103 protein-coding genes and 2 pseudogenes (1 of these 105 running past the window's edge) are annotated in these 115,343 nt (G+C 69.2%); 52 read left to right on the top strand and 53 right to left on the bottom strand.

Annotation, left to right across the window (positions count from 1 at the left end; all coding sequences use genetic code 11):
- Positions 1–9 precede the first annotated feature (9 nt).
- Both AB0B90_RS10425 and AB0B90_RS10420 read right to left on the bottom strand, forming a co-directional pair.
- Positions 10–1,833 carry a lectin gene (locus tag AB0B90_RS10425; protein WP_362922091.1) on the bottom strand — a complete coding sequence of 608 codons (1,824 nt, stop codon included), beginning with the start codon at positions 1,831–1,833 and terminating at the stop codon, positions 10–12.
- Between the two features lie 119 nt (positions 1,834–1,952).
- Complete coding sequence (locus AB0B90_RS10420; protein ID WP_362922089.1) at positions 1,953–4,904, bottom strand: lectin; 2,952 nt, start codon at positions 4,902–4,904, stop codon at positions 1,953–1,955.
- Positions 4,905–5,659: 755 nt separating this feature from the next.
- Here AB0B90_RS10420 and AB0B90_RS10415 point away from each other — a divergent pair.
- The 7 genes from AB0B90_RS10415 to pcp all read left to right on the top strand — a co-directional run bounded on the left by AB0B90_RS10415 (position 5,660) and on the right by pcp (position 11,931).
- Positions 5,660–6,091, top strand: a complete 432-nt coding sequence (locus tag AB0B90_RS10415; RefSeq protein ID WP_350943884.1) for a PPOX class F420-dependent oxidoreductase — start codon at positions 5,660–5,662, stop codon at positions 6,089–6,091.
- An 85-nt stretch (positions 6,092–6,176) separates the two neighbouring features.
- Positions 6,177–6,701: an NUDIX hydrolase gene (locus tag AB0B90_RS10410; protein ID WP_350943886.1), complete on the top strand. Its 525-nt coding sequence runs from the start codon at positions 6,177–6,179 to the stop codon at positions 6,699–6,701.
- A gap of 331 nt (positions 6,702–7,032) precedes the next feature.
- Positions 7,033–7,917 carry a hypothetical protein gene (locus tag AB0B90_RS10405; protein WP_362922087.1) on the top strand — a complete coding sequence of 295 codons (885 nt, stop codon included), beginning with the start codon at positions 7,033–7,035 and terminating at the stop codon, positions 7,915–7,917.
- A 32-nt stretch (positions 7,918–7,949) separates the two neighbouring features.
- Positions 7,950–8,897, top strand: a complete 948-nt coding sequence (locus AB0B90_RS10400; RefSeq protein ID WP_362897129.1) for a hypothetical protein — start codon at positions 7,950–7,952, stop codon at positions 8,895–8,897.
- A 121-nt stretch (positions 8,898–9,018) separates the two neighbouring features.
- Complete coding sequence (locus tag AB0B90_RS10395; RefSeq protein WP_350943890.1) at positions 9,019–10,872, top strand: endonuclease/exonuclease/phosphatase family protein; 1,854 nt, start codon at positions 9,019–9,021, stop codon at positions 10,870–10,872.
- A gap of 28 nt (positions 10,873–10,900) precedes the next feature.
- Positions 10,901–11,308: a DUF393 domain-containing protein gene (locus AB0B90_RS10390; protein WP_362922084.1), complete on the top strand. Its 408-nt coding sequence runs from the start codon at positions 10,901–10,903 to the stop codon at positions 11,306–11,308.
- Positions 11,305–11,931: a pyroglutamyl-peptidase I gene (gene pcp / locus AB0B90_RS10385; RefSeq protein ID WP_350943894.1), complete on the top strand. Its 627-nt coding sequence runs from the start codon at positions 11,305–11,307 to the stop codon at positions 11,929–11,931. Before AB0B90_RS10390 ends, pcp begins: the two co-directional genes overlap by 4 nt.
- 188 nt (positions 11,932–12,119) lie before the next feature.
- Here the strand turns inward: pcp and AB0B90_RS10380 are convergent, their stop codons facing one another.
- The gene (locus AB0B90_RS10380; protein WP_362922082.1) at positions 12,120–13,157 is read right to left on the bottom strand and encodes a hypothetical protein; all 1,038 of its coding nucleotides are present in this window, start codon (positions 13,155–13,157) and stop codon (positions 12,120–12,122) included.
- 98 nt (positions 13,158–13,255) lie between these two features.
- Positions 13,256–14,692 carry a glutamate--cysteine ligase gene (locus AB0B90_RS10375; RefSeq protein ID WP_362922080.1) on the bottom strand — a complete coding sequence of 479 codons (1,437 nt, stop codon included), beginning with the start codon at positions 14,690–14,692 and terminating at the stop codon, positions 13,256–13,258.
- A 361-nt stretch (positions 14,693–15,053) separates the two neighbouring features.
- Here AB0B90_RS10375 and AB0B90_RS10370 point away from each other — a divergent pair, with 361 nt between their 5' ends.
- From AB0B90_RS10370 to AB0B90_RS10360, 3 genes are all read left to right on the top strand, one after another.
- The gene (locus AB0B90_RS10370) at positions 15,054–16,091 is read left to right on the top strand and encodes an alcohol dehydrogenase catalytic domain-containing protein (RefSeq protein ID WP_350943899.1); all 1,038 of its coding nucleotides are present in this window, start codon (positions 15,054–15,056) and stop codon (positions 16,089–16,091) included.
- Positions 16,092–16,184: 93 nt separating this feature from the next.
- Positions 16,185–18,101, top strand: coding sequence for a S9 family peptidase (locus AB0B90_RS10365; RefSeq protein WP_362922078.1), 1,917 nt, complete (start codon positions 16,185–16,187; stop codon positions 18,099–18,101).
- Between the two features lie 160 nt (positions 18,102–18,261).
- Positions 18,262–19,236, top strand: a complete 975-nt coding sequence (locus tag AB0B90_RS10360; protein ID WP_362922076.1) for an aldo/keto reductase — start codon at positions 18,262–18,264, stop codon at positions 19,234–19,236.
- Positions 19,237–19,251: 15 nt separating this feature from the next.
- Here the strand turns inward: AB0B90_RS10360 and AB0B90_RS10355 are convergent, their stop codons facing one another.
- The 3 genes from AB0B90_RS10355 to AB0B90_RS10345 are packed head-to-tail and all read right to left on the bottom strand — an operon-like array spanning position 19,252 to position 20,848.
- Positions 19,252–19,524 (bottom strand): DUF6510 family protein, encoded by a 273-nt coding sequence (locus AB0B90_RS10355; protein WP_350943902.1) that lies wholly within the window; start codon positions 19,522–19,524, stop codon positions 19,252–19,254.
- Complete coding sequence (locus AB0B90_RS10350; protein WP_350943903.1) at positions 19,521–20,279, bottom strand: ferredoxin reductase; 759 nt, start codon at positions 20,277–20,279, stop codon at positions 19,521–19,523. Before AB0B90_RS10350 ends, AB0B90_RS10355 begins: the two co-directional genes overlap by 4 nt.
- A complete protein-coding gene (locus AB0B90_RS10345; RefSeq protein ID WP_362922221.1) occupies positions 20,249–20,848 on the bottom strand; it encodes a sulfite oxidase-like oxidoreductase in 600 nt (199 codons plus the stop codon). The genes AB0B90_RS10350 and AB0B90_RS10345 overlap by 31 nt, the downstream gene beginning before the upstream one ends.
- A 362-nt stretch (positions 20,849–21,210) precedes the next feature.
- Between AB0B90_RS10345 and AB0B90_RS10340 the strand changes: the two genes are divergently transcribed.
- Entirely contained in the window at positions 21,211–21,762 is a 552-nt protein-coding gene (locus tag AB0B90_RS10340; RefSeq protein WP_350943904.1) for a DUF4142 domain-containing protein, read from the top strand.
- 185 nt (positions 21,763–21,947) lie between these two features.
- On the opposite strand, the gene AB0B90_RS10335 is transcribed toward AB0B90_RS10340, so the two are convergent.
- A complete protein-coding gene (locus AB0B90_RS10335; protein WP_350943905.1) occupies positions 21,948–22,982 on the bottom strand; it encodes a substrate-binding domain-containing protein in 1,035 nt (344 codons plus the stop codon).
- Positions 22,966–25,422 (bottom strand): glycoside hydrolase family 3 N-terminal domain-containing protein, encoded by a 2,457-nt coding sequence (locus AB0B90_RS10330; protein ID WP_362922072.1) that lies wholly within the window; start codon positions 25,420–25,422, stop codon positions 22,966–22,968. Before AB0B90_RS10330 ends, AB0B90_RS10335 begins: the two co-directional genes overlap by 17 nt.
- A 348-nt stretch (positions 25,423–25,770) precedes the next feature.
- On the opposite strand from AB0B90_RS10330, the gene AB0B90_RS10325 reads away from it, so the two are divergent.
- The 3 genes from AB0B90_RS10325 to AB0B90_RS10315 are packed head-to-tail and all read left to right on the top strand — an operon-like array spanning position 25,771 to position 28,977.
- Positions 25,771–27,126, top strand: coding sequence for an extracellular solute-binding protein (locus tag AB0B90_RS10325; RefSeq protein WP_350943907.1), 1,356 nt, complete (start codon positions 25,771–25,773; stop codon positions 27,124–27,126).
- Positions 27,123–28,049 (top strand): sugar ABC transporter permease, encoded by a 927-nt coding sequence (locus AB0B90_RS10320; RefSeq protein ID WP_350943908.1) that lies wholly within the window; start codon positions 27,123–27,125, stop codon positions 28,047–28,049. Before AB0B90_RS10325 ends, AB0B90_RS10320 begins: the two co-directional genes overlap by 4 nt.
- Before the next feature lie 4 nt (positions 28,050–28,053).
- The gene (locus AB0B90_RS10315; RefSeq protein ID WP_350943909.1) at positions 28,054–28,977 is read left to right on the top strand and encodes a carbohydrate ABC transporter permease; all 924 of its coding nucleotides are present in this window, start codon (positions 28,054–28,056) and stop codon (positions 28,975–28,977) included.
- Positions 28,978–29,046: 69 nt separating this feature from the next.
- On the opposite strand, the gene AB0B90_RS10310 is transcribed toward AB0B90_RS10315, so the two are convergent.
- The gene (locus AB0B90_RS10310) at positions 29,047–30,555 is read right to left on the bottom strand and encodes an alpha-N-arabinofuranosidase (RefSeq protein WP_362922069.1); all 1,509 of its coding nucleotides are present in this window, start codon (positions 30,553–30,555) and stop codon (positions 29,047–29,049) included.
- Between the two features lie 326 nt (positions 30,556–30,881).
- Between AB0B90_RS10310 and AB0B90_RS10305 the strand changes: the two genes are divergently transcribed.
- Positions 30,882–31,841: a TAXI family TRAP transporter solute-binding subunit gene (locus tag AB0B90_RS10305; RefSeq protein ID WP_362922067.1), complete on the top strand. Its 960-nt coding sequence runs from the start codon at positions 30,882–30,884 to the stop codon at positions 31,839–31,841.
- Between the two features lie 156 nt (positions 31,842–31,997).
- Here the strand turns inward: AB0B90_RS10305 and AB0B90_RS10300 are convergent, their stop codons facing one another.
- On the bottom strand, positions 31,998–33,455 hold the full coding sequence (locus AB0B90_RS10300; RefSeq protein WP_350943914.1) for a HAMP domain-containing sensor histidine kinase: 1,458 nt from the start codon (positions 33,453–33,455) through the stop codon (positions 31,998–32,000).
- 6 nt (positions 33,456–33,461) lie between these two features.
- Positions 33,462–34,145 (bottom strand): response regulator transcription factor, encoded by a 684-nt coding sequence (locus AB0B90_RS10295; protein ID WP_350943915.1) that lies wholly within the window; start codon positions 34,143–34,145, stop codon positions 33,462–33,464.
- Positions 34,146–34,319: 174 nt separating this feature from the next.
- Between AB0B90_RS10295 and AB0B90_RS10290 the strand changes: the two genes are divergently transcribed.
- From AB0B90_RS10290 to AB0B90_RS10270, 5 genes are all read left to right on the top strand, one after another.
- The gene (locus AB0B90_RS10290) at positions 34,320–35,345 is read left to right on the top strand and encodes a tripartite tricarboxylate transporter substrate-binding protein (RefSeq protein ID WP_362922064.1); all 1,026 of its coding nucleotides are present in this window, start codon (positions 34,320–34,322) and stop codon (positions 35,343–35,345) included.
- A 1-nt stretch (position 35,346) separates the two neighbouring features.
- A complete protein-coding gene (locus AB0B90_RS10285; protein WP_350943919.1) occupies positions 35,347–35,808 on the top strand; it encodes a tripartite tricarboxylate transporter TctB family protein in 462 nt (153 codons plus the stop codon).
- A gap of 20 nt (positions 35,809–35,828) precedes the next feature.
- Positions 35,829–37,334 carry a tripartite tricarboxylate transporter permease gene (locus tag AB0B90_RS10280; protein ID WP_350943921.1) on the top strand — a complete coding sequence of 502 codons (1,506 nt, stop codon included), beginning with the start codon at positions 35,829–35,831 and terminating at the stop codon, positions 37,332–37,334.
- Positions 37,335–37,515: 181 nt separating this feature from the next.
- Positions 37,516–38,445, top strand: coding sequence for an alpha/beta hydrolase (locus AB0B90_RS10275; protein WP_362922061.1), 930 nt, complete (start codon positions 37,516–37,518; stop codon positions 38,443–38,445).
- A gap of 775 nt (positions 38,446–39,220) precedes the next feature.
- Positions 39,221–39,559 (top strand): hypothetical protein, encoded by a 339-nt coding sequence (locus tag AB0B90_RS10270; RefSeq protein WP_362922059.1) that lies wholly within the window; start codon positions 39,221–39,223, stop codon positions 39,557–39,559.
- Positions 39,560–39,959: 400 nt separating this feature from the next.
- Here AB0B90_RS10270 and AB0B90_RS10265 read toward each other — a convergent pair whose 3' ends face one another.
- The 4 genes from AB0B90_RS10265 to AB0B90_RS10250 are packed head-to-tail and all read right to left on the bottom strand — an operon-like array spanning position 39,960 to position 44,486.
- Positions 39,960–41,345, bottom strand: a complete 1,386-nt coding sequence (locus AB0B90_RS10265; protein WP_350943926.1) for a cellulase family glycosylhydrolase — start codon at positions 41,343–41,345, stop codon at positions 39,960–39,962.
- A 32-nt stretch (positions 41,346–41,377) separates the two neighbouring features.
- Positions 41,378–42,202, bottom strand: a complete 825-nt coding sequence (locus tag AB0B90_RS10260; protein ID WP_350943928.1) for a carbohydrate ABC transporter permease — start codon at positions 42,200–42,202, stop codon at positions 41,378–41,380.
- Positions 42,199–43,179, bottom strand: coding sequence for a sugar ABC transporter permease (locus AB0B90_RS10255; RefSeq protein ID WP_350943929.1), 981 nt, complete (start codon positions 43,177–43,179; stop codon positions 42,199–42,201). Before AB0B90_RS10255 ends, AB0B90_RS10260 begins: the two co-directional genes overlap by 4 nt.
- An 8-nt stretch (positions 43,180–43,187) precedes the next feature.
- Positions 43,188–44,486 carry an extracellular solute-binding protein gene (locus tag AB0B90_RS10250; protein WP_350943930.1) on the bottom strand — a complete coding sequence of 433 codons (1,299 nt, stop codon included), beginning with the start codon at positions 44,484–44,486 and terminating at the stop codon, positions 43,188–43,190.
- A 176-nt stretch (positions 44,487–44,662) separates the two neighbouring features.
- On the opposite strand from AB0B90_RS10250, the gene AB0B90_RS10245 reads away from it, so the two are divergent.
- The 5 genes from AB0B90_RS10245 to AB0B90_RS10225 all read left to right on the top strand — a co-directional run bounded on the left by AB0B90_RS10245 (position 44,663) and on the right by AB0B90_RS10225 (position 52,039).
- Entirely contained in the window at positions 44,663–45,673 is a 1,011-nt protein-coding gene (locus tag AB0B90_RS10245; RefSeq protein WP_350943931.1) for a LacI family DNA-binding transcriptional regulator, read from the top strand.
- A 308-nt stretch (positions 45,674–45,981) separates the two neighbouring features.
- On the top strand, positions 45,982–47,304 hold the full coding sequence (locus AB0B90_RS10240) for a glycoside hydrolase (RefSeq protein ID WP_362922055.1): 1,323 nt from the start codon (positions 45,982–45,984) through the stop codon (positions 47,302–47,304).
- 216 nt (positions 47,305–47,520) lie between these two features.
- A complete protein-coding gene (polX, locus tag AB0B90_RS10235; RefSeq protein ID WP_362922053.1) occupies positions 47,521–49,206 on the top strand; it encodes a DNA polymerase/3'-5' exonuclease PolX in 1,686 nt (561 codons plus the stop codon).
- Between the two features lie 321 nt (positions 49,207–49,527).
- On the top strand, positions 49,528–51,051 hold the full coding sequence (locus AB0B90_RS10230; RefSeq protein ID WP_350943936.1) for a wax ester/triacylglycerol synthase family O-acyltransferase: 1,524 nt from the start codon (positions 49,528–49,530) through the stop codon (positions 51,049–51,051).
- A gap of 61 nt (positions 51,052–51,112) precedes the next feature.
- A complete protein-coding gene (locus AB0B90_RS10225; RefSeq protein ID WP_350943937.1) occupies positions 51,113–52,039 on the top strand; it encodes an aldo/keto reductase in 927 nt (308 codons plus the stop codon).
- Positions 52,040–52,248: 209 nt separating this feature from the next.
- Here AB0B90_RS10225 and AB0B90_RS10220 read toward each other — a convergent pair whose 3' ends face one another.
- The 10 genes from AB0B90_RS10220 to AB0B90_RS10175 form a co-directional block, all read right to left on the bottom strand.
- Positions 52,249–53,859, bottom strand: coding sequence for a cation acetate symporter (locus AB0B90_RS10220; RefSeq protein WP_350943938.1), 1,611 nt, complete (start codon positions 53,857–53,859; stop codon positions 52,249–52,251).
- Entirely contained in the window at positions 53,856–54,185 is a 330-nt protein-coding gene (locus AB0B90_RS10215) for a DUF485 domain-containing protein (RefSeq protein WP_350943939.1), read from the bottom strand. The genes AB0B90_RS10220 and AB0B90_RS10215 overlap by 4 nt, the downstream gene beginning before the upstream one ends.
- 173 nt (positions 54,186–54,358) lie before the next feature.
- Positions 54,359–55,543 carry an MFS transporter gene (locus AB0B90_RS10210; protein ID WP_350943940.1) on the bottom strand — a complete coding sequence of 395 codons (1,185 nt, stop codon included), beginning with the start codon at positions 55,541–55,543 and terminating at the stop codon, positions 54,359–54,361.
- A 312-nt stretch (positions 55,544–55,855) separates the two neighbouring features.
- Entirely contained in the window at positions 55,856–57,355 is a 1,500-nt protein-coding gene (locus tag AB0B90_RS10205) for a cation acetate symporter (RefSeq protein WP_350943941.1), read from the bottom strand.
- Positions 57,352–57,849: a hypothetical protein gene (locus AB0B90_RS10200; protein WP_362922050.1), complete on the bottom strand. Its 498-nt coding sequence runs from the start codon at positions 57,847–57,849 to the stop codon at positions 57,352–57,354. The genes AB0B90_RS10205 and AB0B90_RS10200 overlap by 4 nt, the downstream gene beginning before the upstream one ends.
- Positions 57,846–58,607, bottom strand: a complete 762-nt coding sequence (locus AB0B90_RS10195; protein WP_350943945.1) for a LytTR family DNA-binding domain-containing protein — start codon at positions 58,605–58,607, stop codon at positions 57,846–57,848. The genes AB0B90_RS10200 and AB0B90_RS10195 overlap by 4 nt, the downstream gene beginning before the upstream one ends.
- A gap of 105 nt (positions 58,608–58,712) precedes the next feature.
- Positions 58,713–59,909 carry a histidine kinase gene (locus AB0B90_RS10190; RefSeq protein ID WP_362922048.1) on the bottom strand — a complete coding sequence of 399 codons (1,197 nt, stop codon included), beginning with the start codon at positions 59,907–59,909 and terminating at the stop codon, positions 58,713–58,715.
- Positions 59,910–60,055: 146 nt separating this feature from the next.
- Positions 60,056–60,532 (bottom strand): VOC family protein, encoded by a 477-nt coding sequence (locus AB0B90_RS10185; RefSeq protein ID WP_362922046.1) that lies wholly within the window; start codon positions 60,530–60,532, stop codon positions 60,056–60,058.
- Between the two features lie 438 nt (positions 60,533–60,970).
- A complete protein-coding gene (locus AB0B90_RS10180; protein ID WP_350943949.1) occupies positions 60,971–61,705 on the bottom strand; it encodes a DUF3618 domain-containing protein in 735 nt (244 codons plus the stop codon).
- Positions 61,702–62,100, bottom strand: a complete 399-nt coding sequence (locus AB0B90_RS10175) for a phage holin family protein (protein WP_350943950.1) — start codon at positions 62,098–62,100, stop codon at positions 61,702–61,704. Before AB0B90_RS10175 ends, AB0B90_RS10180 begins: the two co-directional genes overlap by 4 nt.
- Positions 62,101–62,574: 474 nt before the next feature.
- Here AB0B90_RS10175 and AB0B90_RS10170 point away from each other — a divergent pair, with 474 nt between their 5' ends.
- Positions 62,575–64,320, top strand: a complete 1,746-nt coding sequence (locus tag AB0B90_RS10170; RefSeq protein ID WP_350943951.1) for an NERD domain-containing protein — start codon at positions 62,575–62,577, stop codon at positions 64,318–64,320.
- A gap of 52 nt (positions 64,321–64,372) precedes the next feature.
- Here AB0B90_RS10170 and AB0B90_RS10165 read toward each other — a convergent pair whose 3' ends face one another.
- The 3 genes from AB0B90_RS10165 to AB0B90_RS10155 all read right to left on the bottom strand — a co-directional run bounded on the left by AB0B90_RS10165 (position 64,373) and on the right by AB0B90_RS10155 (position 68,366).
- Complete coding sequence (locus tag AB0B90_RS10165) at positions 64,373–64,531, bottom strand: hypothetical protein (protein ID WP_350943952.1); 159 nt, start codon at positions 64,529–64,531, stop codon at positions 64,373–64,375.
- A gap of 91 nt (positions 64,532–64,622) precedes the next feature.
- The gene (locus tag AB0B90_RS10160; RefSeq protein ID WP_350943953.1) at positions 64,623–65,561 is read right to left on the bottom strand and encodes a YegS/Rv2252/BmrU family lipid kinase; all 939 of its coding nucleotides are present in this window, start codon (positions 65,559–65,561) and stop codon (positions 64,623–64,625) included.
- A gap of 111 nt (positions 65,562–65,672) precedes the next feature.
- Entirely contained in the window at positions 65,673–68,366 is a 2,694-nt protein-coding gene (locus AB0B90_RS10155; protein ID WP_350943954.1) for an immune inhibitor A domain-containing protein, read from the bottom strand.
- Positions 68,367–68,642: 276 nt separating this feature from the next.
- Here AB0B90_RS10155 and AB0B90_RS10150 point away from each other — a divergent pair, with 276 nt between their 5' ends.
- Positions 68,643–70,004, top strand: coding sequence for an FAD-linked oxidase C-terminal domain-containing protein (locus AB0B90_RS10150; protein ID WP_350943955.1), 1,362 nt, complete (start codon positions 68,643–68,645; stop codon positions 70,002–70,004).
- A gap of 224 nt (positions 70,005–70,228) precedes the next feature.
- Positions 70,229–72,079, top strand: a complete 1,851-nt coding sequence (locus AB0B90_RS10145) for a protein kinase (RefSeq protein ID WP_350943956.1) — start codon at positions 70,229–70,231, stop codon at positions 72,077–72,079.
- A 119-nt stretch (positions 72,080–72,198) separates the two neighbouring features.
- Here the strand turns inward: AB0B90_RS10145 and AB0B90_RS10140 are convergent, their stop codons facing one another.
- Both AB0B90_RS10140 and AB0B90_RS10135 read right to left on the bottom strand, forming a co-directional pair.
- A complete protein-coding gene (locus AB0B90_RS10140; protein WP_350943958.1) occupies positions 72,199–72,606 on the bottom strand; it encodes a PIN domain-containing protein in 408 nt (135 codons plus the stop codon).
- Entirely contained in the window at positions 72,591–72,851 is a 261-nt protein-coding gene (locus tag AB0B90_RS10135) for a type II toxin-antitoxin system prevent-host-death family antitoxin (RefSeq protein ID WP_350943959.1), read from the bottom strand. Before AB0B90_RS10135 ends, AB0B90_RS10140 begins: the two co-directional genes overlap by 16 nt.
- A gap of 180 nt (positions 72,852–73,031) precedes the next feature.
- Between AB0B90_RS10135 and AB0B90_RS10130 the strand changes: the two genes are divergently transcribed.
- A complete protein-coding gene (locus AB0B90_RS10130) occupies positions 73,032–73,328 on the top strand; it encodes a hypothetical protein (RefSeq protein WP_350943960.1) in 297 nt (98 codons plus the stop codon).
- Positions 73,329–73,510: 182 nt separating this feature from the next.
- Here AB0B90_RS10130 and AB0B90_RS10125 read toward each other — a convergent pair whose 3' ends face one another.
- The 5 genes from AB0B90_RS10125 to AB0B90_RS10105 all read right to left on the bottom strand — a co-directional run bounded on the left by AB0B90_RS10125 (position 73,511) and on the right by AB0B90_RS10105 (position 77,049).
- Positions 73,511–74,467, bottom strand: a complete 957-nt coding sequence (locus AB0B90_RS10125) for a TIGR01777 family oxidoreductase (RefSeq protein ID WP_362922041.1) — start codon at positions 74,465–74,467, stop codon at positions 73,511–73,513.
- Positions 74,468–74,556: 89 nt separating this feature from the next.
- Positions 74,557–75,069 carry an N-acetyltransferase family protein gene (locus tag AB0B90_RS10120; protein WP_362922039.1) on the bottom strand — a complete coding sequence of 171 codons (513 nt, stop codon included), beginning with the start codon at positions 75,067–75,069 and terminating at the stop codon, positions 74,557–74,559.
- Positions 75,070–75,098: 29 nt separating this feature from the next.
- A complete protein-coding gene (locus AB0B90_RS10115; protein ID WP_350943966.1) occupies positions 75,099–75,515 on the bottom strand; it encodes an arsenate reductase ArsC in 417 nt (138 codons plus the stop codon).
- Positions 75,516–75,583: 68 nt separating this feature from the next.
- Entirely contained in the window at positions 75,584–76,669 is a 1,086-nt protein-coding gene (gene arsB, locus AB0B90_RS10110; protein ID WP_350943968.1) for an ACR3 family arsenite efflux transporter, read from the bottom strand.
- On the bottom strand, positions 76,666–77,049 hold the full coding sequence (locus AB0B90_RS10105; RefSeq protein ID WP_362922036.1) for a metalloregulator ArsR/SmtB family transcription factor: 384 nt from the start codon (positions 77,047–77,049) through the stop codon (positions 76,666–76,668). Before AB0B90_RS10105 ends, arsB begins: the two co-directional genes overlap by 4 nt.
- A gap of 125 nt (positions 77,050–77,174) precedes the next feature.
- On the opposite strand from AB0B90_RS10105, the gene AB0B90_RS10100 reads away from it, so the two are divergent.
- The gene (locus AB0B90_RS10100) at positions 77,175–77,663 is read left to right on the top strand and encodes an ArsI/CadI family heavy metal resistance metalloenzyme (RefSeq protein WP_362922034.1); all 489 of its coding nucleotides are present in this window, start codon (positions 77,175–77,177) and stop codon (positions 77,661–77,663) included.
- Positions 77,664–78,500: 837 nt separating this feature from the next.
- Positions 78,501–80,444: a primary-amine oxidase gene (locus AB0B90_RS10095; RefSeq protein WP_362922032.1), complete on the top strand. Its 1,944-nt coding sequence runs from the start codon at positions 78,501–78,503 to the stop codon at positions 80,442–80,444.
- Positions 80,445–80,652: 208 nt separating this feature from the next.
- Here the strand turns inward: AB0B90_RS10095 and AB0B90_RS10090 are convergent, their stop codons facing one another.
- Positions 80,653–81,228, bottom strand: coding sequence for a hypothetical protein (locus AB0B90_RS10090; RefSeq protein WP_350943973.1), 576 nt, complete (start codon positions 81,226–81,228; stop codon positions 80,653–80,655).
- Positions 81,229–81,330: 102 nt separating this feature from the next.
- Positions 81,331–81,429 (bottom strand): annotated as a pseudogene (locus tag AB0B90_RS10085) (IS5/IS1182 family transposase); the annotation flags it as partial.
- Between AB0B90_RS10085 and AB0B90_RS10080 the strand changes: the two are divergent.
- The 4 genes and pseudogenes from AB0B90_RS10080 to AB0B90_RS10065 form a co-directional block, all read left to right on the top strand.
- Positions 81,422–81,739 (top strand): annotated as a pseudogene (locus AB0B90_RS10080) (glyoxalase/bleomycin resistance/dioxygenase family protein); the annotation flags it as partial. The pseudogenes AB0B90_RS10085 and AB0B90_RS10080 sit on opposite strands and share 8 nt — an antisense overlap.
- A gap of 78 nt (positions 81,740–81,817) precedes the next feature.
- Positions 81,818–82,834 carry a DUF6461 domain-containing protein gene (locus AB0B90_RS10075; RefSeq protein WP_362922030.1) on the top strand — a complete coding sequence of 339 codons (1,017 nt, stop codon included), beginning with the start codon at positions 81,818–81,820 and terminating at the stop codon, positions 82,832–82,834.
- Positions 82,835–82,959: 125 nt separating this feature from the next.
- Positions 82,960–83,520, top strand: a complete 561-nt coding sequence (locus tag AB0B90_RS10070) for a hypothetical protein (RefSeq protein WP_362922028.1) — start codon at positions 82,960–82,962, stop codon at positions 83,518–83,520.
- The gene (locus AB0B90_RS10065; RefSeq protein ID WP_362922026.1) at positions 83,513–84,121 is read left to right on the top strand and encodes a hypothetical protein; all 609 of its coding nucleotides are present in this window, start codon (positions 83,513–83,515) and stop codon (positions 84,119–84,121) included. Before AB0B90_RS10070 ends, AB0B90_RS10065 begins: the two co-directional genes overlap by 8 nt.
- 77 nt (positions 84,122–84,198) lie before the next feature.
- Here the strand turns inward: AB0B90_RS10065 and AB0B90_RS10060 are convergent, their stop codons facing one another.
- Together AB0B90_RS10060 and AB0B90_RS10055 are read right to left on the bottom strand one after the other, a co-directional pair.
- The gene (locus AB0B90_RS10060; protein ID WP_362922024.1) at positions 84,199–84,432 is read right to left on the bottom strand and encodes a hypothetical protein; all 234 of its coding nucleotides are present in this window, start codon (positions 84,430–84,432) and stop codon (positions 84,199–84,201) included.
- Positions 84,429–84,899: a hypothetical protein gene (locus AB0B90_RS10055; protein WP_362922022.1), complete on the bottom strand. Its 471-nt coding sequence runs from the start codon at positions 84,897–84,899 to the stop codon at positions 84,429–84,431. Before AB0B90_RS10055 ends, AB0B90_RS10060 begins: the two co-directional genes overlap by 4 nt.
- Before the next feature lie 245 nt (positions 84,900–85,144).
- Here AB0B90_RS10055 and AB0B90_RS10050 point away from each other — a divergent pair, with 245 nt between their 5' ends.
- Together AB0B90_RS10050 and AB0B90_RS10045 are read left to right on the top strand one after the other, a co-directional pair.
- Positions 85,145–85,768: a hypothetical protein gene (locus AB0B90_RS10050; RefSeq protein ID WP_362922021.1), complete on the top strand. Its 624-nt coding sequence runs from the start codon at positions 85,145–85,147 to the stop codon at positions 85,766–85,768.
- Positions 85,741–85,965: a transposase gene (locus tag AB0B90_RS10045; RefSeq protein ID WP_362922019.1), complete on the top strand. Its 225-nt coding sequence runs from the start codon at positions 85,741–85,743 to the stop codon at positions 85,963–85,965. The genes AB0B90_RS10050 and AB0B90_RS10045 overlap by 28 nt, the downstream gene beginning before the upstream one ends.
- 19 nt (positions 85,966–85,984) lie before the next feature.
- On the opposite strand, the gene AB0B90_RS10040 is transcribed toward AB0B90_RS10045, so the two are convergent.
- Together AB0B90_RS10040 and AB0B90_RS10035 are read right to left on the bottom strand one after the other, a co-directional pair.
- The gene (locus AB0B90_RS10040) at positions 85,985–88,852 is read right to left on the bottom strand and encodes a M48 family metalloprotease (RefSeq protein ID WP_362922017.1); all 2,868 of its coding nucleotides are present in this window, start codon (positions 88,850–88,852) and stop codon (positions 85,985–85,987) included.
- Positions 88,853–88,896: 44 nt separating this feature from the next.
- Positions 88,897–89,391, bottom strand: coding sequence for a hypothetical protein (locus AB0B90_RS10035; RefSeq protein ID WP_362922015.1), 495 nt, complete (start codon positions 89,389–89,391; stop codon positions 88,897–88,899).
- Between the two features lie 576 nt (positions 89,392–89,967).
- On the opposite strand from AB0B90_RS10035, the gene AB0B90_RS10030 reads away from it, so the two are divergent.
- On the top strand, positions 89,968–90,789 hold the full coding sequence (locus tag AB0B90_RS10030) for a hypothetical protein (RefSeq protein WP_362922013.1): 822 nt from the start codon (positions 89,968–89,970) through the stop codon (positions 90,787–90,789).
- 409 nt (positions 90,790–91,198) lie between these two features.
- Here AB0B90_RS10030 and AB0B90_RS10025 read toward each other — a convergent pair whose 3' ends face one another.
- The 5 genes from AB0B90_RS10025 to AB0B90_RS10005 form a co-directional block, all read right to left on the bottom strand.
- The gene (locus AB0B90_RS10025; RefSeq protein ID WP_362922011.1) at positions 91,199–91,612 is read right to left on the bottom strand and encodes a hypothetical protein; all 414 of its coding nucleotides are present in this window, start codon (positions 91,610–91,612) and stop codon (positions 91,199–91,201) included.
- Positions 91,613–93,424 carry a hypothetical protein gene (locus tag AB0B90_RS10020; protein ID WP_362922009.1) on the bottom strand — a complete coding sequence of 604 codons (1,812 nt, stop codon included), beginning with the start codon at positions 93,422–93,424 and terminating at the stop codon, positions 91,613–91,615.
- Position 93,425: 1 nt separating this feature from the next.
- Positions 93,426–94,385, bottom strand: a complete 960-nt coding sequence (locus AB0B90_RS10015; RefSeq protein WP_362922007.1) for an NUDIX domain-containing protein — start codon at positions 94,383–94,385, stop codon at positions 93,426–93,428.
- 933 nt (positions 94,386–95,318) lie between these two features.
- Complete coding sequence (locus tag AB0B90_RS10010) at positions 95,319–95,555, bottom strand: hypothetical protein (RefSeq protein ID WP_362922005.1); 237 nt, start codon at positions 95,553–95,555, stop codon at positions 95,319–95,321.
- A complete protein-coding gene (locus AB0B90_RS10005; protein WP_362922003.1) occupies positions 95,552–95,965 on the bottom strand; it encodes an ATP-binding protein in 414 nt (137 codons plus the stop codon). Before AB0B90_RS10005 ends, AB0B90_RS10010 begins: the two co-directional genes overlap by 4 nt.
- Positions 95,966–96,227: 262 nt before the next feature.
- On the opposite strand from AB0B90_RS10005, the gene AB0B90_RS10000 reads away from it, so the two are divergent.
- The 5 genes from AB0B90_RS10000 (at position 96,228) to AB0B90_RS09980 (ending at position 98,564) form a co-directional block, all read left to right on the top strand.
- Positions 96,228–97,076 carry a helix-turn-helix transcriptional regulator gene (locus tag AB0B90_RS10000; protein WP_362922001.1) on the top strand — a complete coding sequence of 283 codons (849 nt, stop codon included), beginning with the start codon at positions 96,228–96,230 and terminating at the stop codon, positions 97,074–97,076.
- 7 nt (positions 97,077–97,083) lie between these two features.
- Complete coding sequence (locus AB0B90_RS09995) at positions 97,084–97,281, top strand: DUF397 domain-containing protein (RefSeq protein ID WP_362921999.1); 198 nt, start codon at positions 97,084–97,086, stop codon at positions 97,279–97,281.
- A 37-nt stretch (positions 97,282–97,318) separates the two neighbouring features.
- Entirely contained in the window at positions 97,319–97,522 is a 204-nt protein-coding gene (locus AB0B90_RS09990; protein WP_362921997.1) for a DUF397 domain-containing protein, read from the top strand.
- A 58-nt stretch (positions 97,523–97,580) separates the two neighbouring features.
- Positions 97,581–97,775: a DUF397 domain-containing protein gene (locus AB0B90_RS09985; protein WP_362921995.1), complete on the top strand. Its 195-nt coding sequence runs from the start codon at positions 97,581–97,583 to the stop codon at positions 97,773–97,775.
- A 243-nt stretch (positions 97,776–98,018) separates the two neighbouring features.
- Entirely contained in the window at positions 98,019–98,564 is a 546-nt protein-coding gene (locus AB0B90_RS09980) for a hypothetical protein (RefSeq protein ID WP_362921993.1), read from the top strand.
- 133 nt (positions 98,565–98,697) lie between these two features.
- Here AB0B90_RS09980 and AB0B90_RS09975 read toward each other — a convergent pair whose 3' ends face one another.
- From AB0B90_RS09975 to sigJ, 4 genes are all read right to left on the bottom strand, one after another.
- Complete coding sequence (locus AB0B90_RS09975; RefSeq protein WP_362921991.1) at positions 98,698–98,892, bottom strand: hypothetical protein; 195 nt, start codon at positions 98,890–98,892, stop codon at positions 98,698–98,700.
- A 154-nt stretch (positions 98,893–99,046) separates the two neighbouring features.
- On the bottom strand, positions 99,047–101,806 hold the full coding sequence (locus tag AB0B90_RS09970; protein ID WP_362921989.1) for a M14 family zinc carboxypeptidase: 2,760 nt from the start codon (positions 101,804–101,806) through the stop codon (positions 99,047–99,049).
- A 231-nt stretch (positions 101,807–102,037) separates the two neighbouring features.
- Positions 102,038–102,391, bottom strand: coding sequence for a hypothetical protein (locus AB0B90_RS09965; RefSeq protein ID WP_362921987.1), 354 nt, complete (start codon positions 102,389–102,391; stop codon positions 102,038–102,040).
- Positions 102,392–102,446: 55 nt separating this feature from the next.
- Positions 102,447–103,484 (bottom strand): RNA polymerase sigma factor SigJ, encoded by a 1,038-nt coding sequence (gene sigJ / locus AB0B90_RS09960; protein WP_362921985.1) that lies wholly within the window; start codon positions 103,482–103,484, stop codon positions 102,447–102,449.
- A gap of 198 nt (positions 103,485–103,682) precedes the next feature.
- On the opposite strand from sigJ, the gene AB0B90_RS09955 reads away from it, so the two are divergent.
- The 9 genes from AB0B90_RS09955 to AB0B90_RS09915 all read left to right on the top strand — a co-directional run bounded on the left by AB0B90_RS09955 (position 103,683) and on the right by AB0B90_RS09915 (position 113,591).
- On the top strand, positions 103,683–104,192 hold the full coding sequence (locus AB0B90_RS09955; RefSeq protein ID WP_362921983.1) for a carboxymuconolactone decarboxylase family protein: 510 nt from the start codon (positions 103,683–103,685) through the stop codon (positions 104,190–104,192).
- A 112-nt stretch (positions 104,193–104,304) separates the two neighbouring features.
- Positions 104,305–105,942 (top strand): carboxyl transferase domain-containing protein, encoded by a 1,638-nt coding sequence (locus AB0B90_RS09950; RefSeq protein ID WP_362921981.1) that lies wholly within the window; start codon positions 104,305–104,307, stop codon positions 105,940–105,942.
- Between the two features lie 61 nt (positions 105,943–106,003).
- Positions 106,004–108,013, top strand: coding sequence for a biotin carboxylase N-terminal domain-containing protein (locus tag AB0B90_RS09945; protein ID WP_362922219.1), 2,010 nt, complete (start codon positions 106,004–106,006; stop codon positions 108,011–108,013).
- 70 nt (positions 108,014–108,083) lie between these two features.
- The gene (locus AB0B90_RS09940) at positions 108,084–108,896 is read left to right on the top strand and encodes an enoyl-CoA hydratase-related protein (RefSeq protein ID WP_350944000.1); all 813 of its coding nucleotides are present in this window, start codon (positions 108,084–108,086) and stop codon (positions 108,894–108,896) included.
- Positions 108,896–110,695 (top strand): acyclic terpene utilization AtuA family protein, encoded by a 1,800-nt coding sequence (locus tag AB0B90_RS09935; protein WP_350944249.1) that lies wholly within the window; start codon positions 108,896–108,898, stop codon positions 110,693–110,695. The genes AB0B90_RS09940 and AB0B90_RS09935 overlap by 1 nt, the downstream gene beginning before the upstream one ends.
- Positions 110,696–111,013: 318 nt before the next feature.
- Positions 111,014–111,238: a hypothetical protein gene (locus AB0B90_RS09930; protein WP_350944002.1), complete on the top strand. Its 225-nt coding sequence runs from the start codon at positions 111,014–111,016 to the stop codon at positions 111,236–111,238.
- A 135-nt stretch (positions 111,239–111,373) separates the two neighbouring features.
- The gene (locus AB0B90_RS09925) at positions 111,374–112,225 is read left to right on the top strand and encodes a helix-turn-helix transcriptional regulator (protein WP_350944003.1); all 852 of its coding nucleotides are present in this window, start codon (positions 111,374–111,376) and stop codon (positions 112,223–112,225) included.
- Positions 112,226–112,292: 67 nt separating this feature from the next.
- Positions 112,293–112,562, top strand: coding sequence for a hypothetical protein (locus AB0B90_RS09920; protein WP_350944005.1), 270 nt, complete (start codon positions 112,293–112,295; stop codon positions 112,560–112,562).
- A 282-nt stretch (positions 112,563–112,844) separates the two neighbouring features.
- Positions 112,845–113,591: a hypothetical protein gene (locus tag AB0B90_RS09915; RefSeq protein WP_350944006.1), complete on the top strand. Its 747-nt coding sequence runs from the start codon at positions 112,845–112,847 to the stop codon at positions 113,589–113,591.
- Between the two features lie 162 nt (positions 113,592–113,753).
- Here AB0B90_RS09915 and AB0B90_RS09910 read toward each other — a convergent pair whose 3' ends face one another.
- A complete protein-coding gene (locus tag AB0B90_RS09910) occupies positions 113,754–114,404 on the bottom strand; it encodes a TetR/AcrR family transcriptional regulator (protein ID WP_362921978.1) in 651 nt (216 codons plus the stop codon).
- A gap of 357 nt (positions 114,405–114,761) precedes the next feature.
- Positions 114,762–115,343, bottom strand: partial view of an intradiol ring-cleavage dioxygenase gene (locus AB0B90_RS09905; protein WP_362921976.1) — the 3' portion only. 282 nt of this gene lie beyond the right edge of the window; the window shows 582 of its 864 coding nt (coding positions 283–864); its start codon lies beyond the right edge, outside the window — the gene reads right to left on this strand; the stop codon is at positions 114,762–114,764.

The raw sequence follows: 115,343 nt of genomic DNA, 5'->3' as shown, positions 1-115,343 counted from the left end.
ACATCACGGTCACACGCGGTTCCATCTCTGGTTGGTGCTGCCCTGACAGGTCCAGATCTGCACCCTGGTGCCGTTGGCCGTGCCGGAGTTGGACACGTCCAGGCACTTTCCGCTGCCGATAGCGGTGATCGTGCCATCCGAGTTGAAGCGCCACTTCTGGTTGTTCTGACCGTTGCAGTCCCAGATGATCACCACCGTGCCGTTCGCGGTCCCGGCCCCGTTCACGTCCAGGCACTTGTTGCCGTACACCCGCAGCTCACCCGAACTGGTCGAGGTCCACCGCTGGTTGGCCTGGCCGTTGCAGTCCCAAATGTTCACCGCCGCACCGTTGCTCTGCGAGGCGCCGCTGACGTCCAGGCACCGGTTCGACGCCACCCCACGCAACGCGCTCGTGCTCGCGGTGGGCGTCGGCGAGGGCGTCGGGGTTGGCGTCGGGGTCGGAGTTGGCGTCGGGGTCGGGGTCGGGGTCGGGGTCGGGTTCGGGGTGGTCAGTTCCTTGATGCGGATGTTGCGGAACGCCGCCACGTCGCCGGACCCGTGGTTCTGGATGCCGATGTAGCCCTGCTGGAGCGAGCGGACCGGGTCGGTGTTGGTGAAGTCGTTGATCTTCGCGCCGTTCAGGAACACCTGCAGCCGCTCACCCTCCACCAGCAACTCGTAGGTGTTCCACTGACCCGGCGGGTTCAGCGCCGCGTCACGTGCGGCGATGTCCGCCGCCTTGAAGCCGTAGATCGCACCCGTCGTCTTGTCGGCGCTGTCGGTCGCGTCGATCTGCACCTCGTGCCCGGTGTTGAGCGCCGCGTTCGGGTCACTGGTGGCCGGGAACCCGACGATCACCCCCGAGTTGGAGTCGCCGGTCAGTCTCCAGTCGAGCTTGAGCGAGTAGGAGCCGAACTCCTTGGCGCTGTACCACAGCATGCCCATGCCACCCTGGGAGGTCAGCGTGGCGTTGCTGTTCGCGAACGACCCCGGACCGGCCTGCGACCAGCCCGTCGTCGACCCGTTGTACAACGCCGTGTAGCCGGTCTCCGGGCGGCAGTCGGCGTTGACCGCCTTGGCCGCGTACCGGATTCCGCCCAGCAGCAGCGTGCGGAAGTTCGAGTCCGAGTACGACGCCTGGGTGTGGCCCAGCCCGGTGTAGAACGAGCGGCCGGAGGCCTGGGGACGGCACCAGGTGATCGGGTGGTCACCCATGCCACCGCCGCTGTAGCTGCTCTCGTCCAGGTTCTGCAGGACCCGCACGTTCGGACGGGGGTTGCTCCGATAGCTGTACCACTCGTCGGACCGGGACCATGTCGTCCCCAGATGGGCGGTCGCGGCGTGCGCCCGGTCCTCGTTCCGCACCGTCGCCTGCTGGATCGCCGGATGGCTGTTGAACCAGGCACCCACCAGCTGCCCGTAGTACGGCCAGTTGTACTCGGTGTCGGCGGCCGAATGCACTCCCACATATCCGCCGCCGCCGTCCACGTACGACTGGAAGGCGTTCTGCTGGGTGTCGTTCAGCACGTCACCGGTGGTGTTGAGGAACACCACCGCCTTGTACTGGGCGAGGTTGGACCCGCTGAAGGCGTTGGAGTCCTCGGTCGCGTCCACGGTGAAGTCGTTGGAGGCCCCCAGGTCGCGGATGGCCTGGATGCCGACGGGGATCGCGTCGTGCCGGAACCCGGCCGTCTTGGAGAAGACCAGCACCTTGAAGGCGGCGGCCTGGGCGGGGACTGCGGGGACCATCATCGTGGCGGCGGCTGCGGTGAGCGCCACCGCGGCGGCCGAGAGGCGTCGCAGCACGGGTGTCCTCCGGTCGCCGCCCGCGGCGGATATCAGATGTCGAAGCATGGTCGTCCTTCCATCGTGGCGCCCGGCGGGGCCTTTTCGGCGATGAGCCGGGCCGCGCCGGGCGCCACATCGATGAGGTGCTCGTGGAGTGGTCGGGGTCGCGTAGGAGGCGGACCGCCTCAGACGCGGTTCCATCTCTGGCTGGTGCTGCCCTGGCAGGTCCAGATGTGCGCTCTGGTGCCGTTGGCGGTACCGGAGTTGGACAGGTCCAGGCACTTGCCGCTGCCGATCGCGGTGATCGTGCCGTCCGAGTTGAAGCGCCACTTCTGGTTGTTCTGACCGTTGCAGTCCCAGATGATCACCACCGTGCCGTTGGCGGTCCCGGCCCCGTTCACGTCCAGGCACTTGTTGCCGTACACCCGCAGCTCGTTCGAACTGGTCGAGGTCCACCGCTGGTTGGCCTGGCCGTTGCAGTCCCAGATGTTCACCGCCGCACCGTTGGTCTGCGAGGCGCCATTGACGTCCAGGCACCGGTTCGACGCCACCCCACGCAACGCGCTCGTGTCACCGGAAGGCCCGGAAGGCGTCGGCGTCGGCGTCGGGTTGGGCGTCGTGCCGGTGCCGAAGGTGAAGGAGTCCAGGTCGAACAGGTAGCCCTGACCGGTCGCGCCGCGGAAGACGAGGTACAGCGTCGTGGCGCCGCTCGGCCCGCCGCTGATGTTCGCCGAGACGTTGGCGAAGGTCTCCCAGCTACCGGTGCTCGTGACGTTCACCGATCCCAGCAGCGTGCCCGTGGCCGAGCCCGCCCGTACCTCGATCCGGCCGCCCGCGCCCGCCGAGGACACCCGCGCGGTGAAGCTCGTGACGTTGCTCAGGTTGTACGGCTGGAAGGAGATCCAGTCGCCGTCGTCGATGAAGCCGGCGGTCCTGCCGCCATCGGCGCTGGCGTGGTCCGCCGTCTGCACCCCCTGCTGGGCGCCGAAGTGCTCGGCCTGCCGGTAGCGTGGCTGCAGCGTCCGGCTGCTGGTGGCGGTCAGGCCGCCCCCGTCGGTGTAGGAGGCCACGAAGACACCGAAGATGTTCGCCGCGGAGTCGTGCTCGCCGTCGACCGGCACCGCGATGGAGCCGCTGCAGCCGTTCCTGGAGGTGATCTGGTGAGCGTGGCTGTCATGGCCGAGCGAGTAGGTGACCGTCACCTTCGAGCAGTCGATCGTGCCGTCCTCCGGGTCGCTCACGCTGACCTGGAACGGCACCGTGTCGCCGAAGGAGAACAGCTGACCGTCGCCCGGCGACGTGAGCGTGACGGACGGGGCGGTGTTGCCGACGGTCACGCTGACACTCGCGCCTCCGGTCAGCCCCTGCGGGTCGCGCACGGTGAGCGTGGCGGTGTACGAGCCGTTGGTGGTGTAGGTCTTGGTCGGGTTGGCGGCGGTGGAGGTGGTGCCGTCGCCGAAGTTCCACGAGTACGTCAGCGCGCCGCCCTCGGGGTCGGAACTGCCCGACGAGGAGAAGTTCACCGTCAGCGGAGCCGCTCCCGAGGTCTTGTCGGCCGAGGCCCTCGCGATCGGGTTGCGGTTGGCCGCCTGGCCGATGTACTCGATCCGGTAGAGCGCCTGGTTGTTGTTTCCCGTGCCGTAGTCCAGCACGTACAGCGCTCCGTCGGGACCGAAGGCCATGTCCATCACCTGCGTCCCCGACCAGGGGAACGAGGAGATCTCGCCGTAACCGCCGTCGCTCTTCACCTCGATGGCCTTGATCCAGCGACGGCCGTACTCGCCGGCGAAGAACCGTCCGTTGAGCGAGGCGGGGAACTTGACGCTTGAGTTCAGGTTCGCGTCGTACCGGTAGACCGGACCGCCCATCGGCGACTCCGAACCGCTGCCGAACTCCGGCGGCGAGCCGGAGTCACCGGCGTACTTGATCCACGCCGGCTTGGCCGGGGGCAGCGTGGTCAGTCCGGTGTTGCGGAAGGAGTTGTTGGTCGGGCCTCCCGAGCAGTTGTACTTCGGGCCGGTGCTGTTGGAGGCGAAGTTCCACTCGTTGTAGGTCTCGTTGGTGGTGTTGCTGCCCGTGCAGTACGGCCAGCCGTAGTTGCCGGCGGAGGTGATGCGGTTGAACTCCACCTGGCCGCTCGGCCCCCGGTTGGAGTTGGTCGACCCCGCGTCCGGCCCGTAGTCGCCCAGGTAGACGACGCCGGTCGCCTTGTCGACGCTCATCCGGAACGGGTTGCGCAGGCCCATCGCGTAGATCTCCGGCCGCGTCCCCGACGTCCCCGGCGCGAACAGGTTGCCGCTGGGGATCGTGTAGGTGCCGTCCGCCTGCGGCTTGATCCGCAGCAGCTTGCCGCGCAGGTCGTTGGTGTTGCCGGCCGAGCGCTGGGCGTCGTACTGCGGGTTGCGGTTGGTCCGCTCGTCCAGCGGGGAGTAGCCGCTCGACTCGAAGGGGTTGGTGTCGTCGCCGGTGGTCAGGTACAGGTTGCCCTGCGCGTCGAAGTCGATGTCGCCGCCCGCGTGACAGCACTGACCGCGGTCGTTGGCGACCCGCAGGACCACCTTCTCGCTGGCCGTGTCGAGCGTTTCATCCGATTTGAGGGTGAAACGGGACAGGTAGAACTCGCCCTTCCACTGGTCGAACTGCGCCTGGGTGCCGGTGGCCGGGGCGTCGCCGTTCGGCGTGCTCAGCCGGGGTGAGTAGTACAGCCAGACGTAGCGGTTCGTGGCGAAGTTCGGATCGACTCCGACCCCCTGCAGGCCCTCCTCGTCATGGGTGTAGACGTTGAGCCTGGCGGACACCTTCGTGTTGCCGTTGACGTCGGTCACGCGCAGCGTGCCGTCGCGGGCCGTGTGGAGGACCGACCGGTTCGGCAACACGGCCAGTGACATCGCCTCGCCGATCTCGTTACCGCCCGACGCGAGTGAGATCTGCTGGTAGTCGGATGCCGGGATGTTCAGCGCGAGCGCCTGGTACGACGAACCCGCTCCGTTGACGCCGGATGATGACGCGTGCAGGGCCGGGGTGGCCGCGAGGGTGGAGGTGACGGGGGCGACGAGGGTGAACGCCGCGGCCAGCAACCCGGCGACGATACCGGTCAGGACCGGTCTGCGCGCCGTAGCAGGCGAAGATGGTTGCACGGTTGTTCCTTCGGGGGGTGGGGGGTGTGGGTCAGGTCACGCCCTCCGCCTCAGGTGGGTGACGCCCTCCCGAGGTGGAGACCGTCGCCGAACGAGGAGACGTACGGCGACGGCCGACTGCGCGGATCCAGGTCGGGGATCGTCCGGATCATGCCGTTCCGTGGCACGGTGACCGCGATCGGCGGAGCGGCGGAGGCGGCCTCCTGGCCATCACGACACCGATGGGGACGACCACACCGGGCCGAGGCGGGCCTCGGCCGCAGGGCTCGTTCGATCGGTCACGTGCTTCTCCCAGGAGGGTGCGCCTCACCGGTGACACCACGAAAGAAGGCATGGTGCGGCGAGGTGGTGAATGTCGACATGGCCGATCACGACGTGGAGGGCGCGAAGCGTCCCCACATCCCGCTCATGTGATCCAGCCGCGGAGGCACCGGAAGGATCACCCCTGGGACCTCACTACCCATTACGTTCCGGGCGCTTATCCCCGTCAAGACTTTAAGCCTACTTATTTCGCAAATAGCACACCGCCGTTCCGGGCATGGTGAGCCGTTTTCCGCCTCTACCTGGGACGATGCCTGTCGCGCGGTCACCTGTGCCGACCAGCCCGCATGAAACGTTCAGATGTGTCGTACTGATGGGAGGTCTTCGATCTCGGCGAAGTGCCCCGTGTCCTCGCCCCCGGCGAAGCGCCCCCGCCCTCTCGGCCCCGCGTCGCGGGGGAATAATCGGCATCCGGTCGCGCCTTGGCCCTGAGCATGACCGCCACACCATTCGATCCGCGCGCACTGCTCGCGGAAAGCCGCCTCGGTGTCCTCGCGACGATCAAGTCCGACGGCCGCCCCCAGCTCTCCCCCGTCATGCCCTTCTACGACCCGGAGGCCAAGGTCGTCTACGTCTCGATGACCGAGGGACGCGCCAAGACGGCGAACCTGCGGCGAGACCCGCGCGCCACACTGGAGGTGACCGCCCCCGACGGTCTGGCATGGGTCACCGCCGAGGGCACGGCGACACTCACCGGGCCGGGAAACGATCCGCACGGTCCCGAGGTCGAGGCACTGGTGCGCTACTACCGCCTCGCCGCCGGAGAGCACCCGGACTGGGACGAGTACCGGGCGGTGATGGTCTCCGACCGCCGGGTGCTCATGGTCATGACGGTCGACCACGTGTACGGCGAGAGGATCGGCTGACGGCGTCCGGGAGAAACGCCGAACGTCCGGGGCCGCGCCCTCGGTAGCGTGGACGAGATCAGGTAACAGGCTGGGAGCACACCGCATGCGCTGGCAGGTCCACTCAGAAGAACCTCTCTACACCGATCGGTGGCTCGATGTCCGGGTCGCGGACGTGGAGCTTCCCGACGGCAGGCGCCTGGACTACCGGCTGATCCGTACCGCGCCGGGGGCCGGGGCCGTCGTCACCGACGATCGGCGGCGGGTGCTGCTGATCTGGCGGCATCGCTTCATCCCCGATTCGTGGGGCTGGGAGATCCCCATCGGCGGGATCGAGGACGTCGAGGAGCCGGCGACGGCCGCCGCCCGCGAGTTCGAGGAGGAGACCGGATGGCGCCCCGGACCGCTGCGCCCGCTGCTGCGCGTCCAGCCGAGCAACGGGCTCTCCGACTCGGTCCACCACATCTTCCGCGCCGACGGCGCCGTCCACATCGGCCCACCGACCGACCCGTGGGAGGCCGAGCGCGTCGAGTGGGTGCCACTCGACGACGTCCGCGACATGGTCGGCAGGGGCGACGTCACGTGCGGCACCAGCATGGCCGCGCTGCTCTACGTCCTCACCGAACCGTAGGACACGAAACGATCTGTCCGGGCGGGACCGTGAGCTGCGGATATCCCGGGCGCGAAGCGAACCGTGGGACACGAGGCGATCCGCCTCCCGGGCCGGCTCTCGACGGCCGCGACCACCTTGAGGCTCCCACCGGCCCGTCTACCGGGACGGATCCTTCTCAGCCCCTGGTCGGCCCGGGAGGACCCCCTTCCCACCTGGGGCGATCTCCGGACAATCATCCCGATCTTCTTTTCGGCACGCGATACTTGATGATAGGGAGCACCATGTAAGGAGGCATGACCTGAAACATGGTTAATCGCTATGCTTTTGAAACACGGCAAAGGGGGCGCCTGTGCAGCGCGTGGTGGTCGATCCTGAGGTGCCCGGGGAGGTCGCCGACCTCTTCCGCCAGAACGGCCCGTTGCTTTATCGCCTCCGCACCAAACGCCCGCCCAGGGACGTGGACGCCCCCAGGGTTCCGGGAGTGCTCATGGGCTTCTTCGGCGGGTCGGTCGCCGTCGTGGGGGGCGGCCTCGTCTTCGCCGGCGCTCCGATCCCCCAGGCCGTCGTCCTGCTCATCCCGCTGATCATCTTTTATCTCTTCATCCTCGGGGTGGTCTACCTCGCCAGGAAGCCCTCTCCCGTCGACTCCGTCGAGCGGCTGCTGTACACGCACTCGCGGCACTGGCACGGGCGCTTCCTGATCCTGGAGGACTTCGACTACGACGCCAGACACCAGCTCGGCCGGGTCCAGAGGGCGATCGACCACATCCTGCGCTCGCGCGTCAACGCGATGGGCATGCTCGACAGCGTGCGCAACTCGGTGATGCTCCCCGCCGAGGAGTGGGAGATCGCCCGGCTGCTGAACAAGCTCTCCTCGCTGCGGGCCAAACACCGCCACCTCGCCAAGGGCGGCAGGAGCCCCGAGGTGCTCGCGGCCATGGCGCCGCTGGAGCGGGCGCTGGCCGCGAGCGAGGCCGCCGTACTCGCACGGGTCGAGGCCCTGGAACGCTACGCCGGCCACGTGTCCGACGCCGAGCGGGCGCTGCGTTCCCAGGGACAGATCGAGGTCCTGCGGGCGCATCTGCCCGAGTACGAGCAGCTCGTCGCCGAGACGGGCGCGGCCAGATTCTCCGGGCCGGAGATCAGGCATCTCAGCGGTGACGCCGACATGCTTCAGCGAGCACTCCGCGAGAGCGTACGCTCGGCACACGAGGCTTTCCGCCATCTCGGCTGACGTGAAATGTGATCGAACGGAGGGACGAGCCTGTGCGGTCAGTGGTGGTCGATCCTGAAGTTCCCCCCCGGACCGCCGACCTGTTCCGCCGGCACGCGTCGATGTTGTCGCGCATCCGCGCCGGTTGGACCCCCGAGCCCTCGCCGCCCAACTCCCGCCTGACCGGACGCTTCCTGAACGCCGGCGGAGGGGTGGCGGCGCTCTTCCTGGTGTGCCTGATGTTCCTCGCCGACGTCGGGCAGCTGCTGTTCTTCATGCTCTCGCTGCTCGTCTTCGTGGTCTTCGTCGGCCTGCTGGCCGCCCGCGAGCCCGCGGAGCCCGAGACGGTCGAGCAGGAGCTCTACCGCGAGGCCCGCTGGTACGAGGGCCGCTACCTGCTCCCGGCCGAGGACTTCGACTACGCCGCCGGACAGTTGCTCGACCGGACCCAGCAGGCGATCGACTACATCCTGCGCTCGCGCGTCAACGCGGCGGGCATGCTCGACAGCGTGCGCAACTCGGTGATGCTCCCCACCCAGGAGTGGGAGATCGCCCGGCTGCTGAACAAGCTCTCCTCACTGCGCAACGAGCACCAGGAGTTCGTGTACGGCGGGAGCACTCCGGAGGTGGCCGCCGCCATGGCGCCGCTGGAGCGGGCGCTGGCCGCGAGCGAGGCCGCCGTACTCGCGCGGGTCGAGGCCCTGGAACGCTACGCCAGCCACGTGGCCGACGCCGAGCGGGCGCTGCGCGCCCATGACCAGATCGAGGCGCTTCGCGCGCGGCTCCCCCGCTACGAGGAACTGCTCGCGGAGTCCGGCGCCGACGCCTTCGCCGTACCGGAGATCGGGAGGCTCACCGAGGACGCCGATCAGCTGGAACAGGCGTTGCGCGACAGTGTCCGCTCCGCGCACGAGGCGTTCCGCCACCTCGACCCCTCTTCCTCTCCTGCCGCGGACCCGGATTCGCCCGGAGAATCGTCACAGGAGCCCCCGGCTCGCTGAAGGGCTCCGGCTCCGGCTCCGGCGAGGTCGTCTCCCCCACGGGGGCGACGCTTCGGGCAGGTCTCGCCCTTGTCATGGGCGGCGAAGAAGGCGAGGATAGCTCGCGTTCTTGGGAGGTAGCATGCGGATCCGCCTGGACGTGACCCTCGGCGTGGTCGTGCTCGTCGACGTGCTCCGGGTCTTCCTGCCATCGCTGATCACACTCTTCGGCCGGGCGGGAAGCACCCCGGCGGAGATGATGGGCCTGTTCGCCGTCTCCTGGTTCGTCCTGGCCTTCCTGACCGTACCGCTCGCCAGATTCGTCCGCCCTCCGCTGATCGCCCTCGGCGCCGCGGGCCTGCTGCTCCTGTCCCGGCTCGCACTCCAGCTCACCGACGGCGGGGGGCCGCAACTGTACGTGGCCGGTCTCGGTTTGCTCGCCGGGTTGGTCTGGCTGGTGGCGATCGCGATGAGCGGCATCGACGCCCGGCCCGTGATGGGTGGGGTGATCACCGGCCTGGCCGCCTCCACGGTGATCCACGCGGCGCTCGACGGCATCGACCTGATGTGGCGGCCTGGAGCGGTCCCGTGGCTGCTGCTGGTGGTGGAGCTCCTGCTCTTCTGCGCGTTCACGGTCCGGGCCGAACCCCCGGACGAGGAGTACTCCGGGGCTCCCCGCGCCTGGCTGACGCTCGGCCCCGCCCTGCTGCTCTGGGGCCTCTACACCGGCAACACCGCGCACGCCCAGGCGGCGACCGTCTCCGCGCAGCAGGCCGCGGCCGTGATCGTGGCGGCGTTCGCGGTGGTGTCGGCGGCGCCCGCCGCGCTGCCGGTGCTGCGCCGCCCGCTGCTGCCCGCGGTCGCCCTGGTGGCCTCGGCGGTGGCGTTCACATTCGGCAGGGCCACCGTGGACGGCGTTCACGGGGTGGCGCCCGGCTGGACGATCGTCGCGCAGATCGTCGGGCAGGTCGCGCTGGGGGCCTGCCTCGCGCACGCCGCGACGACCTTCGGCCGGGATCGGCCGGCCCGGCGGGGCCTGGCGACGGCCGGGGGCATGCTGCTGTTCGTCGTGTTCGTCTTCGGCTACTACGCCGCCTACGACCTCTACCTGCCCAACGCGTGGGTGCCGATCTGCGCGGCGCTCGTCGTCGCGCTCGGCGGCGTGACGGGAAGCGCGGGCCTGCCGCGCCGCTCCTACGACCGGCGGTTCGCGGCGGCCTCCGTCGCCGCGGTCGCGCTGGTGGCGGCCGTTCCCCTGTGGCAGGGTGCCCACCCCGGCTGGAAGGGCCCCGAGGACGGACTGCGGATCGCGGCGTACAACATCAGGATGGGCTACGGCGAGTCCGGCAGGCTCTCGCTGGAGCAGCAGGCCGACGCGCTCAGGGAGCTGAGACCGCACGTGGTGGTGCTGAGCGAGGCCGACCGGGGCTGGCTGCTCAACGGCGGCCACGACGGGGTACGGCTGATCGCCGAACGGCTGGACATGCACTACATCTGGGCCCCGGCGACCGACGAGGTGTGGGGCGACGCCCTGCTCACCACGCTGCCGATCACCTCGATCAAGAACCACGTGCTCGTCCAGGGCGGCCCGACCGGCGCGCAGGCGCTGGAGGTCGGACTGCGGTGGCGGGGCGAGGACGTCACCGTGATCGGCACCCATTTGCAGCCTCCGCCGGGCTGGCGCGAACTCGACCAGGTCGAGCAACTCGGGGAGATCGTCAGGAACGCCGCGAGGGGTGACACCCCGGTGATCGTGGCCGGTGACCTCAACCTCCAGCCCGGCGATCCGGCCTGGCGGGTGCTGACCGACGCCGGCCTCACCGACCCCTTCGCCCCGGTCAGGCCGTTCAACACCATCCCGTCCCGGAGCGGGCCCGCGCAGCAGATCGACCACGTGCTCGTCACCCCGGGGTTCACCGGAAAAGACCAGGCCAACCCCGATGTGCCGCACTCCGACCACCGTCCGGTCGCGGTCACCCTGGTCGCCGGGCCTTGATCGGGTCCTCCTGGGTAATGTCAGGTGCATGACGGAAGAACCTGTACTGGTCTTCGACGGCGACTGCGGTTTCTGCACGACGAGCATCCGGTTCGCCGAGCGTCGCATCGGGGTGCGCGCCCGGGTCGTCCCCTGGCAGTTCGCGGATCTCCGGGCGCTGGGTGTCACGCGCGAGCGGGCCGAGCGTGAGGTGCTCTGGGTCGAGGACGGCCGGGTGTACGGCGGGGCGCAGGCGGTGGCCAGGCTGCTGATCGCCGCCGGTCTCCCGTGGAGCCCGCTGGGGTTCGTGCTGCGGATCCCGCCGTTCCGGTGGGTGGCCCGGGGGGTCTACCGGCTCGTCGCCACCAACCGTCACCGCCTGCCGGGCGGCACCCCCGCCTGCGCCCTGCCCTCGAAGCCCTCGAACTCCGGACCTGCGGTCTCGGAGCACCGATGAAGGGCGTCCTGCTCGCCGGGCTGGAGCCGCTCGACGGCGCCGCGAACCCGTCGTGGGAGGCGATCGGGCTCGTCCCCGGAGTGCGGACCGCGCTGCTCCCCTGCGCGTTCGGCGGGTCGCTGGAGCACCTGCGCGCGGCGATGGTGGAGCACGATCCAGCGGTGGTCGTGTGCGTCGGGCAGGCCGGAGGGCGACCCGACGTGACGGTGGAGCGGGTGGCCGTCAACCTCGACGACGCCTGCGTCCCCGACGGCACGGGTCACCGGCCGATCGACGAGCCGGTGGTGCCCGGTGGCCCCGCCGCCTACTTCTCCACCCTGCCGGTGAAGGCGTGCGTGGCCGCGGCGCGGGCCGTCGGAGTCCCGGCGAGCGTCTCACAGAGCGCCGGGACGTGCCTGTGCAACCATCTCTTCTACGGCCTCATGCACATGATCACCACCGAGCGACCGGCGGTTCGCGGAGGCTTCGTGCACGTGCCGTTCAGCCCGGAACAGGTCCTGGGCGAGGCCATGCCCTCCATGCCCGTCGCACTGGTCGCCCAGGCGCTCACCGCGATCGCGACCACCGCCGTCTCCGTCTCCCTGGGCGGCGATCTCCGCCTGCTCGGCGGCTCCCCCCACTGAAAGGGCCCACGGTCTCGGAGCGGCACACCGTACGACCACCCCCAGCGGCCTCGGGAACGTCGAGCACCACGCCCTCACAGCGACCCCGGGCACGCCGGTGCCGTCGAAGCGACCAGCAGCGCGGGCGACCCGCGGTGGCGCCGGTGCTCGCCGCCGTCCCCGGGCGCACCGGTCATCGAAGTGGCTCCTCAGAGCGGCACGCCGTACACCACGCGACGGCCCGCGAACTCGCTCACGCTCCACAGCGTCCTCTTGCCCCGGACACAGGTCAGATCCTCCGGCCCCACCGGATAGGGCCGCTTACGCACCGTGTCGCCGACCACGATCAGGGTGCCGTTCCTGGTGGAGCCCGCCGCCTGGCTGAGATACCAGACGCCCTCGTAGGAGAGCGCGCCCTGGATCTTGTCCCCCGGCAGCGCGTAGGCGTCCATCGCCTGGACGACGCCCCCCGCCGGGGCGTTCAACGTCCCCTCCGCGGTCAGCGGCCAGCGGGCGACCCGTCCGACCGTGCCCGCGGTGTCGACGTACTCGCCGGAGATCAGCACATCGGGATCGGTGCTGCGGTCGACGGCGGCGAAGGAGAAGCGGACGCTGCCGCTGGTGGTGGTCCAGGCGTCGGTCTGCGGCATCACGTACCGGTAGCCGAACGCGTCGTACACGCCGGCCTTCCTTCCGATGGTCTCCGTACCGCTCCCGTTGATCTCGAAGATCTGCCGGGTGTCGAAGACCCGCAGGCCCCGGGTGGTGTCGGCGACATACAGCAGGTTGCCGTACCAGGCGACGCCACCGGCGTGAATGTTGATCGGTGTGATGCCTCCGTCGGCGCCGGCCCGCACCAGCAGGACGTGCCGGTAGCGGAGCGTCGCGGGATTCACGAAGGTCAGGCGTACGCCCCGCTCCGCCCCCGACGACGGCGTGTGGTACCAGCTCACCACGAACGCGCTCCCGGCGATCCCGGCGTCGGAGGCGCAGGTCAGGCCCTGGGGATACCACTCCTTGGTGGCGTTGTCCCCGGCGTCGAAGGTGTACCAGTCAACCGGTTTCGGCTTCATCGTGCCGAACGCCCCGGTGCCGGCCGACCCCTTCCTGACCGTGACCCGGTTGGCCTTGGCCAGGACGGTGTCGAGTGATGCCCGCTTGAGGTCCTTCTCCAGAATCTTGATTCCGGCCGTGAGGCCGCCTCCGTCCCGCTTCAGCCCGAACGGTTCGGCCGATACGACCTTCATCTGACTCATGAGGGGGTCTCTTCCTGTCCGGTTCCGCCAGGATCGGCGGATCAAGATGCGGAGTTCATGAGTATGCCGGTACTCAAATCCCTTTGCGGTTAGAAAGGCCAGGTGTGGACGGGCTCCCCGCCCAGCGACAGCTCCCGGTACCGGCTCACCACGCGCGCCGCCGCGGCCTGGTCGCCGCCCTCGCGAGCCAGCGCCTCCCGCTGCCAGATCGCACCGGTACGGCGGCGGATGACGCGTTCCCGCACGATGTCCAGCGTCCACCGGGCCTCGTCCGGGTCCACCCCCATCCTGTCGAGCCCGGCCTCGGCGACCGGCAGCAGCTCAAGGGCGAGCCGTTCGGCGGGGATCTCCTCGTCCAGGCCCGGCCAGCTCAGCGGCGCGTCCAGACCGTGGATCGCGGCGCGGTAGAAGTTTCGGTAGGCCCCGGCGAAGGGGAAGTCCTCCACCGGCTGGACCGCCAGGGCTGCGGTGAGCCCGAGCAGGAAGGCGCTGTTGGCCGCCATGTCGGGCGCGCTCGGCCCGGCGGGCAGGGCACGCATCTCCACCCGCAGGTGGCCGCCGTCACCGGGGTCGTAGACCGGCCGGTTCCACTGCCACACTGTGCCCTGGTGGAGCCGGAGCTCGGCCAGTCCGGGGACGCCGCCGACGGGCACCTCCTCTGGCGCGAAGGTCATCGGCAGCACCGGCTCGTAGTCGCGGACACACGTCTCGAACATCTCCTCGGCGCTTCGCACCCAGCCGGAACCGAACCCCACCCGCCGGTCCCGGCGGTCGAGCCGCTCCACGTCCCGGTCGTCGGCGGCCTCCTCGAACAGCGCGATCCTCGTCTCCTCCCACAGCCTCCTGCCCAGGAAGCAGGGCGAGTTCCCGCTGACCGCGAGGACCGGGCCGATGGCCAGTTGGGCGGCGTTGTAGACGCGGGCGAACTCGGCGGGGGCCGTACGGAGATGAACCTGCCAGGAGGTGTTGGCGCTCTCCAGGATCACCCCCTCGACCTCCAGTTCCAGCAACTCGACGCCCTCGACGCGCACCCGGAACGGCTCCGTGCGCAGCCGCCGCATGCCCCTGGCCAGCGCCCGGTAGCGGCCATCGCCGCTCAGCGCCTCGTGGGTGAAGTCGAACTCGCTCAACGAGGGCAGGATCCCGATCACCACGGCCTGCCCGCCCTGCGCCGTGGCCGCCGCGTCCACCACGGTCATGATCTCCCGCATCTCGCTCACCAGGGCGGTGAACGGCCGCCCGGCGATCGGCAGCGGAGTCAGGTTGGCCTCCAGGTTGAACCTGCCCAGCTCCAGCGTGAGCCGGTCGTCGTCCGCGGCGACCCGCACCTCTTGGTTACGGGGAAGCGGCCTCCCCTCGGGCGTTATGAGAAACATCTCCAGCTCGGCCCCGATGGTCGCGGGACCGGCGCCGAAACCCGGCCTTGCGAGCACCTCGCGAAGGGTGTCGAGCTGCTCCGTCAGCTTCCCCCTGAAGCTGAGGAACTCCGCCTCGGAATAGCGGTCCTTGTCGACTTGCTGCCCCATCACACCGTCCGATCAGTTGACCCTTGTGCCCCTCCCTCTCTCCCAGAGTGCACCTTCTAATCAGGAGACCTCACGACCGGCCGCGGACACGGCGTATCGGGAGGTCCCACGCCCCTAGAAACGATCCCGGAAATGCCCCCTGACCTGGCCGGGCCCTCGGCCGACCGGACCCGCCGACCGTCCGGAGCCGCCGGCCCCACCACCCGGCCGACCTGACCGAACCGGACAGGCCGAGCCGGCCGACCACCGAACAGGACCGGCCGACCGGACCCGCTCACCGACCGAATAGGCTCACCGGTCAGGTGGGCCCACCGGCGGAAAGCGCCGGAGACCACGGGCCGGGGCAGAGGAGTGTGGGCGGGTGCGAGCGGTGCTTTTCGACGCCTTCGGGGCCGATCCAGAGGTCCGGGAGGTGCCCGCCCCCGAACCTCCGCCCGGTGGAGCGGTGATCCGGGTGGAGGCCACCGGGCTCTGCCGGAGCGACTGGCACGGCTGGCAGGGCCACGACCCCGACATCCGGGTCCTCCCCCACGTGCCGGGGCACGAGTTCGCCGGGGTCGTCGAGGCGGTGGGCACGGGCGTCGCCTCGTGGCGGCCGGGCGACCGGGTGACCGTCCCCTTCGTCTGCGCCTGTGGCTCCTGCCCTGCCTGCCTCGCCGGTGACCAGCAGGTCTGCGAACACCAGACCCAGCCGGGGTTCACCCGCTGGGGCTCCTTCGCCGAGTACGTGGCCGTCGATCACGCGGACGTGAACCTCGTACGGCTCCCCGAGGAGATGGCCTTCACCACCGCCGCGAGCCTGGGCTGCCGCTTCGCCACCTCCTACCGCGCCGTGACCGCCGTGGGCCGGGTACGGCCGGACGAGTGGGTGGTCGTGCACGGCTGCGGCGGCGTGGGGCTCTCCGCCGTCATGATCGCCGCCGCGGCCGGAGCCCGGGTGATCGCCGTGGACGTCTCGCCGGGAGCCCTGGAGCTGGCCCGGCGCTTCGGCGCCGTCGCCTGCGTCGGGGCCGGAGCACCCGAGGCCGACGTCCCCGCGCGGGTCAGGGAGCTGACCTCGGGCGGCGCCCACGTCTCCATCGACGCGCTCGGCAGTCCCGCAACGTGCGTGGCCTCGATCGAGAGCCTGCGCCGCCGTGGACGCCACGTGCAGATCGGCCTGCTGCCGGGACTCACCCCGCTCCCGATGGGCCGGGTGATCGGCTACGAGCTCGAACTCCTCGGCAGCCACGGCATGGCCGCCCACGCCTACCCGGCGATGCTGGAGGCCGTCGCCGACGGCGCCCTGAGCCCGGACGCCCTCCTCACCCGCTCCATCGGCCTGGAGGAGGCCGGAGCGGCGCTCGCCTCGATCGGCTCCGTTCCCGGCGTCACGATGATCCTGCCGTCCCCGCGCTGAGGAGAGCAGGGACCCCGGGGAACCCTCCGGCACGGGCGGAAAGCCGCCCGAGAGCGCGCCCGCCAAAGCGCACCTTGGATAGCTTTACTGGTTATGCGCCCTGAAGACCTCGCCCAGCTCACCGTTCCCGGGAGTGTCACGCTCCACGGTGATCTCCTCCTCGTCGACCTGGCCACCCCCGACCCGGAGGCCGACGCCTACCCGGGAAGTCTGTGGCGGGTGCCCGCCGACGGCCCGCCCGCCAGGTTCACCTTCGGCGAGCGCGACAGCGCGCCGCGCATCTCCCCCGACGGCGCCCGGGTCGCCTTCCTGCGCTCCGACGCCACCGAAGGGAGCCGCCCGCAGCTGTACGTGATGCCCACCGGCGGCGGCGAGGCCCGGCCGATCACCGATCTGCCCCTGGGCGCGGGTGTCCCGGTCTGGGCGCCGGACTCCCGCAGGATCGCGTTCGTCGCCCGGGTCGCCGAGCCCGGCCGGTACGGCACCCAGGAGGGGGTGAGCGCCGCGGCCGAGGCACCTCGCCGGATCACCGGGCTGCGCTACCGGACCGACGGGGCCGGCTTCACCCTCGACCGGCCACAGAGCCTGTTCGTGGTGAACGCCCTCGCCGACGTCCCGCGACCGGTACGGCTGACCGAGGGTCCCTACGACGTGGATTCCCCCGGCTGGACCACGGACGGCGAGCACGTGCTGGTCTCGGCTCCCCGCGACCTCGACGGCGAGAGCCTGCACACGGATGTGTACGCGGTCCCCTCCGGTGGGGGCGCCCCGATCCTCGCGGTGCGCAGCGACGGCTCCGCCGAGCATCCCGTCGCCCTGCCGGGCGGGGAGGTGCTCTATCTCGGTACGGCGTTCTCCGGCATCGACGCGGTGGCCCGCAACACGGGCCTGTACCGCGCCCCGCTGCGGATCGGCGGCGCCGGCGAGAGCGGCGGGGCGGCGGCCGGGACCCGGCTGACCGAGGAGGAGTCGGTGGACTGCGACTCGCTGCCTCCCGCACCCGGAAAGGACGGCGTCCTGGTCGCGGTGCGGACGCGCGGCGCGGTCGAACTGCGCCTGGTGCCCTCCGGCGCCCTCGACGCACCGCTGGAGGAGCTCGTCGTGGTCCTGGGCGAGCGGGCGAGCGTGAAGGCGTTCACCGTCTGCGGGGAGAGGGTCGTCGCGGTGGTGTCCACGCCCGCGAGCCCCGGCGAGGTGGTCACCCCCGACGGGGCGCTGACCGACTTCTCCGGCGCCCTCACCGGGATCAGGCCGCTGCGTGAGATCACCGCCGTCTCCGCCGACGGCCACCCGGTGCACGGCTGGCTCGCCCTGCCCGAGGGCGACGGGCCGCACCCGGTCCTGCTGAACGTGCACGGCGGCCCTTTCCACCAGCACGGGTGGGCGTTCCTGGACGAGACCCAGATCTACGCGGGCGCCGGGTACGCGGTGGTCCTGCCCAATCCGCGCGGCTCCTGCGGGTACGGCCAGGCGCACGGCCGATCGGTGGTCGGCGCGCTGGGCACCGTGGACGCCGACGACGTGCTCGCCCTGCTGGACGCGGCGCTGGCCACTCCCGAGTGCGACGCGGAGCGGGTGGGCGTGATGGGCGGCTCCTACGGCGGCTTCATGACGAGCCATCTCGCCGCCCACCACGGGAGCCGGTTCAGGGCCGCCTGGAGCGAGCGCGCGGTCAACGCCTGGGACTCCTTCACCGGTTCCTCCGACATCGGCTGGTTCTTCGCCGACGCCTACTGCGGCCCCGATCCTGAGGCGCAGCGCGCGATGAGCCCGCTCTACCGGGCCGACCGGATCACCCTGCCGTTCGCCGTGGTCCACTCCGAGGACGATCTGCGCTGCCCGGTCGAGCAGGCGCAGCGGATGTTCGTCGCGCTGCGCCGCAACGGCGTCCCCGCCGAGTTCCTGCTCTTTCCCGGCGAGGGCCACGAGCTCACGCGCAGTGGCCGCCCGAGGCACCGCCTGCAGCGCTTCGAGGCCGTCCTGGAGTGGTGGTCCCGCCACCTGTCCTGATCTTCCTGCGTGGAGTACGAGTCCAGGAGAGCGCTGGGCGGGAGAACCACCGCCCCGGGTCTGCGCGCCCATCCGCGGGGAACGGCGGCGGGTGGGCCGAACCGCTCGGAGGCCGCGGTCGTAGGGTGGGCTCAGGCTCTTGAAGATCGGGAGGTTTGACATGGAATACGTGCGCCTGGGGTCCACCGGTTTGAAGGTGTCGAGGATCTGCCTCGGCATGATGAGCTACGGCGACCCCGCCAAATGGGGTGAGTGGGTTCTCGACGAGGCCGCGGCCGAGCCGATCGTGCGCCGGGCCGCCGAGGCGGGGGTGACGTTCTTCGACACCGCCGACGTCTACTCGTTCGGCGCCAGCGAGGAGGTCACCGGCCGCCTGCTCGCCAGGATCTTCCCTCGCAGGGACGACTACGTGCTCGCCACCAAGGTGTGCCTGCCGATGAGCGAGGGCGTCAACGACGGCGGCCTGTCGCGCAAGCACATCCTCTCCTCGATCGACGCCTCACTGCGCCGCCTGGGCACCGACTACGTGGACCTGTACCAGATCCACCGCTGGGACCCCGACACGCCGATCGAGGAGACCATGGAGGCCCTGCACGACGTGGTCCGCGCGGGCAAGGCCCGCTACGTCGGCGCCTCCAGCATGTACGCCTGGCAGTTCGCGAAGGCACAGCACACCGCCGAGATCCACGGCTGGACAAAATTCGTGTCGATGCAAAATCATCAAAATCTCCTTTACCGGGAGGAGGAGCGGGAGATGAACCCGCTCTGCCTCGACCAGGGCATCGGCCTGATCCCGTGGAGCCCGCTGGCCCGAGGTCTGCTGGCCCGCGCCGGATCCGAGGAGGTCACCACCCGGGCGGGCAGCGACCCCCGGATCGAGGCCCTCTACGACGACGCCGACAACGACCGTCTGATCCTCGACCGGGTCGCCCAGCTGGCAGGGGAGCGCGAGGTCGCTCCCGCGCGGGTGGCGCTGTCCTGGCTGCTGCACCAGCCGGGCATCTCGGCCCCGATCGTGGGCGCGACCAAGGCCGGGCATGTGGACGACGCGGTCGCCGCGGTGGACCTGTCCCTCACCGAGAAGGAACTCGCCTTCCTCGCCGAGCCGTACCGTCCCCGGGGCGTCAGGCTCTGACGTCTCGCAGGAGTGTCAGGAGTCGGCGGGCAGCTCGAACTGGACGCACGTCATGCCGCGCATGTCCAGCCATGCCCGCCCCGGTGCCCTCACGAGCCGGAAGACGACCTCCTCGCACCCGGGGCAGCGGGCCACCAGACCCGGGGCGTGGGTGTAGAGGAGGGCCTCGGCCAGCGTGAGGCTTCGCGCGCAGCCGGAGCACCGGCCGGTGGCGGCGGTCAGGTCGACGGCGAACACGTCGCGCAGTGCTCCGCCCGCCGCGTTCCCGTCGAGGTGGTCCTGGCTCATGATGGTCCTCCACTGGGGCCGAAGCGTTCCGTGCGGATCAGGCGGGGGTCGTGCCCGGCCGAGACGAGCAGGCCCGCGACGGTCTCGACGAATCCGGTGGGACCGCACACGAAGACGGCCGGTTTCCGTTCGACGGGCCAGACGGCCTCGGCGAGCAGGGCGGCGTCGACCCGCGCGGGCGGGCGCGCCCAGCCGTCGGGCACCTCGCGCGTGTAGGCGTAGGTGACGTCCAGGCCGGAGCCGTCGGCGCTGTGGCGCTCCAGCTCGGCGCGGTAGAGCGCGGAGCCGGGCCCGCGCGTGGAGTACAGCAGCCGGAACGGTGTGCCGACCCCGGCCGAGGCGCGGGCGCGGATCATCGCCATGAGCGGGACGACCCCCGAGCCTCCCGCGACCAGTTGCACCGGCTCGGACGCCTCCGGACGCCAGACGAACCAGCCGCCGATCGGGCCGCGTATCTCCAGCGGGTCTCCGGGCGAGAGGACCTGGGCGAGGTAGGGGGAGACCTCACCGTCGGGCAGCGGCTCGACGGTGAGCTCCACGCGTTCCCCGTCCGCGGCGGAGGCGATGGAGTAGGAGCGCTGGGTGGAGTAGCCGTCGGGGGCGGTGAGCCGTACGTCGACGTGCTGGCCGGCGAGGTGGCCGGGCCAGCCGGGGACGTCCAGGGTGATCGTGCGTGCTCCGGAGGTCTCGTCGCGCACGGCGGTGACCGTGGCGACCCTCCAGGTCAGTCGCCCCAGTACCGTTGCTCGCGCCATGGGTCTCCGTAGTTGTGGTAGCCGACGCCCTCCCAGAATCCCGGCTGGTCCTCGTCGAGGAGCCGGATGCCGCGCACCCACTTGGCGCTCTTCCAGAGGTAGAGGTGCGGCACGAGGAGCCGGGCGGGCCCGCCGTGCTCGGGGGTGATGGGCTCGCCCTCGTAGCGGACGGCGATCCAGGCCCGGCCGTCGAGGAGGTCCTCCAGCGGGAGGTTGGTGGTGTAGCCGCCGTAGGAGGTCGCCAGCGCGTATTCCGCGGAGGTCTCCACGCCGTCGAGGAGGGTGTCGAGTGACACGCCCTCCCAGGTGGTGCCGAGTTTGGACCACTTGGTGACGCAGTGCAGGTCGACGGTGAACCGCTCCACGGGCAGTGCGTTGAGCTCCGCCCAGTTCCAGCGGACGACCTCGCCGGTCTCGGTGGTGACACCGAGACTCCAGTCGTCGGTGGAGACCAGGGGCGTGGGTCCGGCCGACAGGACGGGGAAGTCCTCCGTGAGGTACTGCCCCGGCGGCAGGTCCGGGTTGCCGGCGCGACGGCGGCCGAAGAACCCGGGCGAGACGATACCGATGACGCCCACCTCCCACTGTCCGGCCACTGTCCGGCAGGTCATGACGGTCGTGGTGTCCCCCTCGAACGAGTCTCGAGCGGACGGATCACGTGAACAGGGTAAATCTCATCACATTTAGCCACGGCCCATGTCACCCGGGTGGGGTCCGGCGCGTTTTCCGGGTATCGGCCCGGACATCCGCCGCCAATTCGCCCGGACACGCGGGCGCGGCGGGATCGCCCCTATCTACCAAGGCACCATATACGTACATTTCATAATGTTTACTGCTTATGGCGCTATATCTACATAAATGTGTACATATGGGAGAGAGGTGATAGTTCCGACCATGGATTGATCGACGGAGGATCCGAATGGTTCGAAAGATGATCATCCTGTTGGCCGTCGTCGTGGCCGTGACGGGCGGCACGGCCTACGCTGCCGTCACGCCCACCCCACATACCATCAGCCGACAGGACAAAAATTTCCTCGTCCAGGCGCACCAGGCCAACCTGGCCGAGATCGAGGGGGGTAAAGCCGCCGAGGCGAAGACCTCGGCTTCCGGAGAGCAGGAGAGCTCCAAGGTCGTCCGCGACCTGGCAAAGAGGTTCGTCGCCGACCACACGAAGCTGGACCGGGCCGTACGGCAGGTAGCCGACCGGCTCGGTGTCAAGCTCCCCGACCGTCCCACCGCCGCGCAGCGCGAGCAGCTCGACAAACTGGCGGCACTGAGCGGCGCGGCGTTCAACAGGACCTGGATCAGCGAGGAGCTCGAAGGCCACCGCGAGACCCTCGCCGCCATAGAGAAGGAGATCGAGAGTGGCTCCTCCCCCGAGGTGAGAAAGGTCGCCACCGACGCCAAGCCCGTCGTGCGGGAACACATAGAGCTGCTCCTGCATGCCGAGAAGAGGCCCGCGCCCGCCCCTTCGAGAAGCTGAGACAGGCCTCCTCGGGCAACGAGGGCACGTTCAACCCGCGTGTCTTTCACGAGAACGACGAGCCGACCGGCTACCGCTCGGTCCCGCGCGCCTCGAAGCTCGCCGGGACGACGGGCGTCTGCTGCCGGGCGGTGTGGGAAGCCGGACGGCACCATCGGTGAGACGGGCACGCCCCGGTAGGCGGATCAACCCCGGCCGGAGAGGGCTCCGGGCGCGGTGGTCGAGCCGCGCACAACCAGTTCGGTGGCGAGTTCGACGTGGTGGGAGTCGACCCGCTCCCCCGCCGCCAGGCGCAGGGCCGTGCGTACGGCGACCCCGCCCATCTCCCGCAGCGGCTGGCGCACGGTCGTCAGCGGAGGCGAGGCCATCTTGGCGACCTGGGTGTCGTCGAAGCCGACGATGCTGAGATCCTCGGGCACCCGCACCCCTCGCGCCCTGGCCGCCTCCAGCACGCCGAGCGCGATCTCGTCGCAGCCGGTGAAGATGGCGGTGGGGGCCTCGGGCAGGTCGAACAGGGCCGCGCCGCCCCTCACCCCCTCCTGGTAGTGGAAGGGCCCCTCCCGTACGTGACTCGGGGGGACCGGGGCGCCCGCGGCCTCCATCGCCGCGCGGTAGCCGTGGAGACGGGCCTGGTTGCAGGCGGCGGTGGCCGGGCCGCCGAGGTAGGCGATACGCCGGTGCCCGAGCGCGAGCAGGTGCTGTGTCGCGACCAGTCCCCCGGCGAAGTTCGTCGAGCCGACGCTGACGACCCCCCTGGTCTGCGGCATGTTCAGCGGGTCGATCACGACCAGCGGCAACCGGGCCCGGGACAGGGCGCCGAGCTGCTCGGCGGTCAGCTCGCTGGTGATGGCGATCACGGCCCGCCGCCCGGCCGCGGCGAGGCCGCGCGCCCAGGTCCCGGCGCGGTCGGCGTTCGTGCGGATGCTCACCACGATCGCCGCGTCGGCCTCGGCACGCACCGCGCCCTGGACGATCTCGGTCGAGTACGGGTTGAGGTCGGCGTTGAGCTCCACCTCGAGCGTGGCCGGCACGGCCGCGTCGCCCCGGCGGCGCTGCGACAGCGAGACGTAGTCGTGCTCCTCCAGCAACGACTCCACGAGGGAGCGGGTCACCGGGGAGACGTCACCTCGGCCGTTGAGCACCTTGGACACGGTCGCGACCGACACCCCCGCCGAGGCCGCGACCGTGGCCAGCGTGGCCCTCCTAGGACTTGCCGGCATCTGTTCTCCCTTGCTGTGCGGCGGAAGCGCCCGGAGCCGGTTCCACGTCCACCCGGGTGACCAGTCGCCGGTCCACGCCGACGTGACGCGGCGGACCGGTCAAGGTCACGCGGCCCCGGCAGGGCAGGTCGGACGCCGACGCGCCCACGAACACCTCAAGATCCCCCGGCTCCACGACGCGCCGCAGGTCGCGCCCGGTGAACGCGGTCCTGTCGGCGGACACGGTGAAGGTCGCCGTCGCGCTCGCGCCGGGTTCCAGCCTGACCCTGGTGAATCCGGTGAGCTGCAGCACCGGCCGGGTGACCTGGGCGATCACGTCGTGCAGGAAGAGCTGCACGACCTCCTCGCCCGCCCGGCTCCCGGTGTTGCGCACCCGCACCGACACGGTGAACTCCCCGTCGGTGGGCACCTCGGCGTCGCTGATCCTCAGGGAGTCGATCGCGAAGGTGGTGTACGAGGCGCCGTGCCCGAACGGGAACAGCGGGGTCGGGTCGAGGTTGCTGATGCCCTGGCTGTTGGCGCCCAGCGGCGGCTGCAGGTAGGTGCCGGGCTGCCCGCCGGGGCCGTGCGGGATCTGCACCGGCAGCTTCCCGCTGGGCTGCACCCGGCCGGACAGGACTCCGGCGATGGCCGCTCCGCCCTCCTCGCCGGGCATGAACGCCTGGACGAGCGCGGCGGCCGTCTTCGACACCTCGCCCAGCGCGTACGGGCGGCCCGAGACGACGACCACCACGACCGGCGTGCCGGTGGCGGCGAGCTCGGCCAGCAGGTCCTCCTGCGCACCGGGCAGCCGCAGGTCCTCGGCGTCGCAACCCTCGCCCGACGTACCGAGCCCGAACATCCCCGCCAGGTCGCCGACGACGGCCACGCACACGTCGGCCTCGCGGGCCGCCCGGGTCGCGGCGGCGAAGCCGGAGCGGTCCTCGCCCCGCACCTCGCAGCCCTGCTCGTGGATCAGCTCGGCACCGGGAAACTCGGCCCGCAGCGCGTCGAGCAGGCTGGGCGCGTCCACGCCGAGCCCGAGTTCCGGGTGGCGGGGCAGCACGTGGTTGGGGAAGGCGTAGCAGCCCATGAAGGTGCGCGGGTCGTCGGCACAGGGGCCGACCACGGCCACCCGGCGCGGCTCAGGACGTCCCTCGCCGAGCAGCGGCAGCGCGGTGCCCGCGTCGAGCAGCACGATCGACCGTTCGGCCAGCTCCCTGGCGAGTGCCCGGTTGTCCGGCGAGTCGAGGTCCACGTCCGCCGCCTGGGCGACCGACCTCTCCGGGGTCCAGTCCGGATCCAGCAGTCCGAGCGTCACCTTCTGGGTGAGCAGGCGCCGGGCGGCCCGGTCGATCAGGGACTCCGGCAGCTCGCCCCGCCGCACCCGTTCGACGAGGTGCCGGCCGAAGCCGAGCGTGTCGGGAAGTTCGACGTCGATGCCCGCGCTCAGCGCCTGCACCCCGGCCTCGTCGGTGTCCGCGGCGACCTGGTGCATCGTCGCGAGGAACGGGATCGCCCAGTAGTCCGAGACCACCGTCCCGGTGAAGCCCCACTCGTCGCGCAGCAGGTCGTCCAGCAGCCACGAGTCGGCCGCCGCGGGGACACCGTCCACGTCGGAGTAGGAGTTCATCACCGAACGAGCGCCCCCCTCGACGAGAGCGGTCTCGAAAGGCGGCAGGACGATGTCCATCAGCTCACGCCGCCCCATCGACACCGGGCCGTGGTTGCGGGCCGCCCGGGAGGCGGAGTAGCCGGCGAAGTGCTTGAGGGTGGCGATGATCCCGGCGTTCTCCAGGCCGCGCACATAGGCCGCGCCGAGCATCGAGACGAGGTACGGATCCTCGCCCATCGTCTCCTCGACCCGGCCCCAGCGGTAGTCGCGCACCACGTCCAACACCGGTGACAGGCCCTGGTGAACGCCCACGGCGCGCATGTCCCGTCCGATGGCGGTGGCCATCCGCTCCACCAGGTCCGGGTCGAACGTCGCCCCCCAGGCGATGGCAGCGGGGTAAACGGTCGCGCCATAAGTAGTGAAACCGGTCAGACACTCCTCGTGGACGAGCGCCGGGATGCCGAGCCGGGAGTGCTTCACCACCTCGGACTGCAGACGCACCACCTCCGCGGCGCCCTCCGCCGCGGTCACCGGAGCACTGCCGAACACCCGCGTCAGATGACCGAGCCCGTGGCGGATCGTCTCCTCGAAGGGCACGCTTCCCGAAGCCGCGAAGACGTCCTGCATCGGGGCGACGTTCGCCGTGCCCTCCTGACTCTCCTGGGGCTCCCCGCCCTGCTCAGCCCCCATGACGTTGCCCGGCCACCGGCTGCCGAGCTGGCCGACCTTCTCCTCCAGGGTCATCTCCGCAAGAAGGGCGTCGACCCGGTCGGCCACGGGAAGTGCCGGGTCCTGCCACGGACGGAGGCTCCGGCCCGTCGTGGGGGTCCCATCTAGCGCCGTCATCTGCTCTCCTCAAGAAAAACCCGCACCGCAACCCATTCGAAACTTTTCGGTGTGCCACGAAAGCTCTACCCGAATCCTGCCGCAAACGATACGACCAGGAAAAGTCCAGATGAGAGTACCTTACATACCGCACATACCAAGCTCGTCCCGACATGCGATGACCTCTTGACACGCAACTATCTGAAATCTAAATTGACGTGCCACGCGGTCTGTTTCGGAAATGTTTCGACATGTCGGGCGCAAGAGCGGATGCCTGACAGCGGGGGTGCTGATCCACGACCTACGGCCGCCACCGATTTTTCACACGGAGCCTCGCCCAGCCTCGGCATTCGACATACGGAGATCAGCGTGGAGTCAACGACACCATCTCGCCGCACCTTCCTCGCCCTTTCCATGGGCCTGCCTATGGGAGCCGCGCTGGCCGCCTGCGGCACTTCCGGCCCCACCCCGGCGGGAGGGACCGGGACCGGCGGCAGCGGCGGGAACGCCGCGAGCAAGGCCACCTACTGGTTCCTGTCGAACCAGCCGCAGGAGGGCGTGCGCACCAGGGCCGTGGAGCGGTTCAACAAGGCCAACCCCAACGGTTCGATCGACTTCACGGCCATGCAGAACGACGCCTACAAGACGAAGATCAAGACGGCGATCGGAGCCGGCCAGGCCCCCACCATCATCTGGGGCTGGGGCGGCGGGACCCTGCGCACGTACGTGCAGGCCAACCAGGTCGAGGACCTCACCTCGTGGTTCGAGGAGAACAAGGCCGTGAAGGACCGGCTGTTCGCCTCCTCCTTCGGCGCGGCCACGATCGACGGCAAGATCTACGCGATGCCGGCCGAGACGATGCAGCCCATCATCCTGTTCTACAACAAGAAGGTGTTCGAGCAGGTCGGCGTGGAGCCGCCGAAGTCGTGGGGCGACATCATGGCCCTCGTCCCCAAGTTCAACGCCGCGGGCATCGCCCCGTTCTCCCTCGGCGGCCAGTCGCGCTGGACGAACATGATGTGGCTGGAGTTCCTCTTCGACCGCATCGGCGGCCCCGAGGTGTTCCAGGCCGTGTTCGACGGCGAGAAGGACGCCTGGTCCCACCCCGCCGCCATCGAGGCCCTGACCAAGATGCAGGAGCTCATCAAGGCGAACGGGTTCATCAAGGGCTTCTCCTCCATCACGGCCGACTCCAACGCCGACCAGGCCCTGCTGTACACCGGCAAGGCCGCGATGATGCTGCACGGCGGCTGGACGTACGGCAGCATGTCCGCCGACGGCGGCGACTTCGTCTCCGGCGGCCACCTCGGCTACATGAACTTCCCGCCGGTCGAGGGCGGCAAGGGCGACCCCGGCAACACCGTCGGCAACCCCGGCCAGTACCTGTCGATCTCCTCCAAGGCGACTCCCGAGCAGAAGGAGATCGCCAAGAAGTTCTTCGCCACCGCCGTGCTGAACGACGAGGACGTCAAGGAGTGGGCGGGCACGGGCGCGGTGCCGATCGTCAACGGCGCCGACAGCGCGTTCGCCGGTTCCAAGGACGAGGAGTTCCTGAAGTTCGTCTACGGCATCGCCAGCAACGCCAAGGCCTTCGCCCAGTCCTGGGACCAGGCGCTCAGCCCCACCGCGGCCGAGGTGCTCCTGGACAACATCGCCAAGCTGTTCCAGCTGTCGATCACGCCTGAGGAGTTCGCCTCCAACCTGAACGCGGTCATCGGCAGTTGAGCACGCTAACCTCCCCCGCCAGAAGAGGGAGGCCGTCGGCCGCCACGCGAAGGAACCACAGCGCCATCCTTCCGTGGCTGGCCGTACCGGCCCTGCTGATCTTCACCGCCTTCGGGGTGATCCCGCTGCTCGGGGTCCTGTTCCTCAGCTTCAGCACCTGGGACCAGGTCGGCGACATCCAGATGTCCGGGCTCACGAGCTGGCGGGCCGTGCTCAGCGACCCCGGTCTCCCGCACGCCCTGTGGGTGACGTTGCTGGTGATGGTCGCCTCCTGGGCGGTCCAGACGCCGGCCAGCATCCTGCTCGGGGTGTTCCTGGCCGGGCGGCAGCGCTACCGCGCACTGCTGGCCGTGCTGTACTTCATCCCGCTGCTGCTGAGCTCGGCCGCCATCGCGATCGCCTACAAGGCGCTGCTCGACCCGAACTTCGGGCTCGGCGCCGGGCTGGGCATCGACCTGCTCGTACAGGACTGGCTCGGCGACCCCGTCCTCGCCTTCAGTGTTGTGATCTTCGTGGTGTCGTGGCAGTTCATCCCCTTCCACTCGCTGCTCTACCAGGGCGGCGTGCGGCAGATCCCGCGCTCCATGTACGAGGCCGCCGAGATAGACGGCGCGGGCCGCACCCGCAAGTTCTTCAGCATCACGCTGCCGCAGCTCAAGTACACGATCATCACCTCCTCCACCCTCATGGTCGTCGGATCCCTGACCTTCTTCGACCTGATCTTCGTGCTGACCGCGGGCGGTCCCGGCGACGCCACCCGGGTGCTCGCCCTGGACATGTACAAGCGCGGGTTCCAGGCCAACCTGATGGGGCCGGCCAGTGCCATCGCCGTCATCCTCGTCCTCGTGGGCCTCGCCCTGGCGTTGTTCCTGCGCAGGCTCGGCGGCCGCGACGCCAACGCCAGCCAGATGGAAGGGGCCTAGAACCATGAGCTTGACGACCCCCACGGGGCTCAAGCGGACCGAGACGCTCGGGGCGGGACACCGGCGCCGGCCGCCGGCACGCAACGGGAAGCAGTCGCGGGCACTCGGTGAGCGCCCCAACTGGCTGGGCGGGATCGCGGGCTGGCTGTGGCTCGCGGTCGTGATCGTGCCGATCTACTGGATCGTCATCACCAGCTTCAAGGCCCAGAGCAGCTACTACGCCAGCAACCCGCTGGCGCCGCCCACCGAGCCGACCCTCGACAACTACCGGATGGTCGTCGAGTCCGACTTCCCGCTGTACTTCCTCAACAGCCTCATCGTGGCCATCGGCGTGGTCGTCCCCGCGGTCGCGGTCGCGTTCATGGCGGCGTACGCGATCGTCCGGGGCAGCACCATCTTCGGCTTCCTGCGCAGGGTGAACTCGCTCTTCCTCATGGGCCTGGCCATCCCGTTGCAGGCGACCATCATCCCGATCTACCTGATCATCATCCGGCTGCAGCTCTACGACTCGCTGACGGCGCTGATCCTGCCGTCGATCGCCTTCGCGATCCCGCTCTCGGTGCTGGTCCTGTCGAACTTCATCCGTGACGTGCCCAAGGAGCTGTTCGAGTCGATGCGGCTGGACGGCGCGAGCGAGATGGCGACGCTCTGGCGACTCGCCCTCCCGCTCACCATGCCGGCCGTCGTGACGGTGACGATCTACAACGCGCTGACGGTCTGGAACGGGTTCCTGCTGCCGCTCATCCTCACCCAGAGCCCCGACAAGCGCACGCTTCCGCTCGCGCTGTGGACCTTCCAGGGGCAGTACAGCGTGAACGTGCCGGCCGTGCTCGCCTCGGTCGTGCTGACCACGCTGCCCATCCTGATCCTGTACGTGGTCGGCCGCCGCCAGCTGCTCAGCGGCCTGACGGCAGGGTTCAGCAAGTAGCCACATCCTGCCGTCCGTCCCCTTGCGTCCCCTTGCCGTCGGTGAGCGGACGGCAAGGGAACGGACGGTTCAGGCGCGAAGGAGACGGATCACGTTCCACGAGACGGCGGGCAGCGTGATCTCCAGGGTCCCGGCGTCCAGGCGGGCCTCGGTGTTCGTACGGGGGACCACCGTGTCCGGGGCGTCGGCGGTGTTGCGGGCGTAGGGGTCGGGACCGGACAGCACCGTGGCCCCGGCCAGCCGCACCGGGCCGAGGGCTCGCAGGTCGGCGGTGAGGGTGAGCGGACGGTCGGTCGAGCGGTTGACGGCGAACAGCGTGGTGGCGCCGCTCTCCTCGTCGTGGGTGGCGACGGCGTCGAGGGCGGCGACCTCTCCGAACCTCGCGGTCTCGTGGGTGGGAGAGGCGGGCTCGACCCGCAGCACCTGACCCGCCGCGTGCCGGGATGCCTGGGCGAAGGGGTGGAAGGTGGTCTGCCTCCAGGCCCTGCCGCCCGGTTCGGTCATGATGGGGGCGATCACGTTGACCAGCTGGGCCAGGCAGGCGGACGTCACCCTGTCGCTGTGGCGCAGCAGCGAGATCAGCAACCCGCCGAAGGTCACCGCGTCGGCCAGGTGGTAGTGGTCCTCGAGCAGCGGCGGGGCGACCGGCCAGTCGCGCGGCGGTTCTGCGTTCTGGAAGCGGGACAGGTACCAGACGTTCCACTCGTCGAACGAGATGTTGATCTTCTTCTTGCTTCTGAGCCGGGCGCCCACGCTGTCGGCCGTCGCCACCACCGCGTCGATGAAGTGGTCCATGTCGGCCGCCGAGGCGAGGAAGCTCGCCAGGTCGCCGTCGTGCTCCTCGTAGTAGGCGTGGCAGGAGATGAAGTCCACCAGGTCGTAGGTCTCCTCCAGCACGGTGGACTCCCACGCGCCGAAGGTGGGCATGCCCGAACCCGAGCTCCCGCAGGCGACGAGTTCCAGGGCCGGATCGATCATGCGCATGGCGCGGGCGGTCCCGGCGGCCAGCCGCCCGTACTCGCGGGCGCCCATGTGGCCGATCTGCCACGGGCCGTCCATCTCGTTGCCCAGGCACCACATCCGGATGTCGTGCGGCCTTTTGGAGCCGTGGGCGACGCGCAGGTCCGACAGGTGGGTCCCGGACTCGATGTTGCAGTACTCCAGCAGGTCCAGCGCCTCGGCGACTCCCCGGGTGCCGAGGTTGACGGCCATCATCGGCTCCAGCTCGGCCTTGCGCGTCCAGGCGACGAACTCGTCCAGGCCGAACTCGTTGGTCTCCGTGCTGTGCCAGGCCAGGTCGAGCCGCCGGGGCCGTTCGCTCCTGGGTCCGACGCCGTCCTCCCAGCGGTATCCGGACACGAAGTTCCCGCCGGGGTAGCGGGCCGTGGTCGCGCCCAGCTCACGGGTGAGCTCCAGCACGTCCCCCCGGAAGCCCTCCTCGTCGGCGGTGGGGTGGCCGGGTTCGTAGATGCCGGTGTAGACGCATCGGCCGAGGTGTTCGACGAACGTCCCGAAGGTGCGCCGATGGACGGGGGCCACCCTGAACGCGGGGTCGAGGGTGAGGTGCGCGGACAGCACGAAGGTCTCCTCATGTGCGACTCATACTGCGACTCGTGTGCGACTCATGCGCGACCCGCGCCGGCCTCCGGCGCGAGATCGCCAAACTCGTGGATCACCGCAAAGGCGGGCGACTCCAATTGTTGGCGATAACAAGAGCGAAAGGCCAGCCGTTGGCCAAGGGAAGAGATCTGCGGACCGGGGCCTCCCGGGACCTCTCGAAGCCCGCGGCCCGGCGAGTGACCTCCCGGGGCCTCCCGAAGCCCTCGGCCCGGTGAGAACCTCCCTCTCCGGCTGGTCGGGGTGAAAGATCCACAAACCGGGGCCGCCGTCCGTATCATCTCCCCATGGCGCTGAATCCGGAGCCGCGGTTCAGCCGGAGGGCGGTGCTCCTGGCCGCCGGAGGGCTGCTCGCCGGCTGCTCCCGGCAGCCCGAGGCCGACACGGTCCACCTGCGCCTCGCCACCGGACCGGCCGGGGCGGTGTACCGGCGCATCGGCGGCGCGCTCGCCGAACACGTCTCCGAACGGGTGCCGGGCGTCACCCTGGTCACCGTGCCGAGCCGGGCGTCGGCCGACAACATCCGGATGCTGCGGGCCGGCGAGGTGCACCTCGGGCTGACGAGCCTGGACGCGCTGATCACGACCGACGGCAGCGCGCCCGCGGGGCTCTCGGCGATATGCCGGCTCTACGACAGCCACCTGCATCTCGTGGTCATGGCCGGTTCCGAGATCGGAGAGTTCCGGGATCTCCACGGCAGGCGTGTGTCCCTCGGCGCTCACGAATCGGGCACCGAGTTCACGTCGCTGCGGGTTCTGGAGCTTGGCCGGATGAGGACCGACGGCCGCTACCTCAGCCAGGCCGAGTCGGCGGCGGCGCTGCGCGACGGCGAGATCGACGCGATGTTCTCCCTGACCGGCGTCCCGACACCCGCCGTCACGGAGCTGGCGCGACGCCACCCGATCCGGCTGATCCCCCTGGACGCGCAGGCCGACGCGCTCTTCTCCGCGTTCCCCGGCCCCTACGCTCCGGCCACGATCCCCGCGACCGCCTACACCGGCGTCCCGGCCACCCGCACCGTCGCCGTGCCGAACGTGCTCCTCGTACGCGACGACCTGCCCGACGGCCTGGTCCACGCCATCACCGACACGATCTTCACGCACACCGGCACGATCATCTCCGCCAGCCGCGACGACGCCGAGGCCGTTCCGGAGGCGTGGCAGATCAACGTGCGTACCGGGATCTCCACCGCGTCGATCCCGCTCCATCCGGGAGCCGCCGCCTGGTTCCGCGACCGCAAGCGCTGACCCCGGACGGCGGCGGGCCCGCGACGGAGCCTGAGCCTCCTCAGGCGCACGGCCTCGGACGCACGAGGTAACCGAGCCTCAAACGCACGGCCTCGGACGCGCGACGGAACCGGATTCTCAGACACACGACCTCGGACGCGCGAGGGAGCCGACCCCTCAGGCACGCGAAGGAGCCCGGTCCTCAGGCGGCGGCTCCTGCCCCGGGACGGCCGGCAGCGCGACCACCGCGGCGAATCCGTACCCGGTCCCGTCCGGACGCGGCAACCCGTCCTCCAGCCGCAGCTCGCCCCCGGCCGCCCCGACCAGGTCGGCGCAGATCGCCAGCCCCAGGCCGGTCCCCGGCACGTTCTGGTGCCGCGGTGACCGCCAGAACCTGCCCAGCGCCTGGGCCCGTTCGGAGGCGTCGATCCCCTCGCCGTCGTCACGGACGGCGATCGTGACCACGTCTCCGGCGCCCGTACCTCCGGGGACGAATCCGGCCCGCACCTCCACCACCCGCGCGCCCGACAACCGCAACGCGTTGCTGATCAGCTCGTCCAGGATGCTGCCCAGCCCGCCCGTCGGCTCCAGCAGCCGTAGCCCCGACGGCACGTCGACCGCCAGCCTCTGCCCCGCCGTCGCCGTCAGCGCCTGCCACCGGTCCACCCGGGTCGCCAGCACCGCGTCGAGATCCACCGGCGACGCGGTGCGTATGCTCTCCATCCGCGCGCTGGCCTGCAGCGAGTTCAGCATCCGCTGCATCGCCTTCAGCTCGTCGACGGCGACGTCGTAGACCTGCCGCCCGCCGCCGGCCTCGCGCAGGTGCGGCTCCAGGCTCTCCACGGCGAGCCGGAGGCTGGTGAGCGGATTGCGCAACTGGTGTGAGGCGTCGGACACGAACGCCCGCTGCCGCTGCACGGCGTTCTCGACCGCGTCCATCATGGTGTTGAACGACTCCGCCAGCCGCCGCAGCTCGACCGGACCGGCCTCGGCGTCCGCCCGGATGGTGAGGTCGCCCCGTGAGATCCGCGAACTCGCCGCGTCCAGTTCCCGCACCGGGCGCAGCACCCACGCCGACACCGGCCAGGCGACGGCCACCAGCGCGACCAGCGGAAGCAGCCCGAGCCCCGCGAGCCAGGCCCATCGCACGAGGATGCGATGGCGCGTCTTCGACAGGCCGGAGATCGTCACGACGGCTCCGACGACCTCGCTGTCCCTGCCCACCGGCTCCGCGACCACGAGCGCGGAGCCGTCCCACGGCGCCCACTCCCCGGAGGGCTCGGACCTCGCCCCGGCCAGCGCCGCGGTCACGATCCTGGGCAGCGCCCGCTCGGCCCGCGCGGCCCGCCGGTACGCGGCGGCCGGCCCGAGCAGCACCGTACCCGAGGTGTCGATCACCGCGGCCGGGATGCCGTACAGCTCGTGGTAGCGCGCCAGCTCCTGTTGGAGCGCCTCGGTCCGCCCGGTCGTCAGCGCGGTGTCGGCGAGCGAGGCGAACCGGCCGACGTCGTTGAGCCGATCGACGTAGGTCTCCTGCATCTCCCGCTCGGCCACGGTGACGCCGAGCGGCACCCCGAGCGCCGCGACGAGCAGCACCGCGAGGGGGACGAGGACGACGAGCAGGCGACGGTGCACGGCGCGTCAGCCGATCAGCTCCGGCTGGTCGGCCAGGAGCCGATAGCCGACCCCGTGGATCGTGCGGATGAGCACGGCCGGCCCGATCTTGTGCCGCAGCGCCGCGATGTGGGTGTCCAGGGTGCGGCTGGAGGACTCCCAGGTCGCACCCCAGATCTGGTCGAGGATGACGTCGCGGCTCACCACGTTCGGAGCCCGCCGGGCCAGCAGCAGGAGCAGCTCGAACTCCTTGCGGGTCAGCGTCACGGGCGTGCCGCCGACGGTGACCTCGCGGGTGCCGACGGCGATCCGCATCGGGCCGAGGACGAGCGGCTCGTCGGGGTGGCTCAGCGCACGGGCCACCCGGGTGCGCCGCAGGACGGCGTCGATCCTGGCCAGCAGCTCCGGTATGCCGAACGGCTTCACGATGTAGTCGTCGGCGCCGGCGCGCAGGCCGCGGACCCGCTCGTGCTCCTCCGATCGTGCCGTCACGGCGATGACCGCGGTCTCCGGGCGGTCGCGCAGCCTGCGGATCACGTCGAGCCCGTCGCCGTCGGGCAGGCCCAGGTCGACGAGAACCACATCGGAAGGGGCCGCGCGTACGGCCTCCGCGGCGGTGGCGACGCGGTGGACCTCGAAGCCCGCCTGGGCCAGGACGGTGACCAGACCCCGCGCCACGCGGTCGTCATCCTCAATGATGGTGATCCGCATACCGGCGGATTTTACGGTGAGGATCGGCTTTTGGTCATCCCTTCACTTTTTTGGATTTCTCTGACATCCATCGCATTCTTTGGATTTCTCTGACACTATTCGCGCCCTCGTCGGTCGAGACTGAGGCCGCGCGCATACCGGCAGATGCGCGTGCGCCAACGAGGAGGCCTCGACATGAGAACGACCGGCAGACATCGGGCCATCGCACGGCTGATCGCCACGATCGGCGTCGTCTCACTTGTCGCCGCCTGCTCGGGTAACGGGGGCGCCACCGGCGGAGGCACCGCCGCCGGTGGCTACCCGGACCAGAACATCACGTTCGTCGTACCGTTCAGCGCGGGCGGCCCGACCGACACCGTCACCCGCATGATCGCCGAACCGATGGCCGCCAAGCTCGGCGCCAAGATCGTCGTCCAGAACGTCGAGGGCGCGGGCGGCACGGTCGGCGCCGGCGAGGTCGCGCGGGCCGCCCCCGACGGCTACACGGTGCTCATGCACCACATCGGCATGTCGACGGCGCCCGCCCTCTACCAGAACCTGGGCTACCGGCCGCTCGAGGACTTCGAGATGGTCGGGCTCGTCACCGAGGTGCCGATGACGGTCGTCGCCCGCAAGGACTTCGCGCCCGCGACGCTCCAGGACCTCGTCACCCATGTGAAGGCGAACGCCGGCGAGGTCACACTGGCCAACGCGGGCATCGGCGCCGCCTCCCACCTGTGCGGCCTGCTCTTCCAGACCGCCACGGGCGTCAAGCTCCAGGAGGTTCCCTACCAGGGCACCGGCCCCGCGCTGACCGACCTCGTCGGCGGCCAGGTCGACTTCATGTGCGACCAGACGACCAACACCAGCGGCCAGATCTCCGCCGGTGAGGTGAAGGCGTACGCGGTCACCACCCCCGAGCGGGTGAAGAGCCTGCCGGAGTTGCCCACCACGGCCGAGGCCGGGCTGCCCGCACTCCAGGTCAGCGTGTGGCACGGCCTCTACGTCCCGGCCGGCACCCCGCAGGACGCCGTTCGGAAACTGTCCGAGGCGCTGAAGACGGCACTGGCCGACCAGGGGGTCGTCGAGCAGATGGCCAAGCTCGGCACCGTGCCGGTCCCGGCCGAGGACGCGACCCCGCAGGCGCTACGGGCCAAGCTCGAAGAGCAGCTCGGCACCTGGGCCAAGGTCATCGCCGACGCCGGCGTCAAGGCCTCCTGAGGTGGAGCGCCGCAGATCCCTCCCCGACGTCCTCGCCGGGGGAATCTTCGTGCTGATCGGTGGCGCGTTCGTGGCGGGATCGCTCGGCCACGAACCGGGCACCCCGCTGCGGATGGGTCCCGGCGCCTTCCCGCTGCTGGCCGGCGCGATCGTGACGGTCCTGGGCCTGGCGATCGTCGTCAAAGGGCTCGTCGCCGGCGAGATGATCTCGTTCGGGCCGGTCCCCTGGCGTGCGGCCGCCGTCATCACGCTCGCGCTCGTGTTCTTCGGCCTCACCGCCCGGGGCCTTGGATTCGTACCGGCGTCGGCGGCGACCGCCCTGCTCACCGCGCTGGCCGACTCGCGCGTACGGCCGCTCACCGCCGTCGCCGTGGCCGCCGGGCTCACCGCGGCCGCCACGCTCATCTTCGTCGTCGGACTTCAGCTGCGGATCCCGCTGTGGGGCCCGTGGCTGGGGTTCTGACGCGGCATCCGGATTGAGGCATGGAACTTCTCGACAACCTCGCGCTGGGCCTCTCCACCGCCCTGCTCCTGCAGAACGTCCTCTACTGCTTCGTCGGGGTGCTGCTCGGGACGGCGGTCGGCGTACTGCCCGGCATCGGGCCGACGGCGACGGTGGCGATGCTGCTGCCGATCACGTTCGGCTTCGAGCCGGTGACGGCGTTGATCATGCTGGCGGGCATCTACTACGGCGCGCAGTACGGCGGCTCGACGACCGCCATCCTGATCAACCTGCCCGGCGAGTCGTCGGCGGCGGTCACCGCGCTGGACGGGCACGAGATGGCCCGGCAGGGCCGGGCCGGCTCGGCGCTGGCCACCGCCGCGATCGGATCCTTCTTCGCGGGCACGGTCGCCACCGTCGTACTCGCCGTCGCGGCCCCACCGCTCGCCCGCGTCGCGTTGACGTTCGGCCCCGCGGAGTACTTCTCGCTGGTGCTGCTCGGCCTGATCGTGTCGATCGCGCTGGCGCGCGGCGCGGCGCTCAAGGCACTGGCGATGATCGGGCTCGGTGTCCTGTTCGGCACGGTCGGCCAGGACATCTACACCGGCACGCCCCGGTTCGTGTTCGACCGGCGCGAGCTGTACGGCGGCATCGACTTCGTGTCGGTCGCCGTCGGGGTGTTCGGGGTCGCCGAGATCCTGCGCAACCTGGAGAACGGACGGACCACCGCGGCGATCGCCGACAGGGTGAGGAACCTCTGGCCGACCCGCGAGGACCGGCGCCGGATCGTCGGCCCGATCCTGCGCGGCACCGCTCTCGGCTCCGCGCTCGGCGTCCTGCCCGGCGGCGGCCACGTGTTGGCCTCGTTCACCTCGTACGCCGTCGAGAAGCGGATCTCAAGGCGGCGGCAGGAGTTCGGGCACGGCGCGATCGAGGGCGTCGCCGGCCCCGAGTCGGCGAACAACGCCGCGGCGCAGACGTCGTTCATCCCGCTGCTCACCCTGGGCCTGCCCGCCCACCCGGTGATGGCGCTGATGGTCGGCGCGTTCATCGTCCACGGCATCACCCCCGGCCCGAACGTCATCACCGACGAGCCGGCGCTGTTCTGGGGCCTGATCGCGTCGATGTGGATCGGCAACGTGCTGCTCGTGCTGCTGAACCTGCCGCTGATCGGCCTCTGGGTGCGCATGCTGCGCATCCCGTACCAGGTGCTCTTCCCGATGATCATCCTGTTCGCCGCGATCGGCACGTACTCCCTGGCGTTCAACGCCTACGACGTCTACGCGATCGTGTTCTTCGGGATCCTGGGCTACCTTCTGATCAAGTGTGGCTGCGAACCCGCGCCACTGCTGCTCGGCTTCGTCCTCGGCCCGCTGCTCGAGGAGAACCTGCGGCGGGCGCTCATCATCTCCCGCGGCGACGCGTCGGTCCTCCTCACCCGGCCGATCTCCGCGACGCTCCTCGCCCTGGCCGCGGCGGCGCTCGTCGTCACCGTCCTGCCGGCGATCCGCAGGCGCCGCGAGATCGTGTTCACCGAGGAGGAGTAGGAGCCCTCCCCCGGCGGCCGGGGTAAGGCGCTCGTCTCCATCCGCCTGGCAGGCAGCCGGATATCTACCTAATTCGCCAGACATTCCACTTTATCGTGGGCGGCATTCCCGGCACCGGGTGGCCGAACTCGGCCGGCGGGCGCCGTCCAGGCACGACCCGCCAGAGAAGGAGGCGACAGCGATGTCAGCGATGTCAAGGCCCCTCTTCAATCCCGACCTGCGCATGGCGCGGTTCCTGCCGCGCTCGGTGGTCAGTCCGCGTACCCTCGGCCTGGTCCGCAGGCTGGAAGGGCTCAGCGGGAGCAGGCCCCCCTCGAAGGGGACGATCGTGCGCGTCGACGCCGACGTCTCCGTGCGCGTCTTCCGGCCGGCGTCGGCCAGGAACCCCGCACCGGCTCTGCTGTGGATCCACGGCGGCGGATACGTCTCGGGCACCGCCGCGATGGGAGACTCCATGTGCCGCCACGTCGCCGAGCGGCTGGAGGTCGTCGCGGCGTCGGTGGAATACCGGCGGGCGCCGGAGCACCCGTTCCCGACACCGCTGCACGACTGCCACACGGCGCTGCGCTGGCTGGCCGGACAACCCGACGTCGACCCGGCGCGCATCGCGATCGCCGGCGAGAGCGCCGGCGGCGGGCTCGCCGCCGCGCTGGCGCTGCTCGCCAGGGAGCGCGCCGAGGTGAAGCCGGTGTTGCAGATGCTGTCCTACCCGATGATCGACGACCGGACCACGGCGCGGACCGACGTCGACCGGCGCGGGCTGCGCATCTGGAGCCAGGAGAACAACCGCTTCGGCTGGCACGCCTACCTCGGCCCCGCGGCCACCGGCGAGGTGCCTCCGCTGGCCGCGCCGGCCCGCTACGAGGACCTCGCGGGACTTCCGCCCGCCTGGATCGGCGTCGGCACCAACGACCTGTTCCACGACGAGAACGTCGCCTACGCCGAACGGCTGCGGCAGGCCGGCGTCCCCTGCACGCTGCACGTGGTGCCCGGCGCCTACCACAGCTTCGACGTGATCCAGAGCAAGGCCGCCGTCTCACGCGCCTTCATGCGACACCAGGTGGCGGCACTGAACGACGCGCTCAACGGCACCGGCCGGACACCCGCCTGACCGGTTTCCTCGACACGCGGGGGCGTCGACAGGCCCTTCAGGGTCGCCGTCCCTTCGGAAAAGCCAGAGCCCCGGAAGTCCTCGGCCCCTTGAACCACTTTCGCGATCCGTCATGCCACAATCGCGGGCGTGAGACCTTGGGAACGATCCATCTGCTTTCCGAAGCCCGGGACAATCACCTGTGATTCCATGTTGGGCCTGTCCCGCACCGCGGGCTACTCAATGAATTCTCACACCCCCGCCCCCTTTCCGGTCAGGACGACAGAGGGGTTGCGGGCAGAAACCAGAGATGCCATCCTTGCCTGGGCAAGGCAAACCCGCCGGTAACAAGAAACGGGAGGTAATCACACGGTTCAAAAAACATTTCATCGCACCAGCGACCGTCGTCAGGTGGAACCGCAGTAGCCACCGGCGTAGCGCTGTTTGTGTCGGAGGCCCGTCCGGGCTGGTCAACCGTGACTCATACACGGCAGGGGCGACGACCGGCTCAGATCGAGCAAACACTTCGATTCACCGGAATCGGTGATCGATCCGCCACGCGATGAGTTTTCTTCGGACGACATCGGGATCGCCGATGCCGTCATATCATCCTGCCGGCGCCACCCTACGGCTAAAACCGGCAACGCCTTTTATTGCCTTGGGTAAATCGCGCACCCGGGGTGCTCGCGCATGCGCCCAGGGTTCCATCACGCCAATTCCAGCCCAGCTGCACAAAGGCGTGTTCTCTACGGAGCGGAGCTTTTCTTTGAAGAAGACACTCGGCCGCGTCTGCGCAATGGCCGGTATTCTTGTCGGTATCACCATGCTGCCCGCCTCACCCGCTTCGGCGGCCAGCGCGAGCTGCGGCATTCCCGAGGGCGGCTACGGCTGCTCCACCGGCTACCTCGCGGCCAGTTCGAAGATCGCCCTGACCACCCGGGGCACCAACAACTACAAGACCGTCACCTGCCGGGCCATCGACCCGGGCGGCACCACCCGCGCGACGCTCTCCAACTCCAGCCCCAACGCCACCTCGAAAAACTTCACCGTCCCGAACAACAGGTACTTCCTCTCCTGCACCCGGACGGTCACGACCGGCGGGGGCGGCGGGGCGCTCTACAACACCCACGTGTAGGCGACTCGATGTCGACGGAGGCGTGAACGGCCGGTTTCCGGACGCGTTCCCGACGTAGGAGGCCGCTGCCGGCAGGTCCACCGCCGGCAGCGGCCTTTGCTCATCCATCAAGTGGCTCGATGCGCGGCCCTTCGACCGTCATGACTACGACGCTTTGGTTCAGGGATCCACCGCCGTCCCCGGCGTGACCACCGACACGCCGAAGGCGGCGGTGTCCAGAGCCGGCTTCGAACCAGGACCTCCGCTGGCCGCGGCGTGGACGCCGGAGGATCTGCCGGCCGCGTGGCGGCACTGAGAGACCTGCCGGCCGGCCCCGTCCCCCCGCGGTAGGACAAACCCAGCGGGTGGGAACGAGGCACGTGCCAGGTGTCGCCGCTCGGGCTCTCACCCGCGCGGGTTCTCACCCGTCCGGGTTCTCACCGCGCAGGTTCTCGGCGAGCAGGTCCAGCAGCGGCTGCCGCCGGACGCACCGCTCCAGCGCGAAGGAGTCGGCCAGGGCGGTGAGTTCCTCGTCGGAGCAGCCGCGCAGCAGTTCGGCGTACTCGGGCAGCAGCGCCTGGGCGATGAGGATGTGCCGGATCAGGTCGTCGATCTGGTAGCGGGCGCCCCACGGGTAGGGATTCCAGGTGGGGAACTCGGTCTCCATCAGCCGATGCAGGGGGGCGAGCTCGCTCGCCGACTCCTCCATCGTCGAGCCCCACCGGTCGGCGCCCAGCCGTCCCTTCTTGGCGATGAAGGCACCGAAGCGGCTCATGTACGGCTCACCCGCGCTGACCAGGCCCTGCAGCCCGACGTCCTTGTAGGTCCACAGCGACCAGCCGGCCTCGTAGGAATCGAAGATCTCCAGCTGGTCGCGCAGGATCTGGTAGCGCTGCCGGTCGATCTCCGGGGTGCCGGTGTAGACGGGGCCGAACTCGCCCACCCAGATGGGCGTGCCGGTCTCCCGCTGGAAGATCGTCCGTCGCTCGAAAGAGCGCTCCAGCTGGTCCCGGTCCACCCACTCGCCACGGGTGTGGCCCGGGTAGGGACCTCCGTGCGCGAAACCGGCCAGGGCGTAGTCGTGGCAGACGAAGACCGTGTTCTCGTACACCTCGCGGAAGATCGAGAAGTCGGTGGAGTAGGTGTTGCCGTCCAGGAACAGCACGTGCTTGGGGTCGACGGCGCGGATGGCCTTGACCAGGCGGTCGTAGAAGGGTCCGATGACCCGCCCGCTGGAGTCGCCCGGCTCGTTCATCGGGTTGTATCCGGCCACCCAGGGGTTGTCCCGGTAGCGGTCGGCCACGACCTCCCACAGGTGGACGGCACGGTCCTGGAAGTACCGGTGCTGCCAGAACGCGGCGATGTGGGTGGGGTTGTCGGAGTGCCAGTGCTGGTTCTGCGCTCCGGGCAGGGCGTGCAGGTCGATGACACTGCGGATGCCGTGCTCGGCGAGCAGGCCGATCACCCTGTCCAGGTGACGGAAGCCGTGCTCGACGATCTCGAAGGGGCGGTCGTCGGACTCCAGGTGACGGTAGTTGATCGGGATGCGGACGCAGTTGGCGCCGAGGCCGGCCAGCAGCGCGGCGTCGTCCGCGCCGAAGAACGAGGTGAGCAGGCGGTCGAAGAACAACTCGGCCCGCTCCTCCCCCAGCACCTCCCGCACGGCCTCGCGCATCGCGGACTCGTTGGCCGGGTAGCCGGTGATGAAGTTCTCCATGTTCAACCAGCCCCCGAGGCCCACTCCACGCAGCCGTACCGGGGTGCCGGCCGAATCGACGAGACGGGATCCGGCGACACTCAGGGTCATGGTGTCTCACTCTCTACACGATGGGATTCGGGTCAGCCCTTGGTGGCGCCCGCGGTGAGGCCGCTGATCAACTGACGCTCGGCGACGGCGTAGAAGGCGAGCGCCGGAACCATGGAGACCATGACGTAGGCGAGGATCCTCGCGATGTCGGACATGTATTGTCCTCGGAACTCCTGGACACCGAGCGGGAGGGTCCACAGGTTCGGATCGTTGAGGACCACCAGCGGCAGGAAGAAGTTGTTCCAGCTCGCCACGATCGCCAGCACCGAGACGGTGGCGAGGGCGGGCCTGGCTATCGGCAGCAGCACTCTCCAGAAGAAGCCGAAAGGACTGCAGCCGTCGATGATGGCGGCCTCCTCGACCTCCTTGGGGATGGATCGGAAGAACGTCCGCAGGATGATGACGGTCAGCGGAAGTCCGAACGCGGCCTGCGGCAGGATCACCCCGAGAGGGTTGTCCAGCAGGCCGAACGTGCGCAGCAGGACGAACAGCGGCAGGATCGCCACCGCGAAGGGGAACATCAGCCCGATGGCGAACAGCGTGAACAGGAACTCCCTGCCTCGGAAGGCGAACCTGGCGAAGGCGAAGGCGGCCATCGCCGACAGGCCGACCACCAGCACGGTGGTCGTGACCGCGATGAACAGGCTGTTGAGGAGCTGGCGCCAGAACACGCCGGAACCGATCACGTCGGTGTAGTTCTCGGTGACCCACGGGGAGGGCAGGCCCAGTGGGTTGCCGGAGAGCTGGCTGGAGGACTTGAAGCCGCCGAGCAGACCGTACAGGAAGGGGACGACGACGAAGACGGCCGCGACCCAGATGATCACGTGCGTCGGGTACGTCCTGAGCCGGGCGATCATCGGCGGTCTCCCATGGTGGTGCTCGCCCCTTCCAGGTCTCGGCGCAGGACGAACCGCTGGTAGCCGAGGGCGAAGACGAGGCTGATCAGGAACATGACGACGCTGATCGCGCTGGAGTAGCCGATCTGGGTGCGTTTGAAGCCGTACTCGAACATGGTGACGGCCATGGTCTCCGAGGCGTGCGAGGGGCCGCCTTCGGTGAGGATCCAGACCAGGTCGAAGAGCTGGATCGTGCCGATGACGGACAGGAACACGCTGACCCGGACGGTGGGGCCGAGCAGCGGCAGGGTGACGTGGCGGAACACCTGCCAGCCGCCCGCGCCGTCGATCCTGGCCGCCTCGCCCAGCTCCTTGGGGATGCCCTGCAGCCCGGCCAGATAGATGATCATGTGGAATCCGAAGTACTTCCAGGTGATCACCAGGAAGAGCGAGAACATCACGGTGTCCGGTTCGGACAGCCAGGACCACGGCTCCAGCCCCCAGGAGGTGAGCAGCTGGTTGGCCAGGCCCGCCTCGGGCGACAGGATCAGCGAGAACAGCACGCCGGTGATCGCCTCGGAGAGCATGTACGGCGCGAAGAACAGCAGCCGGTAGAAGGCGCGCCCGCGAATCCTCTGGTTCAGCATCACCGCCAGGCCCAGCGAGAGCGGTAGCTGCACTCCCAGGCCCAGCACGATCAGGAAGGCGCCGTTGCGCAGGTCGCCGATGAAGATGTCGCTCTGGAACAGCCGGGTGAAGTTGTCCAGGCCGATGAAGTTGCTCGGCGGGCCGATGCCGTTCCACTTGTAGAGGCTGGTGTAGCCGGCCACCAGGATCGGCGTCAGCACCAGCAGGACGAACAGGACGAGGGCGGGGAGCACGAACAGGATCGCGGTGAGCCAGCCGCGCCCCCGGCGGGGGCCGTCGGCCCCCCGCCGGGCGGCGGGTTTTTCCGCGTGAGGGGCCGGACGTGCGTCCGGCCCTGTCATCGTCTTCATCCGGGCGGTTACTCCGACTCCGCCTTGGCCGTCTCGGTGATGACCTTGACGACCTCCTCAGGCGTCTTGGTGCCTCCGATCAGCTCGGCCACGGCGTCGTTGACCTCCTGGCCGACGGCCGGCGGGTACTCCTGGTCGAGATAGAGCTGGAAGCCGCTCGCCGCCGCCAGCGTCTCGGAGACCGTCTTGATGTGGGGGTCGGTGACGGCCGCCTCCTCGCCCTCCTTGAGCACGGGCAGGACTCCGCCGGCCTTCACGGCCTTGCTGTGGTTCTCCGCCGTGAGCGAGAACTTCAGGAAGTCCAGCGCGGCGGGCGGGGCGTTCACGCCCACGGCCATACCGCCGCCGCCGCCGAAGGCGTCGCCCGCCGATCCCTTGCCGCCCTCCACCGCGGGGAAGGTGAAGAAGCCGAGGTCGTCGCCGAGGCCCTTGCCCGAGTCCTTCTGCACGGCCGGGGCCCACTGGCCCATCAGCTCCATCGCGGCCTTGCCGTTGCTCACGCTGGCGGCCTGGCCGTCGGGGGTGGAGTAGTCGGCGCCCAGGAAGCCCTTCTGGAACGGCTGGAGGTCGACGAGTTCCTTGAGCCGCTGTCCGGCGGTGACGAAGTCGGGGCCGGTGAAGTCGTTGGTGGTGCCGGCCTGCTTGAGCGCGTCCAGTCCGGCTATCCGCATGGCCAGGTAGGCCCAGTAGTAGTGGCCCGGCCACTTGGCCTTGCCCGCGAGCGCGATCGGGGCGGTGCCGGAGTCCTTCAGCTTCTTGACCGCGTCCAGGAACTCGGTCCAGGTGGCGGGCGGGGTGGTGATGCCGGCCTTCTTGAACAGCGCCTTGTTGTACCAGAAGCCGACCATGCCGATGTCGACGGGCAGCCCGTAGGTCTTGCCGTCGAACTGGTAGGCGGACAGTGACGCCGGGGTGAAGCCGCCGATGACGTCGCCGGCCTCCGCGGACAGGTCCTTCACCAGGCCCGCCTCGATGTGCTGCTTCAGGACGCCGCCGCCCCAGGTGGAGTAGAGGTCGGGCGCCTTGCCCGACTGGGTGAGCGTGGCGAGCTTGGGCTTGTAGGAGTCGTTCTCGATCGCGACGTTCTTGATCGTGACGTTCGGGTGGGCCGCCTGGTACTCCTTGATGCGATCGGCCCAGAAACCCTTGAGGGGTTCCGCCGTCGCGAAGTTCCAGAACTCGAAGGTGACCTTGTCCGAGCCGGCGCTCGCGCCAGATTGGGCTCCGTTGCCGTCTCCGGTCGTACTGCAGGCTCCGAGAAGCAGTGCGGAGACCGCAAGAGCCACCACGCCTCGCCGACTCAACATGGAGATCCCCTTTCGGGAGGTAAGGTGAAAGATTTCATATTTTCCCCGAATATTTCGTGATCCGGAGAATAGGTAAATTCGCGGTTACACGTCAATAGCCCGGCGGTAGTGATCCCGAACAGCAACGACCACCTCCACCGGAGGGTCTCCGAAAGGTTTCAGTTAGTATTCGCCACATGCCAACCAAGCCGCGCGTGACGATCGCCCTCATCGCCGAGGAGGCCGGGGTCTCCGCGCCCACGGTCTCGAAAGTGATCAACGGACGGCCCGAGGTCGCGACCGAGACCAGGCAGCGGATCGAGCGCCTGCTGCACAAGCACGGCTACCAGCGCAGGACCGGTCAGGGTGACGTCCCGGTCGGCCTGGTCGACCTGGTCTTCACCGAGATCGAGAGCCCGTGGGCGATGGAGCTGGTGCGCGGCGTGGAGACCGCGGCCCGCGAGGTCGACGCCGGGGTGGTCGTCTCGGTCCTGCACAGCCACGCCGGACCGGGCAGGGACTGGGTGGAGCGGATCGCCGCCCGGCGCACCGACGGGGCCATCCTGGTCGGCTCCCGCATCAGCGTCGACCAGCACGGCCAGCTGGCCGCCAGGTCCATCCCGTTCGTGGTGGTGGATCCGGAGGGCGAGCCGCCGCCCGGGGTCGCCTCGGTCGGCGCCACCAACTGGAACGGCGGCCTGGCCGCGACCCGCCACCTCCTGGAACTGGGCCACCGCAGGATCGGGATGATCGGCGGTCCGGCCACCATGCTGTGCAGCAGGGCCCGCGTCGACGGCTACCGGGCGGCGCTGGAGACCGCGGGGATCGCGGTGGACACGCGGCTGATCAGGTACGGCGACTTCCTGGTCGGTTCCGGCCGCGACCACGGCCACGACCTGCTGTCCCTGGACGAGCCGCCCACCGCGATCTTCGCCGGCAGCGACATGCAGGCGTTCGGCGTCTTCGAGGCGGCCAGGCAGCGTGGCCTGCGGGTCCCCGACGACCTGTCCGTGGTGGGCTTCGACGACCTGCCGTTGGCACGTTCCGCGTGGCCGCCGCTGACCACCGTGCGCCAGCCGCTCCAGGAGATGGCGGAGCTCGCCACCCGGATGGTGCTCGCGCTCGACCGAGGCGGGCACGAGCCCCGGCGGGTGGAGCTGGCCACCGACCTCCTCGTCCGCGAGAGCACCGCCCCGCCGGCCGGCTGACCTCGCCCCGCCTCCGCCGCGATCGGCCTCCCCCGCCCGCGCCCGGCCCGGTGCGCCCTCACCCCCGCCACCACCCCCGCGGCGCCGCGTTCCGGCCGCGGGCCCTGCCGGACCTCGCCGCTCTCCTCCCCCACCGTGCCCTGACCGGCTGTTGACGGCCGCCCTCGAAACATTTACGTTACTTGCCACGAAATATCTCGGTAATCTTGGGAAAGTTTCGGAAAGCGGGTTTCCGCATGTCTCGACGCCACAGGGCACTGCTGGCACCGATCCTCACCCTCCCCCTCCTCGGAATCAGCCCATCCACCATGGAAAACGTCTCTCACGTCCGGGTGGACCACCACGGCGTTATGCAGCGGATCGACGGCTTCGGCTTCTCACAGGCGTTCCGGCGCAACGAGCTGGTCCGCGCGCTGCCCGTCGCCAAGCAGCGGGAGATCCTCGATCTGTGGCTCAGCCCCGAGAAGGGCGCGGGGCTCAGCATCCTGCGTCTGGGCATCGGCTCCTCCCCGGCGGGCAGCCCGTACGACCTGATGACCTCCATCCAGCCCGAGGATCCCGGCGGGCCGTCCGCGCCCCCGAGGTACGTCTGGGACGGCGACGACGGCGGCCAGGTATGGCTGGCCAAGGAGGCGAGGCGCTACGGCGTGAGCCGCTTCTACGCCGACGCCTGGAGCGCCCCCGGCTACATGAAGGACAACGGCTCCGACAGCGACGGCGGGAAACTGCTGCCGGAATGGCGGCAGGCGTACGCGAACTACCTGGTCCAGTACACGAAGTTCTACGCCAGGGAGGGCATCAGGATCACCGACCTCGGGTTCACCAACGAGCCCGACCTCACCGTCTCGTACGCCTCGATGCGGTTCACCCCCGCCGAGGCCGCCGAGTTCGTCAAGGTGCTCGGCCCGGTCGCGGCCCGCACCGGGCTCAAGGTGGTCTGCTGTGACGCCGCCGGCTGGGCCCGGCAGCGCGAGTACACCGCCGCCGTCGAGGCCGACCCCGTCGCGCGGCGGTGGGTCGCCACGCACGCCGGGCACCCTTACGTCAGCCCGGTGGACGGCCCGCTGCCCACCGACCGGCCCGTGTGGATGTCGGAGTGGTCGCCCGACGGGACCACCTGGAACGAGGCGTGGGACGACGGCAGCGGCTACGACGGCTTCGCGGTCGCCCGGCAGATCCACGACTCGCTCACCCTGGGCGGGGTGAGCGGCTACGTCTTCTGGTTCGGCGCCTCGCGCGGCACCACCCGGGGACTGATCCAGATCGACGAGGCCACCGCGACCTACCGCGTCTCCAAGCGCCTGTGGGCACTGGCCGCCTACAGCCGCTTCGTCCGCCCCGGCGCGGTCCGGCTCTCCGTCGCCGCGACCGACCCGGCGCTGAAGGTCACCGCCTTCCGCAACGCCGGGAGCACCGGGGGCACCGGGGGCACCGGGGGCTCGGAGGTCGTCGAGATCCTCAACACCTCCACCGTCCCCGTCACCACCGAGATCACCACCCGGCCCGGCCGCGCCACCGCCTATCTGACCGACGGTGAGCACTCTCTCGCCGCCACCCCGCTGGCAGGGCTGCGGCCTTCCAGGAGCCTCACCCTCGCCCCGCGTTCCCTGACCACCGTCGTCGTGCGGTGACGCGCCCGTGCGAGAACACCGATCCCCGTAACGGACGAGACGGCCTCGTATCGCCTCACGGCCGGGACCGAGGGATCACGACACCCCCGGGAAACACCGGGGGGCACCGGGGGGCACCGGGGGGCACGAAGCGCCGGGCGGCGCGGCGGCGCGCGCCGCCCGGTTCTCCCGGCGCCCCCGACGGGAAATGTCGGTGCGATCTTCTAGGCTGGACCCATGGCACGAGCTAACGATGACGTCGCCGCCGCCCTGGAGGAATACGCCGAGCTGTTCGCGATGAACGGCGGCGACGCGTTCCGGGTCCGCAGTTACCAGAAGGCCGCCAAGGCGATCGCGGGGTTTCCCGACGACATCGGGGCCGTGCCCGTGCGGAGCGTCCCGGGGGTGGGCGAGGCGATCGCGAAGAAGGTCGAGGAATACCTGGAGCGAGGCGGCTTCCGGCAGCTCGACGACCTGCGGGAGAAGGTCCCCCAGGGGGTCAGGCGGCTGACCCGGGTGGCCTCGCTCGGGCCGAAGAAGGCCGTCTTCCTCTTCCAGGAGCTGGGCATCGACTCCCCCGAGGCGCTGGTGAAGGCCATCGGGGAGGGGCGCCTCGACGGCGTGAAGGGCTTCGGCGCCAAGACCGTGGAAAACCTCCTCAAGGGCGTCGAGCACCTCGCCGAGCACAGTGCCAGGATGCACACCGGGACGGCGATGGACCTGGCCGAGCGGGTCATCGCCTCGCTGCCGGGCGCCGAGCGGATCGCCTACGCCGGGTCGCTGCGCCGGATGAAGGACACCGTCGGCGACGTCGACATCCTCGCGGTCGGCCCCGAGTCCCTGATGGACGACTTCAAGGCGCAGCCCTATGTCGCGGAGGTCGTCGCCTCGGGCGAGAAGAAGACCTCGATCCGCACCGCCCAGGGCGTCCAGGTCGACCTGCGCCTCATTCCCGCCGAGTCGTGGGGCGCCGCGATGATGTACTTCACGGGTTCCAAGGAGCACACCGTGCACCTGCGGGAGATCGTGGTGAAGAAGGGCTGGAAGCTGTCGGAGTACGGCCTGTTCGACGGCGACCGGATGATCGCGGCCGCCTCCGAGGAGGAGGTCTTCGGGGCGCTCGGCATGGAGTGGATCCCGCCGACCCTGCGCGAGGACAACGGCGAGATCGCCGCCGCGCTCAGGCACGAGCTGCCCAGGCTGGTCACCGTCGAGGATCTCAGGGGCGACCTGCACACCCACACCGACCTGACCGACGGGATCGCCTCCCTGGAGGACATGGTCGCCGCCGCCGCGGCCCGCGGTTACTCCTACTACGCGGTGACCGACCACGCGCCCGACCTGGCGATGCACCGGATGAAGCTGGAAAAGGCCCTTCAGCAGCGCGAGCGGCTGCGCGAGCTGCAGAAGCAGTATCCGAAGACGCGGCTGCTGCACGGCAGCGAGCTGAACATCGCGCCCGACGGCTCGGTCGACTGGCCGGCCGAGGTGCTGGAGGGCTTCGACGTGTGCGTGGCCAGTGTCCACTCGCACTTCAACCAGTCGCGTGCGGAGATGACCCGGCGCTTCGTCGCCGCCTGCGAGAACCCGGGGGTGAACATCATCGGCCACCCGACCACCCGCAGGATCGGCATCCGCCCGCCGGTGGACGCCGACTGGGACGAGGTGTTCCGCGCCGCGGCCCGCACCGGCACCGCGATGGAGATCGACTCCTTCCCCGACCGTTCCGACCTCCCCGCCGACCTGGTGCGGCTGGCGCGCCACCACGGCGTGAAGTTCTCCGTCGACAGTGACGCCCACGCGGTTCCGCACCTGGGCAACCAGCGGTTCGGCATCGGCGTCGCCCAGCGCGGGTGGCTCACCGCCGACGACGTGATCAACACCTGGCCCCTGGAGCGGCTGCTCGCATTCCTCGGTCGCTGAGACGACGGCCGGTGTGTGCGAGGTGTGTCACCCTTCACGTATTGCCTATTTAAGTGGTAGGAAATAAAGGCAAGAGGTGACGCCGAACACCCATGAGCGAGTATCACCTTCGGAAAAGATCGCCGAGACCACCCCGCCCGGAAGGCGTGCCTACCATGTGAAATGGGAAGGTTACGCAGAGCGACGATCGGTGGGTCTCCGTGCCTCGTCGAGGAGACGTCCGAAAGACGCCGGAGGTCCTACGGAGGAAACGAGAGGGAAACGTGCCGAGGTGATGATGGCAACGCGTGTTCTCCCATTTTCCGCCAGGAGGCCCGACCGATGCGCCAGCTGACCGCGCTCGACGCGCAGTTCCTTCATGCCGAATCGGCGACCACGGCGGCCCACGTCGCAGGACTGGCCATCCTCGACCCCGCCTGCTCCAGGCTTGGAGCCCTCACCCGCGAGTGCCTGATCGGGCTGCTCCGCGAGCGGCTGCACCTGGCGCCGGCGCTGAGGCTGCGCCTGGCCACCGTGCCGTTCGGCCTCGACCGGCCGTACTGGACGGAAGACCCCGACTTCGACGTCGACGGCCACATCCACGAGGTGACCCTCGCGGGTCCCGGTGACGAGGCCCAGCTCGCCGAGACGGTGGCCAGGATCCACGAGCGGCATCTCGACCGGACCCGCCCGCTGTGGGAGATGCACCTCATCCACGGCCTGACCGGCGGCCGGGTCGCCCTGTACGCCAAGGTCCACCACTGCGCCATCGACGGGGTGTCGGGGGCCGAGCTGCTCGCGGCGCTGCTGGACCTGACACCCGAGCCCCGCGCCGTCGAGCCGCCGGCGCCCGGCCCGCGGACCACCGCCCCCGGCCTGGCCGGCATGCTCGCCGGGGCCGTGGCCAGGACGGTGCTCCAGCCCGCCAGGGCGCTGTACTCGCTGGGCCGGATGGCGACCGAGCTCGACACGATGCCGCTCACCTCGGCCCTGCCCGGCGCCCGCCAGGTGGCCGCCGCCACCAGGAGGATCGCGGGGAGGACGTCGGAGCCGTCCGAGGCACCCATGCTGACCGCGCCGCGCACCCCGTTCAACGGCCCGATCGGCCCCGAGCGGCGCTTCTCCTACGGGTCGATCCCGCTCGCGGACGTCAAGCGGGTGGCCAGGAGCGCGGGAGCCAGCGTCAACGACGTGGTCATGACGCTGTGCGCCTCCGCGCTGCGCGCGTGGCTGCACGAGCGCGACGCGCTGCCCGACCGGCCGCTGATCGCCGCGGTCCCGGTCGCGGTCCGCACCGCGAGCGCGCGGCAGGCGGTCGGCAACCAGATCTCCGTCATGGTCACCCCGATCCCGACCGACCTGGCCTGCCCCCGCGAGCGCCTGCGCGTCATGGCGGGCACCATGCTCGCCGCCAAGCGGCGCTTCGCCGGCGCCCCCACGGCCTGGCTGGGCGAGCTGTCGTCGCTGCTGCCCTCGGCCGTCACCGCGCTGGCGACCTCCGCGGTGTTCCGGCTGGCCTCGATCGTGCTGCCGCCGATCAACCTGATCGTCTCCAACGTGCCGGGCCCGCAGCTCCCGCTGTACCTGTGCGGAGCCAGGGTGCTCGCCTACCACCCCATGTCGGTGCTGACCGACGTGAGCGGCGGGGTCAACATCACCTGCTTCTCCTACGACGGCTCGCTCGACTTCGGCATCCTGTCCTGCCCTGACCGGGTGGCCGACGTGTGGCGGCTCATGGGCCACCTGCGGGAGGCGATGGACGAGCTGATCGCGCAGATCGATCCGCCCGCGCCGGCCGGGCGGATCGACCGGACGGAGCGGTCCCTGCCGGCCGGGGAGCCGGTCAGGGAGATGGTGCCCGCGTGAGCGCGGCGCGCGAGTGCCAGGCCCCGCGCCCACGTGATCGGTCAAGAAATAGAGTTGGCCCATGAGCTTTTCTGAGCTGAACCTGTTTCCTCTCTGCCTCGGCGGCAACGTCTTCGGCTGGACCGCCGACCGGGACGACTCCTTCGCCGTCCTGGACGCCTACGCCGAGGCGGGCGGAAACCTCATCGACACCGCGGACTCCTACTCCGTGTGGGTCCCCGGGCACGTCGGCGGGGAGTCGGAAACCGTGATCGGCGAGTGGATGGCCTCTCGCCGCAACCGCGACCGGATCGTGGTGGCGACCAAGGTGGGGTGGCCCCAGAGCAGCCGTCCGGGGCTGTCGGCGGCCAACATCCGCGCGGCGGCCGAGGACTCGCTCCGGCGGCTGCGTACGGACTACATCGACCTGTACTGGGCCCACATCGACGACGCGGACACTCCTCTGGAGGAGACCCTCGGCGCGTTCGACGAGCTGGTCACCGAGGGCAAGGTGCGCAACATCGGCGCCTCGAACTACAGCGCCGAGCGGCTCGCCCAGGCGCTCGCGATCTCCGAGGAGGCCGGTCTGGCCCGGTACGGGGTGCTGCAGCAGCACTACAACCTGCTGGAGCGCGACTACGAGGGCGCGCTGCGCGACGTGGTGGCCGAGGCAGGGCTGACCAGCACCCCCTACTACGGCCTGGCCCGTGGCTTCCTGACCGGCAAGTACCGGCCGGGGGTCACGGTGGACAGCCCGCGCGCGGGCGGGGCGGCAAAGTATCTGGAGACCGAGCGCGGCCCGCGGGTGCTCGACGCCCTGGACAAGATCGCCGCCGCCCACGACGCCGTCCCGGCCACCGTCGCGCTCGCCTGGCTGGCCGCCCAGCCCACGGTGGCCGCGCCGATCGCCAGCGCTCGTAACATCGAGCAGCTGCGGCCGCTGCTCGCCGTCGCCGACATGACGCTGTCGCAGGAGGAGCTGACCCTGCTGGACGAGGCCTCCCGCTAAGGAGCCTCTCGGCAGGAGCACGACGGTCCCGGTAAGGGGCGGGGTCCCACCGGAAGACGTGCAGGACTTCCGGTAGGGGCGTCCGGCGGGCCACGGGGCGTCCCGTGGCCCGCCGGGGACACATGGGAAAGGGCCCGGCCGCGAAGCGGCCGGGCCCCGGGTTCCCCGTACTTCCGTACGAGCCGTACGGGGGGTCGGTACGGGGTGTCCTAGTGCGAGCTGGCCTTCTCGGCACCGATGCCGGTGAGCGAACGGACCTCGATCTCCGCGTACTTGTCCGAGTTGTACTCCTTGCTGAGGCGGGCGCCGATGAACCCGGCGAGGAAGCCGATCGGGATCGAGACGATGCCCGGGTTGCTCAGCGGGAACCAGGCGAAGTTCGCGTCGGGGAACAGCGCGGTGGCGCTGCCGGAGACGACCGGCGAGAAGATCACCAGGATCAGCGCGGAGGCCAGGCCGCCGTAGATGGCCGAGACCGCGCCCGCGGTGTTGAAGCGCTTCCAGAACAGGCTGTAGAGGATCGCGGGCAGGTTGCCCGAGGCCGCCACGGCGAAGGCGAGCGCGACCAGGAAGGCCACGTTCTGCCCCTGTGCGAGGATGCCGAGCCCGATGGAGACCGCGCCGATGACGAAGGCCGAGATCCTGGCGACCAGGACCTCCTCCTTGTCGGTGACGTTGCCGCGCTTGAACACGTGCGCGTACAGGTCGTGGGCGAAGGAGGAGCTCGACGCCAGTGTCAGGCCGGCGACGACCGCGAGGATCGTGGCGAAGGCGACCGCCGCGATGACGGCCAGCAGGATGGTGCCTCCCACCTCGCCGAAGATCGCCTGGCCCACCGCCTCGGCGAGCATCGGGGCCGCCGTGTTACCCGCCTTGTCCTGCGCCACGATCGCCTCGCCGCCGACCAGGGCCGCCGCGCCGAAGCCGAGCACGAGGGTGAGGAGGTAGAAGGTGCCGATGATGCCGATGCCCCACAGGACCGACTTACGGGCCTCCTTGGCGGTGGGGACCGTGTAGAAGCGGATCAGGATGTGCGGCAGGCCGGCGGTGCCGAGGACCAGCGCGAGGCCCAGGCTGATCAGGTCGATCTTGCCGGCGAGGCCCTGCGCCTCGGTGCCGTACTTCAGGCCCGGCTCCAGGAAGGCCGCGCCCTTGCCGCTCTGGGTGGCGGCCTCGCCGAGCAGGCCCGAGAGGTTGAAGCCGTAGTGGCCGAGCACCAGCAGGGTGACCAGGGTCGCGCCGCCCATGAGCAGCACGGCCTTGACGATCTGCACCCAGGTGGTGCCCTTCATCCCGCCGACGACCACGTAGACGATCATCAGAACGCCGACGCCGACGATCGTGAGCGCCTTGCCCGTCGGCGAGGTGACGCCGAGCAGCAGGCCGACCAGCGCGCCGGCGCCGACCATCTGGGCGAGCAGGTAGAAGATCGACACCGTGATGGTGGAGACACCGGCCGCGGTGCGGACCGGGCGGGGGCTCATCCGGAAGGCCAGCACGTCGGCCATGGTGAACTTGCCGGAGTTGCGCATCAGCTCGGCGACGAGCAGCAGCGCCACCAGCCAGGCGACCAGGAAGCCGATCGAGTACAGGAAGCCGTCGTAGCCCGACAGGGCGATGATTCCGGCGATACCCAGGAAGCTCGCGGCCGACATGTAGTCGCCGCCGATGGCGAGACCGTTCTGCACGCCACTGAAGGAGCGGCCACCGGCGTAGTAGTCGGTGGCGTCCTTGGTGTTGCGGCTCGCCCAGAAGGTGATGCCCAGCGTTCCCGCGACGAAGAGCAGGAACAGGATGGTGGAGAGGGTCTGGTGGCTCATTCGGTCTTCCCCTCGACTCCGTGGCGGATGTCGTCGGCCAGCGGATCGAGCTTCTTCTCGGCGAAACGGGAGTAGGCCCAGGCGATGCCGAACGTCGACACGAACTGGAGCAGACCGAAGATCAGCGCCACGTTGATGTTGCCGAAGACCTTCGCGCCCATGAAGTCGCGCGCCCAGCCCGACAGGACGACGTACAGCAGGTACCACGCGAGGAACGCCGCGGTCATCGGGAACGCCCAGGCCCGGAAACGCCTCTTCAACTCCTGGAACTGGTCGCTGGCCTGAATTTCTTCGTAGACCGATGAATCATGTTGCCTGGCGGTCACGGGACCTCCCAAAATGTGATCTGGATCACGGACAACGTAGGGCTGGACGCTACCCCCGGAGGAGACCCGCATGCGATCTCTTCGCCGAGGCGCCGCCGAGTCGCGTTCAGTTGGGTGGGGCTTGCGGTGAAAGGTCTGTATCGCGCGACGAACGGTCCCCGGGGAAGCCGTCCTCACCACCGTCTCGCCCGCAGGGCGTACGCCCCCGCGCCGCAGACCGTCAGGCCGACCACCGCGAGCAGAACGCGATAGTCGACGAGCGACACCAGCACGGCGCCGGCGAGCAGGGACGACAGCTGGGCGAACCCGATGAGGGACTCGAAGGCGGTGGAGACCCGGCCGACGAGGTGGCCCGGGCTGCGGCGCTGCACCAGGGTCGTCCTGGCCACCCCCTCCAGGGTCAGCCCGGCGCCCGCGACCATCATGGCCACCAGCACGACCGCCTCCGAGGGCACCGTCCAGCAGATGACCGCCATGCCGTACAGGCCGATACCCGCGCCGATCGCGAACAGCTCGCCCCGGCGCGCGATCACCGTGGAGCTCCGCAGTCCCCCGGCGACCGCCCCCAGGCCCATCGCGGTCGAGGTGAACGCGGTGAACTCCGGCGACCTGGCCAGGCCGTGCTCGATGACCGCGAAGATCAGCGACTCGGTCGCCCCGGCCAGTGCGAACATCAGGCAGAGCGCCAGGGCCGCGCGACGCAACGGCGGGTCGGCGCGCAGGTGGCGGGCCCCGGCCCAGAACTCCTCGCGCCAGCGCCCCGGCGGTGCCGGCGAGACGGGCGAGAGAGGTCTCGGCGCGGGGAGCATCGCGAAGACCCCCGCGGCGACGAGGAAAGTGATCATGTCGAACAGCACGAGCGCGCTGATCCCGAAGCCGGTGTAGACACCCACCCCCAGCAGCGGCCCGAACAGGCGCAACCCCTGCCGAGTGGTCTGCAGGGCGCCGTTCGCCTCGGCGAGCAGGTGCTCGGGCAGGATGGCCTTGATCAGCCCGCCGAGCGCGGAGAAGATCACCGCGTACGAGCAGCCCATCGCCGCGGACACCGGGTAGACCAGCCAGACCGTGCCCTGCCCGGTGACCGCGATCAGCGGGGTGAGCGAGATTCCCGACAGCAGGCAGGTGACGACGAGAAGTTTCCTGCGGTCGACCCGGTCGATGAGGTATCCGAAGCAGGGCGAGAAGCACAGGGGGACGGTGAAGAAGAACAGGGTCAGACCCGCGGCGGCGTCGGAGCCGGTGAGACTCTTGGCCAGGATGGCGGGCACCAGCAGCAGCGAGGCGTCGCCCAGCAGGCTGACGGCCATCCCGAAATAGACGAGCCGGAACCGGGGCCGGCGCAGGACCTCCGGTATCACCGCTGACCGGCTGACCGGCGGACCGTCCCGTTCCCGGAGAGCACGGTGAACCGGTGCCGCGCGGTGAACCGGTGCGCCGTCCCGTTCCCGGAGAGCACGGTGAACCGATACCGCGCGGTGAACCGGTGCGCCGTCCCGCTCGCGGAGAGCACGGTGGCCGACCGGCGTCCGGCCCGGTTCCCGGGTAGCACGGCAGTGGCGTCGCCGACCTCGGCGACCGCCTCGTCACCGGAGCCGGCACATACCAAAACTAGTTAGAACGACCGATATGTCGGTTCATAATCGTCATTCCGTCACAGCTCCTCGGAGCCGTCAAGAGGACCGTGGCCGCCAGTCCCCCCGGTCCAGGTTGAGGATCTCCGGGGTGTGCAGGCGCACCATCGTGCGAGCCACGTTCGGCGGGATACGCCCGGGCGTCAGCAGCGAGACCACCACCATGACGAGAAAGGCGATCGGCACCGTCCACGCGGCGGGCTGCGCCAGCAGGGCACCGACCAGGCCGGTGTACGGTCCCCCGCCGATCGTCAGCAGGACCGCACCGCAGGCGAGACCGCCACCGGCGAGCAGCCCCGCCATCGCACCCGCGGGAGTCAGCCGCCGCCACCAGATGCCCAGCACCAGCAGCGGGCAGAAGGAGGAGGCCGCCACCGCGAACGCCAGGCCGACGACGTCGGCGACCGGCAGCGAGCGGGCGAAGACCGCCAGAACCAGCGGAACGATCACGGCCAGCACCGCCGCCGCCCGGAACGACCGCACCCCTCCTTTGAGGATGTCCTGCCCGATCACCCCGGCGACCGAGACCGTGAGCCCCGAGGAGGTCGACAGGAACGCCGCGAACGCCCCGGCCGTCACCAGCGCCGTCAGCAGGTCCCCGGCCACACCGCCGACCAGCCGCCCGGGCAACGACAGGACCACCGTGTCACTGCCCTCCAACTCCGGGACGTAGATCCGGCCCAGCGCGCCGTAGACCGCCGGCAGCATGTAGAAGGCGCCGAGCAGCGACAGGACCACCAACGTCGTCCGCCGCGCCGCCCGGCCGTCGGGGTTGGTGTAGAAGCGGACCAGCACGTGCGGAAGCCCCATGGTGCCCAGGAAGGTCGCCAGGATCAGCGAGTAGGTCGAGTAGAGGCCGTACTCCCTGCCCGCCGACAGGGGCAGCGCCCACGAGGCCGCGTCCGCCGCGCTCAGCCCCGGCGCGCCACCGTCACGCCACGCCAGCAGCAGGAACACCAGCGGCACGGCGAGAGCGGTGAGCTTCAGCCAGTACTGGAACGCCTGCACGAACGTGATCGACCGCATGCCGCCCGACATGACGTTCACCGCGACCACGGCCGCCACCAGCAGGCCCCCCGCCCACTCGGGCGCTCCGGTGATGGCCCGCAGGACCAGGCCCGCGCTCTGGAACTGCGGCATCAGATACAGCCAGCCGATCAGCACGACCAGTACCCCGGCCATCCTCCGCACCGCCATCGACTCCAGCCGCGCCTCGGCGAAGTCGGGAAGCGTGTACGCGCCCGAGCGGCGCAACGGCGCGGAGACCAGCACGAGCAGCACCAGGTAGCCGCCCGTCCAGCCGACCGGCAGCCACAGCATGTCGGCGCCGAAGGTGAGGATCAGCCCCGCGATGCCCAGGAAACTCGCCGCCGACAGATACTCCCCGCCGATGGCGGAGGCGTTCCACAGCGGGGAGACCGTGCGGGAGGCGACGTAGAAGTCGGAGGTGGTCCGCGACAGCCTGAGCCCGAACGCGCCGATCAGCACGGCCGCCAGCACCACCAGCACGACGGCCGTCACCCCGTACGCGGTACTCAACGGGCCCTGTCCACCAGCTCGGCGAAGTGGCGCTCGTTCCGCTCCGCCTGCCGGACATACAGCCAGGCCCCGATCACGAACGCCGGGTAGATCAGGCCGCCCAGCACCGCCCAGGGCAGCGGGACCCCCAGCACGTGCAGCGCGCCCAGCTCCGGCACCAGCAGGAACACCACCGGCAGGCCCACCACCACGCACCCCAGCACCGTGCAGACGAACAGGGCCAGACGGAACTGGGTACGGATCAGCGAGCGCATGTAGACCTCGCCCAGCCGGGTCTGCTCGTCGATCTCGCGGGTGACCGGGTAACTGGGGTGGCGGGGAGCCGTCGTGCGAGGGCTGGTCACCACCTCGCGCCGCGGACGCTCCTCCTTGCGGGAGCGCTCGCCGTCCCTGCGCGGACGCTCGTCCTTACGCGGACGCTCGGCCTCCCCGCGCGACCGGTCGGCGTTCCGCCGGCGCGGCTCGGCCTCCTCGGGCTCGGCGTCGCCGCTCACTCCTGCCTGCCCTTGCGCGCCCTGCGGACCAGCAGGTCGCGCAGCTCGCGGGTGTGGCGGCGGCTGACCGGGATCTCGGTCTCGCCGATGCGGACCACGCAGCGTCCCGAGTCGATGTGCAGCTCGTCGATGTGCTTGACCGCGACCAGGTGACTGCGGTGCACCCGTACGAACCCCGCCGAGGACCAGCGCTCCTCCAGCGTCGCCAGCGAGATCCGCACGAGATGGCTGCCACCCGCGGTGTGCAGCCGGGCGTAGTCGCCCTGGGCCTCCACGTAGCGGACCTCGGTGCTGGCCACGAACCTGGTGACGCCGCCGAGCTCCACCGGGATGGTGTCGGGGTCGGCACGGCCGGAGCCCTCGACCTCCGGCAGCTCCGCGGAGACGAACACCCTGCGGATCGCCTCGGCCAGCCGCTCCGGCCGCACCGGCTTGAGCAGGTAGTCCTCGGCCTTGATCTCGAAGGCGTCGACCGCGTGCTCCTCGTAGGCCGTCACGAAGACCACCCGGGGCGGGTTGGCGAACTGCGACAGCAGACGGCCGAGCACCACCCCGTCCAGGCCGCGCATCCGGATGTCGAGGAAGACCGCGTCGATCGGCCTCCCGTCGGCGATCGCCCGGTCCAGGACGCGCAGCGCGGCGGCCCCGTCCCTGGCCAGGGAGACCTCTCCGATACGGGGATCGTCCCGAAGGAGGTAGGCCAGGTCCTCCAGCGCGGGAAGCTCGTCGTCCACCGCAAGGACACGCAGGCCGGTCACGCTCACTCCTCCGGGTCGTTCGCGAGGGAATTTCTAGAGGGTGATGAATCAGACATCGCCTGTCAACTTCGCGGGATGAGGGGAAGATCCGGACCGGAGGCGGGCTCACCGGACGGAGACACCGGGATGGTACTTGGGCAGGCGGACGCTGACCTTCGTCCCCGCCCCCTTCGCCGTCTCCACCACCAGGCCGTACTCGTCACCGTAGACCTGGCGCAACCGCTCGTCCACGTTGACCAACCCCACTCCCCCGGCCCCCGAACGCTCGTCGGCGGCACCGGCGAGGATGCGGCGCAGGCGGTCGGGCTCCATGCCCACGCCGTCGTCCTCCACGCTGATCCGGCACTCGGCCCCGGCGTCCTCGGCGACGATCGAGATGCGCCCGATCCCGGGCTTGCTCTCCAGGCCGTGCTGGACCGCGTTCTCCACCAGGGGCTGCAGGCACAGGAACGGCACCGCGACCGCGAGCACCTCGGGGGCGATGCGCAACGTCACCTGCAACTGGTCGCCGAAGCGGGCCCGTTCCAGGGTGAGGTAGCGGTCGATGGAACGCAGTTCCTCGGCCAGCGTGGTGAACTCCCCGTGCCTGCGGAAGGAGTAGCGGGTGAAGTCGGCGAACTCCAGCAGCAGCTCGCGGGAGCGGTTGGGGTCGGTACGGACGAAACTGGCGATCGTCGTCAGCGAGTTGTAGATGAAGTGCGGGGAGATCTGCGCGCGCAGCGCCCGGACCTCGGCCTCCATCAGGCGCGTTCTCGACCGGTCGAGCTCGGCCAGCTCCAGCTGCGAGTCGACCCAGTTCGCGACCTCGTGGGCGGCCCTGACCAGCCCCGCCGAGGCGTGCCCGCCGTACGCGGCGAGCGAGCCCACCACCCTGCCGTCGGTGGTGAGCGGCACCACCACGGCGAACCTGATCGGGCACTCGGGCAGGTCGCACGAGACGACCTCGGGGCCCAGGACGCGGGTCCGGCCTCCGGAAAGCGTCTTGGTGGCGTGGGCGAACGCCTCGCGGGCGTGGTGGTCGCCCTCGCCGTCGTAGACCAGCAGCCGCTCCTCGTCGGTGACCGCCAGCGCCGGGGAGCCCAGCAGCTCCCGAAGGTAGCGGGACGCCTTCTGCGCCCCCGCCTCGGTCAGCCCCGCCCGCAACGGCGGCGCGGCCAGGGACGCGGTGTGCAGGGTCTCGAACGTGGCCCGCTCGGCGGGGCTGCTGCCCAGCTCCCTGCGGCCGCGCAGCACCCGCCACAGCACCAGGGCGGGTACGCCGATCAGCGCGGCGACCACCAACACGGCGACGAGGGGTTCCACGCTCCGGACCTTATACGTCCGGTCACGCCCGCGCCTCGTTCATGGAGATCACGGCCGTCGCCTTTACGATGTAGATTAAATTCTGCCCGCCGGGGACGGAGACCTGTCCTCGCAGGTGGTGAGGCGCGCGGGTGGTGAGGCGCCTCTCAGTCCCGCCCCCGCCCCGGGGCGGGGGTGAAGTCGGCGGCCTGATCCGGCCGGTAGACGCCTTCCGCGCCCACCTGGGCGGCGTGGACCCCCTCGTCGGGGGCGTACAGGCGAATCTGGACGCCGTCGGGGTCGACGAAGCCCAGCGCGTGGCCGGCGGACGCCTTGATGATCGGGCTGTGCGGGACGCCGAGCCCGTCCAGACGCGCGACCCAGGCCTCAAGCCCGTCAAGGGTGACCTGGAGCGCGAAGGGGTCGGCGTCGAAGAGCGCCTTGGCCAGGGAGGGGTTCTCGCGCAGCGCGATCTGGAAGGCCGCACCGGGGACCGTGAAGCTCATGCCCCTGATCACGCCGTCCTCGTCCTGGAAGCTGGTGTGGTGTTCCAGCCCCAGGACCTTCTCGTACCAGGAACGGCTCCGCTCCAGGTCACTCACCCAGATCTTGAGGTGGTGCACACCGGTCATTACGGCGTTCAACTCGTCTCCTCGGGGGGCCTGCGTCGTCGTGACGGTCGTGGTGAAACGGTGGTCGCGGAAGGGCGGCGGCCCTCCGCGTGCCCGAGATCAGAATAGTTCGCCCTCCGGCCCGGCATCCTGGACCTGACAGGACGTCCGGCGGCGGCAAGCTCCGGGTGGGCGGAGAGGAGGGGGTCCGCCGCCCACCCGGAAACGGTCAGATTACCCCGGCAGACATGAGTTTGGCTCGCTTGTGCGCACAGGTATCGGTCCGATCTCCGCGGACCCGACGGCCCAGTCGGGCAGACCGTCGCGCCGGAACTCCCCGACGGTCCGCTTGAGGACCCCCCATCATGCCCCGCGAGGCAGTTCCGAGGGGGTTTGGGGGACGCTTCGGGGGACATGGGCGGGCCGCCCTCGCGAATCGCCGAGAGCGGCCCTTTCCGTGCTACCGGGCATCTACTTCCTCTTGCCCCGCCGCAGGACGCGCAGGACGACCAGGACGAGCGCGGCGAAGGCAGCGACCGTCACGACGGGACGCTTGCTCGCCTCGGTCGTGACCCTGCCCGCCGCGTCCTTGATCTCGGCGGGAGTCGCCTCCCTCACCCTGCCGACGACCTCGGGAGCCGCCTCCTTCACCCGGCCGACCATCTCGGGAGCGGCCACCTTCACCCGCTCCACCATCTCGGTGGCCGTGGTGGCGGTCGCCGCCCCCACCTTGCGCAGGTCGTCGCCCACCTGGGCGGCGGTCTCCTGAATACGGCCCTTGACGTCGGTCTTGTGCACCAGTGCCTCCACTGTGTCGCCCAGTTCGCGGCGGGCGTCCTCGATGTCCCGCCGCAACGTTTCCGTGTCGTTCCCGTCGTCTCCGACGATCTTTCCGATCTTCGCCGCTTCCGTCGCTCCCGCTGCCCCGACACCGGTACCGCCGGTGTTGGCGTACGGGGTGGTCGCCGCCGTCGTCTCCGGGACGACGACGGGTGCCGCGCCCTCCCGGAGCGGGGACGTGCCGTCACGCCCCGGCTCCGAAGCGCCGAGGCCCTCGCGGGATGTGCCCTCCGGCTGGTTCGGCGGGATGTTCAGCGATCCGCTCTCGTCCGGCGTGATCGGCTCGTCGACACCCTTCCTGCGAGATCCGGTGGTTCCGGCGTCCGGCTCAAGCCGGCCGGGTCCGCCCGGGTCTGTCTCGGTCATCGGTGCGCCCTCTCTTTCACCGCGTCGATGTCGTCCTTGACGCTCTCGATGGTCCGTACGGGGGTGGGCGGGGCGGCTTCGGCGACCTGGCGCTTGCCGAAGAACCCGAGCGCGCCGGCCACGACCAGCAGCACCCCGCCCACCAGCGCGGCCGCCGCCCAGGCGGGCATGACCTGCGCGAGCAGCAGGATCACCGCGGCGACCAGGGCCGCGGCCCCGAAGAGGGCGACGATCCCCGCTCCGCCGAACAGCCCCACGCCGATCCCGGCGTGCCTGCCCTTCTCCGTGAGCTCCGCTTTGGCCAGGCGCAGTTCGTCCCTGACGAGACGCGAGACCTGCTCCGACATCTGCCGGATCAGCTCGGACGTCGGCAGTGACTCCTTGGTGTTGGTCATGGACTGCCTCCTCCCTCACAGCAAGGGGACGTCTACCCTCCCCTCCCCCGGCAAACATGGGCCTGGCTGCGATGATCACAGAGGGCTCGGGGGCGTCACCGTGCCGTATCCCATGGCGAACCACTCCATGGCCCGCATTTGATCCGTTTTTGATTTCGAGCCGGGACACCCGCGGCCCGGGCGGACACAGCGGCGATCATGACGACCCGGTCCGGGGAGCCGGGATCACGGCGGTCCGCCAGGAAACCCCGGCCACCCCTCGGCCGGCGAGGCCGGACGCCTCGGCGGAGCGGCACCGCCACCCACGCGTCCGGTGCGGGTGGACACCTCGATCGCTCTCACCCCCGGGATGCGTCATGATCATAGGGAGGCCCGCGTGTCCGAGTGGTGGAAAAGTAGAGGTACGGGCGAAGATGAGCCTCTTGGGATAGTGCGGGGCACGATGAACACGAGCAGGAAGGCGGCACGCTAGAGATGGCACAGATCGTCGGCGGCGGCAGCCCGGTCAACGACGCCGAGCGACGGGTCATCGCACACCTGCGAGACAACGCCCCGGACGACTGGCTGCTGCTGCACAACATCGAGGTGCCCCGCGGAGACGACATCTTCGAGGTGGACGTGATCGTCCTGACCGGCCACTCGCTCTGCGTCATCGACGTCAAGGGCACCCGCGGCCGGATCGAGGTCGCAGGGACCCGCTGGTTCCCGCTGCGGCGTGAGGCGTTCGGCTCCCCCGTCGCCAAGCTGCGCGGCAACGGGCGCGCCCTGAAGGGCCTGCTCACCCAGGAGCGCCGCGAGCTGGACCGGGTCTACGTCGACAGCCTCGTGGTGCTCACCGGCCCCGACGCCGAACTGGTCGACCCCGCGGGCCGCGACTCGCGGCACGTCACCGACCTCGCCGGGCTGATCGACACGCTGAGCGACGTCTCCCGCGTCAGGCGCGGCCACACCACCGACACCGCGCCGTACGGCACCGCGATCATCGAGGCGCTCAACGGGAGCGTGCGGCGCTCCACGGCACCGCCACGCTTCGGCAGCTGGGAGGTGGAGGAGCAACTGGGCGGCGACAACCGGGTCACCGAGTACCGCGCGATCAACGCGACGGTCCCCGGCAGCGAGACGGTCCTGCTGCGCGTCTACCGGGCGGACCCGCTGGCGCAGGAGGAGCCGAGGGCTGCGGAGCGACGGCTGATCACCAACGCCTACCAGGCCCTCACCAGGATCCCCCCGCACCCGTGCGTGGTGCGCGCCCGCGACTTCTTCGCCATCGACGACGAGAGCCGGTTCGTGCTCGTCCTCGACGACGTGCACGGCCAGGCGCTGCACCTGCACCTCACCGCCTCCCCGCCCACGCTCTCCACCGCCGCCCGGCTGGACGTGGTGGAGGACATGCTTCGCGGCCTGGCCCACGTCCACGCCAACAACGTGATCCACCGGGCGCTCAGCCCCGCGTGCGTGCTGGTGACGGAGGAGGGCCGGGCCATGCTCACCGGGTTCGACTACGCCAAGCCGGGGCCCCGCGCCCACACCGTGGCCAACGAGCTGCCCAACGTCCTCGACACCCACTACGCCGCTCCCGAGTGCCAGGCCATGCCCGTGCGGGTGACGGCCGCCTCCGACGTGTACGCGGCCGGGGTGATCGCCTTCCAGCTGCTGACCGGGAGGCTCCCGCCGATCACCCCCGACGCCGAGCCCGCCGCCGCCTCCGGCGAGGCGTCCGTGGAGGTGATGGACCTGCTGCGGCGCATGCGCGACCACGCGACGCACAAGCGTCCCAGCGCCGCCGAGGCCCTCGCCGACCTGCGGCGGGCCCGACGCCCCCGCCCGCCGGAGCCCGCCGGCCCGATCCCCTCCCCGCGGCATCTCGCCGCGGCACCGGATCCCGCCGGATCGGACGCCCGCCCCCGGGACCTCCCGCCCCGGGAAGCCCTCCCCCAGGAGGTCCGGCCACAGCAGCACACCGGCCTCCCTCAGAGCCAGGCCCCGCGGAACTCGGACTCTCCGGAGCCGGACCCTCCGGGCAGCACCGGCGCGGCGGGCACCGTGCCGGCGGGCGTCGGGCGACCGGAGGATCGCGGGCCGGAGGACCTCCCTCACCAGACCCGCCCTCAGGCTCCCGCGCGGTCCGAGGACGAGCGCCCCGAGAGCCCGCCCGCAGCGGAGACGCTGCTCGGCAGGCTCAGGACGGGACTACGGCGCATCACCGGCAAGAAGCCGTGAAGGCGAATCGGCCGCCCACCGTCGTCCGGGCCTGAGCCCGGCGCGGGCGAGGTCAGCGGCGGCGGGTGGGGCCGCCGCGGAAGCGGTCGAGGAGTCCGCGCAGCCTCTGCTGGTTGCGCGGGTCGCGGGCCATGGTCTTGGCCTTCTCCATGTTCCGCCGTCCCTGCGGGGTGCTCAGGTAGCGTCGGACCCGGTCGATCAGCGATGCCATGGTGCCCTCCATCTGTCGGAGACCTCCGACTACCCGGTGACGCCGGTTCCAATCGCCGCCGACACCGGGCCGCACCGGGACCGCACCGGGCTCAGGAGTCGACGAAGTCGTCGGGGACCATCACCCGCAGGCCGTTGGGGATGGTGCGGATCGTGATCGGGGTCATCAGGCGGACCTCGCCGTCGACGTCGGCGGCCATCGGCGGGTCGGTCTCCAGGTGCATCTCGCGCCCCACCACGAAGGGGCCTCCCGCCAGGCTGCGCCAGCGGCCGCTGCCGGCGCGGACCATGGTCTCCAGCAGCAGGCGCAGGCGCTTGCCCGAGCCGAGCTGGTACGCGACCAGGAGCCCGTTGTCGATGCTGATGTCCCTGGCGACCTGCCAGCCGCCGTGGAAACGGCCGTTGGCGATGTTGAGCTGGTGGGTGAGCAGCTCGTGGCGGCGCCCGTCCACGGTGAGGAAGGCACGGAACGGCCGGTGGCCCGGCAGGATCGTGAGGGCCGTGAGCGGGTAGGCGGCGCGGCCGAGAAGACGCTTCACCCCGTGCCTGACCTTGCCCGCCACCTCCACGGAGACCCCGAAACTGGCCAGGTTGGCGAACTCGCGGTCTCCGGCCACGCCCAGGTCGATGTCGGCGACCTTCCCCGTGCGCAGCACCCGGATCGCTCCGGCGAGGTCGAGGGGGACGCCCAGGCTTCGGACGAAGTTGTTGGTCGTGCCCAGGGGCAGCACGCCCAGGGCGACGTCGCGGTGGGCGACGTGCTTGACGGCGGCGCTGAGCGTGCCGTCGCCGCCCCCCACGACGAGCAGGTCGGGCTCGGAGGCGAGGGCCTCCTCCAGGGTGGCGCGCAGGCGCTTGGGGTCGACCACCGGCAGGAAACGGATCGAGTCGAACCCCTCGGCCCGCAGCGCGCGGACCACGGCGGCGTAGTGGCGCCGGCCTCGGCGCGAGCGCGTGTTGACGACCACGCAGACCCTGCCCTTGGTCCGGATGGCCTCGGTGTGCTCGGCCTTGCTTCGAAGCTCTCCCACGCTGCCCCTGTCCGATCGGATGGTCGCCCGTTCAAATGGTAGGGCCCCGCCGTCGATGACGGCGGGGCCCTACCGATTGTGGGATCTCGTTTACCTTGCCGGCCGGTGCCCCTACTTCTTGGGCGGGGTGACCTGCACGATCGCGCCGAGGTCGCCGGGGAGCGGGGTGATCAGCTTGAGCTTCACGCCCAGCGCCTTACCCTCGTCACCGGGGTTGCCCGAGCCGAGGACGTGGCCGTTGCCCATGTCGGTCCCGTACAGCTCGGTGGCCGGGGTGCCGTCGGCGTTGACGATCCGGGTGCTGTAGGGCTGGTCGCCCTCGGACGGGACGACCGTGGAGGCGTCGAAGTCGCGGTAGAACAGGCTGGTGCCGCGCGCCTCGAACCCGGGGTACCAGGTCTTCGCGTCGGTGAACTCGGAGACCCCCTTCTGCGCGGCCACCTTGGTGCAGTACTCGCTGAAGGGCTCACCCGGCCCCTCGAAGCACTCGGTGAAGGGGTAGGTCTTGGCGAAGGAGAAGGCGGCGTTCGAGCTCTGCACGCGGCCGCTCATGTTCTTGAGCGTGGTGGTGTCCTTCGCGGCCGCCGCCCCGGTCCGCCGCAGCGGGTCGAAGTGGGAGTCGACGAGGAGCAGGCTGCCCTTGGAGCCGATGCTCGGCGCCAGGTCGAGGTTGTTCGCCACCGAGTTGTTGGTGTAGTTGGAGTCGCGGAACCACACGAGCAGGCCGGGGGCGTTGTACTTGACCTTCTCCACCTTCCAGGAGCCCTCACGGGAGTAGTTGGTGGCGTAGGTGTACTGCAGGCCCTTGTCGAACCCGTCGAGGTTGCGCCACTCGGCCAGGTAGAACCGGGAGACCTCGCGCTTGCCGTCGTTGACGACCCAGCCCTTGCCGGTGGTGCCGTTGAAGGTGCCGCCGTTCGCCGTCCAGCCGGCGGCACCGCTCTCCAGGTCGTCGCTCCAGACGGTCTGGGCGCCGTTGGTGAGCGCGAAGTCGTCGACGTGCCAGCCGCGCGGGGTGTAGGCCGCGTCGGTGTTGTACGTCAGGCGCAGCTTGACGGTCGTACCGGCGAACGGGGTGAGGTCGACGTAGTCGTGCCGCCAGCCGCCGGTGTCACCGGCGAGGCCGTACTTCTTGTTGCCGAACGCGGCCAGGTTGCCGTTGGGGTCGGGGTAGTCGTCGCCGGTGGAGACCAGGGCGCCGCCCTCGGTGTAGACCTTCTGCTGGGCCCAGGTCGTGCCGCCGTCCGTGGAGACCTCGACGAAGCCGAAGTCCCAGTCCTCCTCGATCTCGTAGTTGTTCCACATCCAGAACTTCAGGTCGCTTCCCGCGGGCACCTGGACGTCACGGCCGATCTTGACGTTCGCCCACTCCTGGTCGAAGTTGGACCAGAACGTCTTGGTGCCGCTGTGCGGCTCGACCATCGTCACCGGAGAGCTCGTCAGGTTCACCCTGACGCCGTCCTGGGTGAGCTTGGGCGTGCGCGAGGCCTGGCCGATCGTCACCAGCCCTGCGCGGTCGCCCGGGTCGAAGACCTTGGGGTTGGCCCAGCCGAGGACCCACTTGCCCCAGAGGCTCATGTGGGTGGGCATCGACTGGAAGATCGGGCCGCTGTGCGAGCCGCTGGACATCAGGTCCCAGAAGTCGACGGCCGAGGAGGCCTGGCCGCTGGTGTCGTACAGGTCGGGAAGACCCAGGTCGTGGCCGTACTCGTGGGCGAAGACGCCGACGCCGGAGTCCTCGGGCTGCACGATGTAGTTGGAGATCTTCACGTTCTGGCCGGGCACCTGGTAGCCGCCGGCCACCGCGCTGGAGTGCGCCCAGATCGCGTAGGTGCCCTCGGCGCCGCCGTCGGAGGACTTGTCCTTGCCCGCGTGGACCAGGACGAGGTGGTCGATCACGCCGTCGGGCTCGGCGAAGTTCCCGTCACCGTCGGCGTCGCCGACGTCCTCGAGGTCGTAGTCGGCCCACGGGAAGTTCGGGTCGGAGGCGGCGAGGGCGTTCACCGCGTCGATGGCGAGCTGGCCGGCCCCGCGCGGGTTGTCCGGGTGGCCGCTCATGTCCTGCACCGGCTGGCCGCAGGCACGCGCGCCGTAGTAGGCCTCGGAGTGCGGGACCTTGATCCACGGGCTGGCCTGGCCGGTGACCGTGTAGGCGCCCTTGGACATCTCCTCGTACATGTTCTTCATGGTGTAGCCGGAGATGTCGATGCCCTTGCGGCCGTCGCGGGGGTCGGTCAGGTCGGTGCGGACGCGCTGGGTGATGCCCTGCTTGCTGTAGAGCATCTTGTTGAAGTGGTCGGGGCTGAAGTCGGGCACCCAGAAGCTGTTGTTGTCCTTGTGCGGCAGGGTGGCCGGGTTGGGGATCCTGTTGTGCAGCGGGCCGTTGAGCAGCGTGCCCGGCGGCTCGGTGACGCACTCGGCCGGGTCCTCGCTGTTCACGTCGGCCGGGCGGGAGAAGCCGGAGAAGTCGTCGTTGGCCTTGTCGTCGAACTCCACCAGCAGCGTGAGGAGCTTGGCCGTCTTGACGGTCTTCGACTTCTTGAAGATGAAGTCGGCGGGGTTGATCCCTGTCCTGATCGCCTGCGCCTCGCGGGCGGCCAGCACCCGCGCGGCCACCGGGTTGCCCTGCGAGTACTTCTCGGCGATCTTCTTGGAGGGACCGGCCTTGCGCGCCTTGGCCGAAGGAACGGCGGGGTCCTTGACCTCCGGCTCGTCCCTCGGAGGCGCGTAGTTGATGTAGTAGTCGGCCGCGGTCGGCTCGTACCGCGCGACCGAGGTGTCGCTCTCGGCCGACGCACCGCTCACGGCCAATCCCGTGACGGCCAGGCCGAGCACGGGGACTATCGCGAGAAGGCGCCTGCGAGCGCTCCCGCTCCTGACTCTGCCGGACAACGTGTCCCCTTCCTGCCGCCCGGGTTCACCGGACGCGTCCACCACCGGCGCGCCGTATGAGCGCGCCGAACGGGGACGTTAGACGAGAAAGTAAAGGAAGAGTCAAGAGACCAAATGATGTTGCGAAACTGCAATAAAACGCGTTTTGTCCGGAGAAGGCACGTTGGCATAGGCCGTAAAGTCCAATATGTGACCGCAATCTCCGCACTCGCCGCCGCGCTCGCACCGGAGAAGGTGCTGACCGATCCCGACGTGACCGACTCCTACGCGCGTGACCGGACCTTCCTGGAGCCGGGCAAACCGCTCGCCGTGGTGCTCGCCCACACCAGGGACGACGTGGTCGCCGTGATGAGATGGGCCACCGAGCACCGGGTGCCCGTCGTCCCCAGGGGCGCCGGGACCGGGCTGGCGGGCGGGGCGACCGCCGTCGAGGGATGCGTCGTGCTCGCGCTGCACAGGATGGCGGCGATCAGGGAGCTCTCCCCCGCCGACGAGATGGCCGTGGTCGAGCCGGGCGTCATCACCGCCGACCTGGACCGGGCCGCCCGCGAGCACGGGCTGATGTACGCCCCCGACCCCTCCTCGTACGAGATCTCCACCATCGGCGGCAACCTCGCCACCAACGCGGGCGGGCTGCGGTGCGTGAAGTACGGCGTGACCCGCGACTCGGCGATGGGCCTGGAGGTCGTGCTCGCCGACGGGCGGGTGATCAACACCGGCAGGCGCACGGTGAAGGGCGTGACCGGATACGACCTGACCGGGCTGTTCGTCGGCTCCGAGGGCACCCTCGGAGTGATCACCGCGGCGACGGTGCGGCTGCGCAGGGCGCCTTCGGTCTACCCGGCGACGATCGCGGCCGAGTTCACCTCGCTCAGGGACGCCGCGGCCGCCGTCTCGGCGATCATCGCGGCCGGATGCCAGCCGTCGCTGATGGAGATGCTCGACCGCAACACGCTCAAGGCCATCGACGACTGGCGGAACATCGGGCTTGAGGAGTCGACCAGGGCGATGCTGATCGCGCAGTCGGACGCGGCCGACGGGCCCGTCGTCTCCGAGCGGATGGCCGAGCTCTGCACCGCCAACGGAGCGGCCTTCGTCGCGGTGTCGTCGTCGGCGCAGGAGGCCGAGGAGCTGATCGGGGTCCGGCGGATGGCCTACCAGGCGAAGGAACGGCTGGGCAAGTGCCTGGTGGAGGACGTGTGCGTGCCGCGTTCCTCGCTGCCGTACATGATCGAGAAGATCGAGGCGATCGCCGTCAAGCACGACGTGCTGATCACCACGGTCGCGCACGCGGGCGACGGCAACCTGCACCCGGTCTTCATCTTCGACCACGCCCTGACCGAGCCACCGCCGCAGGTGTGGGCGGCGGCCGACGAGCTCTTCAGGGAGACCCTGGAGATGGGGGGCACCCTCACCGGCGAGCACGGCGTCGGGCTGCTCAAACGGCGCTGGCTCGCGCTGGAGACCGGCCCGGTCACCGAGGAGATCCACCACGGGATCAAGCAGGTCTTCGACCCGCTCGGCATCCTCAACCCGGGCAAGGCGATCTGAGCGGGCCTTTGAGGGGACCTGCCCCGGATTCCCCGCCTCCCCGGTCGTCGCGGCGCGAGATCGCGAGAGCTCCGAGGCACGGCGTCGACGGCGTCATGGGATCCCGGAGTAACCCGGGCCTCCACCCCCGAGGGGATCTCCTTCACCGTTCACGCTGGTAGCGTTCTGCCCCATCTAAACCTTTTTTGGGTTTTGTTCGGGGACATCGTGTTCGGGGGGACATCGTGACGGCGCCGCTCATCGAGGGGGATCCACCGCGACTGGGCCCGTTCGAGCTGATCGGACGGCTCGGCGAGGGCGGCCAGGGAGTCGTCTACCTCGGGCGGGGGCCCGAGGGCGAGCAGGTCGCCGTCAAGCTCCTGCACCACGGGCTGGTCGGCGACCCCGAGGCCAGAGCCCGCTTCCTGCGCGAGGTGTCGGTCGCGCAGCGGGTCGCCAGGTTCTGCACCGCCGCCGTGCTCCACGCCGACCTCGCCGGCAGCCGCCCGTACATCGTGAGCGAGTACGTCCCAGGCCCGTCCCTGCGCCTGCTGGTCGACCGAGAGGGTCCCCGGCGCGGCGCGTCCCTGGAACGTCTAGCCGTCAGTACGGCCACCGCGCTGTCGGCGATCCACCGCGCGGGCATCCTGCACCGCGACTTCAAGCCCGCCAACGTGCTGATGGGGCCCGAGGGCCCGGTGGTGATCGACTTCGGCATCGCCAGGGCACTGGACGCGCCGGGGATGACGGCGACCGGTGTCGCGATGGGGACCCCCTCCTACCTCGCGCCCGAGCAGCTCGGCCCCGGCGAGGTGACACCCGCGGCCGACGTGTTCGCCTGGGGCGTCACGATGGTCTTCGCCGCGACCGGCAGCCCCGCGTTCGGCCAGGACTCCATCGCGATCGTGATCAACCGGATCCTGAACGCGCAGCCGGAACTGGGCACGCTTGAGGGACCGCTGCGCGACCTGGTCGCGGCCTGCCTGTCCAAGGACCCCGCCTCGCGCCCCACCGCCGAACAGCTCGTCAGCCACCTGATGGGCGCGGCCCCCACCGGCCCCGTCCCGCACCCGGCCGCCCTCCCCCATCTCGGCCCCGCACCCGGCGCCACTGCCGCGACCGGTCCCGGTTCCGCTCCCGCCACCGGCCCCACGTCCGCGACGCCCCCGCGACCGGGCGTACAGGGCGGGTACGGCCCACCACACCAGGCCGGACCGAACCAGGGCGGGCCATCACAGACCGGACCGTCGCCGGGCGGATCAGGTCCGAACGGTCCCGATCTCCACGCAAGAAAGAGGCCCCGGCCCGCAGGGCTCCTGCTCGCCGGAGTGGCGGTCGTGGCCGCGCTCGGCGCGACCGCGGGGGCCGTGGTGCTCTTCCAGGACAACGGGAAGGCCGCGGCGACGCGGCCGGCGGCGACCCCCACCGCGTCGGAGGTCACGGAGCCGGAGCCCGATCCGACGCTCGTCCCCGAGGTTCCGAAGGAGTCCTCCCAGCCCTCGGAAAGGGTTTCCGAGGCGGAGGAGAGAACCGAGACGGCCCCCGCGATCACGTCCTCTCCGTCCCGGCGCACCGCGCGGCCGTCCCCCCGGCCGGACGAGGATCCGGCCGGGGGGACGGAGAAGCCGACGGCGAAACCCGACAACTCCCCCGCACAGACTCCAGGACCGACGACCTCGCCGCAGCCGAGCGCCCCCTCCAAGCCCTCGCCGTCCCCGACACCCACGGCGAAACCGACGGCGAAACCCACCACCGAGCCACCGCGGAGGCCCAACCCCCACACGGCCACCGGCGTCTGCGGCGGCGGCTACAAGGTGATCAACTCCAGGGCGCTGGGCAACGCGGCGACCGTCTATCTCCTCTACAACGCCGCCCAGGGCAAGAACTGCGTCGTCACGATGGCCCGATACGTGACCTCCTCCAAGGTCGCGATGAACGCGATCCTCCAGGTGAAGGGCGGCTCCGCCGCTAGCGACCCCGGTAAATTCACCGCCTACGCGGGTCCCGTACGGCTTCCCGCCGGGAAGAAGTGCGTGATCTGGGGCGGTTCGTACGGATCACGGTCCTGGAAGAGCGGCTGGAGCCACTGCGGCTGAGCACGGGGGATCCCGGCTTCGTCGGCTTCCGTTTCATCCGGTCCGGCCGACTCCGGTCGTTTCCACCACCTCGCGCATGCATTTCGCCCAAGAGCAGCGGAAACCGGACATTGTGGCGTTCAGCGGGAAACGACTTGCGCGTGGACTCCGGGCAGGTCGTCGAACCCGGCGGACGAATCCATCGTGATCACGGTCCTCGCGGTGGCGGCCGCCGTCGCGGCGATCAGCAGATCGTACGCTCCCCGTGCCTTCCCCGAGCGGCGCACATCGGCCAGGAGGCGAGCGTGCACCTTGGCGACGTCCACCGTGTACTCCTCGACCGGTATCAACGCCAGAACCTCGTCCACGAAGGCCTGTCGCCCGGGACGACGCGCCGCATCCGCCAGCTCCACACCGACGAGCAGCTCGGCCACGGTGATCGCGGCGATCGCCACATCGTCGGCATCCCCGATCACCGCGTCCACGGCGGCCTTGCCCCGCTCCGCCGCGATCAGTACGCCGGTGTCCAGGATCAGGCGTCGGGCCACGTGCTCCTCATCTCGTCGTCGACCGCCTCCCTGGCCATCGCGACATCGGCCTCGAAGTCGGCGTCCAGCGTCTCCGCGGCCCTGGCCAGGAAGGCTTTGACCATACGCCCCGGCGCCGCGGGCGCGGGACCGATTACCGCGATCCGTTTACCTCCGCGAGTGACCACGATCGTCTCCCCCCTCTCAGCCTCGTCCAGAACGACCGCGAAGCTCCGAGACGCCTCAGTGGCAGTCATCACCTTCATGAAATCAGACTATCTGATTTTTAGCAGGAATCGCCTCGCCTCGGCATCCAGCCAACAGGGCGGCGGCCTGGGAGTGAACACGCTAGAAAAAGCCGGATTCTCACCACATGCCCGGCAAACCAGCTTGGCCTGCCAGGAGTCATAGGAAGAGCACATATTCCCTCCCCTCGGAGCCTTCCCTTGCTCAAGAACCTGCTCGTGTCGGCGGCCCTGGTCGGCAGCGCCCTGATCGCACCGGCCGCCGTAGCCCTGCCCGCCTCGGCGGCGACCCTCCACGCCCAGGCCCCCGCCGTTTCAGCGGGTAGTCACGCCGCCTGCCAGTACCGACAGGACAAGCAGGTCTGGCGGTGCATCACCCCCGGTGCCTTCTGCCCGAAGGCCGCACGCGGAAAGTACGGGTACGCCAAGGTCACCAACCGCAAGTACCGGTGCCTGTACAAGAACAGCGACCCGTACTGGCGCTGGCGGCGCGCCTGATCCCTGAGACACCGGAGAGCGCCGATCCCCATGCAGGGGATCGGCGCTCTCCGGCGTTCCAGCCCGTCAGCAAAGTGACCATCCTGCGGTCTTCGGGGTTCCTCCGGACACCGGCGGGGCGTCGTCTCGGGGATAGCGTCTCCGCACGAGCCGCGGAACGCCCGTCCACTCCCCCGGGAGGCTCACACCGGGACGCGATCCCCTCCTCGCACACGCTTTACGAGGTCGTCGGCGGCCTCCGGCCAGCGGGCGTGGTCGAAGGTGAAGCCCGCTTCGAGCAGACGGCCGGGGACGACCCGGCGGCTCTTCAGCAGGAGTTCGGTGTCCGAGCGCAGCACGAACGCACCGAGCCCGGCCATCCACCTCGTCGCGGGCAGGCCGACCCGGATCCCCCACGCCGCGCGCAGCGCGCGCATGAAGGCGCGCTGCGGCAGCGGCTCGGGGGCGGCGAGGTTCACCGGCCCGGCGAGGTCGTCCCGCTCGGCCAGGAACTCGACGGCGCGGACGAAGTCGCGGTCGTGGATCCAGGACATGTACTGCGCGCCACCCGCGATCGGACCGCCGAGCCCGAGCCGCGTCATCCGCAGCAGGACGTCGAGGACACCGCCGCGATCGGGACTCATCACCATCGCGGTACGCAGGGCGACCTTGCGCGTGTGCGGGGTTTCTGCCCGTTCCTGCTCCCGCTCCCACGCTTTCGCGATCTCGGCGCTGTAGGCCCAGTAGTCCGGGACACCGGGTTCGCCGCCGCCGATCACACCGGTCGCCTCGTCGTTGGGCGCGTCGAAGCGGTGCGCGTAGACGGTGGCGGTGCTCATCTGCAACCAGACCCGGGGAGGTCGCGCGGCGGCGGCGATCGCCTCGCCCACGACCCGGGTGGAGTGCACGCGCGAGTCCATCATCGCCCTGAGGTTGGCGGCGGTGTAGCGGCAGTCGACGCTGCGCCCCGCCAGGTTGACCACGACGTCGCTGCCGTCGATCTCCCGCGTCCAGTGCCCCAGGGTCTCCCCGTCCCAGCCCACATCGCGCTCCCGCATCGGGCGCCTGGTCAGCACCACGACGTCATGTCCTGCGGCGGTCATCGCACGATCCAAGATCGCGCCTACCTGACCGCTTCCTCCGGGTATCACTATTTTCATTCGGACTCCCCAGAACGTGTGAGGCCAGCCTAGCGCGGCACGCTGAACGCGTTCAAAAGCGGTCGCCCACCGACGGATTCGGGTGCGAGTCAGGAGACGACCGGGCTGCGGCGCTCGATCAGTACGACGTCACGCCAGACGCCGTGGTGGCGTCCGATCCGCTCACGGATGCCGATCACCCGGAACCCGGCGCGTGCGTGCAGGGCGAGGCTCGCGGTGTTCTCGGGGAAGACGCCGGATTGGATCGTCCAGATCCCGGCGGCCTCGGTGGAGGCGATCAGTGCCGCGAGCAGCGCGGAGCCGACACCGCGTCCTCGGGCCTCGGGGTGGACGTAGACCGAGTGCTCCACCACCCCGGCGTACGCGCACCGGTCGGAGACCGCCGTCGCCGCGACCCAGCCCAGCACCCGGTCACCGTCCCGATCGCTGTCGGTGTCGCTGTCGGTGTCGGTGTCGGTGTCGACGGCGACGTGACTGTGGGCGGGCAGCTTGGCCGCCACAAAGTGTTCCCAGGTCGGGACGGCGGTTTCGAAGGTCGCCTGGCCTTCGTCGATGCCAAGTCGGTAGATGTCCAGCACCTGCGCGCCATGCCTCGCGGTCATGGCCGTGACGCGTGGCCCCGCAGTGGTGGTCATGCCCGGCCTGCGGCGGGGACCAGTTCGGCCAGCAGCGCGCGAACCCTGGCATCGATCTCGTCGCGGATGAGGCGTACCTGCTCGACGCCCTGACCGGCCGGGTCGGCCAGCTGCCAGTCCAGGTAGCGTTTGCCGGGGAAGATCGGGCAGGCGTCGCCGCAGCCCATGGTGACGACCACGTCGGCGGCCTGGACTGCCTCGCCGGTGAGCGGTTTGGGGAACGCGCGGGTCAGGTCCAGGCCGAGCTCGTCCATGACCGTGATGACGGCCGGGTTGATGGAGTCGGCGGGGGCGGATCCGGCCGAGCGGACGGTGACACTTCCGGCGGCGTGGTGCTCCAGCAGGGCGGCGGCCATCTGGGAACGTCCGGCGTTGTGCACGCAGACGAACAGAACCTCGGGAAGGGTGGACATGAAGGCTCCTTGAAAGCGGGCGGCGGCCCGTAGCCGGTCGAAGGACAGGGACAACAGAGGTTCTCGGCTCACGCGCGGGCGAGGCGGTGGCGCAGGGCCAGGGAGAGGTAGACCAGCGCGAGCAGGACGGGCACCTCGATCAGCGGGCCGACCACCCCGGCCAGGGCCTGGCCGGAGGTGACGCCGAAGGTGGCGATCGCGACCGCGATGGCGAGTTCGAAGTTGTTGCCCGCCGCGGTGAACGCCAGCGTCGCGGTGCGCGCGTACCCCAGACCGACCAGGTGGCCCAGGGCGAAGGCACCGACCCACATGAGCGCGAAGTAGACCAGCAGCGGCAGCGCGATCCGCGCGACGTCGAGCGGCTTGGAGGTGATCGCGTCGCCCTGCAGGGCGAACAGGATCACGATGGTGAACAGCAGACCCCACAGCGCCACCGGACCGATCTTCGGCAGGAAACGGGTCTCGTACCAGGTGCGGCCCTTGGTCTTCTCCCCCAGGCGGCGAGTGAGGTATCCGGCCGCCAGCGGGATTCCGAGGAAGATGAGCACGGAGCGGGCGATGTCCCAGGTGGACACGTCCAGCGCGGCGGCGGGCAGGCCGAGCCGGCCAGGCAGCGCGACCAGGTAGAACCAGCCGAGCCCGGCGAAGGCGATCACCTGGAAGGCGCTGTTGAGCGCGACCAGCACGGCGGCGGCCTCCCGGTCCCCGCAGGCCAGGTCGTTCCAGATGACGACCATGGCGATACACCGGGCCAGCCCGACGATGATCAGGCCGGTGCGGTAGTCGGGCAGGTCTGGCAGGAAGAGCCAGGCCAGGGCGAACATCAGCGCGGGACCGGCCACCCAGTTCAGCACCAGCGAGGTGACCAGCAGCCGCCGGTCACCGGTCACCGTCTCCAGCCGGTCGTAGCGGACCTTGGCCAGCACCGGATACATCATCACCAGCAGGCCCAGCGCGATCGGCAGCGAGATGCCGTCGACCTGCACGACCTCCAGGGCGGCGCCCAGACCGGGGATCGCCCGGCCCGCCACCAGCCCGGCGGCCATCGCGGCGGCGATCCAGACCGGCAGCCACCGGTCCAGCCTCGACAACCGCACCGGCGGCACCGCTTCGGTCCCCGCCGGGGCGGACGGTGCCTGCGCGGCGCCGCTCACGCCATCGCCGGCATGCGCGGCCCCAGGATCGCCGACAGCCGCGCCAGCACACCCGGGTTGACCCAGTAGTAGACCCAGGTGCCGCGCCGTTCGCAGTCGATCAGCCCGGCCTGGCGCAGCACCTTCAGGTGGTGGCTGATGGTCGGCCCGGTCAGCTCGAAGGCACTGGTCAGGTCGCATACGCACGCCTCGCCGCCCTCGTGGCAGGCGATCAGCGACAGCAGCCGCAGCCGCACCGGATCGGCGATCGCCTTGAACAACGGCGCCAGCTCCTCGGCCTCGGCCGCGTTCAGCGGCTCGCACGCCAGCGGCGCGCAGCATGCCTGCCCGGCCTCGTCGGTCCCGGCCAGGTCCACGATCGGCAGCGCTTGTTTCGACATAGCTCTAAGTTGACAGATCTCTAAGCACCATTGCAAGCTGGCGACATCCGCTGAATAGATATCCATCGAAACAGCGACGCGAGTGGTGACCGCCACCACCCGCCGGAACCTCCTGGAGGACCACCATGTCCCGTGTCCAGCTCGCCCTGCGCGTCTCCGACCTGGAGGGCTCGATCGCCTTCTACTCCAAGCTGTTCGGCGTGGAACCCGCCAAGCGCCGCCCCGGTTACGCCAACTTCGCCATCGCCGAGCCGCCACTGAAGCTGGTGCTCCTGGAAGGTGAGGAAGGCCACGACACCCGCCTGGACCACCTGGGCGTCGAGGTCACCGACACCGCCCAGGTGGAGGCGGCCACCCGGCGCCTGAAGGACGCCGGGCTCGCCACCTTCGAGGAGAACGACACCTCCTGCTGCTACGCCCTGCAGGACAAGGTGTGGGTGACCGCTCCCGGCGCCGAGCCGTGGGAGGTGTACGTGGTCAAGGCCGACGCCGACGTCCTGGGCAAGTCCGCGACCGCCGACCAGGACCCCTCGGCCCCGTGCGCCTGCGGCCCGACTGCGGAACAGGCCCCGGACCAGCCGGTCGGCGCCGCGGCGAGCACCGGCTGCTGCTGACGAACCACCGAGAGATCACCCTGCCTGCCACAACGCGCGACAACCCCGCCAGGAACCACACGGCCGGCCGCGGCAGAAAGCGACAGCGGAAGGGATGATGTGAATCTGGGTGGGATGCCGACCCGGCGCTGATGGAGTGGTTTCTCGGCGGGCAAGCACCGCGGATGCGAAAAGACTCCGCCGCTTCTCCGGCGCAGGCCCGACGGGGGCCCGGCGGGGCCCCGGCGCCTGGGGTTCGATCGTGAGAGAGAACTCAGGGCGCTGGGGTTCAACCGCCCTGAGCGTAAGGTGCTGCTCCGGCCCCCGCCCAGCCCGGTCGTCATCGCCACCGTGTGCACGATGCCCGAGGAGCTCGGAAGTCATTAGGTTCGAGCCGTCAGCGCAGGCGGCCCGCGCAGCGGCTGGCGCCCGGCCGGCGTCGGCGGGTCCACCCCCTCACCTCTTGCCGCACCTCAGCAGAGGCATAACCGTGTGCCGAACAGGCCCGCGCGCAGGCCGGGCTCTGCGCGTCCGTAACGCGCCCTGCCACCGGCGCCACGGCAGTGAAAAAGCGCCCTCCGCCCCAGAAGCTACGGCAGCACCGGCAACGACACCGCCGTTTGGGGTCTTCTCGGAGCGGGTTTGGGTCATTTCACCAGTTGCGCGGCAGGACGCAACCATGGATAGTGACTTTAAGTGATCATATGAACCGTATATGTGACCGTTGGATGCCTCCAGTACCAGTGCCAGTCCCGTCGTTGACCAGAGCGACGGCGTCGCGTCGTTTTCGATCCCGCTGCTGTTGCCCAGAGCGTCGCGTTGAGCGGCTCGACGCCGACCCACCCGAGAAAGGACCCCATGACCCCCCTGACCACCCCGGTCTCCAGCCTCACCGCGACCGAGATCGAGCAGACCGTCACCCTGGTACGCGAGGCCGGCCTGGCCGGCGAGAGCGTCCGCTTCGTCTACATCGGCCTACTCGAACCACACAAACAGCAGGTACTCGCCTTCCAGGCCGGCACCGGGCCAAGGCCCGACCGCCAGGCGCGGGTACTGCTGCTCGACACCACGACCGGCGACGCCCGAGACGTCAGCGTCGACCTCACCACCGGCGCGGTCGCCACGATCGTCGATGTCGACGGCTCTCGCGGCGCGATGCCGATCATGGCCGAAGAGTTCATGTCGGTCGAGGGAATCCTCGCCCAGGAACCGGCCTGGGTCGAGGCGCTGGCCAGGCGCGACCTGACCACCGAGCAGGTCAGATGCGCGCCGCTGTCAGCCGGCGTCTTCGGCCTGCCCGGCGAGAAGGGCAGGCGGATCATCCGGGTGCTCTGCTTCGCCACGCTCGCCCCCGACGCCCACGTCTGGGCACACCCGGTGGACGGGCTGAGCGCCTACGTCGACCTGATCGAGAAGAAGGCGACCGAGGTCATCGACATCGGTATCTTCCCGCTGCCGCAGGAGCCGAGCACGTTCCACCTGCCGCAGGGGCGACCGGCACCGTTGGAGACCCTGAAACCCATCGAGATCACCCAGCCCGACGGGCCGTCGTTCCAGGTCCAGGGCGATCGGATCACCTGGGCGAACTGGTCTTTGCACTTCGGCTTCGACGCCCGCGAAGGCCTGGTGCTCCACCATGTGGCCTACACCGACCCCGACCACGACGGCGAGCTGCGGCCGGTCATCTATCGCGCCTCCATCGCAGAGATGGTCGTGCCCTACGGCGACCCGGCGCCGGTCCGCTTCTGGCAGAACTACTTCGACGCCGGCGAATACCTCTTCGGCCGGTATGCGAACTCGCTCACCCACGGCTGCGACTGTCTCGGCGAGATCCACTACGTCGACGTCGACCTGGCCGACGAACTCGGCAACGTGCAGCAGATCCCCAACGCGATCTGCCTGCACGAGGAGGACTACGGCACGCTCTGGAAGCACACCGACATCTACACCCCCAACTCGGCCGAGGTCCGCCGCCAGCGCCGCCTGGTGATCTCCTTCTTCACCACGGTCGGCAACTACGACTACGGCTTTTTCTGGTACCTCTACCTCGACGGCAGGATCGAGTGCGAGGCCAAGCTCACCGGCATCCTGTTCACCACGGCCTACCGCGGGCTACGAGAATGGCCCTACGCCGGCGAGGTAGCGCCAGGCCTGGGCGCCCCGTTCCACCAGCACCTGTTCAGCGCCCGCCTCGACATGATGGTCGATGGCGTCTGCAACGCGGTCGACGAGGTCGACGCGGCCCGGGTGCCGCTCTCATCGGAAAACCCGTACGGCAACGCCTTCAGCTACACCCGGACCCGGATCGCCAGCGAGGCCCAGGGGGTACGCAGCGCGGACGCCTCGGTCGGGCGGACCTGGCACATCGTGAGCACCGAGCGCACCAACCGGCTCGGCCAGCCGACCGGCTACGTCCTGCGCACCGAGCAGAACCCGACCCTGCTGGCCGACCCCTCCTCCTCAATCGCCGCCCGGGCGGCGTTCACCACCCGAGAACTGTGGATCACCCGCTACGCGTCCGAAGAGCGATATCCGGCAGGCGAGTTCGTCAACCAGAACCCGGGCGGCGACGGCCTACCGGCGTATGTCGCGGGCGACCGCCCCCTGGACGGTGAAGACATCGTGCTGTGGCACACCTTCGGCGTGACCCACTTCCCGCGACCTGAGGACTGGCCGGTGATGCCGGTCGACCATGCCAGATTCTCGTTGACGCCCTATGGGTTCTTCGACCGCAACCCCACACTGAACGTGCCCGCCGACACGGCCAGGCACCACGGCGGACCCTGTCACCACGGCGCCTGAGAGGCGCAGACGGAGCAGGTGGTGGCCGGGCGCTGCTTCCGGCGGTGCTCGGGGCCCCCATGCCAATCTCCTCTCAACGAGTGGCACAAGAATCCAAGAACCCGCCTCCACAAGACCAGGGGCACACCACTGTGTCCCGGCTCAATGAAGGTGGCACGGCCAAGGGCTTTCGAGCTGGACGCGTGCCACTTTCACTGAGTCAGAGCAGTCAGTAGGCGCACTGGACGACGACGTCGTCGAGTTCGGCGCGTGGGGCGAACTGGTGGTTGAAGGCCTTTGCCACGGTCAGCCGCAGCACGACATCGGAGCGCTGCGCGGTCCAGCTCACCGTGTGCAGGCGCCAGCCTGGGTCCACCGTCTGGTCCACCGGTACCGTCTTCAGGGCGATGTAGGTCCAGTCGGCCGGGTTGATGACCTCCAGGTTGAAGGTTGCCGCGGCGTTGCGCAGGTCCAGCCAGACGCCCGCGGTACAGCGGGCGCCGGGGTGGGCGGGCACCGGGGTGAGGAAGATGGTCCGGCCGATCGCGCACCACCCGCCGGTGTTGCTGACGCGCAAGCCGGCCATGCCGGTGCCGGTACGGGGCGAGGCGATCCCGACGCTCTGGAAGTACGGGGTGTCGCAGTCGCCCTGGTCGGTGAACGTCCAGCGGGCGGCCGGGTTCGACGCCGGTTCGAAGCCGTCGGAGAGCTGCCAGATTCCCGCGGACGCGGGCTCGGCCGGGAGGAGTGCCGCTGCGAGGGCGATGGCTGCCGCCATCAGCGTGCGTGGAAGTGCTGAGCGCATAACCAAGCTCCTTGTCAGAGCTAAGACGACAACACTGTCATTTTGCGGCCACTAGGGGCTCGTCCGTAGTTTCCAGACTAAAAACAACACTAAGACGGTGACTCATTTGGCGAGTCGGCGGTAGCAGACAAGGGCTGCGGCGATGGCGACGAAGGATGCGAAGTGAGCGGCCAGGCGTTCATAGCGGCGGTGTACCCGCCTGGACCACCTGAGCGTCGAGGTCACCGACACCGCCCAGGTGGAGGCGGCCACCCGGCGCCTGAAGGACGCCGGGCTCGCCACCTTCGAGGAGAACGACACCTCCTGCTGCTACGCCCTGCAGGACAAGGTGTGGGTGACCGGTCCCGGCGCCGAGCCGTGGGAAGTGTACGTGGTCAAGGCCGACACCGACGTCCTGGGCAAGTCCGCGACCGCCGACCAGGACCCCGCGGCCCCGTGCGCCTGCGGCCCGGCCGCGGAACAGGCCCCGGACCAGCCGGTCGGCGCCGCAGCGAGCACCGGTTGCTGCTGAGATGAGGCCGGTCTCCATGTCCGGCCACAATGGAGACCGGCCTCATCTACGGTCAGACGGTCATGAGTGGATTGGCGAATGATCATCGAGGAGATCAAGCACTACCGAGAGCTGCTCGACATCCATTTCGATCTACGCAGCTATACCTGCGTCTCCTGGAGCAGGATTCCGGATGTCGCGAAGGTCGCCTCATGTTTTGGAAATCCAGCGGAGCCGGTGGGTAGGTGGCCCCTCTCCGAGGCCTCCGAGTACAAGGATCGGCATGACCCGTCATCCCCCGAGGAACTGGATCCGATCGTTCTCCTTGGCACTCAGCCTGGATGGACGATCGCAGTCGAGCCCAGTGGCCGAGAGGCCACCGCCACGGAGGTCATGCGTCGACTTTCCGCCGGCGGGGAGGCATTCTGTGTCTTCGGGGGCGGCAGTCCTGAGTGGCAATATTCCCGAGACGGCGGCAATCCCCTTCGGGTCAAACACATCAGTGATGATGAGCCAGAAATTCGCGCACTGGAAGCTTTGATGGGAGATCTACCGTGCCGGGCGGACTCCGCTGGCGAAAATTGGCTGGAGGCCGCCTACGCACTGGCTGAGCGGGTCACGGGAGTGCGACTCGGTGATGAGTGGCTCACAGAACCTCATGAGGGCTACATCATCCGGAAGGCTCCTCGTGAAGTATTGCCGAAGAACCTGCGCGATCACCTCGTCGCGATGGATCCGGAAATCGCGGAGATCGTTGCCGATCCGCATGGGCACCGCAGGAAGACCGCGGAGTTGTGTGCGCGGATCGCAGTGGAAATCACAGGTCTCGGAAGCGACGTGATCCACAGCGTGTTGGCGGCGACTTTAGACTCCAGGCTCATTACTGCAGAGTTGAGGAAGCAGGTACAAGAACTCGCCTTCCAGAGTGGGCGGCACGATCTTCCAGACACACCCTCGGATCAAACCGCAGTATTGCATGCTCTGCTGGGCGCGCTCAACCAGAACGAAAGGCAAGCTGCCGAACTCGCGTCTAACTGGGCCTCGCGAGTCGGAGACGGCAGTCCCGACCAGCGAGCACGCCTGGCGATACTGAAAGCATGCACGGAATATGTATGACCACGAAAGATCGCCAAGATTATAAACCGCATCAAAGTGTGCGGAACCAAGAAATGAACGAATTTTATTCCAGGCGGATAATCAGCAGTACAGCTACAGCTGGTGCAAGTACTAATGGGAGCCTCATGACAAGCCGCGAAAAACTCGACCAGTGGTCGTATTTCGAAGAGCGAGGTCTGGCGGACAGGTTCGAGTGCGCGTGGGTCGAGGCACCCGACTACCGCGCGGCGGTCACCGCGCTGCGAGCGGAGAAGGAGACACTCGCCTGCGACCTGAACCAGGCGCGTCGGTGGTATCTCCCCTACTCGGAAGAGAACGTCGTGTGGGTGTCCGAGCAGAGCCTCAACTGGATCAAGATGTTAACCGTGTCCGGATCACTCCCATGGCGTGCCCTCGAATCGCTCCCGCAGCCGAACGGCCGGGCCTACCATCTGACCTACAACGACGGCGAATTCAGCGAGCCGGTCTATGTGAACGGGGGCGAGTGGGAGGACATCCCCGCGGATCAGTGGGACCGCCCTCGGCAGGAGGGAGCAGGTCTCGTCGGTTCCTCCGACATCGCCCGGGAGATGAACTTCTACCTCGCCGCACTGGCATACACGACCGGCAGGTTCATCGACGACACCTGGTTCGCCACACCGGGACTGCTCTGCCGCATCCCGGACGGAGCGTGGCCGCGTGAATGACCAATGGGAGCTCCTGCGCGGCGCGGGACTGGCTCGCGGGTTCACCGGCACCTGGATCGAGTCGGGCGACACCGACGCGGTGGCCGCACTGCTCGGCGCGGATCTCACCTCCCGCCAGGACTGCGACCTGGCCACCGCCATGACCTGCTACCGGCCGATGGCCTTCACCGAACGCGCCTGGATCGGCCCCCACTCCGACGGCTGGACCCACGCCCTCACCATCAGCGGCCCACCCCCGGTGACCACCCGTCTGACGGACGCGGGCCTGCGTTTCCTCCAGATCCGCACCGTGAACGCCTACGTCTACGACCTCCTCCACGGCGACGGCACCACGACCGGCTGGGCGACCCAACGCTGGTACGGAGAGGTCATCGCCGAACCCGGCTCCATGGTCGAGCCCTACCTCCGGGAAGTCGGCTGCCCCGAGTCCCCCGAAGTCGTGCGCTCCGGATCCTGGATCGTCGAACCCGAACACCACGGACGGGTCTGCCTGGAGACCTACCTCTTCCTCACCGGACGCATGAGCGGCCGATTCATCGACCACCAATGGCTGAGCGAGAAGAGAGCCCTCTACACCATCCCCCTGCCACCGGCGATATAGCCGAACGCGTCGCCCTCGGCGACGACCGCGGCCTGAAGTTTCCCCTGTGGTCCGAACTCTGGCGGTGGGTCATCAGGTCATTCGACGTCCAGTGCCTTCTTCACCCGGAGGGCGACTTCGTCGATGCTCCCCATCGCCTTCCACTCGCCTTTCAGGTCTTCCTGTCCGCCCACGAGCTTCGAGCCGTCATCGAAGATGATCCCCTGGGGGTCCGGGGTTGCCAGAACGGTCCCGCTCGGCAGGCCGTTCTCCGCCCCGTCGATCCGCAGGGCCGTTCGCCGATCCGAGAAGAGGAAGAGCATCACTCTCACACCGGCGGGTATGGCCTTTCGGAAATCGTCAAGAGACCTACGGGGCGTGCCATCGTGATATAGACCCCCTGGTCCAGGTCGACATAGACGCGACCGCCACTGACAATCCCGTCGTCCTTTACGGTGGAGTCGACACGAACGTGCATGACCACACGCTTGTCCGGATAGGGGTCACCTTCGATGTCATATATGTCTCGCCCCTGTTCGAACCCCTCGACACTTCCGATGACGATGGCTTCATGATCCCTGGACTTAACCAGTTCCTCGGGTGAACTCTTGTGGTCGTAGTCGACAATCATCGTCCGAAGCACCGATGTGTCTATACGATATATCGTTCCGGTTGTCTGCCCATTTCCCCCGGCCAGAGATTGCCGAGCGCCGCAGCCAAAGGTCATGGAGATGGACAGTGCCAGCGCTATCACGAGACGGAAACTCGGCAAATTCACGTAACACTCCATCAGCATCATCGGTAAACGGTCGTGGCCGCCGACGCGCTCGGGGCACTGACGGCGGTGACGGTGCGCCCGGCCGAGATGCGAGATCGCGCCGGAGCCACACCCGAGGTGTCTTCGGGCGACCTCGATCCCGGCAGCCAGACCAAACCATCGTCGGGGGCGAATGGCGGGGAGGCTCTCCGGTGGCCGACTCGTCGCGGGAAAGGGGGAACTTGTCGAGAAAATCCCGCGTCTCAACAGCCATGATCAACCAAGCGATGGCAACAGTACTGGTGATCGGATCGCTGGCGGGCGGAACCGGTGTGGCCCACGCGGGCGCCACCGAAATTCCCAAGGGCTTCCTGCTGACCGAGCGCGCGGCGGCCGCGGGACCGATCGTGGAGGACGAGGAGTGGTGGGAGATCAGTAACAGCCTGTCCCGGCAGCTCGCGCTCAATCCCTGTCGTACGAAGGCAAAACCCCGCGACGGCCGAGTCGCGATGCGCACCATCACGTACTCGACCAGCGCCCCCTCCGGGAGCGGCGAACAGCTCGTGCTGTACAGGAGCGCCAAGTCCGCCCAGGCCGCGTTCCGTAAGCTCCGGGCGGACCTGGCGAGGTGCCCGAGGCAGGCTGCGGCGAAGGGCGACACCGGCTCCAGGTTCGGCTACGTCGGCAAGCCGTTGCGCGTCGGAGACGAGGCCCTGTCCGTCTCAGGCCACTTCTACAAGCGGGGAAAGCGTGACCGTGAGCCCGCCGAGCTGGAGGTCGTCGCCCGCCGGGGCGCCGCGCTGTTCGTCTACAGCGACGTCGGCAACGGCCTGGCAGCGGGCAGGAAAATCGTCACCCAGGCGAAGAGGATGACGAAGAAGGTGTGCGACCTGCCCGGGGTGTGCGGGTAGGTTGCCTGCTTCGGGAAAAGCTGCCGCACGCCGCGATCGTAGTCGACCACTTCCACCTGATCGCGCTCGCGGGCAAGGCCCTCACCGGTGTGCGCCGGCGCGTCACCCGTGAAGAGCGCGGGCGCCGGGGCCGGGCCACCGGCCCCGAATGGGCCAACCGGCTGATCAAGGGCACCGCCCGCGTGGCGTTCGGCTGAGGGCGGCGCCGCCTGGGCCTTACTCTGTGGCTGGAGAGTTTTCGCTATTCGCGGTCTTGGAGGCCCCGTCTTCTCTTGGAAGGGCCCGTGCCACCTCGATGATCCTGCTTGTGACTGACACGAGGGCCTCCGTTGCCTCGGTGAATTCTTCTGTGAACGCGGTGAAGAGGTCGGCGTTCCCGTGATCCAGGCTCTGCTGACAGTTCCCGCCGGCTTTCTCTGCCCGAGTGATGAACGTCCGCCAGAGTGCTTGGATGTCGGGGTCAGGGACCGGGAAGTAACGGCCGGCGTCGCGGGTGATCTGCCGTATGTCGACGCACAGGGAGCGGAAGAGGGCCGGATCGATGTTGCCGTTCCCGGAGTCTTCGGCATCTTTCAGGGCCATGACGAGACGCTTGAAGATGTTGTTGGAGCGAACATGCAGGTCCTCCCCGCCGTAGAGCCACCAGGCCGTCACCTGCAGGCGCCTGGTCCTGTCAGACACGGCCGTGTCGTCGATGGGTAACAGTTGTCGCACATCAATCCCGGAGGTGCGGCCGGACGAGCTCTGCTGTCCGGTTGCTGCAACGGTTGTCGCCACCGCAACGGCGGACAACGCCAACACGCAGAGGCGACGGGCGGTGAGCCCACCCCGCGCCCGTCCGGACTGCGCTTCGGGGACCGTGCTTTCCGTTCTGGACCGCCGCGTTCTGCGGGCTACTGACACGATCGCGGCTGCGATGACGGTGGCGATCGCGGTAAGCACAAGGACAGAGCCCAGGAGCATATGGACGAGCGGCCAGGCCACGCCCGGCCGCCACTGGCAGCGCGTCGCCAGCATGTTCAGCGGTTGGAAGCATCCGTTCGCGGCGATGAGCACGAAGTGGCCGGCAAGGCCGCCCAATGCCACGCTCTCGGCGGTGATCAGCGCGACGAGCAGCCGGTAGCGGCGTGCCAGGACGCTCGCGGTGGTGGCGGCCACTGTGGCCCCCATCACCAGGGCCACGAGCGCCCACGCCTGGTAGACCAAGAGGTAGAAAAGCTTTTGTTGCCCGGATGTGGGCTGCCAAGTGTGTATATACCCCATCACGACCGCGACGGCGGCCCAGCATGTCAGTACGCCCGCCAGCGCGACCAGCAGCATACGTCGAAGCGGCGGCAACACCTCCCCTCGCACCACCGGCCTGTCGGCCCCGCCCAGGGCGCCGAATGCCCAGCGGGGCGGGACCGTGGCCGGGCGGAGCGTCCAGGCGAGCAGTGGCACCACCCACAAGACCACGACCCCGGACAGGACAAGGGGCCTGCCGAGGCCCGACAGCAGTTCCAACAGCATGCTGATCACGGACAGTGTGGCCGGATCGCCGTCGGGAAAAACGCCCAACCGTTCCTGCAACACCCGACTCGCCCCAGCACTGAAGAACAGCCCTAGCTGCACCAGTAGGTTGCCCTGAATCGACCACCACGTGAACCACGAAGTCAGCACCAGCCACGAGGCCGACAGGCCCAGCAGCATGACCGGCCGGATGGTGCGCCCCGGCCATGCCCTGACCCAAAGCTGAGCGCATTGTGTGGTCCACCAGCCGAACGCCACTCCGGCGAACAGAAGCAGTGCCAGAACCAGCGGGTGGTTCGGCACCCACTGCCCGACCGCAACCCGGTTCCAGAGCAACTCGCCGACCACAAACCCGGCTCCCAGCCACAGCCCCGCCCGCACACCGGAGGGCATGCGGCGCCCGGTGAGTACAGCATGGGCTACGGCCCGCCACAGCGCGGTTCCGGCCACCCCGCTGGTCAGACCCGCAGCCACCAGCGCAGCCGCCGTCTTGACCGCCACGGAATCGGTTGAGGATGCCGAGTAGGCTTCCGTTTGAACCTCGATCAGCAGAGCGGCGGCCCCGGTCAGGAACATCGGCAGCGCCTGCACACCGAACAGTGCCCCCGGGTCGGCCAGAGCATCCCGGCGCAGCTTCCAGCGTGGGTGGGTGCGCCACAGTTCGACGAAGGAGCCGAGTGCTCGCCGTAGTCGGCCCCCGACCGGGTCGGGGGCCGTGAACGCCCAGCCGTGCGGGTCCGCGCCCCAGCGCACCGCGGCGAGGTCGGCGTAGATCTCCCGGTTGCGCAGCACGTCCGACCGGGCGAGATAGACCAGCATGACCATGACGAGCACAAGCAGCAACTCACGCGTCGCATACGGTGCGTCAGCGGGCCAGAACCATGATCGCACGGAAGCGGGGATTTCGATGAGTTGCCAGATGGCGTACGGCAGGAGCACCAAGGCGATGAACCCTCGCCACACGGCGATGGTGGCGTAGGTGATAGTGACGTCACCGTTGCGGATATGGGCGAACTCGTGCAGGACCACCGCTCGGAACGCGGTGGGGTCGGTGCTCATACGGGCGAGCAGGCCGCCGTGCAGGCACACGATCGGTCGGCGATTACTGCCGAACACCACCGCGCTGGTTGAGGCTGCCGCCGGGTCGACGACAACTCGCGGCAGGCGGTCCAGACCGGCCACCACCGCGAAGTCCGCCAGCCTGCGCCGGATCTCGCCATCGTGGTCCATCGCTTCCAGCGGGACGAGCCGGCCCCGCCGTACCCTCCACCGCGGCAGCCACCAGAACAGCACGACGGTCGCCATCACCAGCAGGACCGGCCACAACAGGGTCAGCCACAATGGTGCCCCAGGCTCGTAACGGTCCCGGCACGCCTGGTAGGCGTCGTAGTAGGAGGCGAGCCTGACGGCGTTGGCACGGCCGAAGCCCTGGTTGGGATCACCTCCGGCGGCGAGCAGACAGCCATAGTCGGATGCGCCGTAGAACCGGTTGGTCACGGCCCGCATCATCGAGCCGCTACTCACCAGCAGCAGGACCAGCAGCAGTGTGAACCGTATGGTCGTGCCTGCGGCCATCGCCCGCTCGTCGATTCGTGGCGGAGCAGCTAGGCTCGCCATCGCTAATCCAGGGCCGCGCTGTCGTCGCTGTCCAGGCAGTCCGGTTCATCGGCGTCGTCTCCTGGAGCGGCCAGTGCGAGCCTGCCCGCTACAGCGTCGGCAATGAGCCGTGCGCGGCTGTCCTCCAGTCCGTGCTTCATAGCGGTCTCGACCACCTGCTGGTGCACTTCGGCAAGCTGTTCACGTGTCAGGGCAGGGACGACCACGGCCGGAGTCCGCTTGCGCAAAAGCTTGCGCAGGATGGCTTTCGTCCCCTTGGCCGCGCTTCCCCCAGCCTCGCTCCCGATCCGCCGCGCGGCCTCGTCAACCACCAGCCACACCACCGGAGTCACCAGCACTGCGACCTCACCCAGGCCGAATCCCAACGGTTCGCGCCGGCCGCGGCGACGGCCCAGCCGCCGCATAACCGCGTCGTCGTCGAGCACGGCGAGTCCGTCCACAAGCACGAGTTCCTCGGGCGCGACCTTGGCCACCACGTCGCGGACCACATCGAGCACCCTGGTCCCGCTCGCACCATGCGTGTTGCGGCTGCTAGGTAAAGCTGCTTCAGCGCCCATGGCATCCCTACTCTGTCACGTTCCGCGATAGATCTGGTGCACTAGTGTGACCGAAATAATCTGACGACGTAAGTGAAACTCAGGAAATTAACGGACTCGCTCTCGCCGATCCCCGCCCAACAAAGCGCGACTGCGAGCACTCACCCCAATTAGTGAATATAGGCAGGCCGCAAATAATCCCTCCTGATACAGGAGACTTGTTGCGCCGAACGCGTGTGGAGGTGTTTCGATTCGAAACACCATCCGGCGATCGCGGTCAGCCGTTGGCTCAGCTAAAAAGCGACTCTAAAGGGAATGAGATGAGCTGCGCCTGATGACCTCTCGACCATGATATTCCTGGGTATGCGCATTGCGTATTCCGCCTACGCAATGCGGCACATATGGCTACGGCAGCCTTCGGGGAGCAGGCTCGCCGCGGTTTCCGATGCGCGACAAGTCTCTCCAGCAGCCCAGGAGCAGCACCTTCCAGCCGAAGACGGCGAGTGACCACGTTCGGGCATCGCTTGTAGAGCCATCGTGCGGCAGGAACTCCCTCGGGGCGATGTACCCCTGGCCGAGGTCAAGCGGGATGCGCAGACACAGCAGCGGGTGCCCTTCCACGACGTAACGACGCAGGTCGTCGGTGTGCGGGTAGTAATCGTCCTGGTCACAGCCCAGGACGTGGCAGATCTCCTTGATATCCAGGTCACCGACCAGGAGATAGCGTGTTCCGGGTCCAAGGTTGAGGCACCGGTGGATCGGATCGTCGCCATGGTGTCGGTGCGGCCGGTCCCCACCTCCTGGCTGGCGGCGCTCCCGGCCGGGGGACGGCTCGCCACCACCATCACGAACACGTCGCTCATCCTCACCGCCACCAAAACCGAGGACGGCGGCGCGATCGGTCGCATCGAGCGAGACTGGGCCATGTTCATGCCCACCCGCGCTGGCGTCGACTACCCGCCCCGGGAACGGACACTCCTGGAACGGGCCCGGACCGAGGACGGTGAGGACGTCGACCCAGGCAGGTTCCCGGTGCTGGATGTGATCGAGTCGCGGGAGGGGCGCTCCATGCTGGAACTCGCCGCCCCCGACATCGAGCACCACCACGAGACCGACGGCGACACCCGCATCGCGCTCATGCTCCACACGGACGGGTCATGGGCACGCGCCGAGCAGGCCGGGCAGGCGTTTCCCGTGGTGCATCAGGGTGGCCCGCGTCGCCTGTGGGACCTGCTGGACGAGGTCCGTGACCACTGGCTGCGACACGGACAACTCCCGCTGTACGGCGCCCTGGCCCGGGTCACTCCGGACGGGACGATTCACCTGCGGCGCGGCACGTGGAACGCCGTCATCGGCTGAGCTTCGGCCGGGCCGACGAGCCAGGAAGAGGAGGTCGTCACCGGGTTCGTTCTGCGCGCCGCTCTCGACGCGGCAGAAGGGGGCGTGCACCACGAACAAACCACCGTGGCGCCCCCGACTTCTTCGAAGTGATCATCGATTCACTTGCTGCTCCCTTTCAGCGGACTGAAGCGCCAGTCCGTGCGCCCCAGGAGAGCTGAGAGGAAATCATGGACCTTACCCACCCCAATTCCCTCACCGATGAACCGGGCTCGCCTTTGGGACTGATACTGCCCAATTCACCCTTCTTGGCGCCGTCGGCGCCGTTCTATCTACCTTTTATTATAAACGATTCACTAGAGACAGGAAGATCTAACCGATCATAGGTGATGCGGTGCGCAGACTCGCGGAAAAATCCCCTGGACGACAATTATCCGACATCTCTATCGGCCTCGATGGGCAAAGTCAACGAGGTGCCAACGGTGAAGCGCAGTTCACTACTCCGACTCGGCTGCCGCCTCTCCATAAATTCCGCCAGAACGTCGAGCTTGCCCTGAAGCGCCTCGCCTACGATATCTCGCTGCAGCAGATAGTTTCCTTCATTTCGTGGTCGCGTTGGATCCTCCCACTCCGCGAAGGAGTTCACTGCGTTTTGCACCTTACGCAACTCGGCGTTCAATGCAGTACTAAAATTTTTAGTCATCGCCAGACCAAGGACATTCTTTTTCCAGAGCTCGTAGTCCTTTTTGAATTGCACAATCTCCTTGCTTAGTTTAGGAAGGTCATCGCACCGCCTCTGAAACGCCTCCAGATGCTTGCGAGCATCAGCCCAGGCGTCGGTCATCTACGCCAACTTGTCGAGTAACCGACCTCTAATCAGATCAGCGGCGGTACGCGCCGCATATACGTGGCTGTCCGAGGCCAATATTCGTGTTCCATCGTCCAAGGTGAAGCGCAACTGTTGGATCAGTAGATCGACGTCCGCCGGATCATCCGGATAGGGTTGCCGCTCTCTGTCCAGCGCCATGCGTAATGACTCCGTCTCAGCCGCCAGATGCGCCGCGGTAGTGCTATCGAAGGTAGCGGTGCGCAACTCCCTCACCAGATCGCACCACCCCTCCGAGGACGACCGATTCCCGATGAGCCTTTTCACCTCCTCCACCATCTGTTCAGCCTGCTTTTGGAGGAGTCCTCCCGCGACCAGCTCGGCAGAACGGGTGACGATGACGACGTCCGCTCGAATGCCAGGACGGAGACGAACGTCTTCGATCTCGTCATGAGTGACTGCCCAGACGTCGAACGGCTGGAAGCTGTCGTCGAGTTCGGCGGCATGGATGCGGTTGTTGCTCACTACCAGCACCGCCGAGCCGTACGCTTTCCTCCTGACGCGGCACGGCGCAAGGCGCACGAACTGCTCGTCCTCGCCAAGGAGTTTGAGGACGACGCTGACCAACCGCTCATGGTTCCATGTGCGCTGCTGCGCTGACGTCAACTGCCTAAGGGCCAGCGTGGCGATGTCGGCCCGTTGTCTCGGCACTTTCCACATGGAGCCCTCGGCGGGAACGTCCGGATCCTTGGAGTCCCCGCTCACCTTTACGTAGTCCCTGGCGGCGTGAGCGGCTAGATCGAAGAACCATCTCCGCAGGTCATGAGGGAGCTTGCGGCCAGCGAACATCAACGCACAGCCGACGATCGAGAGTAGGCTCTGCTGTTCCCACTCGCGACCGAACCCGTTCTTCTGGGCATGGGCTTGGCCAGCGCCGCGGAGAACCGCACTGACTTCGGTGTGCGGGCCAGCTATCGCCTTCTCTGGAGTGAGAATCGCTGTCATGAGCGCGTCACGCTGGCGGGACTTCTCAGTGGTGCCCCTGAGCCACTCCACGGCCATAGACAGCAGCAGGTGCGCGGGATCACGGGCCAGTGGAGCGTCAGGAGCATAGTCGCCGAAGTCGATGAGCCAGAACCGCTCTGGAGTGTCGGGCGCGAGGAGGATGTTCCGCACATTCAGGTCTCCGTGTGCACGTCCACGCTGGACGGGGATCCGTTTTGACCCGCTGAAGTGCCCTTCCAGGAACGCCAGCGGGTTCGGCAGGGTGGCAAAGGGCCCGTCAGGGATGTCCTTACCTGTGGGCGCCCATTCCCGCACCCGCTCCAACCTGTCAGGCCGGTCCGCCAGAAGCATGCCGATGTACTCGGCCGCGGTCATCGCCTCCGGCCGATGCTCCGCCTCGGGATTCCACGCGCTGAGAACCTGCTTGGTCACCGCTACGCAGGCGGCGGACAAGCGGGAATCGTGGGCCAGCTCGGCTAATGGCCGGATGCTGGACAGGTCACCACCGGCCACCGACAGTGTGATCATCTGCCAGCTTCCCAACACGACGGGATCATCGATCACCCGCATCAGATGCTCATCACGAAAGTCAATGGGTGATTCACACAGTGCCTGGCTGATTCTGTCGAGCTCGCGTTGCAGCTCACCGGGTAGGAACTTGAGAATCACCTGCCGGTTGATCACATTCTTTTGAAACTGCCGTACCACCGCAAGCTTCGCACCGCTCCGGCCACCCGGTAGCCACTCCACGAAGGTTGTCTCCCATGACTGCGCTTCGCACCAGCGTTCGTATGCGGACTGTACTTCTTCCGGCAGCTCAACCATCTCATCTGGCCTGATCCAGTAAGAAGAAAACAATGGAGCTAACCAGCCCGAGCACGCCCACCGCCATTCCATAGAACTCCCATGGCCTGGCTCTGACGATATGGCGCAGCGTGCGCCGCTGCGTCGTATTCAGGCTCAGCGGCAGCGCTTCGAGGCCACCGGGCAGCGTAGCGACCGCCTTCCGTAGTCCTCCCATATCGAGCCCTGTCCCGCCGACTTTGGCATCTTCGGCCAGCAGCGTCGCGGCCTGCACCCAGCTGGCGTCCGGCCCGGCCGCGAGCCGATCGCGTGAGGAGCGTAGCTGGAAGAACGTCATCTCGTACGCGGTGAGCACACCCATCGTGCGTGACGGCTGCACGACGTGAGCAACACAGAACTCCACCAACTGGTCGGTCCTTGTATCGAAGGCGAAGCCTGGGAGTTCCTCCTCTAATTCGCGGATCGCCACTTCGCGCGGTGTCGAGTCGGTCGGCCGCGCCTTGCCACCGGGGAGTTGGTACTGTCTGGCCGCACCGTCGTAGAGGACGAGATAGCGCTCACCTTCACCTCGCAACCGCGCCTTGATGAGTACTTGGGCAACGCATACCTCCCGCAGTGGCCGCGCGCCGAGGCTGAGCCGAGCACGCTGACGCTCCATCAAATAGAGCAGTTGAGGACCCGCGAGAATGTCAGCTCCGGACTCGGTCAGTTCACCTGCCCGGTTACGAGTCCAATCAGCCAACGCCTTGCCGCTGTCGGCGTACTCGGCCAAGCTACGCAAAAACCACATTGCAGCCGGATGCGTTGCCTTGACCAGTCGGACACCATCTCGTTCCGTTACTGTGAGCACACCGAACACGCCCAGTAGAGCGATAAGCGCCTCGTCTGCCCCAAGGTCCGCGATCGGCAGAGCGCTCTCGTCCGCCGCCGGAATCCTCCGCAGCACCTCGGCGACCACCACGCCCGCCTCCCACTGGGTCATAACCCAACTCTCTCGCCGCCGGGGCGATTACCGACCTATCGTCGCCTGCGGTTCAGAGCTTGTCGATGGTGCCCGGAGAACTTCTTCCTACCGCAGAGGCTTCGGCCCCACCGGGCTGGACACCCGGCAGCGCGTCAGGCGCCGCTGGAATACGGGCACGGAGGCCGGGCTGACTCTCGCCGATCCAAGCGAGATCGCATACGCCACCGACATAATTACCGCCCAACTCGGCGCCCACCCCTGGGTCGTCCAATTCAACCCGTCGACGCCATTTATCTGCGGTGAGGAATGACGTACTGGCCGTCGCCGCTTGTTGGTAAGTGCTGGAGTTCGATGTCATTCATCTGGGCCAGTAGGTCCTGGCGGTTTCTGGCTGCGATCGGACCGGGGGTGTTGGGGAGCCAGGCGGCGAAGGCCCAGTGGCGCCAGAGGATGACCCAGCCGGGGTGGCGGGCCTCCAGGTCGCGAGCCCGGGCGCTGGCGTTATCTGTCTCGCCGCCAGTTTCGGGGTATCGAGGTCAGTACGTACGGGGCCTATGCCGCGACGGCGGCGGCCTTTGGGGCGGAGGGGTTCGTTCGCCAGCGTGACCATGAAAATCCATCGCTTTCCGTCATAGCGAGGATGGGGAGGACGGCGTCTCGACCCGAACGAGTGGGAATCAGGTCCATGGACGCCGGCCTTTTGTACGGTCCACCCCAGTAAGGGGGCCGCAGGCGTGGACCGGCTCCGAGTTCAGGGGATCGGTGGGAAGTGGGGAAGATCTCGCCGAACCCGGAGGCCGGGAGTTCAGAGTTGATGGGGCTGGGTTGGGAGGTCGAATCGGATGCCGGTGCCGGGCTGGCGGGTGCCACGCACGTGAGGTCCACTTGGTTGCCGCAGTGTCGGCAAGTGAGTTCGGTGGCGAAGAACCGCCTGGCATAGTGACAGCGCACTCAGCTCGGGTGTGGCTCGCGGTCGCCCGGCGGGCAGGACGGGTTGCACAGCACGTCGACCCAGATGTCGGCGACCGGCGCGGTGATCTGCTCGACGGTCTCGGCCGGGATCACGTCGTCGGTGACGTCGGCCCAGATCAGGCGTACCGCGGCGGCCAGCGTGACGATGTGGGTGCCGCACCCCGCACACAGGCGGACCTCGTCGGGCAGGTCCAGGATGGGCAGCGGACCGCTCATCGAGACCTCCACTCCGCGCAGACGAACCAGACGGACTTGCCGTCCGACGGCTTGCCCTCCGACGCCGGTACGACGCCCCACCGGTCGGCGTAGGCCGTGACGATCGCCAGCCCGCGACCGTGCTCCTCCTCCGGACCGGCCGGAACCGGGTTCGGCCACACGGCGCTGTGGTCGGTGACCTCCCCACGGACGACCCGCCCGTACCGGTACAGGGCGAGGGTGATCGGCGCCTTGCCGTGCAGGATCGCGTTGCTCACCAGCTCGGACACGACCATGGTCACGTTCTCCGCCACAGAGGACATGTCCCAGGCGGCGAGGGCCTCCCGCACGAGGCCGCGCGCCTTACCGACCGCTTCGGGATCGGCAGGCAGATCCCAGTACGCCTCAAGGGCGTTTCGAGGTGTCTTCATAAGTGCTCCAGCGAGGGCGAGGCCGACAGAGGGAGTGCCGCACTTGGCGTACGCGAGCTCAGAAGCACGAGGTTGGAACCCGACTCAGGCAACAGCTGATGTCACGCAGAATCATGATCTCCTCACACAACGTGTTCGCTCGCGGCCCTATGATGTGGCCTGCACAGTCCATACTGCAACTCTCATTTTGAAACTCGACCGATATGTCTTCCCTTGTGCCAGGTGCTCTACGATCGACTTCCCTACGCCCTGGAGGTAACCGATGACATACAGTGGCCAGAGTCCAACGGTGCGCCGACGGCGCCTGGCCGCCGAACTCCGGGGTTTGCGCGAGGCCGCAGGCCTGACCATGGAGGAGGTCGCTCAGGCGCTGGACATGTCACGGGCCACGATTTCGCGTCTCGAAACAGGCAAAACGGCCCGGCCACGACCTCGCGACATCCGAGACATCCTTGATCTGTACAGGGCAGAGGACGCTCACCGGGAAGCGGTCATGGACCTCGTCCGGGGTGCTCGCGAGCGGGGATGGTGGGAGCAGTACAAAGGTGTCTTCACCGGCACCTACGTAGGACTCGAAGCCGAGGCATCCTCAATCGACACCTTCGAACCCCTCGTGATCCCTGGCTTGCTGCAAACCTCCGCGTATACAGCCGAACTGATCCGAGCCTCCCTGTCTTATGATCCTGCCGAGCTCGACAAGCGCGTGGAAGCTCGGATGCGCCGACAGGAGATTCTGCGGCGTCCGAACCCGCCCCGATACCGGGCGATCATCGATGAGGCAGCCCTGCTACGGCCGGTAGGTGACACGGAGGTCATGCGCGACCAACTTCGCAAGTTGATCAACACCCATCCGCTTGAGCACGTGACCATTCAGGTCATGCCGATGTCGGCAGGCCTGCATGTCGGCATGTCGGGCCATTTTGTTATTCTGGAATTCCCTGATTTCACTGATCAGGACGTTGTCTATATTGAAACACCGACAGACAATCTCTACCTTGAAGAGCCCAAACAGCTCGAACGCTATAACCTGATGATGCAGCGCCTCGTCGCCGACGCACTTGGAGCTGACGCCTCGATCGCATATCTGTCCGAACTCATCGACCGGTTGTGAGACACCAATGGATCTGTCTAGCGCCGAATGGCACAAGAGCACCCTCAGCCAAGGCGACAACAACAACTGCGTGGAAGTCGCCCGCAACCTTCCCGGCATCGTCGCGATACGTGACTCGAAGGCCCCCAACGAGCCGAGCCTTATCTTCACCCCGTCGGAGTGGTCCGCCTTCGTCAACAGCATAAGAAACGGCCAGTTCGACTGATCAAAACCCGCCGCGCAGCTATAGCCGAGAGGAAATCGTGAATCTTACCCAGTCCGATCTCACCTGGCGTAAATCCAGCCTCAGGTCGGCAGAGGGACAAAACTGTGTCGAGGTCGCGGCGCTCCCCACTGGCGGCCAGGCCGTACGGGACTCCAAAGACCCCGACGGCCCCGTCCTGACGTTCGCCTCGGGCGAGTGGTCTGCGTTCATCAGCGGTATCAGGAACGGCGACTTCGCCTAACAGGCCCGCTGTACCGGCATAGCGACGATCAGCCTAATCGACCGGTTGTGAGGCACCGATGGATCTGTCCGGCGCCGAATGGCGCAAGAGCACGCTCAGTCAGGGCGGCGGCAACTGCGTGGAAGTCGCCCGCAACCTTCCCGGCATCGTCGCGGTACGTGATTCGAAGACCCCCGACAAACCGATCCTGATCTTCACCACCTCGGAGTGGACCGCCTTCATCAGCGGTATCAGGAACGGCGAGTTCGGCTGACGGGCACCGGCTATACGGGCATGACCGTGACCAGTCGCCGGGCCAGGGCTTTCGCTTCGGCGAGTAGCCCGGTCGGTGGCTGGTCGAGATCGAGGGCGTGCTGGCCGACTCAAACGGCACCAGTAGCAATGAATCGCTATTCCTGGCGGATCCCACCTGATAGACCGACATGAAACCGGGTCCCGGGGTTCGGAACATCGAACCCCGGGACCCGCCGCGTTACCTGACACTGAAAGGAACAGCGTGAGCTCAACGGTTGAGACCGTCGTCTCCGGAGACTCCGAGAACACCGTCATCCGTGCTGAGTTCCCCGTGAACTACGCGCAGTTCTACCTGTTCGACGGCAACACGTATCGAACCGTGCACCCAGAGCCCAAAGCACCTGGACTGTCGAACGCGGGCATCCTGCGAACTGTACGAGGAGGAGCCCACTTCGTTACCGGCCTCTATCTGGGAAACATCGACTTGACCGTATCCCTGCACCACCACGCCCCGGAGCCGCTGCTGGAGGAATACGAGGACGTGGTCGAGGCCAGCTTCCAAACCGACCTCGACCCACTCGCGGTCATTGCCTGGGATTCCACAAAGTACATCGCCCTGCCACAGCTGCCGTCCAAGGCCGGCTGGTACCGGCTGCGCTACCACGCCCGCAACATGGACCAGGCCTTCGACCTGCGTTCCACGGTGATCATCGACTCGTTTCACCTTCAGATATGGCCCACCCCTCAGAGCGATGCCAAGGTCCTCCGAGTGGTATCGGACAGGGCCCGCCGCAAGTTGTCCCGCTGACCACAAAAATCCAACGGCGCCATCTGCCTGCCGAACCCAGGCCGCCGCGCGGCCTGTCGTCTCACAGGGCGCGAGCGGCGTCACCCGGTCCGAGGGGCCATGGTTTCCCTCACGTGGCGTACGCGCCGGCCGTTCACCCCTTGCCCTCGTTGTTCTTCTTGCCGGTCGTGAAGGCCACCCCCAAACCGGCGCCGACGGCGATACCGAGGCCCATGCCCATGGCCAGGTTGCCGAGTGCGACTCCCAGGGCGGCGCCGATGGCGACGCCGACGGCGATGCCCATGGAGAGTCCGGTTGCGGCCTTCGACGCTTCGTCTTTCTCATCCATGCGTCTGCCGCTTCCCCCGCTCCGGCGGAACATGCGCCCCATCGGGCCGACATCTTGGCGCGGCGGCCTTCCTTACTCACACGGACGCACGACGGCGGGCCCGGCCGGACGAATCCGGCCGGGCCCGCTGTGCTCTATGAGACGGATACCGGGATCAGGCGACGACGGAGCGGAGCGGAATGCCCGCGCCGTCCAGATCACGGATCAGGTCGCGGACGTACGGGTGCTCGTCGGCCGTCAGGCCGTCGGGGTTGGGGATCGTGATGTACGTCGAACCGGAGGCGGACGCCGTCTGTGCCGTGTCGGTGTACTTCTCGATCACCGCCTGTGCCCGCGCGAGGTCGGCGTCGGCCACCTCGATGGTGATCGGCCGCCACTCCCCGCCCAGGTTGGGCAGTTCCTCCGCCTGCTCCGCGGCGCTGCGCGAGGGCTCCGCACGCAGGGTCCGCTGCTGGGCGGCGGGCGTTCCCCCCTGGTACAGCAGGGCGTTCGCGACGAGGTGGATACCGTTCTCGTTGTACGCCCTGAACAGCGGGTTGTAGGCGAAGAGGACGGCGCGTCCGGCACCGGTCGGCTCGTCGACGATGGCGGCCGTGCCCTTGAGCGCGTCGGACCCCACCGTGTAGCCGTTGGACCAGAACCTGCCGTCGGACGGGTAGGTGAGGACGTTCCTGCCGGTGGTGCTCGGGTTCAGGATGGGGTCACCGTTGTTGAACTGGAAGTCCTCCAGGGGACGGCCGAGCGCCACCGGGTTGTCGCTCGCCACGTCCACCCGGAAGTGCGATCCGATGACCTGGTAACCGGTCGGCTTGGGCTTCTCGGTCGTGGAGGTCAGCCCTGCGGCACGGGCGACCCGGGTGCCCTCGTTGCGCAGTCCGATGTAGGTGCCGCCCGCGGCCACCCACTGCTTGAGGTTGGCCTGGCCCGTGGCGGTCAGGCCGCCCGTGGAGTTGCTCCCGTCGGGAACGAGCACGACGGTCCGCTCGGTGAAGGCCGGGGTGTTGTCGTTGATGTCGGCCGTGGTCACCGGCTTGAGGTCCAGGCCCCAGCGGTTGCCGAGCACGTAGCGGGCCTCGCCGTACGACCCGGAGGTCGTGCTGATGCCGGTTCCGGAGAACAGGCCGACGTCCGGGGTGCGCAGCGGGCTGCCGGAGGCCGCCGCCGAACCGCCCGTGACGGTGACGCCGAGCGACTTGGCGAGCTTGTCCAGCGTGTTCGGGGTGAGCGCGCCCGCGGGCAGGCTGACCACACCGCTCGTCAGGTCACGCGAGAGCGGCACGCCCGAGGCGAGCAGCTTGAAGGTGAGCTCGGAGGCCGCGGCCGAGTCCAGCGGGTAGGAGTAGGAGCCCTTCGGCGGAGCCGAGGAGGCGATCCCGCCCTCGATGTCCTTGACCAGGTCGACCTTGGGTGACAGCTCGTCCCCGGTGTAGATCGTGTCGACGCCCATCAGCAGCGGGTTGCTCCACGAGGAGACGTCGTAGAAGTACGGGAACGGGGCGTAGGGGTTCTCGCCGATGAGCGCCTGGATCCAGTGCTTCTGCGGCTGGTTCATCGGGATCCAGTAGGCGCCCTTGGGAACCGTGAGGTTGGCGGCGCTCCTGCCGCCGAGAATCTTGGCGCTGGGCACCGTGACGGGGTTCTTCAGCCGGTAGACCTCGACGTCCATGTCGCGCAGCCGCTCGACCAGCCGGCGCACGTCGCCGATCTGCCGGTCGGGCAGCAGGAAGTACGAACGGATCTTGATGTCGGGCACCGGGAACTGGACCGTGTTGGTCGGCTGGACGACCTCGTTCGGCTGAAGGGTGCCGGCCGCCCCTTCCTCGATCGCGGTCCGCCAGATCGAGTAGTAGCCGTTGAGGACCTCATTCTTGTTGTCGGCGGCCCAGCCGGTCGTGGCCCACTGGGTGTTGAACTGCTGCTGCACCCGGTCCTCCACGGCCGAGGCGCTGCCCTTCTCGTACGTCATGCCGGCGGCGCCGAAGCCCGCGGCCGGCACGGTGTCGCCGTAGCCCATGTAGAACAGGTCGTACGTCGAGTAGTTGAAGTAGCACTCGGTGGTGACGCCGGGGGCACAGGCGCCGTTGTAGCCGAAGCCCTCGCCGTTCGCCGCTCCGATGCGGTTGATCCAGTTCACCGGCTGGTCGGCGATCTCGTGGTGGATCGGGTCGGCGTTGGGCGGGAAGAAGTACTGCCGGCCGCCCATCTCGTGCGCGTCGACGAAGACCTGCGGCGGGTATTTCCGCAGCATCTCGATCTTGGCGTCGGTCTCCGGCTGGGTGCGGGCGAACCAGTCCCGGTTCAGGTCGAAGCCGTAGTTGTTCTGCCGGCGGTTCGCGTCGCGGCCGTCCGGGTTCTGGGTCGGCACGATGACCGTGACGAGGTTGTCGTTGCGCTTGGCGACGTCGCAGGACAGGCCGCTCGCGAGTTCGTACAGGGTCCTGAGCGCGGCGTCCGCGCCGCTCTTCTCACCGCCGTGCACGTTGCCCGCGATCCAGACGATGGCGGGAGAGTCCTTGGCGATCCGCGCCGCCTTGTCGGCCTTCAGCGAGCGCGGGTCGCGCAGCGAACCGACCTGATCGGCGATCTTCTTCAGCTGGCCGGGAACCATGTGGTGCTGGTCCGACACGATGGCGTAGGGCAGTTCCTGGCCGGAGACGCTGTGCGCCATCGTTCCGGTGACCACGCGCTTCGAGGCGCTTCCCACGGCCTTCAGGTAATTGTTGATCTCTTCCGTCGTGAGGATCCTGGGCTGTCCCTGGCCCAGCGGGAAGCCGAAGAACTGCTCGGGGCTCGGCACGCCGGCCGCGTGGGCGGTGGGGTCGGTGCTGCACTTGTCGCCGACTGGACCGGCTTGCGCCGAGGAGGTCGGTGTCAGGGCGAGCACGGCCGATACGAGGACCGCGACACCTAGCACCTTCCCATAGGGGGATTTTCTGCACGTCGTCGTGCGAAACCGCATTTCAACTCCAGACAGGGGACGGGGGGTGACTCTGGGGAGAGCCCCGGCCAGGAAAGGATGAATTCACGGCGAACAGTATTAGAAAGCAGCAAACCGGACAAGAGGGAAGGAAACTTCACAACACCGTGCCAATTGTCGTGATTTGTCGTTTCTCCAGGTGGGGGCATCGGAGAGTGGCCGAACCAGCTATACCGGAGTGCGTTGGCCGGTCAGGACTCGGCTGAGGTGAAGGACGCTCATCCCGAACAGCAGCACGCCCAGCGGGAGGTGCAGGGTCGTCATCCCCGCGATGCCCAGTGCCACCTGAGCCAGCGTGAGCCCCAGGAACACGGCCGCGTACAGGATGGGCCTGGGTGAGCCGCCGCCCGGACGCCACAACAGGATCGCGGTGGCCAGGTGCACCACCGCCACGGTGAACACGCTGTACGCCGAAGCGCTGTGCAGCGCCCGTCCGCCGGGCGAGGACAGCAACAGGCCCGCGGTGATCGGCGCGGTGAAGACGACCAGGGTTTGCAGAGCGATCACGACACGCAGGAACACGGATGACTCCTTGACGGCTGCGGGGTGGAGGAAGACGGCGACGGCGGCGTGCCTTCTATGCCGTCGTCCAGGGCCGGAGCTTCTCGGGGTTGCGTACGGCCCAGATCCGGGTGACCCGATCACCCGCGACCTCGAACGCCATCACCGCCTCGGTGACGCCGTCGCGCTGAGCGACCAGACCGGGCTGGCCGTTGACCGTTCGCTCCAGGATCGTCATCCCGGGTGCCAGGTCGGCGATCGCCATGGCGTAGCGCGCGATCTGCTCGCCGCCCTCGATCGGGCGGAGCAGGGCGCTGACGACGCCGCCCCCGTCGGAGACCATCGTCACCTTGGGGTCGAGAAGTCCGATGAGAGCGTCGATGTCCTTGGCCTCCCACGCCCGTTTGAAGTCCCTGACGACGTCGGCGCGCCGGGCCGCCGGAGTCGCGGGGACCTGTGCGGCGCGGATGCGGCGGCGGGCCGAGGATGCCAGCTGGCGGCAGGCCGCCGGGGTACGGCCGACGATCTCGGCCACCTCGGCGAAGGAGTAGCGGAAGACGTCGTGCAGGACGAACGCGACGCGTTCGGCCGGGGTCATCGATTCGAGGACGACGAGGAAGGCCATGTTGACCGACTCGTCGAGGGTGACCCGATCGGCGGGGTCGGTCAGGTCGGTCACGGTGCCGCCCGCCCGCCCGCCGAGCAGCTCTGTACGGTCCGGCAGCGGCTCGGGGATCCATTCGCCCACGTAGCGCTCCCGCCGGGCACGTGCCGAGCCGAGCAGGTCGAGGCAGACGCGGCCGGCGACGGTCGTCAGCCAGGCGCCGGGCGACTCGACGGCCTCCCGCTGTCGCCGCGACATGGCGTACCAGCGGGCGTAGGTCTCCTGCACGACGTCCTCGGCGTCGGCCAGGGAGCCGAGGAGCCGGTAGGCGAGATTGATCAGCTGACGCCGCTCGCTCATGACCGCGCTCAGGCTCGGGTCGGTCGGGTCGTCTCCTGGCTCGGGCGGGACGGTCATGGTGGCGTCGGCTCCCTCGGTGTGGTTGCTGGTGTGGCTGCGCTCACCGGATCGACGAGACAGCGCGCCGAACTGTGAGGCCGGTCGCGTCACCTCACATTCTCGGCGGTTGTGTCGTCGGAGTTCCCGGACACCGTCCAGCACGCGGGAGGACTCCGCACCCCGACCCGGGACGCGGGTCACCGTCGGAAGTCTCACCTCGGAAGGCGGGCCGTCCTCCACGGGGTCGAGGACGGCCCGCCGCCGGGGCGTGAGCTTCGGAAACACCGCTGACATCGAGAGGAAGACATCGTGACGTCCACCCCCAGGAATGCCGAGCAGGACGACCTCAGGTCGCGTCTGCCCGATCCCTCCCAGTTCTTTCCCGAGGTGATGTCGATCGCCGGAGCCATGATCAAGGCCGTCCAGAACGGTGCGATTCCGCAGATCACCGTCGGCCTGGTGCAGCTCCGCGCCGGGCAGATCGTCGGCAGCACCTACCACGCGATCCGGCAAACCGACAATCTCCGCAAGGCCGGTGAAACGGAGGAGCGCATCACCGCCGTGGCGTCATGGCGGGACGCCCTCTACTTCACCGACGCCGAACGGGTCGCGCTGGAACTCGTGGAGGCCGTCCTCACCCCGAACCCGTTCGGGGAGCGCGTCCCCGACGAGCTGTACGCCAGGGCGTCGGCCCACTACGACGACAAGGCGCTCTGGACGCTCATCCTCGCGATCGGCCAGATCTGCTTCTTCATCCCCGTCGCCCTCATCGCCAAGCCGATCCCCGGTATGCCCCCGGGGAAGAACTACCGGGCGTAACATCCCTCGGGCGTGAGCACCATCCCTGGCGGGGGCACCGGTTGTGGGCTACCTTGCTTGACGTGATCAGGGGCGCGGGTATGACGTTCGTGTCAAGCGAGGGGGCGGAGTCATGAGCCGCCTGGACACCACGGGTGACGACTACCGGGCGCGGCGCGAGGCGATGCTCGCCAAGCTGGCGGAACTCGACGCCGAGCACGCCAAGGCCGTGGCGGGCGGCGGCGAAAAGTACGTCGACCGGCATCGCGCGCGAGGCAAGCTCCTCGCCAGGGAGCGGATCGAGCTGCTCGTCGACCCCGACTCGGCGTTCCTGGAGCTCTCACCGCTCGCGGCCTGGGGCAGCGACTTCCCGGTGGGGGCGAGTGTGGTCACCGGGATCGGGGTGGTCGAGGGCGTCGAGTGCGTGATCGTCGCCAACGACCCGACCGTGCGGGGCGGCTCGTCCAACCCGTGGACGCTGCGCAAGACGCTCAGGGCGGCCGACATCGCCTTCGAGAACCGGCTGCCGCTGATCAACCTGGTGGAGTCAGGCGGTGCCGACCTGCCGACCCAGAAGGAGATCTTCATTCCCGGCGGCCGGATCTTCCGGGACCTGACCCGCCTGTCGGCGGCCGGGATTCCCACGATCGCCCTGGTCTTCGGCAACTCCACGGCCGGTGGGGCGTACGTGCCGGGGATGAGCGACCACGTGGTCATGGTCAAGGAGGGCGCGAAGGTCTTCCTCGGCGGGCCGCCGCTGGTCAAGATGGCCACCGGGGAGGAGTCCGACGACGAGTCGCTGGGCGGCGCCGAGATGCACGCCCGCGTCAGCGGCCTGGCCGACTACCTCGCCGCCGACGAGCACGACGCGTTGCGGATCGGGCGGCGGATCGTCAAAAGCCTGAACCGGCGCCGCCCCGGCCGGTCCCCCGGCGCCGTGCGTGACCCGCTGTACGACGAGGACGAGCTGCTGGGCATCGTGCCGGAGGACCTGAAGATCCCGTTCGACCCGCGCGAGGTGATCGCGCGGGTGGTGGACGGCAGCGAGTTCGACGAGTTCAAGCCCCTGTACGGCGGGAGCCTGGTGACCGGGTGGGCCCGCCTGCACGGCCGTCCGATCGGGATCCTGGCCAACGCCCGCGGCGTGCTGTTCAGCGAGGAGGCGCAGAAGGCGGCGCAGTTCATCCAGCTCGCCAACCAGGTCCGCGTCCCGCTGGTCTTCCTGCAGAACACCACCGGATACATGGTCGGCAAGGACTACGAGCAGGGCGGCATCATCAAGCACGGCGCGATGATGATCAACGCGGTGTCCAACTCGTCCGTACCGCACATCACGATCGTGATGGGCGCCTCCTACGGCGCGGGCAACTACGGGATGTGCGGCAGGGCCTACGATCCCCGCTTCCTGTTCAGCTGGCCCGGTGCCAAGTCGGCCGTGATGGGTCCCGCCCAGCTCGCCGGGGTGCTGTCCATCGTCGGCCGGGCCGCCGCGCAGGCGCGCGGGCAGGTCTACGACGAGGAGGGCGACGCGGCGATGCGACAGCTGGTCGAGGCGCAGATCGAGGCCGAGTCACTGCCGTTCTTCCTGTCGGGCCGCCTCTACGACGACGGCGTGATCGACCCCCGCGACACCCGGACGGTCCTCGGCCTGTGCCTGTCCGCCATCGGCAACGCCGCCGTCGGCGACACCGGCGACGCCGCCTTCCACGGCGCGGCGGCCGGCAACACCACCGCCCCGCGGCCCTCGGGCTTCGGCGTCTTCCGGATGTGATCGTGACCACGCCCATGCCCATGACCACGCCCATGTTCCGGATGTGACCGTGACCACGCCCATGACCGGCGCCACGCCGATCCGCCGCCTGCTCGTCGCCAACCGCGGTGAGATCGCCCGCCGCGTCTTCCGTACCTGCCGCGACCTCGGTGTCGAGACCGTCGCGGTCTTCTCCGACGCCGACGCGGACGCGCCGCACGTGGCCGAGGCCGACCATGCCGTACGGCTCGCCGGTGTCAGGCCCGCCGACACCTACCTCGCGGTGGAGAGGGTCGTCGAGGCGGCCCGCCTGGCGGGGGCCGACGCGGTGCACCCCGGCTACGGCTTCCTGTCGGAGAACGCCGCCTTCGCGCGGGCCGTGACCGAGGCCGGGCTGACCTGGGTCGGTCCTCCGGCCGAGGCCGTCGCCGCGATGGGCTCCAAGATCGAGGCCAAGGCGCTGATGGCCCAGGCGGGGGTCCCGGTGCTGCCGGGCTTCGTCGCGAGTCCCGACCACTCGGCAGACGACCTGGACGCCATGTTCGCCCGGATGGGTGGACCGACCTCAGAAGGGGCCTTCCCTCTGCTGGTGAAGGCGTCGGCCGGTGGCGGCGGGCGCGGGATGCGCGTCGTGCGACGCGCCGAGGACCTGCCGGAGGCGGTCGAGTCGGCGCGCGGGGAGGCCGCGTCGGCGTTCGGGGACGGCACGGTGTTCGTCGAGCCCCTGCTGGAGTGCGCCCGGCACATCGAGGTGCAGATCCTGGCCGACGGGCACGGGACGGTGTGGGCGCTGGGCGAGCGGGAGTGCTCGATCCAGCGGCGGCATCAGAAGGTGGTCGAGGAGACTCCGTCCCCGGCACTCTCCGCCGCGATGCGGGCGCGACTCCTCGACGCGGCGGCCACCGCCGCGCGGGCCATCGGGTACGTCGGCGCCGGGACCGTCGAGTTCCTCGTCAGGGAGGAGACGGTCGCCTTCCTGGAGATGAACACCCGCCTGCAGGTGGAGCACCCGGTGACCGAGTGCGTGTACGGCGTCGACCTCGTCGAGTGGCAGTTGCGGATCGCCGAGGGCGCCCGGCTCCCCGCGTCGCCGCCCGAGCCGTCCGGGCACGCCGTCGAGGTGCGTCTGTACGCCGAGGACCCGGCCCGCGACTGGCTTCCGCAGAGCGGCGTCCTGCACCGCTTCGAGGTCTTCGGGGTGGACTCCCGCTTCGCGTCCCCGCCGGGTGGGCGCCACGGCCTGCGACTGGACTCCGGGGTCGAGGACGGCTCGGAGATCGGCGTCCACTACGACCCGATGCTCGCCAAGGTCGTCTCCTACGGTGCGAGCCGCGCCGACGCGGTGCGCAGGCTCGCCGCCGCGCTGGCGGGTGCGAGGATCCACGGTCCGGTCACCAACCGGGACCTGCTGGTCGAGGTCCTGCGTCATCCGGCCTTTCTCTCCGGAGAGACCCACACCGGATTCCTGGAGGAGCACGGGCTCACCGGGTCCGGCCGAGACGCCCACGGGGTCGTGCGCCTGTCCGCCCTCGCCGCCGCGCTCGCGGGGGCGGCGGCGAACCGGGCGACGGCGACCGTGCAGGCCGGACTGCCGAGCGGGTGGCGCAATGTGGTGTCGCAGCCGCAGCGCACCTCCTTCGCGGAGGCGGAGATCTCCTATCGGATCACCAGGGACGGCCTGCGCGCCGAGAGGTTTCCCGATACGGTCCTGATCGGCGCGACGCCCTCGCTCGTGGTGCTGGAGACCTCGGGCGTGCGGCACCGGTTCGCCGTCGCCCGCTACGACGACGTGACGCACGTGGACTCCCCCCTCGGTTCCGTACGGCTCACCCCGCTGGCCCGCCTGCCGGAACCGGTGGAACACGTGCTGCCCGGCTCCCTGGTGGCGCCCATGCCGGGTACGGTGCTGCGGGTCGACGTCGAGGTCGGCGAGACCGTCGGGGCGGGGCGGGTGGTCGTGGTGCTCGAGGCGATGAAGATGGAGCATCGGATCGCCGCGCCCGCGCCGGGTACGGTGGCGGCGGTGAACGTGGCGCCCGGCCGCCAGGTCGAGGCGGGGGCGGTGCTGGCCGTCATCGAGGAGCGGACGTGACCTTCCGGCTCTCCGGCAGGCTCCGTGGAGTCCCGGGGAACGGGAGAAGGTCTTGGAGGAAAGGACCGAAATGAGGACCGACGGCGGCTGGCCGGTGGAACGCCTGGTGCACAAAGAGGTGTCCGGCGGGGTGGCGACGATCACCCTCGACTCCCCCCGCAACCGCAACGCGTTGTCGGTGCGGCTGCTCGGCGACCTGGAGGACCGGCTCAACTGGGCGCTCGCGGAGGAGAGTGTCCGGGTGATCGTGCTCACCGGGACCGGTCCCGTGTTCTGCGCGGGCGCCGACCTGAAGGAGCAGCGGGTCGCGCCGGGGGACGCGCACGAGGCGCCGGTGACCGCGTCGTTCCCGGAGATCATGAGCCTGATCTGGGAGAGCCCGAAGCCGGTCGTCTGCCGGCTGAACGGTACGGCTCGGGCCGGAGGGCTCGGCCTGGTGGCGGCCTGCGACTTCGCGATCGCCCCCGACTCGGCGTCGTTCGCGTTCAGCGAGGTGCGGCTCGGCGTGGTGCCCGCGATGATCTCGGTGACCGTGCTGCGGCGGCTCGACCCGCGCGCCGCCGCCGAGTACCTGCTCACCGGCGAGACGTTCGACGCCGCCCGCGCCGCGGAGATCGGGCTGCTCACCCGCGCCGTTCCCGGGGAGGAGCTGGACGCGACGGTCGCCCACTACACCGGCATGCTGCTGCGCGGCGGCCCCGAGGCGCTCGCCCTCACCAAGCAGCTGGTGCGGACCGTGCCCGAGCTGAGCGTCGAGGAGGGCATGCGCCAGATGGCCGAGCTGTCCGCGAAGCGTTTCACCTCCGCCGAGGGCCAGGAGGGGATCGCCGCCTTCATGGAGAAGCGGCCCGCGTCGTGGATTCCGGCGCCGGAGTCGAGCTGATGTTGCGCGTCGCCAACTGCTCCGGCTTCTACGGTGACCGGCTTTCCGCCGCCAGGGAGATGGTGGAGGGCGGCCCGATCGACGTGCTCACCGGCGACTGGCTCGCCGAGCTGACCATGCTCATCCTCGCGGGGAACCGGTCGAAGGGCCGTCCCGGCTACGCGCCGACCTTCCTGCGGCAGCTGGAGGAGGTCCTCGGGACGTGTCTGGAGCGGGGCGTCAAAATCGTCTCCAACGCGGGCGGGCTGGATCCGGCCGGGTGCGCCGAGGCCGTGCGCGAGCTGGCCGGACGCCTCGGGCTGCCGGTGCGGGTCGCCCACGTCACCGGTGACGACCTGACCGGCCGTGACCTGGGCGGCGCACCCAACGCCGACACCGGTGAGCCGCTGCCCGCCCCCGCCCTGACCGCCAACGCCTACCTGGGGGGCCGCCCGATCGCCGCCGCCCTGTCGGCCGGGGCGGACGTGGTGGTGACCGGCCGCGTCACGGACGCCGCCCTGGTCACCGGGCCGGGGATCTGGCGGTACGGGTGGGGGCCGGACGACTTCGACGCGCTCGCCGGTTCCGTGGTCGCCGGGCACGTCATCGAGTGCGGCTGCCAGGCGACCGGCGGCAACTACGCGTTCTTCGGCGAGGTGCCCGACCTGGCGCACTGCGGGTTCCCGCTGGTGGAGCTGGAGGCCGACGGCTCCAGCGTGGTCACCAAGCACCCGGGGACCGGCGGGCTGGTCTCGGTGGGCACGGTCACCGCGCAACTGCTGTACGAGATCGCCTCACCCCGCTACCTCGGTCCCGACGTGGTCGCGCGCTTCGACACGATCCGGCTGGAGCAGGAGGGCCCCGACCGGGTCCGCGTCTTCGGGGTGCGCGGCGAGGCGCCTCCCGACTCGCTCAAGGTCGCCGTCAACTACCTGGCGGGCTACCGCAACACCATGACGCTCGTGCTGACCGGCCTGGACATCGAGGCCAAGGCCCGGCTGGCCGAGGAGGCCATCTGGTCGCGGGTGCCGAGGGAGTCGTTCGACCAGGTCCACGTGGAGCTCACCCCGCTCGCCGGGACCGCCCTGCTGCGCGTCACCGTGATGGACGCCGACCGGCGGAAGGCCGGGCGTGCCTTCTCCTCGGCCGTGGTCGAGACCGGCCTGGCGAGCTATCCGGGCTTCTACGGCCTCACCCCTCCCGGTGACGCCTCGCCGTACGGGGTCTACTGGCCCACGCTCGTCCCGGCGGAGACGGTGCGGGCCCGCGTCTGGCTCGACGGCCGCGAGCTTCCGGCCGTGCCCGGTACGGACGACGCGTCAGGCGCGGGCGAGGCGTCCGGCACGGACGTACCCGGCACGGACGAGAAGCCCGCCGGGTCCCCGGAGGTGACGGTCTCGCCGGCCGCGAGCGGCGGTGGAGGTGAGGCGGCGGGCTCGGTGGACGACACCGACCTCGGACGGCACGGCGGCGAGCGCGGCGACGGTGAGACCGCCCGGGTCGCGCTGGGAACGATCGTGGGCGCCCGCTCGGGCGACAAGGGCGGCAACGCCAACCTGGGGGTCTGGGTCGCCACGCCGGAGCGGTTCGAGTGGCTGGAGGCCCACCTCACGGTCGACCGCCTGGCGGAGCTCCTGCCGTTCACCGCCGGCCTGCGGGTCGAGCGCTTCGAGCTGCCCAACCTGCTCGCCCTCAACTTCGTCGTGCACGGCCTGCTCGGCCGGGGTGTGGCCGCGAGTCCTCGTCTCGACGCCCAGGCCAAGGCCCTCGGGGAAGAACTCCGCGCCGGGTTCGCCGACATCCCCCGGCGCCTCCTCTGATCCGCTCACCGCGCCACGGCGACCTTCCATCACGCCGGGCCGGGGAGTACGCGGTGACGGCCTGCCGCAGACTCGGCATCGTCTTGAGGGCGCCCGCGCGGGCAGGGGTCCGGCAGCCGGGGTCGTGCTCCGCGCCACCCCGTTGAGCCGGTTCGCCCTCGTCCGCAGATTCATGTCACATGCGGGGAGATGTTCAGCTGCCGTGCGCCGAAATAGGCGGAATACGCGCCGTCCGGCTTTGAAACCTTCATGCAACCTTCCGAAATCTAGGATTGCACGCAATTGCTCCATGAGTGTGATTCGGGGAAGGACTCAAACATGCGCCTCCGGTTTCTTGGCTCCACCTCTGAGGCGGGGGCCTGTCCCTCCCTCTACGAAACCGATCGCGGGACCATCGTGGTGCAGGGTCTCCGGGTGACCGACGCCGAGGCGATGGCCGACCTGCGCCACGTCCTGGACGGCGAAACCGCCGTCGAGGTACCCCGTGAGCTTCTCGTAGAGATCGCCCGCCGAGTACTTTCTGTAAATATTGGTCACGATTAGGAGTGCTCTATGGTTTGATCCACATGCTCGGGGCTAGCGTCGTTCCGCACCATGGGGAGGCGACGTGAGCACGCGGGAACGACGGGCGGACCACAGCCGCGGCACACGGCCCGCAGGAACGGCCGAGGAGATCGGGTGAGCGGGTTCCAGCAGGCCAGGACCGAGCTCGGCATGCGACTGCGGCACCTGCGAGAGACCGCCCACCTGTCGGGCAAGGACCTGGCCGAGCGGCTGAGGTGGCAGGCGTCCAAGGTCTCCAGGATCGAGAACGCCCGCCAGACCGTCACCGAGGACGACGTCACCCGGTGGGCGCGGGCGGTGGACGCCTCCCCCGAGGTCGTCCAGGCGCTGTTGGAGCAGGCCGCGGGCCTGCTGGACCGTCAGGACTCCTGGCGGCAGCGGCACCGCGGCGCGCTGGTCACGCTCCAGGAGGACATCCGCGACGTGGAGGCGCGGACGACCCTGCTGCGGGCCTTCGAGCCCGGCGTGATCATCGGGCTGCTGCAGACCACCGAGTACGCCCGGAGCATCTTCACGCGGATCAAGCGCCTCTACCGGGAGCCCGAGGAGATCGACGCGGCCATCCGGGTGCGCATGCAGCGCCAGGACGTCCTCTACGACCAGAGCAAACGCTTCAGGTTCGTCATCCCGGAGGCGGCGCTGCGCTACCGGCTGGCCCCGCTGAACGTGATGCGCGGGCAGCTCGACCGATTACTCGCGGTGACCGCGCTGCCGAACGTGGAGTTCGGGGTGATCCCCTTCGAGACGCCCCTGCCCTCGGCGCCGCTCAACGGTTTCTGGGTGTACGACGAGGACCATGTGACGGTGCCGACCAGGACGAGAGACCTGCTTCTGCGCGACCCGGAGGACGTCGCCTTCTACATGCAGGCTTTCGAGGAACTCCGCGAGGTCGCGGCCTTTGGCGAGGGCGCCAGATCGGTGATCGTCCGAGTACTCAGCGATTTATCAGGACAATTAAAGGACTAAACCCTGCAATTGCTTGATTAGCATCCCAAGATCGTGCAATTCTCTGTCCAGACGGAGGTGACTCACGATGCTGGACACGCTGTCTTGTCTTGAGAGATTCATTGCCGCCATACGGCTGCACGGCGACCTTTCCGTGCAGCGGATCTCGTTCGGCGACCCCGCGTACGTCTACGTCCGCAACCGTTTCAGCAACACCCTGGCGGAGACCGTGACCTGCGCCCAGGACGGCGGCTTCATCACCTCGTGGGGATATCGGCTCGGCACCAGCGACGACATCGACGACGCCGCGGCCCGGCTCGCCTTCCTCCTCGCCGCCATGCCCACCCCCCGGATCTGAGCGCCCCGGCACCGGGCCGGTCTCCCGTACGCCGGGTGCCGCGAAACCGCCCTCGCGCGTGGGCGCACGCGGGTCCGCCACTCGGTCCTGTCCATGCCACCTCGACCCGTCCGACCGCGAATCCCGGTGCCGCCAATCGGACGGCAATCGGTCGTTCATCGCCTGCTCGGACACTCGTGGGGAAGCAGGCCGCCGATCCCGGCGGCCTTGCCGGCGCGTGACGCCTGTCGGGGGCGATCGAGGCGGTCCGTCAGTCGGCTCACACCGACGGAGAGGACTCCGATGTCCGAGCAGACGAGCACACCCACCTTCGCCGACCAGGTGCCGGAGACGGACTTCCCGGAGTGGGCCAGTGCCGTTCGAACCGACCTGCAGACCTACATCAAGACCCACGTGCCCGAGTTGGCCAGCAAACGAGACCCTTTCGAGGCCATCGACAAAAAGCTGTCAAGCCTGACGTACGCCATCGCCTACTACGACAAGGCCGAGAGCACGGCTCGCGAGGAGTTCATCGCGTGGCTGGAGGAGAACGACACGGGCGCCTGGGGGACCTTCGTCGCCCATACGACCCGGATGGAGACGCTGAAGGCTCAGGAGAAGGAGAAGAAGGACAAGGACTCGCTCGCCTCCAAAGCGCTGGAAGAGGCGCAGCGCCTGACCAGGAAGTACGGTGCGGGCGCGGGCAGAAAGGCGGGCACGGTGATCGCCGTCGTCAGTCATGCCGGGACGGGCAAGACCTGGTCGGGGACGAGCGGGGAATACTCCCTCTCCACGAAGCATCCGGTCATGGCGAAGGTCCTGACCGGCGTGAGCCAGGTCGAGGATTGGCCGATCACCGCGTGCGGAGAGGTCGCCGCGATGAACGCGTACCTCAACAGCACCGGTATCACCGAGATGGCCAAGATTCCCAAGGACATGCTCTACTTCCACGCCCAGACCTGGAACGCGACCGGCGGGAAGTGGCAGGCTCGCTCCGCGTGCGGGAACTGCGACCAGTGGCTGAAGAAGATCGGCGCCAAACGGATCTGAGACCCGCTCGCACCGGCCGCGCTCCGGCTCACCTTCCCACCCTGATCGAGGGCTGAGGAACAGGCGGTCCGCGCCGTCGCCCGGATGCGTGCCGAAGCCGTGCTCACCAGGACCGGCCGAACCTCCGGGCCGGCCGGCTCACGGAAGGGGCGCCCGCGGCCGTCAGTTCTCGGCAGGCACGTCGGGGAAGTCGGCGAGGTCGCGGCCGACCTCGCGGGCGGCGGCGACCCGGGCGTGGTGCAGCATCCGGCTCCGCGACATGTTGCCGGCGTGCAGGGTGTATCGGACCACGAGGCCGTCGAGCATGCCGTCGATCCGCTCGGCCGAGCCCAGCGGGTCGTCGCAGGTGAACTCGCCCGAGACGACGCCGTCGGAGATCACCTGGCCGAGGATCTCGATCCAGGCGCCCTCAAGCTCCAGCAGGATCGCGCGGACGTGCTCCTCGCGCACCCCGACGGCCCAGGCGTCGACCCAGAGGATCCAGCTCTGGTCGGAACGGGAGGCGGGGATGTAGAAGCGCAGGACGCGGTCGAGACGCTGGAGCGCGGTGCCGGGACCGGCGACGATCTCCTTCAGCCGCTGGACCTCGGAGTCGCTGGTGCTGCGGAGCATCTCGGTGATGAGATCGTCCTTGGTGGCGAAGTGGTAGTGGATCAGCCCGCCGCTCACGTTCGTCGCCTTGGCGATGTCGGCGACGCGGGTGCTGGCCAGCCCGCGCTCCAGCACGACTCGCCTGGCGGCTTCAAGGAGCTCCGCTCGACGCTGGTCGGCCTGGTCGGCGCGGCTGCTGCGCGCCCCTCCTCCGCTATGCACGGCGCAAGACTACAGCAGCTCGGACCGCCGCTCACTACTCCTGATCAGCGGATCAGTCAATACCTGCACGCCTGTCTCATCGGCTGTATTCGGTCACCGTACGGGCGAAGAAGACGGTGACCGAATACGGGCGACCGCCGGGGCGTCGCAACGTCACCGCCGGCCTCAGCCGCGGCGGTGGAAGGGCTGGTCGGAGGCACAGGACGAACTCCCTCCTCTGCCCTCGGACGACGTTGAAGCCCGTGGAGAGCCCGCGAAGAGCCCGCGAAGAGCCCGGCGCGGACGGCCAGGTCGCCGTGGCCGGTACGTCGCGGTGAGAGAGGCCTCGGCCATGGCCGAGGGGCTGTGCTCAGAGGGTCATTTCGCGGCGGGGGCGGAGAACGTCATCACCCCGAGGTGGCCGTCGCCCTCCACGGTCAGCTTCATCAGCAGGCTGTCGTCGTAGATGGAGTCGGATTCGTTCCTCAGACGCTGCCCGGTGTGGTCGGCGTACGGCCGTGCCGCGTAGACCTGGTCGGAGACCGTCTCGTCGCAGAACATCTGGGTGGTCAGCACCCGGGAGTCGCCGATGTGCACCATCGCGTGGATGTGCACGCTACGTCCCTGATACCAGCCCGGGTAGATCGTGACGAACTCCACGATGCCGTCGGTGTTGGTGACCTGGGCGCCGCGCAGGTAGCGCTTCTCGTCGGTGGGCGTGGCGTCGGCCATGCCGTCGTCCGCTCCCGGCCCCTGGACGCCCTCTCCCTGGCCGCCGGGGCCGCCACTCGGCGGCGCGCCGGTCGGGCGCTCTCCCGTGGGGCCACCGCCCGCCGCCTGGGAGGCGCTCTCGAAACCGGAGTAGACGCCTCCCGCGTCGCAGTGCCAGATCTCCACCACCGCGCTGGGAATCGGTTCACAGGTGGCGGCGTCCAGCACCCGGATCGCCACCCGCAGCGT

Source organism: Streptosporangium sp. NPDC049078 (genome assembly GCF_040648855.1).
Taxonomy (GTDB): domain Bacteria; phylum Actinomycetota; class Actinomycetes; order Streptosporangiales; family Streptosporangiaceae; genus Streptosporangium.
This window is presented reverse-complemented; position numbering and strand designations above follow the sequence as displayed.

Coding starts and splice junctions, on each gene's coding strand:
- AB0B90_RS09975 (WP_362921991.1), bottom strand. CDS start 98,892: ATGGATGAGAAAGACGAAGCGTCGAAGGCCGCAACCGGACTCTCCATG.
- AB0B90_RS10170 (WP_350943951.1), top strand. CDS start 62,575: ATGGCACAGATCGTCGGCGGCGGCAGCCCGGTCAACGACGCCGAGCGA.
- AB0B90_RS10175 (WP_350943950.1), bottom strand. CDS start 62,100: ATGACCAACACCAAGGAGTCACTGCCGACGTCCGAGCTGATCCGGCAG.
- AB0B90_RS10125 (WP_362922041.1), bottom strand. CDS start 74,467: ATGAAAATAGTGATACCCGGAGGAAGCGGTCAGGTAGGCGCGATCTTG.
- AB0B90_RS10090 (WP_350943973.1), bottom strand. CDS start 81,228: ATGCGCTCAGCACTTCCACGCACGCTGATGGCGGCAGCCATCGCCCTC.
- AB0B90_RS10095 (WP_362922032.1), top strand. CDS start 78,501: ATGACCCCCCTGACCACCCCGGTCTCCAGCCTCACCGCGACCGAGATC.
- AB0B90_RS10315 (WP_350943909.1), top strand. CDS start 28,054: ATGAGCTTGACGACCCCCACGGGGCTCAAGCGGACCGAGACGCTCGGG.
- AB0B90_RS10415 (WP_350943884.1), top strand. CDS start 5,660: ATGACCGCCACACCATTCGATCCGCGCGCACTGCTCGCGGAAAGCCGC.
- AB0B90_RS09940 (WP_350944000.1), top strand. CDS start 108,084: ATGAGGACCGACGGCGGCTGGCCGGTGGAACGCCTGGTGCACAAAGAG.
- AB0B90_RS10245 (WP_350943931.1), top strand. CDS start 44,663: ATGCCAACCAAGCCGCGCGTGACGATCGCCCTCATCGCCGAGGAGGCC.
- AB0B90_RS10255 (WP_350943929.1), bottom strand. CDS start 43,179: ATGAAGACGATGACAGGGCCGGACGCACGTCCGGCCCCTCACGCGGAA.
- AB0B90_RS10040 (WP_362922017.1), bottom strand. CDS start 88,852: ATGGCCGCAGGCACGACCATACGGTTCACACTGCTGCTGGTCCTGCTG.
- AB0B90_RS10330 (WP_362922072.1), bottom strand. CDS start 25,422: ATGACGGCGCTAGATGGGACCCCCACGACGGGCCGGAGCCTCCGTCCG.
- AB0B90_RS09995 (WP_362921999.1), top strand. CDS start 97,084: ATGGATCTGTCTAGCGCCGAATGGCACAAGAGCACCCTCAGCCAAGGC.
- AB0B90_RS10305 (WP_362922067.1), top strand. CDS start 30,882: ATGGCGCTGAATCCGGAGCCGCGGTTCAGCCGGAGGGCGGTGCTCCTG.
- AB0B90_RS10025 (WP_362922011.1), bottom strand. CDS start 91,612: ATGACCGACGCCTGGGCTGATGCTCGCAAGCATCTGGAGGCGTTTCAG.
- polX (WP_362922053.1), top strand. CDS start 47,521: ATGGCACGAGCTAACGATGACGTCGCCGCCGCCCTGGAGGAATACGCC.
- AB0B90_RS09915 (WP_350944006.1), top strand. CDS start 112,845: ATGTCCGAGCAGACGAGCACACCCACCTTCGCCGACCAGGTGCCGGAG.
- AB0B90_RS10295 (WP_350943915.1), bottom strand. CDS start 34,145: ATGCGGATCACCATCATTGAGGATGACGACCGCGTGGCGCGGGGTCTG.
- AB0B90_RS09950 (WP_362921981.1), top strand. CDS start 104,305: ATGAGCCGCCTGGACACCACGGGTGACGACTACCGGGCGCGGCGCGAG.
- AB0B90_RS10395 (WP_350943890.1), top strand. CDS start 9,019: ATGCGGATCCGCCTGGACGTGACCCTCGGCGTGGTCGTGCTCGTCGAC.
- AB0B90_RS10100 (WP_362922034.1), top strand. CDS start 77,175: ATGTCCCGTGTCCAGCTCGCCCTGCGCGTCTCCGACCTGGAGGGCTCG.
- AB0B90_RS10075 (WP_362922030.1), top strand. CDS start 81,818: ATGATCATCGAGGAGATCAAGCACTACCGAGAGCTGCTCGACATCCAT.
- AB0B90_RS10010 (WP_362922005.1), bottom strand. CDS start 95,555: ATGAGCGGTCCGCTGCCCATCCTGGACCTGCCCGACGAGGTCCGCCTG.
- AB0B90_RS09930 (WP_350944002.1), top strand. CDS start 111,014: ATGCGCCTCCGGTTTCTTGGCTCCACCTCTGAGGCGGGGGCCTGTCCC.
- AB0B90_RS09985 (WP_362921995.1), top strand. CDS start 97,581: ATGGATCTGTCCGGCGCCGAATGGCGCAAGAGCACGCTCAGTCAGGGC.
- AB0B90_RS10380 (WP_362922082.1), bottom strand. CDS start 13,157: ATGAAGGTCGTATCGGCCGAACCGTTCGGGCTGAAGCGGGACGGAGGC.
- AB0B90_RS09945 (WP_362922219.1), top strand. CDS start 106,004: ATGACCGGCGCCACGCCGATCCGCCGCCTGCTCGTCGCCAACCGCGGT.
- AB0B90_RS10365 (WP_362922078.1), top strand. CDS start 16,185: ATGCGCCCTGAAGACCTCGCCCAGCTCACCGTTCCCGGGAGTGTCACG.
- AB0B90_RS10425 (WP_362922091.1), bottom strand. CDS start 1,833: ATGCTTCGACATCTGATATCCGCCGCGGGCGGCGACCGGAGGACACCC.
- AB0B90_RS10220 (WP_350943938.1), bottom strand. CDS start 53,859: ATGAGCCACCAGACCCTCTCCACCATCCTGTTCCTGCTCTTCGTCGCG.
- AB0B90_RS10250 (WP_350943930.1), bottom strand. CDS start 44,486: ATGTTGAGTCGGCGAGGCGTGGTGGCTCTTGCGGTCTCCGCACTGCTT.
- AB0B90_RS10120 (WP_362922039.1), bottom strand. CDS start 75,069: ATGACCGCGAGGCATGGCGCGCAGGTGCTGGACATCTACCGACTTGGC.
- AB0B90_RS10410 (WP_350943886.1), top strand. CDS start 6,177: ATGCGCTGGCAGGTCCACTCAGAAGAACCTCTCTACACCGATCGGTGG.
- AB0B90_RS10260 (WP_350943928.1), bottom strand. CDS start 42,202: ATGATCGCCCGGCTCAGGACGTACCCGACGCACGTGATCATCTGGGTC.
- AB0B90_RS10340 (WP_350943904.1), top strand. CDS start 21,211: ATGATCATCCTGTTGGCCGTCGTCGTGGCCGTGACGGGCGGCACGGCC.
- AB0B90_RS10270 (WP_362922059.1), top strand. CDS start 39,221: ATGGCCGGTATTCTTGTCGGTATCACCATGCTGCCCGCCTCACCCGCT.
- AB0B90_RS10000 (WP_362922001.1), top strand. CDS start 96,228: ATGACATACAGTGGCCAGAGTCCAACGGTGCGCCGACGGCGCCTGGCC.
- AB0B90_RS10180 (WP_350943949.1), bottom strand. CDS start 61,705: ATGACCGAGACAGACCCGGGCGGACCCGGCCGGCTTGAGCCGGACGCC.
- AB0B90_RS10335 (WP_350943905.1), bottom strand. CDS start 22,982: ATGCCGGCAAGTCCTAGGAGGGCCACGCTGGCCACGGTCGCGGCCTCG.
- AB0B90_RS10355 (WP_350943902.1), bottom strand. CDS start 19,524: ATGAGCCAGGACCACCTCGACGGGAACGCGGCGGGCGGAGCACTGCGC.
- AB0B90_RS10360 (WP_362922076.1), top strand. CDS start 18,262: ATGGAATACGTGCGCCTGGGGTCCACCGGTTTGAAGGTGTCGAGGATC.
- AB0B90_RS10005 (WP_362922003.1), bottom strand. CDS start 95,965: ATGAAGACACCTCGAAACGCCCTTGAGGCGTACTGGGATCTGCCTGCC.
- AB0B90_RS10265 (WP_350943926.1), bottom strand. CDS start 41,345: ATGACCCTGAGTGTCGCCGGATCCCGTCTCGTCGATTCGGCCGGCACC.
- AB0B90_RS09920 (WP_350944005.1), top strand. CDS start 112,293: ATGCTGGACACGCTGTCTTGTCTTGAGAGATTCATTGCCGCCATACGG.
- AB0B90_RS10390 (WP_362922084.1), top strand. CDS start 10,901: ATGACGGAAGAACCTGTACTGGTCTTCGACGGCGACTGCGGTTTCTGC.
- AB0B90_RS10070 (WP_362922028.1), top strand. CDS start 82,960: ATGACAAGCCGCGAAAAACTCGACCAGTGGTCGTATTTCGAAGAGCGA.
- AB0B90_RS10020 (WP_362922009.1), bottom strand. CDS start 93,424: ATGGTTGAGCTGCCGGAAGAAGTACAGTCCGCATACGAACGCTGGTGC.
- AB0B90_RS10290 (WP_362922064.1), top strand. CDS start 34,320: ATGAGAACGACCGGCAGACATCGGGCCATCGCACGGCTGATCGCCACG.
- AB0B90_RS10055 (WP_362922022.1), bottom strand. CDS start 84,899: ATGATGCTGATGGAGTGTTACGTGAATTTGCCGAGTTTCCGTCTCGTG.
- AB0B90_RS10375 (WP_362922080.1), bottom strand. CDS start 14,692: ATGGGGCAGCAAGTCGACAAGGACCGCTATTCCGAGGCGGAGTTCCTC.
- AB0B90_RS10280 (WP_350943921.1), top strand. CDS start 35,829: ATGGAACTTCTCGACAACCTCGCGCTGGGCCTCTCCACCGCCCTGCTC.
- AB0B90_RS10230 (WP_350943936.1), top strand. CDS start 49,528: ATGCGCCAGCTGACCGCGCTCGACGCGCAGTTCCTTCATGCCGAATCG.
- AB0B90_RS10105 (WP_362922036.1), bottom strand. CDS start 77,049: ATGTCGAAACAAGCGCTGCCGATCGTGGACCTGGCCGGGACCGACGAG.
- AB0B90_RS10015 (WP_362922007.1), bottom strand. CDS start 94,385: ATGACCCAGTGGGAGGCGGGCGTGGTGGTCGCCGAGGTGCTGCGGAGG.
- AB0B90_RS10050 (WP_362922021.1), top strand. CDS start 85,145: ATGGCAACAGTACTGGTGATCGGATCGCTGGCGGGCGGAACCGGTGTG.
- pcp (WP_350943894.1), top strand. CDS start 11,305: ATGAAGGGCGTCCTGCTCGCCGGGCTGGAGCCGCTCGACGGCGCCGCG.
- AB0B90_RS10225 (WP_350943937.1), top strand. CDS start 51,113: ATGAGCTTTTCTGAGCTGAACCTGTTTCCTCTCTGCCTCGGCGGCAAC.
- AB0B90_RS10275 (WP_362922061.1), top strand. CDS start 37,516: ATGTCAGCGATGTCAAGGCCCCTCTTCAATCCCGACCTGCGCATGGCG.
- AB0B90_RS09935 (WP_350944249.1), top strand. CDS start 108,896: ATGTTGCGCGTCGCCAACTGCTCCGGCTTCTACGGTGACCGGCTTTCC.
- AB0B90_RS10350 (WP_350943903.1), bottom strand. CDS start 20,279: ATGGCGCGAGCAACGGTACTGGGGCGACTGACCTGGAGGGTCGCCACG.
- AB0B90_RS10240 (WP_362922055.1), top strand. CDS start 45,982: ATGGAAAACGTCTCTCACGTCCGGGTGGACCACCACGGCGTTATGCAG.
- AB0B90_RS10165 (WP_350943952.1), bottom strand. CDS start 64,531: ATGGCATCGCTGATCGACCGGGTCCGACGCTACCTGAGCACCCCGCAG.
- AB0B90_RS10115 (WP_350943966.1), bottom strand. CDS start 75,515: ATGTCCACCCTTCCCGAGGTTCTGTTCGTCTGCGTGCACAACGCCGGA.
- AB0B90_RS10135 (WP_350943959.1), bottom strand. CDS start 72,851: ATGAAGGTGATGACTGCCACTGAGGCGTCTCGGAGCTTCGCGGTCGTT.